The organism is Methanobacterium veterum (assembly GCF_000745485.1).
GTDB lineage: Archaea > Methanobacteriota > Methanobacteria > Methanobacteriales > Methanobacteriaceae > Methanobacterium_D > Methanobacterium_D veterum.
In genome coordinates, this window is record NZ_KN050694.1 from 403,141 (window position 1) to 502,876 (window position 99,736).

Sequence of the window (99,736 nt, forward strand, 5' to 3'; positions counted from 1 at the left end):
AGGCCTTGTTACGAAAATTCCAATTAAAACACCTAAAATTGTAGTGATTGCAAAGTTAGAAAGAAGCCCAATTCCAGTTAAACCTCTTGTTATCCCTACATAAAATAGCGGGATCATTGCAGCAATTAAAGTGGCTGCTGAAGCATATATGATAAAGAAAGCACCTTTAATTTTGAGATTGAGTCCTGTCCTTCTTCTTTTTGAAACTTTACCTCTCTTAAGGACTTCGTCAGTTATAATGATCTGGTCGTCTACTCCCGTACCTATCGCCGCAATAATACCTGCAATAGCCGCCAAATCTAACTCCACACTATGTGATATGGATATCACACCTAAAATGATGATAAGTTCTGCAATACTGGTGAAAACGATAGGCAGTACCAGTATAGGCCTTTTATATCTGACAAATACTATAACAGCAACTACAATTAATGCCAGTACACCTGCCATTAACGCTCCAGTTCTGAACTGATCTCCCAGATCTGCAGATATTCCCTGTATTCCAGCAATATTAACCTGCACAGGTAATGAACCAGACTGTAAAACCGCATGAAGGTTCTTTGCTTCGTTTATTGCAGCATCTTTTGTACTGTTACCGCCTCTTACTACTATATCTGTCGATGGTACACCATTAGCAATATCTTCACCTATTTCTGCAGAAGTAACAAATTGATTATCAAGGTAGAACGATACATTTTCCCCAGCTTTACCCTTTGCTGCCGTTGCGAATTTTTTAGCAGCGTCAAGAGTTACAGTCAAAGGTACTTCCCAATTAGTTCCAGTAATCTGATATGTTTTGACACTGGTTATATCTGAACCGCTATACACTGTTTTATTGTCTATTTTTACTTCAAATTTACCTGGTGTTCCAATAAGCTTTGCAACCTGATCTGGTTGAACACCTGCAATTTCAACGATAACATCCTGATCTCCACTGGCCCTAACTTTAATGTCTGACACTCCAAAAACGTTAAGACGCTTATCCAGAACAGTCGTAACCGTACTCATAGTATTTGTGTCAACAGGATGTTCCAGGTGTATTTGAACTAGAGAACCGCCCTTCAAATCCAGCCCTTGAGGCACTCCATATAATGAAATTGATGCTAGGCTTCCTATTAAAAGAACGAACAGTACAATTACACGGTAATCCTTTAAAAAATCTGTAATATTGCTCATTCATGCACTCCTTAATACTTAATTTTGAGAAGACAATTAATAATTCATTTATTATTGCCAAAAATGAGGTATATTCCTCAATAATTTTGCAAACAGAAAAAAATTACCCATTTAACTGTATATTTCCATGAATTTTCAATTATATCTCCTTTTTATCTTTCCTTGAGTTAGTTTAACACACTAATACTTATGAAAATATTATTTTATATGTTATAAATGTTTCCATTTATTTGACAGGTACTATTTTAAATAGAAGTAATAATAAAGATTTAAAACCAATTCTAAAAATATTTTTAGATATTTTGAAAGTCTTAAAAGCCTTAAATATGTTTTATTTAAATTATAACTTTATTCCATTAAATTAAGTTAAAATAAACTAGTAATTCAATTAAATTCAAAAATAAAAACCCTCAAACACAAAGTGTTTGGGGCACCGAAAATCCCTCAATTTGAGGGATTTTCGAGTGGAAAGAATATTTTACTCTGTTACAACAAATTTTTCTATGAATTTCGCATACACAGGCCTTGTTACAAAAATTCCAATTAAAACACCAAGGATTGTGGTAAATGCAAAACTTGAAAGGAGTCCAATTCCAGTCATACCTCTTGATAACCCTACATAAAGCAGTGGAATCATTGCAGCAATTAAAGTGGCTGCTGAAGCATATATGATGAAGAAAGCACCTTTAATTTTAATATTAAGTCCAGTTCTTCTTCTTTTTGAAACTTTACCCCTTTTAAGGACTTCGTCAGTTATAATGATCTGGTCGTCTACTCCCGTACCTATCGCCGCAATAATACCTGCAATAGCCGCCAAATCTATCTCCCAGTGTATAATTGAAGCAGCACCTAAAATGATGATAAGTTCTGCAATACTGGTGAAGACAATAGGCAGTACCAGTATAGGCCGCTTATACCTTATGAAGATTATAATGGCAACTACAATTAATGCCAGTACACCTGCCATTAAAGCCCCATTTTTAAACTGGTCTCCTAATTCTGCAGATATTCCCTGTATTCCAGCAATACTAACTGATACAGGCAATGAACCAGACTGTAAAACTGCTTGAATACCTTTTGCTTCATTAATTGCAGCATCTCTTGTGTTGTTACTACCAGTTATTTGTACATCTGTTGTTGGTACTCCATTAGCAACGTCTGCGCCTATTTCTGGTGAACTGATTAATTGATTATCAAGGTAGAAATCTACAGGCTGCCCTGCTTTACCCTGTGCTGCTACAGCAAATTTTTTAGCCCCATCTACAGATAAGGTAAAGGGTACTTCCCAGTTGTTTCCTGTAACACTGTACGTTTTGACACTTATTATGTCTGCACCTGTAATTACTGTCTGGTTGTTAATTTTGGCTTCAAATTTACCGGGTGTTCCAATGATCTTTGCAACCTGATCTGGTTGAACACCTGCAATTTCAACGATGACATCCTGATCTCCACTGGCCCTAACTTTAATGTCTGACACTCCAAAAACGTTAAGACGCTTATCCAGAACAGTCGTAACTGTACCCATTGTAGTTGTATCAACAGGTTTTTCAAGGTGTATTTGAACAAGTGAACCACCTTTTAAATCCAGCCCTTCAGATACCCCATATAATGAAATTGATACCAGGCTTCCTATTAAAAGAACGACCAGTATAATTACACGGTAATCCTTTAAAAAGTCAATTACGTCACTCATCTGCGGCCACTCTCCATGTACCATCTAAGGATTCCAAGGTTCATAAGCCATGTTGCTATAACATCAGCAGCAAGTCCTATCATCAAAACCTCTGCAATATTCTGCAGAGTCGCTGCAGATGGTATGAAGAATAAAACTATGACATATAATGCTACCATTGAACCTATAGCTGCTGCAGCCATTGTAAATCCTGTTTTCATAGCATTTATAGCTCTTTCTGTAATTGTTCCTTCCCTACGCTTCAGTACACGTGCGGTAAGCAAAATATCTGTGTCCACACTGTACCCAATAAGCAGGAGTAATGCACCTACCGATGCAAGTGAAAGTGGTATTCCAAACAGGGACATTCCACCAGCTGCTATAATAATATCGGATAGTGCAGCAAGAATAACTGCCATAGAAGGTACAAAATTCCTGAACACTATAAATACAGTTACAGACATGAAAAGAAATGCAAATATGAGCGTGTATATTATCTGCGTTAGAGCTGCTGAGCTAAGTACTGCCCCAACAGACCTATAACTTAATATAGTAGCCGTTCCATTCATAAGATTTGTAAACGTGTTTGCATCTGCTTCTGTTCCAATTGTTACAGTAGCTTGATTGTTGCTAAACGAGTTTACAGTCACATCACTCGTATTCAGTCCATTCTCTATCATGCTTTTCAATTCATCCTGACTTATGGACTTTTGAAGCTGCAAAGTGGTGATAGTACCACCTTTTAAATCTACACTTTCGTTTAAACCATTTGTCGCTAAAATAGCCAATGCAATTATTGTAATGATTATGGGAACTGCTATTAATGGTTTATATGATTCCATCAATGTTTCTATTTTCATTAAACCTCCCCATTATGCTCCATAAATTTTTAAATCCATCTCTTCAACCGTTTTTTTCATTTCATCTTCTATTTCATATGTTTTTTTACCGGCAGTTTTAATTAAGAAGGACGTTATCATTCTTCCGCCTCTAACTTCAATTTTCTCTTTCATCCTCAAAATGGTGTTTCTACCTCCTGACCCTCCAAGAGTAGCAAATAAAATTACGTCTTTACCTTGAAAATCACACTTATCAATAAGGGTAATTATAGCAGGAGCAGGCTTTCCTGCCCATACTGGCGTTCCAATATATACCAGACCATATTCATTTAAATCAACAGTCTGTGGCTTAATATTTGTTTTATTTTCTCTCATAGCATCTACTGATGCATTTATATAATTTAGAGGCCCCGACCTCTTTTTTAAATCTTCAATTTCAACAATATCTGCTGAAATCTCTTTTGCAAGAGTATTAGCAGCCCTTGCTGTCTTTTTAGTTCTGGAATAATATAAAATAATAGTTTTCATTCAGGACACTCTCTTATATCAATATTATTTTACATAGTTAACTTAATATTATTTTCGCATTATTAGTTCACTCAATATTTTTCAACTTAATAAATGCTATTAGTTACATAATTAAATTAATCAACGAGTTGTTACCAATTTGAAGCATAATAATAATCAATCCTGACAATATAATGCTATAATAACTAAAACTTAAGTTATTTAATTTATTATCTTGACTTAAAAAATTTATGGATGTAATCCTGTAACATCCAGTGACTTTTTCTCATCAAATCCAAACATTATATTCATATTTTGAATTGCCTGTCCAGATGCACCTTTAACTAAATTATCAATAGCCGATACTATAATAATCCGCCCATTTGGATCTATCTGGAAACAACCAATATCACAATAATTAGATCCTCTAACTGCACTTAATCTTGGAATCTCATCCATATCAACAATCCTTACAAATGGTTCCGATTCATAAAATGAGTCATAAAGTTCTTTTACATACTCAGATGTTACATCTTCCTTTAAAAATGCATGTGCAGTTGTTAAAATACCCCTTATTACTGGAACAAGGTGTGGTGTAAATGAAACATTAACATCCCCAAATTTAGATACTTCCTGTTGAATTTCAGGCATGTGTCTGTGGGTTGTAACTGCATAAGGAACAATATTATCACTGATATTTGGATAATGAGTGGCTTCTGTAGGTTTAATTCCAGCTCCACTTACCCCCGATTTAGAGTCAAGTATAACTGCATCTATAAGTTTTTCTTTTGCAAGAGGTAGTGATGCTAAAATACCGCCTGTTGGGAAACATCCAGGATTTGCAACAAGTTTGGATTTCTTTATTTCATTCCTGTACACTTCTGGAAGCCCATAAACAGCGTCAAGTGGAGCAGAATGTTCAATACCATACCATTTCTCATAAACAGCTATATCATCAAAACGGTAATCTCCACTTAAATCCACAACTTTAATGCCTCTTTCTATTAACTCTGGAACTATATCCATAGATGCCCCGTGAGGAGTAGCAGTAAAAACAAGATCCGCATCTACTTTTTCTGCAGGGATATCTTTAAATTTAATATTTTCTCCCCTTAAATGAGGATGTACTTTTGATACATTAATTCCTGCATATTGTCTGGATGTTGCAGCAACTACATTTACATTATCATGATATTTTAAAAATCTCAGGAGTTCTCCTCCTGTATATCCACTTGCTCCTATGATGCCTACATCAATCATATTATTTTCACCTAAATGATTTTAGTTTAATGTTTATATTATAAATTACGATTTAAAAAAAACTACTAAATAATTTTGTATTGGGAGTTGAAAGAAATATACTTTCTTGAAAACAGTACAGAACGTTTTGTAAACTGTTAGAAACCAAAGTCTTTGAATCTAAAGTAAGGGTTATCTGGTAAATATCGAAAGAATAATTATAATCGAAGAGCATTGATTTAAAATAATAATTTATATTAAATTTAAAGTAAAATTTAAATATATTAAACATAGTAAAGCTCAAATCTTTATTTATTGAATATTTCTTTAAATTATAAATATTTAAAATAAAAATATTCCTAGCAAAATTTTATATTCTTCACATACTCCTAAATCATTTTTCTTTAAAAAGAAAACTTTTGTATGATTAAACAATTTTTGTACTGTTATATCTATAATATTTATTTTTTTGATCAAAACATGTTAATATTATCTTAACTTTTTCCTAAGTTTTTAAATCTTATTATTTCACTTTCAGTGTATTTTAACTTCCATAGGATTTAAGTACATGTTCATTGTATTTTATGGTTTTTAAAAAAAGCATTTAAATCGCTTTAAATCAAAATTAACTTTTTTAGAACGCTTTGTTTACACTTTTTTTTCGAAAGATTTATATGATACGATACTTAAGTAGTGCCACCCAGAAGAATACATTTTAAGTGTATTCTTATGTTGGGAATCGGAGGCGGTATAATTACTAGTAAGCTGTTATTCGCAGTTATGTTAGTGACAGCTATGTTACTAACTGGTATTGCTGGCGTAAGCGCAGCAAATGTGGGACATACAGAAACTAAACTTAATAATTCCCATATCGTGCCTGAAAAAGTTAATTATGATATAATTAACATAAAAGGTACAACTAAATCGGATATACAACAAAATAAATCCGATAAGACTGTAAAATATATTAAAAAAACAGTCCCAGATAAACAAATTGAAACACCAAATAAGAACACATCAAAGCACAAAGTACACAAGAAACAATTGATACACAGTAAAAACTTAACAAAAACCAGTGATATTATACATCAAAGTACAGCAAACAGTACATCAAAAAAATCAACTAAGACAGCAAATGCATTAAAACAAGATGTTACAGCGAATTCAACCAAAAACACAGAACTCCAGGCTGCAGCAGGAGAAACAAAAAATATCAAAAAGTCTTCAAGTAAAGCCGCAGTAAAATCAGCAGTAACTTCAAAAAATTTCACTGTAAGCCAAATCAACAGTGCATCAGCAAGAGTCAACAAGTACATTGAAAATAAACACAGACTTCCAAAGTATGTAACCATTGGTACCTCTCAAGTTAAAATGCCTGCTTTTTTAAAATTACTCACTGCAGACATAATACAATTAAATAATGGTAAAACCACACCAATAAAACTTAAGAATGTAAAAACTCCATCAAAAACAACAGAAAGCTTTAAAAGCGGAAAAATTAATAAATCTAGCTATTTAGGGCTTGCTAAAAGAGTTGATACATTTATAAATAAAAATGGTGTTGCACCTAAACAAACCACAAGCAATCTTGGTAAAATGAATTATAAGTCATTAATTTACACATTTTCCAAGATACCTGCTTTCTACAAAACACACAAAAGACTACCAGGCCACGTATCAGTGAAAAAGTGGAGTACATCTGGAACTACATCTGGAACTACAGGTGTATCTACAGTGAAAATACCTGCATCTTTGAAAAAATACGTTAAAGCTACTAAAAACTGTCAGGTAAACAATGCAAGAATTAAATCACTGTCAAAACAGATAACCAGAGGAAAAAAGACACAGAAAGCCAAAGCAGTAGCAATATTCAACTGGGTACGAAACAAAATAGGTTACAAATTCTACTACAATACACGAAAAGGAGCAGTAGGTACCTTAAATGCCAGAAGCGGAAATTGTGTAGATACTGCACACCTGTTAATAGCTCTTGAAAGAGCAGCAGGAATTCCAGCTAGATACATCCATGGTAAAGCTAAATTTAGAAGCGGTAAATGGTACGGTCACGTTTGGGCTGGAGTATACGTAAACGGTAAGTGGTACAAAGCAGATGCTACCAGTTCCAGAAATTCATTTGGTGTTATTAAAAACTGGAGTAGAGCAGTAATAAAAGGTAAATATGCGTCGTTACCATTTTAATAGGTAAGTGCATTTACCTTCTCTATTTTTTTTAAATTACTTAAAAATAGGCTTTCAATAATTAATAAAATCTAATTTTATTTTATATATCAAAATAAGTAAATAATGGAACTTACGATTTAATCATAGTCCCAATTCCTTTTTTAGTAAATATTTCAAGCAAGACAGAATGTTTAACTCTGCCGTCAATGATATGGGCAGATGAAACACCGTCTTCAATAGCTTTAATACAGGTCATTGTTTTAGGCAGCATTCCTTCAGTTATGGTTCCATCCTTGATTAACTCTTCAATTTCGTCGATTTTGATTTTTCGAATAAGTGACTCAGGGTCCTTTGGATCTGCAAGTATTCCAGGAACATCTGTCAGTATAATCAACTTTTCTGCATCCATTTCAGAAGCCATATCTCCTGCAACAGTATCTGCATTTAAATTCAAAGTTTCTCCATTATCAGCAACACCAATAGGTGAAATTATTGGGATATAATCATTTTTAGTGAGTACATTTACTATTTCCGGGTTTATAGACTTGATTTCACCTACAAGCCCTAAATCTACCATCTGTTTTTCACCAGTTACACTATTTACTATTTCATGAGGGGCTTTCCTGACAGCTTCTATAAGTTTGCTGTCTTTTCCAGAGATCCCCACTCCATTTCCACCGTGCCAGCCTATTCTTGACACAATTTCAGTGTTTATCTTACCTACAAGGACCATTTTAACTATGTCCATAGTTTCCCTATCGGTTATTCGAAGTCCTTCAATAAATTTTGGCTCTTTTCCAATTTTATCCATAGCCCTTGATATTTCAGGCCCTCCTCCATGCACAACAATTGGATTCATGCCCACATACTTTAAGAGCACTGTATCTCTTGCAGTGGAGTCCATAGCTTTTTCATCCACCATAGCATGTCCGCCATATTTTATAAGAATCTTCTTTTTGTGAAATTTTTTTATGTAAGGCAGTGCCTCTATTAAAATGTTAACGGTTTCCATTTTATCCCAAGTTTCAGTTATGTGATAGTTAAATTTTCTTGAATTCGAATATTTTTAAATCAATTATAGTATAAAATTTAATATTTAATAACTCATTCTACCTTTTAAAATATTTGATAGAAATCAAATTGGTGCAAAATATAATTTGATATATACGGATTATTCTAAATCCATCAAAGAGATAGTCTAATTTAAGTATTGTATGAATTAATTTCATGTAAGCCACATGTCAACTGTAAAGTGTGTTTTTTGCTTCCAAAAAATCTCCGATTTTTCGCAGTGAGCGCAAAATCAGAAGTCTTCAAAATTCATGATTTAAGACCAAACAGAGTTTTTTTAGGTTTGTAACAGCAAAAATCCTTGATTTTTGCATGCTCAAAACTCTTCGAATTTTGAGGATTTTCAAGTGGCTTAAAAAAATATTACATTCATGTACTGTACTCTGAATTAATTTTCACATAGTCACATGATAAATCGCACCCGTATGCGGCTGCAGAATGTTTTCCTAAATTAAGATCAACAATTATTTCAATTTCATCATTCTGCATTATTTTTTCTGCAGTTTTAAGTTCATCTGTTCCGTCAAAAGCTAGAATAGAGCCTTTTTCCACAATTTTGACAGTTTCATTATCTGACTTAAATGTTATATCTACAAGGTTTTCATCCATTTCAGCCCCTGAATAACCTACAGCTGCAACTACTCTGCCCCAGTTGGGGTCAGCTCCGAATAATGCCGTTTTTACAAGTGATGATCCAACGATAGCTTTTGATGCAGATTTTGCATCACCAGAAGATGCAGCGCCATTTACATGAACTTCCATGTATTTAGTTTCCCCTTCGCCGTCCTTTGCCATCATCTTCGCAAGTTCAATACATACATACTCAAGCGCTTCCTGGAAATTTTCGTCCATTTTCCCTGAACTTCCATTTGACATCAGTATAACAGTATCATTGGTACTTTCATCACCGTCTACAACGACCATGTTGAATGATTTATCCACTGCTTTTTTAAGCGCGTCATTTAGTTCTTCAGCTGATGCTTTAACATCAGTGGTAATGAAACATAGCATTGTACCCATATTTGGTGCTATCATCCCAGAACCCTTAGTTATACCCCCAATTTTAACATTACTTCCATCTTTAAGGGTAGTTTGAACAGCAAATTCCTTTGAAAATGTGTCAGTCGTCATTATAGCTTCTGCTGCTGCAAATGAAGCTTCAGGAGAATTTTCAAGGGTATTCAGCGACTCATCTATAAGTGCATTTATAATGTCTAAAGGCAGTTTCCTTCCAATTATGCCTGTGGATGCGGCAGCAACATCATTTAAATCAATATTTAATTTATCTGCAACCCTTTTTGTCATTTCTTTTGCACTCGAAATACCTTCTTCACCTGTGAAACAGTTGGCATTCCCACTGTTTGCAACGATTGCGGATAATTTCCCGTCTTTAAGTACATCTTTCGTAACAATAACTGGTGCTGCCACTACTTTATTTGAGGTAAAAACTGCAGATGCTGTATTTTCTTTACTAACTATTACAGATACTCCATATTTTCCTTTACGAGAACCTGAAGCTAGAACACCATCTACAGCACATATTCCCCCTTTTATTATTTCCATAAAAATTCTCCATTAATATTATTTTAAAATCGTGTCTAATCAAATAAAATTAGAAAATAGTGATTTAATCACTGAAATATTTTTATACTATTGATTATCGCCAGTACCGTCATCATCATTGTCTCCGCCGGTGCCACTGCTACTACCGCCGTTTTCTGTGGTTCCACTGTTTCCACTGTTAGTGCTTCCGCTGTTACTACCCTTGCTACCACTGGTGCTTCCGCTACTACCACTATTATCCTTATAAGTAGATTCTGAATTTTCATCTGTGCTATTTACGCTGGTTTTAGGTTCTGTATTGATGTTAACATTTTTTGTGGATGGGACCTGTATATCCTGATTGGTTGAGACCTGTGTAGTGTTTTGGGTATTGTTTTGATCCAAACCCATTACTATTCCTGCTCCTGATCCAAATCCAAAAGCGATTAATGCTATAATCAGTCCGATAATGGCTTTTGCTTCAGTTTCTGGCTTCATAATACCACTCTAGTTTTCTATTGTAAGTTTTAATTAATAAATATAATGGTTTAACTTAATCTCTGTGTCTAGATCTTTGCTAGATCAAACTATGTTGCAATTGCATATAAAAGAGCGAGGAATATTGACACGATACCAAATTCCCAGTATCCAATGCTCCATCCTATGAATGTAGCTATAAACACGAAGATAAATATTATTACAGCTTTAGATTTCCCATGCATTAAGAAATCCAGGATAGACCTTGAGAATTCTGAAGGAATATAATATGCGTATGTTCCATCTGCAATATCAAAAACCATAACTGGGCTGTTATTCCATATTTTAACTTCATCAGCTATTTGAGCCCTTTCTCCAGATTCCCTTCTGCTTTTTCCTATACCTGCCCTTAGCATTGCTCCATGATTTAAAGCATGCCATGCAGAATCAATACCTGCCTGTAATGCTGCATGCTTTGTTGGGAAATTAGCGACAAAATCATCCCCTCCTTCCCTATATCCTTCAATTTTTCCATTACATTCATTCTCGATGAAATTTTTAATATCTGTCATTATTTCAACGAGTTTGTCACGCCCATTTTCTGATATAAATTTAGTGGAATCTATCATATCAATAAATAGATAATTATCATAAACTGCAGGGGCACCCTTTAATTTTCCAGTTTTACCTGAAAATACAATTGCATATTCTCCCCCTAATTTGGTAAACCCTACTCCTGATGATTCACCAATCTGTTTGTTTAAATTAATAGCCCTTTCAATAGATGCTGCTCCAGTCATACCTGATGCAGCCCTTACGTGAATATCTTTTTCTAAACCGCGGCTTATAATTTCAATTCCTACTCTTATTGCATCATTTTTAGAAAGCATCCTTGCTACAATCTCAGTACTGCTTTCCTCAACAATTGTACCCCTTTCCTTTTCAATGATGTTTACAAATTCCTTAATAATCGGATCTTTTTCAAAGACCTCTACATACAGATACCGATCACTACCCATAATTATATTACTTAAAAGGGCATACTCATCAACTTTATTTTCTGCAGGCTTTAATTCTATGAATTTTCTACCTTCAGGGATGTTTGCTGTACCTATTTCTTTAACAAGGTTATGGAAAATATTTTGAGTTGTAATATGTGCACGATCAAGTTCCAATAGCATCGTTTTAGTGTAATTTATCATCTCTACGTATTCTCTTTCCCTGTCGTTGGTTGGGTAATATTTTGTGCCTATGCTTAAGACCTTGGCCTTTATAAAAAGTCCAAAAAGTCCTCTCATTAGATAATCCATGACCATTTAACTTTTTCCTCCTTATAGAGCGAAATGAGATTTCGTTAGATATTACTACCCTTTACTTTCTCCTTTTTCTAAAACAATTTCAAATTGTCCTGGTTTTTCCATTAACATACTTGGTTTAACGGATACAATAGGAAATTTCCATGTTCCAATCCTTGCAGCCACTGTACTTGCAATATTTCTAGAGTTTTTCTTTACAAATGAGTAATCGTGATCATTAATGGTTATATTTATATTATATTTGGATTCCTCAACTACCTCATCAGAATAAAGAATATTAAGCTCAAAACTACCCGGTTTTGTGAAAAGATCATTTCTTACAGCAACAAGGGGTGCGTGTTCAAGTTTAAGTCTATCTCCAACAGTAACTGCAATATTTCCCGCATATCTAACAGCATCTTTATAGTCCCTTGGGCTTACAAGAACAAAAATAATGAAGTCGCTCGTTGATTCAGCCTCTTCAACCAGGTTCATTACTTTACCAAAGAGAGGAATCTTCTGGAATATATCTTCTATTTTAGAGTCCAGTGCATTTTCCCGCGTTTTAGTTATCCTATCAATTGCTTCTTTTGCAATTGCAATACCACTTATTTTCTTACTTTTTTTAACTTTATACGCATCTAATCCCTTTCTTTCAAATTCGTTAAGGGAATATGTACATATTTTTTGCAGTATATTTTTAACTTTTTTAGGCTTAGAAGATGTTCCAATGGAGATTTCACCATTTTTAATACCATAAGGAATTCTTCTACTAGCAATATCTTTAAATTCGTCGTTATAATCTCTAAACATATCATTTGATAATATTTTTGCATTTTCTTCATATGCAATTTTTAAAATAAAATGATCTGCCGTTGTACCAGATGGGACCTGTTGAACTTTTTCTTCTTCAAGAAGCTTGTTGAATTCTTCCTTGTTGTCTATTTCATGTCTAAGGGGTGCATCCGCTATGGCAAATGGTTCATAACCTAATCCTTTCAACGCTTCAATTGCATTTAATATGTTATTAAGACTTGGCTGTCCGTCTTTTCCTTTTCCAAAGTGAGCTACGTTGGATGCATCAATAATTACTTTCAATCAATCACCTTACATCTATTTTCAAATTTTGCAAGACACTTAGATTTTCCATCTGCCTGATTTAAGACTACTTCAACAGTATCTGGTTTAATATCAATTGTATTAAAAGAACAAACATCTTTTCCTCGAAGTTTAAGCGAAGAAACTGTTCCAGCAGTAACAAATGTTGTATTGCCTACGAACCATACATAAGGCACGTGTTTATGTCCAGATAATACGATATCTGCCTCTCCATCAATTATAGATTTTAAAATATCTCCTGCATCAGTTAATACGTTCCTTTCACGCCCAGTTTTTGGGACGGGGATTATATGGTGGTGAAGAGCTATTATCTTATATAAATTATTTTCTCCAGCGCTTTTAAGTTCTGCTTCCATTGAAGCTTGCTGTGCTCTACCTATTTTCCCATAATCTATATCTGGCTCGCTGCTATCTAATCCTATAGCACTAATTTCAGGAGTTTTAACATTTAAAGTACCACACTGCTTTTTTATAAGTTCCTCAAAACATTCGTTCCCTATATGCCGTGCATCGTGATTTCCAGGAACTACAAGCAGTGGACTTTCAAAAAGTTCCATGAACTCTGCTGCTCTTTCAAATTCTGCATAATAACCATTGTTGGTTATATCTCCAGTTACAATCACTAAATTTGGATTGAGGTCATTAACTTTATTTATGGCCCGGAGTAAAAGCTCCTCTTTGAAATTGATTGCACCGATATGCATATCTGATAGGTGAGCAATAAATGCCATCTAACTTAACCTCATAATTGCTTCTGCAAGATCTCCATCCGTATCTTTCAATGCTTTAATAGCATCTTCTTTACTTGCACCTGTTTGAGCAGATACAAGTTCTACATCCTCTTCAGGAATTTCTAATTCTGCTTCAAATTTTCTCTCTTTAGGTTTACCAGTTATCTGGTATGTTTTCTGCCCCATAAAATCCATTAAATTAACCTTGGGGTTATTAATCACGATTTCTTTATCTTTAAACTTTATTATGACTTCTGTGGCACCTTTAACATCCTTCATGTCCATGCCCATTTGTTTCATAGCTCTTTGCATTTGTTTAAGTTGTTTTGGGTTCATCCCTGCACCCGGTATCATAATTTACCTCCTTTTCTTGTCTTTACAGCTTGACCAGTTTTTAAATCTTTTATTTCATGAGCGTTTAAAATTGACTTACCAAAAGCCAGTAAATCATCATTTTCATTTACAATTAATACTTCTTCATTCGCTCTAATATTTATATCAATGTCTATAACAAATTTAGCAAATATACTTTTTCCTTCCCTTGCAAATGGTTCAGAATCACTGTTTACAACCACTCTACTTTTAGGGTATTCAAGAAACTCATGAAGTCTCTTTGCTCCAAGCATACTTAAAACGAATATCCCATCGCTAGCACGAAGCGTTGCAATCAGATCTTCGCCGTCATAAACATGTCTTATTTTGCCAGTTTTTCTACTTTTAACTATACTTACATCAGTACCAAATAGAGCTTCCCCAGCACCAGTGCTAAATTGATAATCTGCAATATATTTTATTTTTTCTTTATCATCAAATTGCAACCTCAATTCATCAATATTGAAATTTTCAAGTTGAAAATCAAGATCAAACCTTTTGATAAGGCTTTCACTGATTATAACTTCATTGAAATTATTTATATACTCATTTATAATATTTTTAACGAATTTTTTGGAATCTTCATCTAATAAACTTGGAGACTCATTTTGAGCTAAAGGATAAATCTCATCAATTTCAAGGGGAATAACCCCAAAAGGAACATCTACAACAGTAGCCTGTAATGGTTCATCTATATCTAAGTTATTTTCAGTCTTTAAGTTCTTAATCTTGTAGAAATTTCCAAGTCTCTCTAAATCAGGTTCATCCCTGCCAAAATTGGTTAAAATATTCTGAATATTTTTGGAGTATGGTTTCTTAAATGAGGGCAGTAAAAGAACTCTATTTTTTTGAGGGAGCCTTGAAAGGCGGTTCAAGTGCCGGAATATCTCAGGCCTATCCAATGATTCTGGACCGCTGTAGAAAAATGCAGAATTTTTATACTCAGGATCGTACTCTTCCATTAATTCCGTGTAATTTTTAAGGTTTCGCAGCGCATCTAAAAGATAAGGGTGAGCCCTACATCTCTGCTCAACTAATTCAAGTAAACTTCCATCGATAATAGCCTGCCTTATTTTTCTAATTTCTGCAAAACTCACATGAAGGTTATGCTGTGCAATTAGTTTCATCCTCTGTTCTTTTTTCATACTTCTTAAATCATTAGGAGTATATTTAGTGCATACTTCACATGAACACGGCATCTCCGAAAGATCCTGTAATTTATAAGTTCCATTAGGCATCATCAGGCGATCATCCTGGGCATAGAGAATATAAGCAGCTGAATCAAACAAATCACATCCCATAGCAACAGCTAGAGCAAATACCATAGGATGGCCAGCACCCATAAGGTGTCTTGGTCTTGATGGAGGCAAATTAGCTACTGAAGCCATTACAATATCCACAACATCTTTGTATTTATAATTTTCAAGTAAAGGAACTACAGCCCCTATTGGATAGACTTCAAAATCCATCTGGCCAATTGCTTCTGCACACTTTGCCCTTAAATTAGGGAATGTAGAGCCCTGCACTACAGAATTCAGCATTAAATTTTCTCTTGCATCTAACGCTTCTTTTGCCCTTTCAAGAGTTATTTCAAGTTCTTTTTCGGCCCTTTCCCTCTTTACATATGGAGGTGTTGGAATATCAAGAGATGTACCAATATCCGTACCTATTTTCTCTTGAAACTCGATTATTTCCTTATTAGTTACATCAATGTCTCCATACACTGAAAGCTGAAAAGAACCGGAATCTGTAACTATTGGACCATCAAAGTTTATCAAATTGTGTATACCTTCTTCAAGAGCTTTTTTCTTCAATTCTTCATTTTTATAAATTATATAAGAGTTAGTTATGACGATGTCTGCCCCATACTTTTTAACATCGATGGTTTGTTTTCCAGGATGGATTACAGGCATCAAAGCTGGTGTTTTCACATTTCCATGGGGAGTCTTCAGTATACCAATTCTACCCATTGCATCTTTATATTTAATTTCAAAGTTCAATTTTTCACCCATATCATTACATTATTAAATATATCTTTTAAATTGTAAATTTAATTGTTCAATTAAACTATTTATTCAAAGAAGTTCAATTTTCCACATATAATCATTATATTTTTAATTTAGGCTCTGTAAAGATCATCATATAATTGTATAATCATTCTTAAATTTTATGTAGTTATAATAAACATCATACCTGACATCACAATTATCTGATTTTTTTTCAATCTTTTCTACAGAGCCTAAATTACATCTTTTAGACTTAATAAATTAATTTAATTATTTAATGAATTTCATCAAAATTTAATTTATAACAATAGGATTGTTATCTTTTTAAAGTAGAGACTCATTAATCTAATTTTAAGAGAATTTCTATTAACTTTACTTTGATATAATCATAATTATTTTTTATTTTCGAATGATTTCTAATCATTGATTTCAGACATTTATATTAAAAAACACATTCCTTAAACCTGTTTTGATATCATTAATTATCATAAAATTTATATCATATATCCCTTTTAAGTGTTTTTAGAAATTCTCTAAAATCATTTATACTTAATCAAAAAACATCAATAAGACCTTCAAAAATTAATTTAATTTCTATATATTTTACACTTTTTCTTCTATTACCTTTGATAATCTAGTTGACATTTCATTTATCCGACTATATGAATTATCTAATCTTGGAACTCGGCATCCGCAGATACATTGGTCAAATTGAGGGCAAATGATATACTTTGCTTTTTTTGATTTTAAATCAGCAATTCCAAGTGTATTAATATTTCTAAGAAGTCTCCTTTCAAGCCGCGGATCATTTACATCCTTACCCAAATATACAGGGGTTTTCACTGTCGATGCAAATTTTTTTATTCCCCTTACAGACTTCCGTTCATCTTCTCTTTTCTTTCTTATTTCATCACTAGATGCATTTAGTTCCGGATCCCTAAACGGGACCCCTGCATCACTGAGTGCTATCATTCGCTCATCATTATCTGGGAGTGATTTTTCGATTACTTCAGGAACTTTAGATGCCATTGTCCCCCCGCTTTTCCGCCCAAATAATGGGCCTTCACCTACATAAAGCCCTGCATGAACCATTGCAGACCTAACAGGTGATGCAGAGGTATAAGTAAGGATAATACCATCATCTTTAAGTATATTTTTTAAAATAAAGAAAAAATCGAGGGTATATAGTTCAGGGGATTTGAGTGGTGAAAATGGATCCAGAAATACCGCATCATATTTCTTATCAATTCCTTTAATTACATATCTGGCATCACTCAAATATATATTAATATTGATTCTATCTGGTATCTCCTCTTTATTGAATTTAAAACCAATGGTTCCATCATCATATAATTTATTCTCTACTGCGCTCTTTATGATGCTATAAGACTTAATGGGGTCCTCAATAAAAAGAGATGATGCAATAGTCTCTCTTGATATTTCAATCATATCAATTTCAATATCAACATCATCACCTAAAAATTCAATACATGAAGCAGCATTATAACCCAGGCCACTGCATATATCCATTATCTTAACTTCTTTCTTTCCTTCGAGCTTTGCAGGTTTAACAAATTTCTCCATTGATTCTGAAATTGCCCCGTGATGAGTATGCATCGTCTCAGACTTGTCATTTACATTGTTAGATTTTAATGTATAAGATCCATCTGCAGTTTCTATAAAATACTCTTTTAAAAGGCTTTTTGTCTTGTTTCTAGCGCATTTATCCCCTTTCTGTTCTTCTGTGAAGCATTCTCTGATAATTTTTAGAGCATCATCTGTTGCAGTTAATGCTTGATAATCGCTTTTTGTTTTCATGGTAATCCAAATTTCATTTATTAAATAATAGTAAATTAATTTAGAACGTGCAGATTCCGTATAAATGTTTTGTACATTCTATGTTGAATTAATCTAAATTGAATTTGTATAAAAACTTTAATTTATTAAATAAATAATTTATAAAATTTAAACAATACCCCTTTATTCAATCATGAACATTTAAAAATATTTATTATGATATAATATTTATATTTGAAAAATTAAAAATTGAATTTACTATTTTAATTCATTAAATAAAGCTAGATTCACACTAGTAAAAACAGTATATTGGAGGCAAACAAGTGGTAAAAGTTATTGGAATTATAGGTAGCCCACGAAAAAATGGGAACACATCATATCTAGTTGAAAAAGCATTGGAAGCTGCAGAAGAATCAGGAGCTGACATTGAAAGTTTATACTTGGGAAATATGAAAATGGAACCATGTAATGCATGTGATATATGTAAATTAACAGGTGAATGCCCAAAGGATGATGATGTGAATAAAATTCTTTCAAAACTTCAAGAAGCCCACGGGATAATTATTGGAAGCCCAGTTTACTTTGGAAATGTAACTTCACAGCTTAAAATATTGATGGATAGATCAAGACCACTTCGAGCTGATTTTAAACTTAAAGACAAAGTCAGTGGAGCAATAACTGTGGGAGCGTCCAGAAACGGAGGACAGGAAACTACATGTTCGGCCATACATAATTTCCTGCTTATTCAGGACGCCATAATTGTAGGTGATGGTGCACCTCTTGCACACTACGGCGGCGCTGGAGCTGCAGGAGCTGCTGGCGATGCGCAAAATGATGATTATGGTGTAGAAACATCAAAAAATTTAGGGAAAAGAGTAACTGAACTTGCCAAAAAAATTAACAATATTAATTAAATATCAAATAAATTAGTGAACTGTTCAATTTTATTACTATTTTTTTTTAAAAGATGTAAAAATTGTCTAGAAAAAGGAAATATTTCACCTACATTAACCGCTCATTTTATTTATTAGTGCATATAATATTATTTTATCATATATTTATGACCAACAAAACGACCAAATGGCAATATTTTCATTGGAGAAAACTGCAATGACATTGAATGATCTTCAGATAAAAAATTTATCCCCTTCAAATAATAATTTTGAAGATAAGATGGATCAAAATTTAAAAAAATCCAATAATCCCACCAATAATTGGAATATATATGTGGTTATGCCTGCATATAATGAAAGTAAGACTATAAAAAATGTTATAGAAGATCTTAAACAAAGAAATTTAAACATGGTCATTATAGACGATGGATCTCATGATAAAACATATAAAATAGCTGAAAATTCCATTTATGACCATGGGTTCATTTACAGACATGTAATAAATAGAGGATTAGGTGCTGCGCTTGAAACTGGAATAAAAGCAGCTCTGGCAAAGAATGCAGATATAATAGTAACGTTCGATGCAGATGGACAGCACAATCCAGATGATATAATTCCAGTATGCAAACCAATCATGGAAAAGAGAGCAGACGTTGTAATAGGAACAAGAAATTTTAATGAAATGCCTGCTTCTAAAAAATTTGGAAATACAGTTATGAACATAATAACACGTATTTTTTATGGAATTCATGTAAATGACTCTCAATCAGGTTTACGAGCTTTCAACAGAAAAGCTGCTAAAGTTCTAGATATAACCTCAAGAGGTTATGGGGTATCTTCGGAAATAATAGGTGAAATTAAAAAATATGACTTAAAAGTAGAAGAAGTTGAAATCGAAACCATTTATACTGATTACTCCATGTCAAAAGGTACAAATTTAATGGTAGGTCTCAAAATACTTGCTAAATTAATAATAGGCATTCTAAAATAATATTGAAGTTTAAATAATATACAGGCGGTGCACAAATGATATATCAAGATGTAGGAGCACTTATAGGAATAATTGCCATAATTATTGCAATTTTAAGGCTTAAAAATGGTAAAATGTCATTAGGGATGGCTTCCCTCTGGATTTTAATTTGGTTAATTGTTATATGGGTCTCTATATTTCCTAATTCAACAAACATATTTGCTAGTCTGACAGGAATAGGCAGGGGATTAGATTTAGTCCTAATAGTAGCGCTTATTGTGGGTTACTATCTTATTTTTAAGATGTACGGCATGATAGAAAATATGGATAAAGAAATAACGTTACTTGTAAGAGAAATTGCACTCCAAAGAGGCGATTTAAAGGAAAAAATAGATGAGGAATACTCAGCAAATCCAGACTCAACAGACAAAAAGAGTAAAACCAGATCAAAATAAACTCATTTATTTTTAGAAATCTAATTTTTTACAGATTTAATCAACCAGAGAGAACATTATGAAAATAGGATACTTCATCAGCCATTTTCCATACATAAACCGCGTCAACGACGCAACTTATAACAAAGAATATGCTCATGGAGGTACTGAAATCGCTGCTTACCAGTTAGCGCGCAATATAGCAGAAATAGATGATGTCGAGATTTTTACAACATCCATTAATTCTAAAGATTCCCTTGAAACTTCAGAAAATATGTTAATACACAGATACAGTACCTTTTTAAAAATTGCAAGCGCTAATTTGTCATTTAAAATTTTATATAAACCTTTAAGCTGTAAAATAGACATTGCTCATGCCCATTATAACATGCCATATTCTGACTATTCTGCACTTCGATATGCAAAAAAAAATAAAGTACCATTTGTGGTTACATACCACGCCGATGCGCAGGAAAGTGGGGGAAATCCAATCCGCAACTGGGCGCAACTGATCTACAACAGATCTCTCCTTAAAAATGTTTTAAATGGTGCAGATGTAATAATTGCCACATCAAAGTCATATATAGGTGAATCTAAGTTTTTAGGAGATTACAGGGACAAAATTGAAGTAATTCCTAATGGAATAAACCTGGAAGAATTTGATATTAAGCTTGGAAAAGAAGAATGTAGGGATAAGTTAGGCCTGCCACATGATAAAAAGATAATACTGTTTTTTGGAAATATTGTTGCATATAAGGGCCCTCATATTTTATTAAAAGCATTTTCGAGGGTGAAAAGTCATTTTAAAGATGTAAAACTTGTGTTTGCAGGAAGAGGCGAAATGCAGGAAGAACTTACAAAATTAGCTGCTGAATTAGGTATAAAAAATGATATTATGTTTACAGGATACGTGGAGGAAGGGCTGAAACCATTTTATTATAAATGTGCAGACATATTCTGCCTTCCTTCAATCACGATGGCTGAAGCATTTGGAATTGTAAATTTAGAAGCTATGGCTTGTGGTATTCCTGTTATATCCTCTAAACTTGGAGGAATTCCGGATGTTGTTGTTGATAGAGAAACAGGACTTCTTGTTAACCCACAAGATGAAGAATCACTGGCAGAGTCCCTACTGTTTTTACTTGAAAATGAGGATATCGCTAGAAAAATGGGGAATAACGGGAAAAAGAAGGTTGAAGAATATTCCTGGAAAAAGATAGCAGAAAAAACACAAGGGATTTATGAAAGGTTAATTTAAAGAGTTATGCTCTCAGAATTTTAATTCCATCTTTAGTTGCATTTAAAAATGATTTATAACGTCTTAAATTTTTAAAATATATCAAATCAATAGCACTGATAAGCCAGAAGTCAAAAACAAAGAAATATAATAAGAATGATAAAGTTTGCAAGTTGTTACTATACTTTTTAACAAATAAAAACCTATTTTTAGTTTCTAGATAATCAACAAACAAATTTGCGTTTCTATTAGTGGAACCACCTATTTTATGCCACATTTTTGATTTATAAGCATAAACCGATTTCCAACCGTTGATATAACCCCTTATAGCCCAATCATTCTCTTCTCTATAAGAAACGTATTCTTTATCTAATAAGCCTATATCTTTAAGCATTCGTGCCTTTGCAAGTAAACAGCATCCATGGATGTAATCAACCTCTTGATTTGCATCATATTGTCCTTTATCAATTTCTTTGTAACCAATATGGCTTGGTTTGAATTTCCATAAATTCTGTTTTCCTCCAGCGAAATTTATAATATCTTTTCTTCCTTTGTAATCATAATAATAAACTTTTGGCCCTACAAACCCAATTTGAGAGTCATCTTCAGCAACTTTTACTAATTCATCTAAAAAAGAATTATCAACAACAGTATCATTATTTAAAAGCAGAATATAATCTGAATTTAAAATATCTAAAGCATACCTAATTCCAATATTGTTCCCCTCTGTAAATCCATAATTTTTATCATTTTCGATAAGAATCAGTTCCTTGTTCATATAATGTTCATCTTTCAGGGATTCTATTTCATCTTTTAGATATTCTTTAAATTTAATTGGTTTATTTTCGCTATAATCAAAAAAGGGAGAGTTTACTTTTATTTTACCCTTTAAATATCCTTTGATCTTTTCTAAAGATTCATCATTTGATGCATTATCAAGGAGAATGATGTTATAATTGGGATACTTAATTTTGTAAACTGATTCTAAACACTCTAATGTATCTTTCCATCCATTCCAGTTAAGAATGACAATAGAAACGTGAGGATAATTCATAAGATGCCTTCCATTTTAAAATTTCTTTTTAAACTTTGTCCAGTAAAAAATCGATCTTTGAAAAATTTTTTGTATAATTAAAGGATATTCTGAATCCCAGTTTCCCATAGTAGTATAAACTATTTTATAGTTTTTTTTATGTTTATTCAATAATTTTTTTAATATGCCATAATATTCCTTTGAAAAGGATTCTCCTGCAGATTTATGATATATAGGAGCTGGAACTACATAAACATCCAGTCCCTCCTCATTAACGCTTAAACTATAATCTACAGCATATAAATGCCAGCCATTACATACTTTTTCGTCGAATTGAACCATATCAAAAACATTTCTTGGTATTATAAAAAGACATTCATCAAGTGTTTGTACTTTAACAGGTGTGTCGATTTGTATTTTTCCAGAAAACTTTGGAGGTATTCCTTCTTTGATATTACTTATAATTACCTTTTCTTTAGATTTTCCTGCGGCTCCTGCAATGCCTAAATTTGATATAGAATCTAAAATTAGTTCTAAATCATTTAAAAACGTGTTTGAACATAGATCTACATCTTGATGTGTAAAAATTATATATTTACCTTTTGCTTTCTTACCTTCCTGATTAAATGCTTCTGCAGCGGATTTAAACTTTTTTTGAGTGTTATCAATTAATATCAGTTCATAATCAGTAGTTTGATTATTCAGGCTTTTGAGTAAATAATCATTTAAAATTTCTTCATTATTATAAACGCAAACTATTGAAAAAATTATTCCACCTCAAGATTATACAAAATCAATTTAATTGTTTATCTCCTTTTTATGATTTGTTTAAATAAGTACCTATCCATATCATCAATTCCATTAATTAAGTATAATACTGCCAGATATGCTAAAACAGCAAAAGGTGCTAAAATTAACAAATTAATGATCTTGAAATATATAAGGAGTACGCTCATAACCAGAGTACTGGCTGTTACTTTTAATAGTATTTCCATAATTCTATTTTTAGATACCCCAAAACCAAATTTATACCCTATCATAATAACACTGCCAACAAGAATGGCCTCTGTCACTACTGTTGCAATACTGGCCCCCACATAACTAAGTGTTGGAATTAAAATTAAGTTAAGTGCAATGTTTACAACTACACACACTGCCGAAATCTTGGTAACTATTAACTGCCTGTTTGTAGCCTCTAATAACCTAATAAATGCCGCTCCAATGAAAGTAAAAACTGTGGTCCATATAAGTATCTGCAGAGCAATGATTGAGCGTTGATATCCATAACCAAATATCAAAATTATTATATTATCCGCTAAAATGGTGACAGCTGCCCCCATTGGAATTCCAGTTACAACCATTAATTTAAAATACTTTTCAGTGATTAAATTCAATGAATCTCGTGAAGACAGATGAAATTGCGACATTGATGGGAAAAGAGTGGTATTAATCGTAATTGGGACATACAACAAAGCAAGAATCAACCTGTACGCTGCATTATACCAGCCTACTACCTCATTCCCTTGAAACAATGAAAGCATAACCGAGTCTATATACGTATATATCATACCTGAGATTCCTGTTAATCCAAATGGTAATGCTTCTTTTACTGCAGATTTCCAAAAACCCCAGTTAAGTTGCATTTTGTAAGGTGGAAATTTCCAGATATAAACAAGAAAAATATAGAGCAAACTAATTACACTGGATATAAAAAAGATAAAAGCAAACTCTAAAACACTGAATCCATAGTATATTCCAATGAGAACACCAGCAAATAATAATACATTGCTTAATACCTGTCCTATTGATTGATATTCTATTTCTTCATAAGCCTGGAATATGGAATTAAAAATTCCATAAAATGAAGTTAATATGCTGTACAACGCAACAAAGTAAACAACATTTATAACTTCCTGAGGATAACCCATTAAATTTATAACTACTGCCACAAGTCCAAATGTTAAAGCAGCTAAAATTATCTTGATTAATACTACATTGCTGAAGTATTTACCTGTTAATGATTTATCCCGCGCTATTTCTCTAACGGTTAAAGTGTTTAAACCTAAATCTGCCAGTATACTGAATATACCCGTAAATGCAAGTGCAAATGATAAAATTCCAAAACCATCAGCCCCAAGATAACGGGCTATATAGATCATATAAAAAAATGCAAGTATATAACTTATAATTTGAGAAACAAATAAAAATACAGTATTTTTAGCTATTTTACGGGCTTTACTCATATTTAATCTCTCTTCTTAATTTAGTTATAAACTTATAATTAAAATATTAAATTTGATTCTATCGCATATAAATTACTAAACTTTAGTAAAAATCTGTTATTTATGATTTATCTGAGCAATGATATTATTATTTTTAAAACATTATAAAATTATTCAACTCCATTAAAAGTTATATTAGTTAATATCCATTTAAATTCACTTAGTTTTTGTTTCTTTCTCCCAATTAATTCAAATATTCTTAATAAGTTAACTGGATTTATCCCGGCATAATTATAAATAATAATAAAATAATAATATTTAGTAGTTACTTAATAACATTAATGAATTGTAATTGGTGTAAATTATGGATATTGGAATAGTTCACCCGGAATTAATCTATCCCCGCGGTGCAGAAAAACAGGTATGTAAATTAAGCTACTATCTAAATAAAATGGGGCACGATGTTACAATATATACATTTGAGAAGAAAGAAAATTGTGTTTTTAATTCATTACTTGAAAATATAGAAATTATTTCATTAAATGAAAAGTGGATTTCCGGTCCATTATACAGCTATAACCTAGTTAGATGGCACGGCCTAATTAAGAAACTAAGCAAAAAAATTAAAGAACACGATATTTTAAATGCCCATAATCATCCTGCGCAGTGGATATCAAAATATACAGACATACCAACTGTATGGACATGTAATGAGCCTTATCAACATAATATTTCCAGTTATATAAAAAAAATGTATTCTGTTCACAGTTTAATAGACAGGAAATTAACACGGAGCACTAAATTAATATTGTCATTGAGTAACAGAATAAAAGAGCTCATCAAAATGAGATATCCTGATAAAAAAGTGAACATCAGCTACTCTGGTGCGGACCTGGATCATGAAGTTAAACATATAACTAACGACTATTTTGATGCCATATTTGTAGGACCTATACAGCCCCAAAAACGCCCCTTTGATATAATAAAAGCGTTTTCTTTAATCGGTGAAAATATAGAAAATGTAAGGTTACATTTTGTTGGAAATACAACCAGTTTTGTTTCAAAAAAGATGAAAAATGAAATGATAAAATATGCTGCAAAAAATGATATTGAAACTATTTTTTATGGTTCAGTTCCAAATGATAAATTATATGAGCTTTATAATATTGCAGATATATCTTTATTTGTCTGCGAAGCAGAGCCATGGGGCATTTTCCCGCTGGAAACAATACTTGGAGGGATACCAACTATAATATCGGATCAATGTGGAATAAAAGATATTTTACCAGAGGATAATCCTGTTGTAGAAACTGGAAATATCACACAATTAGCTGATAAAATAATGGAAATTAAGGATAACTACCATGAATACAAAAATAGAACAGTTAAAACTTCAAAAATGGTTTCAAAAAAATATTCTTGGGAAGCCTACAGCAGGAGAATGGAAAATATTTTAAAACAATGCAGTTAGTCAAATTTATTTAACAACAGTAAAATATCTTAATAATTTAAATACAATCTCTTTTTAGTTGATTAATAAGCAAAGTAATTCAATACAAATTAGTTAAGCTTCTTATTATATATTTACCCGCCCAGTGGATTTAATATATAAATTAAAGTACAATAACAATATCCAATAATATAGTGAATAAAATGTCAATTTTAATAACGGTAGGAATAGTTGCCAAAAATGAGGAAAAATATATAGGAGAAACCTTAAGAGGCATCATAAACCAGAGTTTTAGAAAATATGATGTATTTTCTAACTCCCAAAAATCGAAGATTTTTGAGGATATAGATACTTCATTAATTGAAATAATTGTTGTAGACGGCAATTCTTCTGACAGAACACGTGAAGTTGCAGAAAATATTTTGAGCACATCAAATGTAAATTATAAAGTTTTAAATGAGAAAGATTTCGGTTTCTACGGCCTGTGTTTTTCAAGAAATCTTGTAATTGATAATTCAAGCGAAACAACCAAATATATTGCTTATACAGATGCAGACTGCATTGTAGATAAAAACTGGCTTAAAATACTGTACCAGCATATCGAGAAAAGTGGAGATGATGTTGCAGGCGCCGGCGGTCCAAGACTAGTAGCCCCAACAAAAGATAAAAAAGAACTGGTAATAAACAATTTTTTAACCTCAAATATCGCATCTGGAGGAAATCCAGCTTTTTCTAAAAGAAATGTTGCATATTTAGACAGTATCCCCAACTACAATTCAATTTACAAAAAAGATATAATATCCAGATTTAGATATGACGACAGTCTAATCATCTCAGACGATAATGAATTGAATTTAAGGCTTAAAAAAGCAGGGTACAATTTTATTTATGCTGGAGATGCTGAAGTCTACCACCGCGAAACAAATTCAATAGTGGAATTTGGTAAAAATATGAGAAATTACGGCATAAATATAACCAATACCATAAAGAAACATAGATTATTTAAAATTAAACCATTTATATCATTAATATTCGTATTATACCTTATTTTTTTAATACCCCTATATTTAACCGCGGGATGGATTATTCTAATTCCATTTATACTCTATTTCTTATTTGCAGTAATGATATTTGCAGAAATTATTTGCAAAACAAAAACCATTTACTCTTTGATAATTTTTGTCTTATTGCCAGTTCAGCATATCTCATATGCATATGGAATGATCTATAATTTCTTATTTGTTAGGCCCGTGCATAGAAACAGTAATTAAGTTTTAAAATATTCATTTAAAACTTATTTATATACTTTTAATTTAGTATAGGCTTCATTATATCCTATGAAGAATAATTTATAATTCATAATTTATCATATGAAAAAATAATGGATTAAATATAAAATATACGTATGATAATATTTCATATCTTTAACTTCAAAGAAAATGAACTTAATAAAATAAAAAATACGCTAATAGAGGGAAACCTATGGAAAGAATTTTTGAAGATGAAAATTTTGATGATGCCTATCAAAAGGTTATCAACTTAACTGGAGGGGTTATATCAATGAGAGAAAAGGAGCGGCTTGCCGAAATATTTGAAATAGAAAATTCATTGATAATTACAGTTGATTTCCTAAAAAGAGAGATATATGCCGAATTTATGGAAGACAATCCCCAGAATTATGCCCTTATTAAAAAACAGTTAGCTGATTCAAAAAGGATAGTAGGGGATTTAAATTTAAAATTTATTGATATTTTTAACTGAAAACGTAATTAGTCCCTACAAACTTATTAATTAAAAAAATCAGTGCCTTAATTGATTAAATAACACTGTTAAATAAAGTTTTTAAATCTAAAACATGTTTAAAAAAACAATTAAAATCTTTATCTTTACAATATTTTTTTGGTTCCATAATTATTTAATCAATGATCACCTAATGACTATACAATAACAAAAATATAATAATATCTCCATACTGATTTTATACCAAGATTAATGCTAAGAACATTGTGAGTAAAATGATATACTTTAGAGGCTGCGTTGCAAGAGAAAAGCTTAATAACATAGCAGATGCCACAGAAAAAATACTAAAACAGGCAGGCATTGATTATAAAATATTAGAAAATGAAACCTGCTGTGGGTCCTTTTTACTTAGAACTGGATTTGCCCAGGATGCAAAAGAAGTAATGAAAAATACATTAAAAGAAATTGGAGAAGAAAAGATAATTACTTCATGTGCTGGCTGTTATAAGACCTTTAAAAAAGATTATAAAGAGATCTTAGGTGTTGAACTGGATGTTATACATACCTCCCAACTTTTTAATGATTTAATTAAAAAAGGAGAAATTGAACCCCTATTTTTAGATAAAACAGTTACATATCATGACCCATGCCATTTAGGCCGGCATCTTGAAGAATATGATGCTCCTCGAGAAATTCTAGATAATATTACCAATCTAGTTGAAATGGATCGAAATAAGGAAAAATCAAGATGCTGCGGTGCAGGTGGAGGGGTTAGGGCTGCATTTCCAGAAATTACTGAAAATATAGCCAAAATGAGGATAAAAGATGCAGAAGATGTTGAAGCTGAAATTCTTGTAACTTCATGCCCTTTTTGTATTTTAAATCTTAAATCTGTATCTAAAGATGATAAAAAGGTGCTTGATTTATCGGAGATAATTATATTCAAATAACTTTCATCATAATTTTAAAACTGGAGTTCTAGAAATGGACGATGCCAAATTAGATGCAATGCGAAGATCATTTAATATAATTGAAACCAGAAAAAAGAAGCTTTTAAAAGATGAAAATGAACGCATAAGTAAGCTTCAAGAAAGAGTAAAAAAAATAAGGGAATACAGTATTGGAAACCTTGAAGAACTCATAGAAACTGCAAAAAATAGATTTTTAGAAAATGGAATGGAAGTTATTTTTGCAGAAAACTCTCAAGTGGCCTTGGATGAAATTTATAAACTAATTAAAGATGAACCCATTATAGCAAAATCTAAATCAAACAACGTAAATGAAATAGGGCTTTCTGCATTTCTAGGGAGCAAAGGAATAGAAATTGTTGAAACTGATCTTGGCGATAGAATAGTTCAAATGGATCCTGAAAGTTACGGCCCTTCTCACCCAATAGGTCCAGCTGCACATTTAGATATGGAAAAAATAGCCCAAATTGCATCAAAAAAATTCGGTGTGGAAGTACAACCTGAACCTAAATCTATTTTAGATATATTTAAGGCAGATATTATAGAAAGGCTTACAAATTGCAATGTGGGTATAACTGGAGCAAACAGTGTAGCTGCAGAAGACGGCGCATTAGTTATGGTCCATAACGAAGGTAATATCAGTTTAGTATCCATGAAAGATACCCATATAGTTGTAGTGGGAATTGATAAACTTGTAAGGACAGTAGAAGATGCAGTAAGTGTTGTAAAACTTGAAACAATATTTGCAACTGGGAAAAAAATCCCCGCATACATGAATGTCATCACATCACCCTCCAAAACAGCAGATATTGAACAGGTACTTTTGAAAGATATGTACGGTGCAAAACGAGTGATAGTGATTCTTCTAGATAACGGAAGGAGTGATGCACTCAAACAAAGTAAAGAATGTTTGTTATGTATTGGGTGCGGTAGTTGTATTGTTTCATGCCCAGTTTATAATGTTACAGGGTCTGATTTTGGGTACAGAGGATATTTAGGTGGCAGAGGAATAGTTTTAAGTAATTTTATAACTGATAATAAAATATGTTTCGATTCAGGACTCTTTAAATGTACATTATGTGGCCTATGTACCCTTGAATGCCCAGTTAACATAAAGACAAATGAAATGATTGAAAAATTAAGGGAAATGTCAGTGCAATCTGGAGTTTGTCCAGATGAGCATCATGGAACTAGTGAGAAGATCAAAAAACAGGGATCACCTTTTTAAATATCAAAAAACACTTATGATATAAAAATTAATTCAATAAGAACTTAAATAGAAATTATATAAAGATATATATAATGTTCTAAAAAGTTATGATAAAATGGACATTTTATGATACTTAACCATAGAAATAATATAAAAAATTGATTTGATTGAAAACGGAGGTATAAAATTTGCTTCTCTTAATAAGCCCAATAAACACCGAAGAAGCACTTGAATCTATTGAAGGCGGTGCAGATATAGTCGATGTCAAAAATCCAAAAGAAGGTTCACTCGGCGCAAATTTTCCATGGGTCATTAAAAGTATAAGGGAAATGACACCCAAAGATACACTTGTAAGCGCTACACTAGGCGATGTTCCATATAAACCAGGTACAGTATCACTTGCAGCCCTCGGTGCTGCAGTTTCTGGAGCAGATTACATCAAAGTAGGATTATATGGTACAAAAAACTACGATGAAGCACTTGAAGTAATGAAAAATGTTGTAAAGACCGTAAGAGATTACAGAGAAGATGCAATAGTAGTTGCATCAGGATATGCAGATGCTCATCGAGTTGGCGCAGTTGATCCTATGGAAATACCAAAGGTAGCCGCAAGTGCAGGTGCAGATATCGCAATGGTAGATACTGCAGTTAAAGACGGGAAAACATTATTTGATTTTATGGATACTGAAAAATTAACTAAATTCAACGATGAAATTCACGATTACGGATTAAAATCAGCCCTTGCAGGCTCAGTAAAAAAAGATCAGCTTTTAACACTGCATCAAACAGGATGCGATGTAGTAGGTATAAGGGGAGCAGCATGCATCGGTGGAGATAGAAATTCAGGTAAGATTCACCGAAGTGCTGTAAGTGAATTGAAGAAGATGATAGAACAGTTTTAGTTAATTAAAAAGCAAATATAAAAAACAAATTGTAGAATTCCTTAAGCAACTTACAATTTGTATTAAACCTTGATCCTATCCAATATTTACAAAACGTATTTTCCTTAAATTGCGTTTTGTTTAAAAATTTTCTAAGCATAACATCAAAACCAAGTTTTGATGATAACTATTTCATTAAAGATTAAATGGAGGTATTTATGTACTCTAAAAAACTAAAAGAAGCTCCAAAAGGGTATACATTTGATGATTTTTTATTAATACCTAATGCTTCTTCAGTAGAACCAAAAGATGTTAAAGTTGAAACACAAATTTCAAGAAATTATCGTATTAATATTCCTATTATAAGTTCTGCAATGGATACAGTTACAGAATCCAAAATGGCAATAACACTTGCCCAGGAAGGCGGACTGGGGATCATACACAGGAATATGACCATAAATGAGCAGGTAACTGAAGTCAAAAAAGTAAAACAATCCAGCGACCTTACTATACGTGATGTAATAACAATAAGTCCGGACGCATCCATAGCGGAAGCAAATGAGATAATGGATATGGAAGAAGTAAGCGGGCTTCCTGTTGTAGAAAATGAGATTGTTGTAGGAATAATAAGTAGGAGAGATATTAAACCTATCATTAACAAGGGTTCTAAAAAGAAAGTTAAGGACATAATGACAGAAGAAGTCCTGACTATCCCGGAATCAACTACTCCTGATGAAGCACTGGATATTGCCTATGAAAACAAAGTCGAAAGGCTACCTGTAGTTCGAAACGGAAAAATAATGGGAATTGTAACTATACGTGATATCTTAGAAAGAAAGAAATTCCCTAATGCATCAAGAGATAAAAAAGGGAAATTTATGGTGGCCGCAGCAACAGGGCCATTTGATTTAGAACGTGCCATGGCTCTTGATGATGCAGGGGCAGACATTATAGCAATAGACGTCTCTCATGCCCATAATTTACATGTTGTAGATTATGTCAAAACAATTAAAGACAACATCGATGCAGATTTACTTGTTGGTAATATTGCAACAGCCGAGGCTGCAGAAGCATTAATAGCAAAAGAGGTCGACGGACTTAAAGTTGGTATTGGACCAGGATCCATATGTACAACAAGAATAGTTGCAGGTGTGGGTGTTCCACAGCTTACAGCAGTGTCAGACGTTGCAGATGTTGCAAAAGAATCTGGAATTCCAGTTATAGCAGATGGAGGTTTAAGATTTTCAGGAGATGTTGCAAAAGCTATAGCTGTAGGTGCTGATGCAGTAATGCTTGGAAGTTTACTTGCAGGAACACACGAAGCTCCTGGCGATGTTGTAATTATGAATGGAAGAAAATTCAAACAGTACAGAGGTATGGGTTCACTTGGAGCAATGACTGGTGGAGCTGGTGCAGGAACAGACCGCTACTTCCAGGAAGTAAAAGGGCCAATGAAACATGCTAAACTTGTCCCAGAAGGAATAGAAGGAGTTGTACCATACAAAGGCCCTGTAAATGAAGTTTTATTCCAGTTAATAGGAGGACTTAAGTCTTCTATGGGTTACTGTGGTGCAGAAGACATTCCAGCAATGAAGGAGAAAGCAAGGTTTGTAAAGATCACAGCAAGCGGTATGACCGAAAGTCATCCCCATGATATTACAATAACCAATGAAAGTCCAAATTATCCCACAACCCGTTTGATGTAAAACATCAAACATACTATTTTTTTCTATTTTTTATCTAATTTTAAATGAGGTTCATTTTATGAAATCCATTATAATTCTGTGTGGCGGTAGAAGCCGTAGAATGGGAAAAGATAAAGGTTCACTTGTTTTAAATGGTAAACCAATGCTCATGCATGTTTTAGATACTATTAAAGGTATTGTTGATGAAATTGTGCTGGTTTTAAGGGATCAGGAACAAATTGATAAATATAAACCTATTTTAAAAGACATAGATATGTCAATTAAGATTGTTACAGACGAAACTAAAGATCAAGGGCCCCTTGTTGGAATTTTAACCGGACTTTCATATATTAATTCAGAATATGGTCAAATTTTACCGTGTGATTCTCCCTTTATTTCTAAACCATTTATTTTAAAGATGTTTGAGATTGCAGAATCTAAAAAATTTGATGCAGTTGTCCCAATATGGGATGATGGACATATTGAGCCACTGCATTCTATTTATAAAAAAGATGCAGTAGACATAGGCAGAAATCTGGTTAAAAAAGAACAATACCACGTAAAGTCACTTATTGATAACTTAAATGTCAAATATGTTGATGTTGAGGAACTTGATGAGAGCACAATGAGTTTCAGGAATTTAAATACTATTAAAGACTTTGAATGCATATGAATTCCCTGACTTCAATTTTCATCAATAACATACTCTTTAACAGGTTTGTACAAATATAATTCTAAATTAATTATAATTTAGTTTTTTGAGTTTTAAGAGCTTTTGAACCAGGTATTTCTTTGATAATTTTTATATTGTTATTATTTATGGCCCCAATACCTTTATAACTGAACCCAATGTTTTTTAATTTCTCAGGGGCAAAAATTCGTCTCCCATCAATTAAAATAGGTATTTTCATCAAATTTTTTGCTCTTTCAAAGTCAATTGATTCAAACTCATCATGACATGTCATGAGTACCATTGCATCTGCATTTTCAAGTGCATTATACAAATCGGTTTCTAGAACACCATATTCTCCAGTGTCTCCAATGTAAGGATCAACAACAACCACATCAGCACCCTTCCACTTCAAATGTTTAATTAAAGTTAGTGCAGGGGATTCTCTTGCATCTCCAACATTTTCCTTATATGAAAAACCTAGAATTACAATTTTAGAATTCTTAACTGACTTTTCATGTTCATTTAATGCATCCTGAATCAAATTTAAGGTATGAACAGGCATATTATCGTTAATTGTCCTTCCAGCAGCTATAACTTTGGAATGATATCCTAATTCCTTTGCCTTTTTAACCAGATAATAAGGATCAACAGGCAAACAATGGCCTCCTACCCCACAACCTGGATAATAAACATTAAAATTCCATTTAGTTTGTGCACCATCAATTACATCCATTATATCAATATTTAAACGTTCAAATATCATTGCAAGTTCATTCATCAAAGCTATATTTAAATCCCTCTGGGTATTTTCAATTACTTTGGCAGCTTCTGCAGTCCTGATGTTCCTTAAAACATTAACTTCTTCTTTTATTATAATCTGGTACAACTCTCTTGTTATTTCAGCCCACTCAGGTGTTATTCCCCCTACTACTCTTGCAACGTTTTCAATACTGTGTTTTTCATCCCCAGGATTATACCTCTCAGGGCAATATGCCAGTCCAAAATCTAATCCTGCTTTTAATCCAGATCTTTCTAAAATAGGCTGTAAGACCTCTTCTGTAACACCAGGATAAACAGTAGATTCTAAAATAACTAGTTTATCAGTACCCAATCCCTTAGCAATTTCTCCTCCAGAAGATATAATTGGAGTGAGATCTGGCTCCTTAAATTCATCCACAGGAGTAGGCACAATAGATATAATTATATCCGATACTTCAGTTGCCCACTTTAAATCAGATGTAGCGCACAATTTCTTATCATTTATAACTTTTGAGAGCTTATGATCAAGCTTAAGTTCCCCAATAGTAGATATGCCCCTATTTATCAGGTTTATTTTTTCCTCATTTCTTGCAACGCCAATTACATCAAATCCTTTTTGTGCAAAGAAAATTGCTGTTGGCAGACCTACATAACCAAGGCCCACTATACAAATTTTTGCACTTCGGGTTTTAATTTTCTCAAACATTTTGTTATACACCTAATTCACCATGCCAAACGAATAATATAAATATATTAAATGATATTAAATAATATCTAAGTAATTACTTAATAACATTATTAAGTAATTACATACTAATATTAATTTGTTGGTATTTATAAATTATCCCTAAACTTTTTAAAAAATATGCGATATTGCCTCTTAAAATCAATTAAATAAAAATTTAAATAAATATCACCTCAGGAGATAGAGAAAATTAAGAATAAACAAGTAGCAGTTACCGGCGGGCTTGGATTTATTGGATCTAATCTAGTTGAAGAATTATATCAAGATAATAAAGTAGTAATTATTGATAATCAGTCAACAGGAAAAATAGAAAACATTAATCATCTTGATCAGTCCAACATTAAAATTAATTTAGGAGATATCAATTCTATCAATCTTAATGAAATTTTTGAGGGTTGTGAATATGTTTTTCATCAAGCAGCTGTTCCAAGTGTACCAAGGAGCATAAATGATCCATTAAATTCTAATAAGGCGAATATTACCGGTACTTTAAAAGTTTTAATTGCTGCTTGTGAGCTTGATATTAAAAAAGTTGTTTTCGCATCTTCATCTTCAGTTTATGGAGATACTCCAGAGTTACCTAAAATTGAAACCATGCAAGTCAGCCCTAAATCACCTTATGCAGTTACTAAAGCTACATGTGAACAATATTGTAATATTTTTAAAGAAATATATGGCCTTCAAACAATCTCTTTAAGGTATTTTAATGTTTTCGGCCCCAGACAGGATCCATATTCACAGTATGCCGCGGTAATTCCCAAATTTATAACTTCCATCCTTAAAGAAGAACATCCAATAGTTTACGGTGATGGGCTGCAAAGCAGAGACTTTACTTTTATTAAAAATATTGTAAATGCCAATATTCTGGCTGCTGAATCTAATAAAACGGGAATTTTCAATATTGCGCGTGGTAAACAAATAAAACTCAATGAACTTATTTTTATGATAAATAAATTAACTGGTAAAAAAATTGACCCAAAATATGTTGATCCACGACCTGGAGACATAAAACATTCACTTGCAGATATATCTAAAGCAAAATCATTTGGATATGAACCTAAAGACAATTTTAAGGATGGATTAGAAAAAACCATCAACTTTTTTAGAAGTAATCATCATTAAATTAGAAAAATTTAAAAATAAGTCATTATTAAGCAGTTAAATTGTAAAAAACGAATTTACAGCCATAATTCATAAAAAAAATATAATTAGGTTAAAATAGATTTTTGGTAAAAAAATGAACGGCACACAGAAATTAGCTAAAAATACTGTAATATTATTTATTTCTCAGTTTATAGGTTATGTTTTAGGATTTTTCTATATAATGTACAGTGCCAGATATTTAGGGGCCGAAAATTTTGGAATATTATCCTCTGCAATTGCACTTACTGGAATATTTGGAGTATTTATGGATTTAGGACTTAGTACATTCACTACACGTGAAGTTTCAAAGGATAAAAAACTAGCAGGCAAATTTTTAGGCAATACTATCTTAATCAGGTCTATTTTATCTTCATTTATTTTTTTAATCATTGTAATATTTGTAAATATATTACCTTATCCCCCCATTGTAAAAAATATAATTTATATAATTGCATTATCCACAGTTTTTGCAGTAGCAGCAGATATCTTTAATTCAATCTTTCAGTCCTACGAAAAAATGGAATTTAGAGCTATTGGTCAAATATTAAACAATTTTTTTCTACTTGCTGGTGCTTTAATCGCTATAACATTTAAATTTGATATAACCGGCTTTGCCATTGTTTATCTTATCGCTAATTTGCTTTTCCTAATCTACTCTGCAGCAGCATGTATAAGAAAATTTATACTGCCCAAAATTGAAATTGACCTTTATTTTTGGAAGTGGGCTTTATTAGAATCTCTGCCAATATCATTTGCCATATTATTTTCTATAATAGTATTTAGAATTGATACTGTTATACTTTCACTTATTAAAGGGAACATGGCAGTCGGTTATTATAACGCTTCATATAAGTTAATTGAAGCACTAATGGTGGTACCAATAGTTTTTTCCACAGCAATATACCCCGTTTTTTCTAAATTACATGTTTATTCCAAGGATTCTTTGAGCTTTTCATACAACAAATCTCTTAAATATCTGATTATATTGGGATTACCAATAGCAGCAGGAAGCGTAGCACTCTCAGATCAAATAATTTTGCTGATTTATGGGGCAGGATTTATACAATCAAGTACTGCTTTAAAAATTCTTATCTGGGCCATACCCATTATTTATTTGACTTACCTATTCAGGATCTTATTGATATCTGTAAATAAACAAAAATTACTGCTTATAATCCTTTCAATATGTATGATTTTCAATATAACAACAAATGTCATATTTATTCCTTATTTCAGTTATTTAGGATCATCCCTTGCCACAGTTTTAACAGAATTTTTATCGCTGGTATTAAGTGTTTATTTTATTTCAAAAAATATCTGTAAAATAGAAGTTAAAACAATTGCAATCAAACCAGTAATTGCAAGCTTCTTTGTTTTTTTAGTGGCAAATTACTTTAAAAATAACCTTTTAATTGCCATATTATTATCTACACTGATTTATTTTGGAATTTTATTTGCTATGAAGACCTTTTCAGAAAGTGATCTGATAATTTTTAAAAGGATATTCAACAGGGAGTAATAGAATGTGTGGAATATGTGGAATATATGGACTAGAAGACTCTAAAATAATTAAAAAAATGTGTAATAGTTTGATTCATAGGGGTCCTGATGATCACGGCTACTTTTTAGATGATAATATCTCATTGGGACATCGTAGACTGAGCATTATCGATCTTGAAACTGGCCACCAACCCATACATAATGAAAACGAAGATATATGGGTGATATTAAATGGAGAAATCTATAATTATCTTGAATTAAAAGAAAACTTAAATTCAAGACATGAATTCTATACAAATTCTGATACTGAACTTCTTGTTCATTTATATGAAGAATACGGGGAAAATTTAGTAAAAAAGATAAATGGAATGTTTGCATTTGCTATCTGGGATAAAAACAACAAAAAATTAGTATTAGCCAGAGATCCAGTGGGGAAAAAGCCGTTATACTATTACAATAATGATGGAAAACTCTTTTTTGCATCTGAAATTAAAGGAATTTTAAACGCAAATATCAAAAAACGAATTAATCAAAGAGCTTTATCCAGTTTTTTATGTTATCAGTACACTGTTGGAACTAATACCCTATTTGAAGGCGTTAAAAAGCTGCCAGCCGGACATATTTTAACTATTAATGATAATGAATTGAAGATCAGGAGATACTGGAATTTTTTTGAAGAAATTAGCTGCGAAGATGAAGCAGAAATAATTCAAAAATTAAGAAATTTACTCCAAAATTCAGCCGAATATAGAGTAATATCCGATGTTCCAGTAGGTGCTTTTTTATCAGGAGGGTTAGATTCAAGTACTACTACCGCGTTAACTCGACCGTTAATTGATTATGATTTCCACACATTTTCAATAGGATTTGAGTCTTTTTCTGAGTTAGAATATGCCAAAATAGTTTCGGACCATTTAGATACCATACATCATGAAATCACCCTCACATCTGAAATGGTGGAAAAGAATATTGATAAAATTACATGGTACAATGATGAACCGCTTGGTGATGCTGCGATTATAAATAATTATTTTTTAGCATCTCTAGCTAAAGATTACGTCAAAGTAATTATTGCTGGAGAGGCAGGAGACGAACTATTTGCAGGATATCCAAATTACAGGACCAATCTTAAACTGCATTCCTTATTAAATAATCCCCTTGTACAAAAACTAGCAGTTACCCTCATTAATAATCTCCCTGATAAAGGAAACATTTACAGAAGCCCTATTGAAAAATATTTAACAAATATTGCCTTAAATTTTGCAAAATGGCCATTAGAAGGCTCGCATATGCATACTACCAGAGTTATGACTAATGAAGAGCTTAACTGGCTAACAAATTTAAAAGCAAAAAATATTGAAAATCAAGCATTTATACCATGCAATGTGAAAAATCCGCTAAATAAAATGCTTGCTGTAGATTGTAAGAACTTATTGCCAGAAAAATTTTTGATGAAAGCAGATAAAGCTACAATGGCAAATTCACTTGAAGAAAGGTTACCTCTTATGGATAAAAACATATTTCAGTATGCTTTTTCAATACCTCCCAACCTAAAGTTACAAAATGGAAATGAAAAGTATATCCTTAAACAGGCAGTCAAGGACTTATTGCCATCCATAATTATTAAAAGAAAAAAACAAGGTTTTGGAACACCATTAAAGAACTGGATAATGGAAGATAAACTAAAAGATAAAATTTTAGGGACATTCTATGAAAATAAGCTTGTAAACAATCTTTTTAAAAAAGAAAAAATCGAAAAAATTGCTAAAAATCTGAAAAATGGCAACACTTATCGTATAGGAATTATATGGAGCATATTTACTTTGGGATTGTGGTATGATGTGTACTTTGAAGAAAAATTGGGATAAAAAAGATACATTAGATTTCTGGGAAAAGAATGAAGCTGATTATGCAGGCGATATATCTGCCCCAGAAATATTAAAAATGTCAAAAAGATATATTGGAAATAAAGTCCTAGATATAGGAGCTGGTTCAGGCGCTCTAATTAATCTAATTCCTAACTCCATAGGTTTAGATATTGCACCTAAACAGCCAGACATAATAAAAGGGGATATTACAAATATACCATTTGAAGATCAATCGTTTGACACTATTTTTGCCACAGAAATTCTAGAACATCTTGATAACAACACGTTAAACAAAGGCATAACCGAAATTAATAGAATTCTAAAGAAAGGAGGACATTTAATCGTAACAGTCCCCTACAATGAAAATTTAAGCCAGAATACAGTTTCATGTCCTGATTGTGGGACTAAATTTCATAGATGGGGACACCTTCAAATTTTTGATGAAAATAATATTACACAACTGCTAAAAGATGATTTTAAAGTAATCAAGATTAAAAAACTGCCCATAGGTTTTAATGCTAATTATAAGGTTTTAAAACATTTTAGATGGATAATTGAGAGATTTGGTTTCCTGAAGGATCAGAATTTATTTCTGGTGGCAAAAAAATGAAAATTGCCATTTTAGTTTCCGGATTTCCGCCAGATCGAGTAGGGGGAATGGAAATTGCAACTTACAACATTGCAAAACATCTGGCCAATAACGGGCATTCCATTCATATTATAACTTCTTCTTACAGTAATTCTTCAGATGAAAATGAATTCGTAGTTCATCCTGTAAACATGATAGGAACTAAAATTATTGGACCTTTTTTTGACCAGAGAAAAATTTTACCAGTTGTTAAAAAGATAGATCCCGAGATAATACACGCTCAGGGAATCTCAACAAGTGGAATATCTGCTTTTACTGCATATCTTATAAAAAAATCACTTAAAATACCTTATGTGGTATATGGTCGCGGCAGTGATATATACCCATTTAAAGCCGAAAAAATTCTAGTTAAAGCTATTCTCAACAATGCAGATTCAGTAATAGCATTGACAGAGCATATGAAAAAAGAAATACAAAAAATCAGTAACAAAGAAGTTTTAGTAATCCCAAATGGTATCGACATGAATCAGTTTAACGATTCAACCCTAAAATATACGGAATTGTTAAAAGAAAAAACAATAATATTTATAGGAAATCTGAGGCCTGAGAAAGGGTTAAGTTATTTAATAGAAGCTATGATGCACATAACTAAAAAAGACATGAATACTCAGCTGTTAATTGTCGGTGAAGGTCCTCAAAGGGAAAATTTAGAAAAATTAGTAAATAAATTAAATATAAATAATAGGGTTACATTTTCAGGAAAGGTAACTACAGACAAAGTTCCTGTTTACCTCAAAAATTCAGATATATTTGTTCTTCCCAGTTTACAGGAAGGCTTTCCTAACGTTTTACTGGAAGCAATGGCTTCAGGGCTGCCAGTCGTTGCAACGGAAGTATGTGGAATAAACGAAATAATTGAAGATGGTAAAAATGGATTTCTTGTAAAGCCCCAAAGTTCTAAAGAGATTGCAGAAAAAACATTGTTGCTTTTAAACGACCATAATCTAAGAAAATGGATTTCTAAACAAAACATAAAAAAAGCATCTAAATACAGCTGGCAAAGGACGGTCAAAATGTTAGAAAATGCATATACTAATGCTTAATGGATTTTTAAAAATTTTATAGCTTGATTAAATCCATTCACCATCTTTTCATAGGTAAATTCTTTTTCTACTTTCACTCTGGAACTTTTACCCATCTTTTCCATTAAATGATCATCAGATAACAATTTTAACATAGACCTATATAATGCGTTTTCATCTTTTTCAGGTATAACATAACCATTTACATCATTTTCAATCATTTCAAAGGCACAGCCAACAGCATCTGTGGATATTACCGGTGTCTTAAATGTCATCGCTTCATTTACAACCAGTGCCCATGCTTCTGCAAAACCACGGTCTATTACAGACGGCATTACAAAAAGGTCAGCCAGTAAGTAATATGGACCTAAATCTTCATTTTTAACAAAGCCCAAAAAGTAAGTGTCATTATCTACGTTTAAGTTTCTGCATAAATTAATAAGTTTACCTTCGTATTCTCCTTTTCCTATAATCAACAAGCTAACATTATCAACTTTAGATTTAAGTTTAGCAAATGCTTTTATCAAATAATGAATACCTTTTAATTTTCTTAACTGTCCCACATAAAGAATTATTTTTTGATTTTGCCACCTATATCTTAATTTTTCCATTTTTAAGTTATCTGATGCTTTTATAGTTAAATTAGTGGCATTTGGAAGGATAAATACTTTTTGGGGCGGGGCTCCTAATGAAATCATGTGTTCCCCATGTCTTTTGCCAGGTACCATTAATACATCACAATTATGTATTATATAGTTTAAAAATGGCGAAACCATTTTTCTTAAGGGATGCATGGGCCATCCCCACTCTTCACTCCAAAATATAGTTTTTTTACCCTTTAACTTCCCAATAAAGAAACATAGAAAATTTATAACTAACGCTGAAGGAGGTATATAATCTATACTACCTACAACAATATCAAAATCATTAGTTAACAATATAAAGAGTAATCTTAAAGCATTTTCCATAGGAAATCGATTATCCAAGATTTTATAGTCTGAATTTTTCAATTCCCTGATTTCAGGTATAGCCATTCCTCTTCTCTTGAAAGACCTTTGGAACTGCGTAAAAATAAATTTAATATCATATCTTTCACTTAATTCTTTAAAAAATGGCATTCTATATGGCATAGCAGTGTTATGGACAAAAATAATCTTCATTTTATTCTCCCCTGTGATAATAAATATCCGAGAAGCCATTATCATAAATTTTTTCTGAGTTTTTAAATAAGTAGCCATATATGCCTAAATTTCCCTGCTCTAATTTATTGAAGGACCTGTAATATATTTCATTTTTTTCAGTATTATAATTCCATAAATAGACATAATATTCCTGATTCGGGATTAATGAAGCATTTATAGAATCAAAAGTAAAACTAAAATAGTGAACATTATATAAATATCCCCAACTGAGTCTCTTTGTCCCAAAATAATCTGAATAAATCTTATAAGGTGCATAAATTGAAGTGTTAGTTGAATATACTTCACTGCGTTCTTTATTTTCATTAAATAACCATCTTGCAGAACTTACTTCAGAATCATGGATATAAAACTCATTATATCTATCCCCATTATTGTTTAAATCTACAGATGTATGAATTCCAAGTAGTTGATCCGTTACAAATGTAACATTGAATAACTGCAGTAGCAATAATGGTAAAATTAAATAAGAAACATGTTTTAACTTAATTTTTTTGGCAGTAGCTATCAATCCAATAACCAGAAAAGGCGCTATAATAACTGTAACCTGCAAAAATAGTCTGGCATTACCATATTTAGAATTTATATATGGTAGCACTGCAAAAGATACTATTAAAGCTATACATACAATTCCTAAAATAGTAAATTCACTGTCTAATTTTTTTCTACACTTAAAAAAAGAATAAATGGCACCTAATGCAATGAAAATAAATGTTAAATCGTAGGTGTATATCCTTATCATTTCCGCTATGTTTGATATGCCCTGTCCCATAGTAATAAGTACAGACTGATCTCTAGCTTCGATATCAAAGAAATTAATTAAGTTCTTAAAAGTGTCATTGATAACCACAATCGTGCTGTTAAAACTGGCATTTAATTGGCTGTACCAGAAGAATATGAAAACAAACATTAAAATAATTAAAGTTAAGCTCAAATTTGTTTTTATATCCCTAAATAATCCAAATTTAACATAATTAAATAAAAAAAGTATTGAAAATAAAATTAAAAATATATAAGCTGATGTATAATGAGAAACTACAACTCCAAACATCAACAATATAAAAATGATCTTCCCATTGTTTCTATTAACTAATTCTTTTTCTAAAAATATCATTAATGCTAAAGAAAACAAAACCATTGCAATGATCTGCCTCATCATACTCTGGCTTTCGTCAATAAAGGGCAGCTGAAAAACAAAATATAAAGCTGCAAAAAACGCATATTGATTGTTTAAATACTTTTTTGAAATAGAAAATACTGCAAGGGGAGTTATAGAAAACAGCAAAGGATAAACAAGTTTGAAGATATAAGGGCTGTTAATGTTCAATAATACGCCATAGATAGTTGGTAAAAGAGAGGAACTTAAACAAGCTGTAAGAACCGACCTATAGTTTGCAATATTCCAGGATAAGTTTTTTAAAACCATTTGAAAAGCAAAATATTCACTGTAAACATCCCTTCCCAGTATATAATTAGAAGTTAAGCTATGGACAAACAGTAGAGAAATACTAATCATTAAAAGAGCTATAGGATAAGTATTTCCAGATATATTATTTTTTAAATATGCTAAAATCATGATATAAGCTGCAATAAGAAATATTAAAAATAACAGCAGTAAATTGCTTCCAAAATGGCCCATAACATAAGTCCCCAGCACGGCTAAAAAAGGGAAGATCAATGGAAGAAGTACAGTAAATTTGTAGCTGTTGTTAAAATTTAGTTCTAAATTAACGGCAAATGATTCTTTATTTATTTTATAACCTGCAATTAACATTATTAACACAATAATTGATAATGAGAGTGTTAAATGTATAGTCGATAAAGGTTTTTGGATACCTACAGCTAAATAAGCCATATTTATAAGGACACCCGCAAAAATTAAAAAGCAAATGCTCAATCCAACTGATAACAAAAATTTCTTTAAAAAATTTAAGTTATTGACTTGAAGAATATACAGTATTGATAGACCTGGAATTATAGAAAAGCATAAAAATGCGAGTATTTGCCTTAATATTGTTATATCTATACTTGAGTAAAGAAAAAATTTATCAGAAAAGATGAGGATATTTGTTAATATTACAACTGATATTAAATAATAAAACCATCTATTTGGTGGTATTTTTAACATTTTAACCCTCCAAAGCCAGTTTAAACCTTTCTAAAGCTGTCTTAAAACTGTATTTATCTTCAATTAATTTTCTTGAATTTAGCACTATTTTATTTATATCCTGAAAATTTAGTGCTCTAATAATATTTTTTTCAATACAGTCTGGGGAATTGTCTTGCATAATAAATCCCGTCTTTTCATCAGTTACAACATCTAAAACTCCCCCAACAGGAGTTATAATAACAGGAGTGCCGCAGGCCATAGCTTCAAGCATTATATTTGGCAGTCCCTCTATATACGACGGGATAACTAATAATTTAAGTTCATTTAAATATTCAGGTAAATCTTCATGGGATATCCATCCACTAAATTTCACTTTATCCAGATTATTATCAGCAACAAAATTAACTACTTCACTTTTAAGCGGACCATCCCCACCTATAAAGAAATTCAAGTCTTTATAATCATCAGAAATGTACTTCACTGCCTTCAAAAAATTAATTATTCCTTTTTCACTGCTTAAACGGCCTATATAACCAATCAGATCATTACGTTGATCATATTTTTTTTGAATTCTAAAACGCGCCGTATCAACAAAAATAGGGTTATTTAATATAATTTTATCTGTTTTAATATCTAAATGCAAATTTTCTGCTATTTTAGGAGAATTTAACACTATTTTATCTGATAAATAGAAATTCATTCCTTCAAATAATTTATAGAATATATAAAAAAGATTTCCCAATACTTTGGAATTTTTTCCATGAGCATTTTTAACGCCAGCAGGAGCAGAGGTTTGCGGTAAAAAAATTATTTCTTTTTTAAGTAATTTAGACATAAACGCGGATAAAATTGGTTCCCCTGCCAGAAATATAACTAAATCATATTCATTTCTATCTTTTAGAAGCATTATAACAGTTTTTATTTCGGCCAGAATGTGCTGTATTAAAAAATTAAATACGTTTTTTCCTGGTTTAAAACAACCACAATATCTTATTTCAACATTTTTATCACATTTTGGGCAGTAAACACTTCCTAAAATTACATATAATCTGTTAAAGATAGAAGAAAATATACAGATATACTTATCCATAACTATATAATAATTAGGATACCTTGAAAGAAAGGGATAAGTGATTAAAAATACATGTAGTTTATTTTCCATTTATCCACCACTCATCTCAGGTTATTCCACAGAGTATTGATAAAACTCCAAATTTAATAGCTTTAGAATGTATAATTCCTGGTTTTAATCTTTCATGAATATTTATCCATTCAGAATCTGCCCTTTTGTATTCCTTTGGAGGTTTAAGGACAAACTGCATTATTTGAGAATATAATTCAATTCTAGGAACCAACGTTAGGATATACGCATTACTAACTCTAAATAACTCCCTCAAAACAGGTTCAGGGTCTTCAAAATGTTCCAAAAGCCCATCTGAATAAACCAGATCAAAATAATTATCTTCAAATGATAGGCCTTCCAAGATATCTGCCTTACATGTTTTTACTCCTTTTTTTCCAGTGATTTCAAGAGCTTCATCACTTAGATCAATTCCAATAACATCATATCCTTCATTTGTCCAAAATGAAGCTAATTTACCAGTTCCACATCCCGCATCCAGTATTTTAGCATCTTTAGGTATATCTAAAGAGCGGAAGTATCTTTTAAGGTTTATATATGTGGGTGTATACTCAGTTAATTTTAGAAAAGACCTTTTTTTACTCCAGTAGTTACTCCATACCTGATTTTGATTTTTCATCTTTATTTTCCCCCATATTTATATATTCAAGGAATATCTTAGCCGATTTGACCATAGTTTTTAACTCATGGAATCCATTTTTCCTTAAAATAGTTCTTAAAGCGGTAGGTATATAAAAAAAGCTTAAATAATACTCTTTGAGAGCTTTATTCACATAAAATTCGATATCTTCTTTAGTAAATTCAGGATATGATATGATACATTTTTGAAATCCATTTTCATCAATTGAATCGTTTAAATCATCTATAAGGCAGTATTGATTGTCTAAAACCCAATCATAAAATTCAGTTCCGGGTATGGGGGTGGCCACTGCAAACTGTACCATGTTTGGCTGCATTTTCTTTACAAAATTTATAGTTTTTTCTGCTGTCTCCTTAGTTTCTCCAGGTAAGCCAAAAATAAAGTCTGCAAGTACAAGAAGCCCTGCCTTTCTAGCAGATCTCATAAAAATTAGAGATTCTTCTGTATTTATTCCTTTCTTTATATTTTTCAATATCCTGTTATCTCCGGACTCAAAACCGACATCTAAAAGTCTGCAACCTGAATTTTTCATCATTTTCATTGTTTTATAGTCAAGATTTACCCGGGAATTACATGACCATGTAATGTCAAGTCCTCGATTTTTCATCTCCTGGCAAAATTCATAAATCCTACTTTTTTTAATAGTAAATGTATCATCTTCAATAAAAACTTCCCTTACATCTGGTAATTCCTTAATTATAAATTCAAATTCATCAACTATATTTTCTACACTTCTAACCCTATAATCTCTACCCATTAATGTTTTTGGCCATGAGCAAAACGTGCATTGATTAGGACAACCTCTACCTGTGAAAATTTGAACCATAGGATACAGGGTATGGGTTAAGAAATAGTCCTTGATACCTGTATGATCTTTGTAAACCTTAGAAACAAAAGGGAGCTTATCAAGTTCTTCAGAAGTTATAAAAGGTCTAATGGGTGTGTTAATTATATTACCTTCATTATTGTAGGCAATTCCCTTAACTTCCCCTAGATTATTACCATTTTCAATACAATCAACTATATTCCTCAGTGTAAAATCATATTCAAACTTAGCTACTATATCTATCCCTTTTTTTAGAATTTCATCTGGAAACTGGGAAGCTGGAGGTCCAACCAGTATAGTTTTTGAACCTGTTAGTTCTTTCAATTCATTTGCAACTGATATATCATTTCTTAAACTGGCAAAATTTGAATCAATAACTATTATTTCTGGTTTAAATCTTTTAATATCCTTCAAAACCGCATTGTAATTCCAGTCTTGAGCAGGGGCATCCACTAATCTAACATTATGATTCTCTTTTTCCAGCAAACCAGCAGCATAAGCTAACCATATAGGATACCAGTAAGTTCCCCCTCTTGTTACACCTCCTTGCCATCGTGTGCATCTAAAAAACTTTTTTATTTCTTGACCGTTTAATGAAAAAGGCGGGTTTAACAAATAGATATTCATTTAATCACTCCCTGGTTGAAGCAGCTTTTTCCCAAAATACGCTGTATCTCCCCTTAATGAAATCTTTCCATGCCAAAAGCAGTAAAAATTCGTTTAAAATAACGTAATGAATAATATGGAAAATTTTTTTAATTTTAAACTTAGAAATTGAGTCGTTTTGGATTATTTTGGATTTTAAATTCATTAAAAGGATAAATAAGAATATAAACAAAGATAAAGTTACTAAAAGATGTGTTATGATCACCTCAAGCATGCCCAATACAGATATAATAGCATAACATGCTAAAATTAAAATAAATATAAAAGGAGACATTACTGCTAATGTTTTATGTGATGGAAAAGTTAGAAGGGTGTATATATCCCGCGGTAAGAAAAAATAGCTGTGATATTTAAATATATTTTGTATAGTACCGATACTTGTCCTTTTTCTCTGTTTAATTTGATCTGATAAGTTTGTCGCTGACGGCTCATATACTACTGCTTCAGGTTCATATTCTATTTTGTAACCTTTTTTTCGAATGGCAATGCACATGTCTAAATCTTCCGAAAGGGCCTGAGTATCTGCATTTACTATATTTTTACGCCATGCATTTATTTCCCCATGGAATAAACATGCGGAATCTATTTTTGATTCACCAAGCCGCATAATAATTTCTAAATCCCAATAAAATGATTCAGACTGTGTTATTGAATTTTTCAAATTGTTAGTTATACAGTACATCCCCCCAACTGCTCCAATTTTAGGATTTTTAAAATGAGGGACTATCTCTTTGAGTACATTTTTATTAAAAATTGAATTTGCATCTGTTACAAGGATTATATTTCCCTTTGAATGTCTTTTACCATAATTTATGGCTGATGCTTTTCCTTTTCTTTCTTTCTCGATTAACAGTTTTAATTCAGGCCTTCCTGCATTTTCTTTTATTTTTCTTCTCACTATATCTTTAGTATGGTCATTAGAACCTGAATCCACCACAATAATCTCATAATTATCATCCATATAGTTTAAACGGTTCAAATTTTTGATTCTCTCACCAATTACATTTTCTTCATTGTAGGTTGGAACTATAATTGATACAAATGGATGGTAAGAGTAATCTTTAGCTTTAGGGTTATTTCTACGTGCAATTATGGCCATTAATGTAGGGTATCCAACAAACTGCCATATAATTAAAAATGATAAAAAGTATAAAATTAAGACTAATATAAGCACAATATCACCAAATAAGCCGTTTTATATCGCATATAACTATTTGATCTACTAATACTCATTTTAAACACCTAATAAATTCAAAATATACAATATATGGTATATAAATTCTCTAAATCACCATTTACTCCTATTTTTAGTATAAATTAGTACTCAAAATGATATTTTAGAAATTTATAGGAATAATTGTCTTTAAACCCCTTTGAATTACATTTAGATCCCTTTAATGTTTCCACTAGATACTCCTGCCAATTTAAGAAAATTTGGTAAGTTAAGTAAGTACATTATTACTTACTATCACATTTCATATAAATTTTACTGAAAATAATACACTTAGTTAAAAAATAAGACTTTTTTACAAACCTAAAGATTTAATAGGAAATAATAATAAAATAATATAGTAAAGTATGAAATTACACACTAACGTAAAATTCATACAAACTGAAATGTGTTATTCAGATTAATAGTTTAGTCAAAAAAATGAGTAGATATTATGGCAAAAATAACAGCAATATTACCGGCCTATAATGAAGAATTATGCATAAGCAGTGTAATTCTCTGTTCCAAAAAATATGTGGATAAAGTAATTGTTGTTGACGACGGCAGTACCGACAATACTGCAAAAATCGCTAAACTTGCAGGAGCTCAAGTAATAAGCCATTTTTCTAATAAAGGGAAAGGTGCAGCATTAAAAACTGGTTTTGAAGCAGCCAAAGAATCAGAAATCATAGTAACTTTAGATTCTGATGGACAGCACAACCCCAAAGAAATACCAAAATTAATAACCCCAATTATAAACGGGGAAGCAGACATAGTAAACGGCAGCAGATATATCAATGGGAATAAAAAAGATACTCCTTCTTACAGACGAATAGGCCAGTCAATACTTGATAAAATTACTAATTTAGGTAGCGGGCTTAATAGTACTGACAGCCAAAGCGGTTTTAGAGCCTTTGCAAGATATACCATACCTGCTTTCAGGTTCAGCTGCACAGATTTTGGTATAGAAAGTGAAATGTTAACAGATGCCTCGAATGTTGGTCTGAGGGTTAAAGAAGTCGAAATAGGAGTTAGATATGATACTGATAGTTCTACAAAAAATCCTATAAACCATGGAGTAGGTGTTTTAATCAAAGTTATAAATGATTTACAGTTTCAAAGGCCGCTGTTTTACTTTGCACTACCCGGTACCATAGTTACTTTAGCAGGCATAATTTTATGTCTCATGTTTTTTGGTAATTACATGTCATCCAATATTGCAGGCAACATAACACCTTCCGCATCTTATGGTTTAGCCCCCACAATCCTTGCAATAATGATGACACTAATCGGCGGATTTTTAGTATTAACCGGTATTCTCTTAGATTCAATGGGAAAAATGATAGATCGAATTATAATCAGTTCTCAAAATGGAGCTAGTATTTCTAAATCTGCAGAAGGTATAGATTTTAATAAACTTAAGAAGACCAATATAAAAAGTAAATAAGATTAAATTTGTTATAAAAACAGATATTGTTTAAAAATATTTCTATTAATTTTATTAAATCAAATAATCACTAAATACATTTATTTAATTTATTAATTCATTTTTACAGCTTTGTAGAAAATTAAAAACCTAATAATTATTAATTTATGTCGTTATGTGGTATTAGTACAAATTTAGTACAAAATTTAGTTAATAGTAATTTTAAATTCTCTAAACCATAATAAATCGTCCAAAAATCACTGTAAAATACTGCCTTGTTAGTAAGTAAACACTAAAGTATATAAAGTTATAATAATAAATAGTATTACTGTAATAACGGAGGTGTTATATGATATCGACCGTAACAGCCACAACAACAGCAGTAGCTATGACGCAAGTAATGACCTATAGCATAATAGCAGTAATTGCACTCATAGCATTTCTAGCCTTTAAAGAGATCTTAAACACTGAATCACGCAAAAATAAGCGGGTAAAATCCTTTGTAGAAGGAAGTAATGTCGCAATTGTTCCATTGTTGATGGTATTTGTATCCCTTGTAGCCTCTAAAGTGGTGGCAGTAATTTAGGAGGTATTTTGTATGGAAAAAAGAACAGGACTAACCATTATGATAATGGTTGTAGTAGTAATGGGAGGAATTGTATACGCAAATACCCCTCAAACCCAACAGAATACCGCCATACCTACTGAAGCCACAAGCGTTGCATTTGAAAACCATGGAAACTCCTGGAAACATGTTGTCGCAGCCTTTGATATAACTGATGTAGATGGATCAGTTAAAAAAATCTATGCAGACTTATGGGTTAAGCCACAGGGAACTGCAACTGTTGATTTAAGCAGTCTTGCAGGTTTAAACAATCAATCACTCCCAGCTGGGACTAATGTGCAGTTGAAAACATACACTGTTCCTAATGTACCTACAGCACAGGTTCCTCAAGGTGTTACAGACAACAAAGTAACCGCAACTGCAGATCCATCACAGGGGGGCAAATATTTAGCAGCACTTACACCAAGTACCAGTGCCGCCGATCCAGTTGTTGTTACACCAAGAAACACAGTAGTAGTTAACGACACATCATTTAGTATCAATACTGGTGGAGGGGTCTCATTAGGTGGAACAGCAGCAGTGCCACTCTGTGCAAATGCTGGAGGAGCAAGTGCCCAAGCACCGACAAACGGCACAGCTGTCGCAAGCACGCCAGGAGTAACTGCCCAAGCACCGTTAACAGGACCCGTAGTAGCAAGTACACCTAGATTACGTATAGTACTGCCACTTTAAGCAAATAAACAGAATTAGCAGCGTCGATGGATGGAAAAACATACAGAAATGTCAAAATACATAAAAAGATATTTTTTACCAAACTTCAATTTGAGTACCAAAAAAGTTTTGTAGCCCCAAATACAGCTTTTGGGGCATTTTTTATTTGATAACAAAATTAACTAAACTTATAAACTGTGATACCATGACCAGAAACTCATACCTGTTTATTGCAGCTTTTATATCTGGATTTTTACTTTTAGGGATTGCAAGCAGTGCCCTTGAGAGTTTGTTATTTGATCAAATACCCTACAATTACACATCTTACCTTTCAATCCCGCCTAATCATTCCAATGAAGCTCCTATTGGAGGTTATTATAAAATATATGGGAAAGGGCGCGATTTTAATTTCCGTATAGTACTTCCAGGAGCTGAAGATCATGAAAGTCCCCTTGATTATACCTCAGATGGACTTAACGGTACAGGAAAGATAAATAACATTGATATAACATATGGTACCATTATATCGCTTTTATCAGGTAATTTTAAAAATGCTCTTTTTAACACCAGAGTTGACGGTAACTTTACCATGACATGTGCTGCCTGGACGGGTTACGGTAATTTCACAAACAACGGCAAGGATTTTCTTGGAAACTTTAAAATAAACGGCCCAATTTCAAACTGGGAAGGAAAATTTAATCTCATCCCTAAAAATAACCAGATAGCATTAAAAACAGATTACATATGGTATCCTAACGGCAGTAAGGCTCCAAATAACATTAAAGAAGTTAAAAAAACATATTATATGTAAAATAGAACACATTCACCTATTTTTAATTTTATAGAACTGAATTTATATACGGCATTAAAATTGGAAATATAAAAGGCATTACCAAAAATAAAAAGGTGTTAGAAATTCCGTGGGAAAATGTAATCCCAAATAAGCTTCCTGTTTTCTGGAATGTGTAACCATAGAATAAAGCTACACTGAACACAAATATAAGATCCAAAGTTGAATTCCATCCTATGTGAAGGGCAGTAAAGAGTATTGAAACATACAGCAATCCCCATATATTTCCAAGTATTTTTTCTGCATTTTTTTGAAGTATCCCCCTAAACAGCAGTTCTTCTGCAAACCCAGTAGACACTATAAGGATCATACTTGCAAATAAAACTGTTTCTAAATTAAGTGAAGAAATCAACGGCTGAGGTTTCAGTATCAAATACTCAATAAACCCCAAAACAACTCCACTTAACGCAATGGCCAATTGAACAGGAATATTACCTAAAACTAGCCCTACATTTTTTCGGGTGAGCTTTTGGGACCTCATAAGTACAAATGATGCAGCAAACAATGGAATTGCTATAACAGGGAACCAGTAAAGTTCACTCACCTGCATAAGAGGTATAGTAAGTCCTATTATTCTAATCATTGGTAAAATCATCATAGAACGGAGAAGATACGAAAATTTAGTGGAATGAGTAACAGAAGAATTAATTAAAAGAGCAGAAAGAATAATAGTATGCATTATAAGACCATATTCCACACTGTAATGGGCAGTTACGATTTCTGCAGCAATTATGGCCATTAAATATATAGTAAGTATCAATACTTCTTTTTTGAACCATTTAAACTTTATTTGTTTATCTTCAAGGTCAGTTATTATCTTTCTAACGCGAATTTCCCTTTCTTGACTTTCAATATCTGACATTTTCAGCTCTTTTAAAAAGGATTCCTCTTTTATACCATAATGAGTTATCTCTGTTTTAAGTGCTGTTTTGGATCCTTTTTTGTCCATTGATTCACCATTATAATGTTAGTACTTACATCATATTTGTGATTAATGAATATATAAAATTTTCCAGTAGAAAATGAGTTAATAAAAAAGAAGTTCTTTATTGCTCAATTTTTAAATAAAAAGACACGTATAAAACATCAAATAATAATGCATACTGTAAATTCACATTATTAAATAAATTTCAGAAGAAACATTCGCTATATAGACCTATGATATAAAATTAAGTAATACACACTACCTTTTAAAATGATATCAAATGAGTAAACTATACCCTTAGAAAACATTTTTTTATAAAATATTCACTTTCTTCTTCATTTATCCCTACTTTTTTAATAAACGCTTTATATCATCAAAATGTATTGTATTTTATGTTTTCAATTTTTAAAAATTTTTCTTGGGTAAGTAAACCTTCACGTATCCTTTTGAGTAAATATCAATAAAGCTTTTTCCTGCAATTTGTATATTAATCCATATGCCATGATACATTTATGGCTTTAATTTTCCAGGTTCTTACAATATATTCAATTCCATGAAATGATTAAAAATAATGATATTAAATTAAATGCAATAATTTTTTAATACATCTTTAATCTGTTTTTTATTCAATTTTAATGCATTATTAGAATTATAATGGATTTCAGGCTTTTTGAGGACTCTTTCAGAATTTAAAATATATAAATCTCCATTATCCATAACATAATCAAGTTCATCTTCATTCATTAATTCTTCAAACAGTTTTTCTCCCAGGCGTTTTCCTATAATTTCTATTTTAATTTCTTCAGGTTTGTAACCATATATCGGACTTAATTCATCTATCATAGCTTTGGCAAGGTCAATAATGTTAACTGCCGGCATTTTAAGGATAAATATTTCGTTACCTTCAGCAATTACTCCTGCTTTAATAATTAACCCTACAGCTTGAGGTATTCCCATTACAAAACGGGTCATTTCATAATCAGTGATAGTTACAGGGCCTCCATTTTTTATTTGATTTTTAAAAATTGGCACAACAGAACCCCTTGAATCAAGAACATTTCCAAACCTTACACACGAAAATACAGTTTTTTTATCGCCTTTATAATAATTTGCAGAAATCGTAAGCCGTTCTGCTAAAAGTTTTGTTGCACCCATAACATTAACCGGATTAACTGTTTTATCTGTGCTAATAACTATTGCTTTACCAACGTTTTGGTCTAAAGCTGCATCTAATACATTTTGAGTACCTATAACATTTGTTTTAACAGCATCAAATGGGTTATACTCACATAAAGGAACATGTTTTAATGCAGCAGCATGGAATATTATATCAACCCCCTCAAAAGCTCGCATTAACCTTTCTTTATCCCGTATATCCCCAATTAATGTTCTGATTTTGTCTGAATTTAACTCCTGTTCCAATTCAAATAAGCCTGTTTCATTATTATCTAAAACACGGATAGCTTTAGGATCAAGTTCTAGAAGATTTCTGACAATTTCACTACCAATAGAACCCGCGCCACCAGTTACAAGAATCGTTTTACCACTATAAAAATTAAAGAATGATTCTTCTATCATTATTAGCTCCCTTTTTAGTGTGTATCTAATATTATTGTATTATATTATATATAAAAGTTATTATTATTGAAAACTGAATTATTTAGAATGAATAATACTAAATTTGATAATATAAAAATAAAATAAAGTATTAGATAAAAAAATAAATAATTAATAAACATTTTAAAAATGTAAAACTAAATTTAAAAAATATATTTATTATAATACGGATATTATTTACTTATTTTAATAAATAAAGATATATATAAACTTTTATAATTAAAATATATAACTATACTTAGTTATTTTTTTATTTGTGTTTCTAAATTCATTATTTTTTTTTAATAATGAATTTTAATACTCCATTTATCATAATTAGTTTTATAACTTACTAATTTTGGAATACATAACATTTATCCAGATAACTAACCAATTGCAGGTATAATCAAATTAATGAGTGTGAATCATCCTTCTGATTCTTTAACCTAAAAAACGAACTACATCACATAATTTGAAATATTAGCTATTCAGTGCTTACAATGATTTTATCAATATGTTTGCTGTTTTAGCGTGGTTAATAGTCCATGCTATCAAAGGTTTGCCACATAGTTCACATATGTTTTTCCTGGAATTCTCTTAATACTGCTCTTAGCTGAAATAATTGCTAAGATATTCATATTATACGTACTTGTTATTTGTGATGTTAATAACTTACTAATCTAATTAAATCAGCAAATATTAATACATTAATATATATAATTAGTATGTAAATAATTTTTTAGTGATTGTATGAATAAATCTAAATATTACGCTCAAATAGACTTTTTGAAAGCTTTAGCAATAATATCAGTTATTATTCTTCATACAATACCATCCAATACAGTAACAAATCCAATATCTGTATTTAGTATTTACCAAGCAGTCCCTATTTTTCTTGTTTTAATGGGTACCAATACATTAATGTCTTTTAAAAGACACAACTATCAAGTTTTAATTAATATATATCCTCCATACTTAAAAAATAGGTTTGAAAGGGTAGCATGTCCATTAATCATATTGGGGATATTATCCCTAGTTTTAGGGATTTTAAGTAACAAAATAATATACCTAGGCATATTAACATTCACAGGCTATCTACCTGTATCAGGCCCAGGTAATTATTTCGTATCCATATTAATCCAATTTGTTTTAATATTTCCAATTTTATACAAGTTGTACAACTATAATTCTAAATACTTATTAATAATAAGCTTTATTCTCACTTTTGCCTTTGAGGTATTGGCAAATCAAATTTTAATTGATAATTCATATTTATATAAAGCGTGTATCTTTAGATATCTATTTTTAATTACATTAGGAATGTGGTTAGTAGATAATTTTGAACCAGCTGATCTCAAATTATTTATCATGAAAAGAACCGTTTTAACCGGGTTAATTGCAAGTATCGCATATATGGTGGGAGTTTCAGCCTTATCATGGAGTTTCCCATATTTTCCAAGTTCATGGCAGCCACAAACAGTATTTTCCTTTTTTTATCCACTTATTCTTTGTGTCATTGGAATTAAATATTTACCTTCAACTTCAAAGGGACATATCATGAATATCCTTAGTTTAATAGGTAAAGCATCATACCATATTTTTTTGATACAAATAGTATTCTTTGGAGCAGGATTGTCTTTAACTGTGGTTTTAAGTAATTACAGTTTATATAATGATACATTTTATTATGGAGTATTTGCACTGATAGGAAATATAACAATTGTTCTAATTATAGGATTATTATTTTTCTTTATAGAATCCAAAATAGAAGCGTTTATTTTTTCTTTAATTAAACAAGTGAAATCATTTAAAAAACTGTTAAATTATAAATTAAAAGTTAAATGATACATCCAAATGAATATAAACTTTTGTACAATAAATAGTTAATTAGATTACACTATCCTAAATGAAATTATTGCCCATTTTATCTAAATCATTCTACTCAAGAATATGAATCCAAATTAATGCAATTGCAGGCCAGTAAAGTTACTTGCAGCACTTGGATTACCCTAACCACGGTTAAATATTTTGCATCAACAAAAAAGAAAAAAACCAAAAATCTTTACACTATTACTTTAATAACTATCTTAAGTATAATTATATCATGTATTGTTCCTATTTTCAGATATTGCAGACACATTATTCAATTGAATATTAATTACAATGATATTATCATTAATAGCAATTACAAGATATTTTAGTTCAATTAATTCAATTTTTTTAGAACATATCAAAAAAATAAGGATATATTCTTAACTAATCTTATATTCATACTAAAAAAGACAAAAACTTATTGATCAAATATGGATAATTGTCATAATAATAAATTAATTTTGAATTTTTTTTCTTGTTAAACAATTTGGAACTATAGCTGCAACCATTACAATATTAATAAATTACAGTTTCACATTTACAGTTTGGGATTAATTCTAAAAATCTATGTTATTTGAATTTTGATTTATCATTAAAATCATCTTTGTCCAGCACAATGTCAATTTCAATAGTTATAATAAATCCAGTAGAATTTTAAGCAGGATTATGATGATTTAATAAGTTAATTATTTATTCAGGAATATTATTACTTCTAGAAATATAACTAAGAAAAAATTCAATTTTTTAAATAGTTAATGATAAATCATAGTTAATTCCCTTTTAATATCTGTTTTAATTCTCCCATATTAGTGGTAAATTTAATAAAACTGCTTGTTACTTTTTTAAATTCATCCATTTGGGATTTTAATATACCACTATCAGAATACTCCAATGACAAATCAGCGACACTTACCACGTCCATATCATAAAACAGTTTAGCATTTATCAAAGCTGTGCTTATAAATCCAATCACATAAACCGGATCAATATTAATGAATAAATCTTCTACAGGAAAATCGTTATCTAACTGTTTAACATCGTAATCTTTCAATACATCATCATATTTACCAATTGTTTCCCTTGGATGTGCTTTTAATAGAACATAGTACCCTTCTTGATTCAAAATTTTAATCAATGATTTCATCAATTCAATTTCATTTTGTATAGACATTTGAAAGTGCTCTGAAAAAGTTCCTGTCAACAAAACTACTGAATTTTTATGAGTTAATTCAAAATTCTTTTTTCTAAATTCGAATATCTTTTTATAAGAATTTATCAATTCAGTATTAATCTCATAATCTTTCTCTTGATTAAAAATAAATCTTTTTTCAAGGGGCATATTTCGTATAATAAGTTTTATAAAACTTCTTCTTATTATAATAGATACAACCCTATTTATTTGGACTTTTCTAACTGTTTCATTTAATGATCCCCTTTTTAAAGAAGCTTCAAAAAGTTTTTGTGGTACATAAGTCCCAAATCCTTCATCTATGAGGATTAATTTAATATAATATGTTGTATACAGGTCTTTCATAAAAACCATTTTAATAAGATCTGTTGAAGGACTAAAAGGACTAATTAAACATATTATTCTCTTATTATTGTTTTTAAAATTTATTTTTTTAAATAAAATTTTTAAAAAACCAATTTTTGAATAAATTCCTGATTCACGATCATGTAAACTTAAAAAAATAAATTTAACATTTGCAAACCCTTCGCAAACAAAGTCTTTCTCCCCAATAACAAAACCACTAACCTCATGTTCAAGAATAAAAATTAACCCATTTGGCTTTATACCGTTATTACGCTTCACAATATCGTAAATAACTGTATCAACGCCAACTGCATGCCAATGTGAAATAGCTGTAGCTACAAAATCAATTTTTTCATTCTTTAAGATATTATATATTTCTTCCAGACTGTACATGTGTAATATTTATAAATTTAATAGTATTAATATCTATTATTTTCTAAGAGTTTTTAGTTTGCAGTATTTTTTAGAACTTTCAAAATAAACAATTGTAATGATAGTGAATAGAATTTAAAGGCATTTATTTCATCTTTAACTCTATTAAGATTATTAATAATACTATTAAAATATAAAAAAAATTATTAATGATTCTTTAACTAATTCTACAGTTCATATTTTAAATAAAAACATTGATCAGTGCATTTTCTTAAAATAAAAATTTAATTTATTTTATAAATAAAAAATTAGATATATTATATTATAATAAAGTATTAACAATAAAAAAAATAAAGGTGACAATATAATGTTAGATAATAAAACTCTAAATATTACAATAATTATTCTCAACTGGAATGGTTGGAAAGATACTGTAGAATGTCTAGAGTCTCTTTACCAGATAGATTATCCCCATTATAATGTGATTATTGTAGATAATAATTCTTCCAATGATTCCATTAAACAAATTAAAGAATATTGTGAAGGAAAATCAAAATTAAAATCTGATTTTTTTGAATATAATCCCACTAATAAACCTCTACATATATTGGAAATTACTAAAACAAAATCAGAAACTGTAAAAATCATAGATGAATTTTCTAATTTACCTTCAAATAGGAAACTCATCCTAATAAAAAATGATAAAAATTATGGTTTTGCAGAAGGAAACAATATTGGGATAAAATACGCACTTGATAACTTGAACCAAAGATACATCCTCCTTTTAAATAATGATACTGTCGTTGATCAATATTTTTTAAATGAACTGATAAAAGCAGGAGATTCCTGTGATAACATAGGTATTCTAGGTCCAACAGTATACTGCTATAACGATAAAACTAAAATACAATCTGCAGGTGTTAAATTATATCCCAAATTAGGTTATCAAAAATTCTTAGGATTAAATGAAATAGATAATGGACAATTTAAAGAAATAACCTCAGTGGATTATGTACAGGGATGTGCATTACTTGCAAAATGTGAAATATTCAATGAAATTGGACTTTTAGATACAGATTACTTTTTATATTGGGAAGAAACTGACTGGTGTTTTAGAGCAAAGAATGCAGGTTACCATGTAGTCCATGTTCCAAATGCAAAAATCTGGCATAAAGGTTCAGCTTCAAGTACAAATAATGACATAATTTATTATGGCACGCGTAATATGTTCTGGTTTATGAAAAAAAATGCTAGAAAAACTCATTATATTATATTTCTAGTTCAGTTCTTCTCTTTAAGACTCTGGCTTCAAATAGGAATGTACTTAATATATTATAAAACAGGCCTAAAAGGCATATATTCATTTTTTAATGGAATAATGAACGGTTTGGATACTTAGTAAAGATTCAAATGTTAATTAAACAATAGATCGCAATTTACATCGTGATAAAGTTTCATTTTTGTATTCCCTTATTTAGTTAATATAAACTCAAAATTCCTTGAAAATTTATGATTCTGCTATTTAAATCAATTTTTATGAAACTATTCAATCAAACTATGCAACTTAATAACATTCCATTAATAAAATATTTGCGAACCTCCATTATCATAAATCTTGTTCCTATTATTAAATAATCCATTTGAAGACTCATAATAAAAGGTAAAAGGAGGTTTTGAAAAAAGCATTTCCTTTTCTTTTATATTCTTAGTCCCTAAAAATAGATAAGATTCTTTGGGTATAGAGTTAAAATCAGAAGGTATTGCTTGGACTTTAATACCTTCTGAAGTTAGTAATAAATTTCTATAACCATCAGCATAATAATAAGTTTCTCTATACATTTTAGTCCCATTTTTAGATGGAATATCAGAATATAACTTTATTTCTTGAAATTGGGAAAGCCAGTTTGCACCTGAGACTTCCATTTCATTAAACAATGGAAAATCATAATTTGGATTCAAACCTGGAGATGGAGCATCATAACTTGTGACTTCATAAATAATCTTAGAATTAAACAGGAAAAAAACTATAAGAAAAATTGAAAAGATTTTTAAGGCAGTATCCCTGTTTTTAAGTCTGAATAACTTTTTTAATAATAAAGTCCCTCCAATTACACAAAATGGTGCTAAAAATATTAGAGTAATATGATACAACCTTGAGGTATTTATAGTGCTTGCAAAGTTAGGAACAATCATACCTGCTACAGCAACTAAAAAAGCTGCAGAAGCAATGGACAGATACGTGCTGTTAAATTTATATTCTTTAAATTTTAAAAATATACCAATTAAACCCGCAAAAACACAAAATTGAGATATAATATCTAAATACTTTTCAATATTTTGAAGTACAGTTTGGTTACGAGTAATGAGATATATGCTCTGGGTAGAAGATGTGGATAAAAATTCGTCTCTTAAATTAGTAATAATATGATCAGAAATAGATACAAATGTGTTAAAATTAATGCTACTGGAAATATAAATATACCAAACAACTGCCATGCCTATAAAAAGTAGTAAATAATTAAAATTTAATCTATAATTCAAAGTACCTGAAAAGTCCATTATTTTTAAATTTTGAACAAATGGAAACGAACTTTTATTCAATACATACTTTAAATATTTAATTCCTTTAAAAATTAATAACGCCAGTAAAAATATAAAAATAACAATATAAGATGTGGCATAGTGTGACACCACAACTGAGAAACTGAATAACACGAATAAAATAGTCATTTTATACTTAATTTTCTCTTCTAACATTAAAATTAAAATTAAAATTAAAAAAAGTTCCGCTATTTGCTGCCTTGGAAGTTGAAACATTTCAATGAAAAAAACGTAAAATGACATGAAAAAGAAACTGGATAAAAATCCTATTTTTTTGCTTGTTAATTTCTTCGCTATTTCATAAATCCCAACCGGAGTCAACGAAAATATTAAGGGAAAAATTATTTTATATACCCACACTAAATTGAGACCAACTACCTTTGTAAAAAATGAAGGCAAAAGTGTGGTGCTTAACATTGCATTACAAGTCATAGGAGCATTATAATCCCAGAATGATTGCGTAATTACCAGATTAGCTAATTTATATTCACCCATTATATCCCATCCCCAAATATAATTGGATATAAGTGAATTATGATATAGTAAAGATAGGGAAATCATGAAAATTATAAGTGGATAAAATTTAGGGGAAATTTTATCAAAAACAACTGCTAAAACCAGCACTGGAATCAGTAAAATATAAATTTCTATCAAATAATTTAAAGAGAAGTGATTTATACAGTATGTACCAATTATAACTAAAGGAAGCAATAAAATTGAAAGATAGAGAAATGGAGATTTTATATAATGTATTTCTATAAAAGAAGGGTTAGAATAATTTTTATCATTGATATAAGCTAATATTGATAGTGAAATTTGTAAAATTAATAAAGTTAGTATCATATTTGTAGGTGTTAATGGATCTGTAAAAAATTTAAGCAATATAACATTAAGAAGAAAGCCTATTACCATAACTAATGACAAACTTGAACCCATTGTAAATAATAAAGTTTTTAAACTCCCTAATTTATGCAATCCAAGTGTTCGTAAAAACAATATGCCTGGAACAAAAATAATGCTGATTAATGCTGTTATTTCTTTTATTATAGGAATATTTATTCCTAATTGGTTAAGTAGAAAAAATCCTAAAAATAAAACCTGTAATATTAAAATTGTTGAAAAAAATGTCTTTATATCCCAATCGTTCATTTCTAAAGGGTTTAACAACTTCATGTCAACACCCTGAATCAACAGTTAAAATACTTTCGTACATTTTTACAGTAGAGTCTATACATTTATCCCACGTAAAATATTTGGCTCTTTTAATTCCTTTTTTAGTTATATTGTCCCTAACTTTTTTATTCTCCAAAAGGTAAATTAATTCATCCAAAATGTATTTGGGTTCTTTTTTAAGTAAAGTAACAGCACCTTCATCAACAAGTTCAGGTAGAGATGATTTATTTAAAACTGCTGTTAAAGTTCCACAAGACATAGATTCCAAAGGAGGGAATCCAAAACCTTCATATTCAGATAAAAAAATAAATAAGTCCAATGCATTGTAAAGCAAACACAGTTCTTTATCAGATATATAACCTGTTTTAATTACAATTTTCTCTAAATCAAATTTTTGAATCATTTCGTCAACGAACTTATTGCTTTTTCCGATTAATATCAATTTAAGATTTTTATAATGCTTTGATAACATTTTGGTTACTTTTAAAACAATGTGTATATTATCTATTTTACGCTCAGAATTTATGGTTCCTATCAACAAATCATTATCAAAATTGATATATTTACATTTGAAATTTGAAATTTCAGAATAATCCAATTTATGAAAATTGTTGAAGTCTATTCCATGATTAATTACAAATAATTTAGATTCCGGAACATCAAAATATTTAAGTAAATCTTTTTTTGTATTTTCTGAAGGTACTGCAATTCCATCTACATTTTTTAATATTAACGGAAAAATCTTTTCATATCTGATTTTCGAAAATAACCTGACATTTAATGGATTTACATAATTACAACAATATTTGTATAAATAGACGCCTACATCGTGAACATTAATTATTTTTTTAGTATTAGACCTATTTCTAAATGGATAATTTACAAAAGGTCCAAAACTGTAAGTATCATGAATTAATTCCAGTTTAGATTCATTAATTGTTTTGGGTAATTGAAAAAAATTTCTAAATGAAATTCCAAAATAAGAATCGCCAAAATACACTGGTATTTTTTTTGGTGAAATATTATGATCATTAGTAGCCATATCTATCAATTCGTTTTCAAATCTCTTTGAAGAGTAATATACCACAATATCATCTATACCCCTTTTTGACAATCCTTCAATTAATTTTAATGAATATCTTTTAATACCCATACCGCTAACTGCAGTGTCTGGAATAATTCCTATTTCCATATTAGATTCCTCTTTAAATTCAACTTTGTAATATTTACAATGAAAATATAATTTATTCACTACTCAATTTTTCAAAAATCAAGCAATAATTAGGTTTATTAAAATTAAAAAGTCCCGTTTCTTTAAAATTCATTAACGGAAATGTTTCATTCATTAATTTAACAATCTCTGCTTGACTGATAAGTGATACGTTTTTATCTCCAGATAAATATCTATCAGACATATATGAAAGAAAAGACTTAAAATAACCTGGTTCAATGTCCTTAATTAATATTCTAGTGTTTTTAGATGTAATGCTGGGTAAACTATTAAAAAATATTCTTCTTTCTGAAGGAGGAATATGATGAATTACATCGCTAATTAATATTACATCGATATTCTTTCTATCAGTCCTAGATCCATAATCTAATATACTTGTATTAGGTAAAATTGTTATTTTTTGTCTGAATTCCTGCTCAATGAAGTTTCCTATAGATGGAGCAATATCTATCATTGTTACATCGATATCATGATATCTGTTGAATAAATGATTTATAAAATCTCCATCACCTCCACCTATATCCAGCAGATGATCTTTAGGCGATAGTTGAGGGATACAGTTTACTAATAAACTTAAATCTACAAAAAATCTTCTATATGTCCTGCCAATTAACCTAAAATTTTTTGGACCTAATATTCTTCTAGTAAATGTTCCAATTGACATTTTTTAGCCCCCTACATTTTATATTTTTTTTATTTAAGAAATCTTCTGATTCATATTAAGCTATAAACTAATTTAGTATCTATATAAAATTTATAAGCCTTAATTTTTAATATCAGCTGAAAATCTAAATGATATAACCTTTAATATGATGATATAATTTATATAATAAATCATATTGCCTACCTTTTTTACATACATATCCATCAGTGTATAATTTAACTGCTCAATAGGAACTTGCCAGTCCAAAGATTGAATTAATTCTTTCCGGTTACATTTTACTTTATCAATATCGCGCCCTAAACCTTCTTTCATAGCCTTAAATTTATATTCAATTCCAGTAAAACCTTTTAAAAACGCGTAACACGTAGTAAAAACTTCAGTGGTTATTAATGATGGCAAAAACATCAAATAATCTTTCCAGGTTAAATATTTTCTTAAAATAATGTACCTGCCCTTTTCAAGATGATATATCTTTTCTGCAGGAACCATTAATTTATAATCATGATAAATAATCGCAGATGGTAAATATAATATTTTTAAACCTCTCGATCTTATATTCCACGAAAGTTCAGCGTCTTCCATGTATAAAAAGAATGATTCATCAAACCCACCTATTTCCATATAGAGTTCCCTTTTAATCGCGAAACAGACCCCAGATAATCCTGCAATATACTTTGGCTTGTCAAATGCAGTTTTATCTTCTCCCAAACCAAGTGTAAATGTCAACCCTGTAAAATGTTCAATATTTCCACAAGTATTAATCTTTGATCCATCATAAAGCAGCGTTTTTGGGACAGTTATTATCTCCCTTTGACCTTCCAAAGGTTTAATAAGTTCTTCAATAGAAGTTTTTTCAACTTTCACATCTGGATTTAAAATTACAACATATTTTCGTTTACTGTATTTAATTCCAGTGTTTACCCCATTTCCATAGCCTTTATTTTCATTTTTTATCAATTTAACAGATGGAAATTTTTCAATGATTTTTACAGTGCTGTCACTGGAACCATTATCAACCACAATAATTTCAAGACCTTTATTAATCATTAGTGATTCTAAACACTCCCTTATAAAATTTTCGTGATTATATGTCACTATAATAATACTTGTATGGCTTAATTTTGATTCCATTGTTTCCCCTAAGGTTACAAATCATTTAAATAGGTTTAAAGGATTTAATTTATATTTATTATCAATAAATACGACAAATAACCTTTTAATATTGTAAATTTCATTATTTTACGTATTATTTCTAAAATTAACATTTTTAATCTAGAAATGAACTTATTAAGGTTCTCTTTTCAAATTTAAAGTCTAAAATACATTATTAAATTTGAACAGTCCATTTTATTGATAGTACTATATTTGATAAAAGTAATATATAATACTAACTACTTTAATAGTATTAAAAATAGTAATAAGTTAATCTAAGTATCAAGTCATAAAAATAGATGAATATACTACAATAAGATATCCAATTAAGGAAAACTCAAAAAAAATACTTATTAAAGAAGTGTTAAGATCCATAGGAACAAATTTAGTAAACAGATTAAAAAATAGAAAGTGTAAAATTACTGTAATTAAATTAGTAGACAAAAATGAATGATTGTGAAGAAATAAATATCAAAAATATACAAGCTAAATAATCTCAGAAATAAATAAGTGGGCATGTTAATAATTCAATACAGAATATATCCCCCAAAAGGATAGTTTAATATAAATAAAGACCATTTATTTGTCTTTAGTTAGGTATTGTTCCCCATAATTAAGAATATAATTTTTTTCAACCAGTAGAACTGCCATAAAGACTATATTTTAAAGATACTCTTTTTTACAAAACATAAACATTTAATAATATATTAGTAATAAATATATAAATTAAAGTATGAAATTAACAATATAGACATACTAAAAACAACTTGCATAGGATCATTTACCCTAATAAAAATAATTAAAAAGCGAGTAGATAATATGGTAAAATTAACAGCAGTAATGCCTGCTTATAATGAAGAATTATGTATAAGCGGCATAATTCTCGGTTCTAAAAAATATGTAGATGAAGTAATTGTTGTTGATGACGGCAGTACAGATAATACTGTAGAAATTGCTGAACTTGCAGGAGCAAGAGTAATACGTCATTACTCCAATAAAGGAAAAGGTGCAGCACTTAAAACTGGCTTTAAAGCAGCTAAAGGATCAGAAATTATAGTAGCTTTAGATTCTGACGGCCAGCATAATCCTGAAGAAATACCAAAACTAATAACCCCCATCCTAACTGGGGAAGCCGATATTGTAAACGGCAGCAGATATATCAACGGAAATAAAAAAGATACTCCATCTTACAGGCGCATCGGCCAAGCAGTGCTGGATAAAGCTACCAATTTAGGAAGCGGACTTGATATCACTGACAGCCAAAGTGGTTTTAGAGCTTTTGCAGGATACACAATACCTGTATTCCAATTTAGCTGTAAAGACTTCAGTATTGAAAGTGAAATGTTAACAGATGCAGCAAATGCAGGGATGCGAATTAAAGAAGTTGAAATAGGGGTTAGATACGACGTTGATGGATCCACTAAAAATCCAGTAAGCCATGGAGTAGGAGTTTTAATTCGAATTATACATAATTTTCAGTTTCAAAGACCATTATTTTACTTTGCATTACCTGGAATTGTAATTACTTTAATTGGTATAGTTTTAGGCTTGATGTTCTTTGGAGATTATCTTGCAAAGTCATCCAACAGCATTGCAAGCAGTATCGCACCCTCAGCAGCTTATAGTTTAGCCCCTACAATACTGGCCATAATGATGACTTTAACGGGAGGATTTTTAGCTTTAACCGGTATAATACTAGATTCCATGACCAAATTGATAAATAAAGTTATGAATTCCCAAAATGGAATCATTATTTCCAAATCTACAGAATCTGTTGAATTTAATAAAATTAAAGATATGAATTTAAAGGGCAAATAACTAATTGGTTTTAGATATTATAAAGAATCATCCATATTAAATTTAAAAAATAAAAAGTTAATTATAATTAGTTATATTTTAGAATATCTTTAATTTTAAATTAAAATTATAATCTTAGTTAATTTACTTTTTCTTTAAAATGAGCGAAATTTTTATTGTTTTATCGTTATAAATCACAGTAATATACTTTGAGTAAAGTTAGTAGATATTATTAATATCAATTTTTCATAAAAATTAGTTAATAGAATTTTTAAACTCTTTAGTATATATTGAATTCTTCTGAAATTATAAACAAGTATTGTGATAGTACTAATTTAATACTAAAATTTATATGCATGTAATACTAAATATTATGATTGTAAGAATAGAGGTGTTATATGATATCGACCGTAACCGCCACTATGACCACAGTAACTATGACTCAAGTTATGGATTACAGTATGATAGCAGCAATTGCATTGATCACATTTCTAGCAATTAAAGAAATCTTAAGTTCTGAAACAAATAAAAACGAACGAATGAAATCATTTGTTAATGGATCTAATGTAGCAATAGGGCCACTTCTCTGTGTATTTGTAGCTATTGTGACTTATAAAATTGTAACGGTCCTTTAGGTGATAAAATGAATCAAAAAAAATTAATAATAGTTATTGCACTTGTAGCTGTCATAGTTTTAGGTGCTTTAGCAGCGACGACTATTATGAAACCTCAAGGACAACAAGTTACAGCTGCAGGAGATAGTGCTACCAAATTAGCATTTTACAACAATGGAACCACATGGTTACATTTAGATGTTGTTATGGAAAATGTAACCTTAAAAAATGGAACTGTACAAAACTTCTACGCACAAATATTCCTAAAACCACATAATGGAACCGCAATAATTGATCTAAGTAACCTTGCAGGTTATGGTGATAAAAAATTACCTGCAGGAACAAAGATAACAATTTTAGCTTCTAAAGGACTTTTCATGCCGGCTAATTCGCCAGCAGTGGGAAGTACAGCTAACTTGAATCTGAGCATGCAGGGATGGTCAAATACAAGAGAACCCAGTGCAGATGATGCACTTTACAATATATTTTACCCTCACTTAAACATATCACAACTCCCCACAATTTCAGGGGCCCCAATAACCAATGATACTGTTATCCTAAAAACAAAAGATAATGAAGTCCAATTTACACCAGAGATAACTAATAAACAAGACCCACTCTTTGAACATGAAACATTAAGCGTTGACAAGAACGGAAAAGTTACAATAACTATAGTACAAAAACCAACACTACAGATACCAACATCAAACGTTTATCAAAACGGTGCTAACTCAAATGGTAAAATTACAGTTACAAAAAATGGTAAAACATATATAATTATCATAATACCAGTACCCCCATTATGCAGTATAATGGCCCATGAATAACTTGTGTTAAAAGCAGTGAAAAACATAAACCTCTTTTATTTTTTATTCAATCATAAAAAAACTGTGATTAAAATGACTCCCAAGAAAATGTTTTTAATAATATTAATTCTTATTTTTGGATTTTTAGCTTATGGAATTGGAAGCGGGACTTTTGAAGAAATGGCATTCAACAGCATACCCTATAACTATACTTCCCATGTTTGGATACCTCCAAATCAGCAAAATGGAAGCTCTTTTGGCGGATCTTATACAATATATGGACAAGGAAAAAATTTTAATTTCAATATAGTACTTCCTGGCGTTGAAAATACAGAAAGTCCGCTTGACTATACAAAAAACGGTCTTAATGGTACAGGACAATTAAATGACTTACATATAACTTATAATACAATAACTAGTCTTTTATCCGGTAATTTAAAAGAAGCCATGTTTAATACAAAATTTAGTGGAATATTCAACATGGCATGTGCTGCATGGACTGGCTACGGTAACTTCACAAATAACGGCCAAAATTTCCTTGGAAACTTCAAAATAGATGGAATCAAGACAGATTGGGAAGGAACATTTAATGTAAAAGAAGATAATAACAGGATAAAATTTCAAATGAATTACGTATATTATCCAAATAAAGACCGTCAAAACGCCAAAAACATTCAAGAAATTATCTATATGTAATTATGACTGTAAATCCCAGACTAAAAACATGATAATGCATATTTAAAAAAAGAAATTGAGAGAAATTAAACCAATTTAATTTCTCCATATCTGGCTTCACTTCTTTTTACAGCTTTTCAGCCTTGTAAAGCTTTATTTATACTATTTTTCCTCAGCTTCCACTAATTCAGACCCTAAGCCTGAATCAGACTTCACGTCAACTACCTGCATCTTATGCACATAATTGGCTCCACGAAGCCCGGATAATACCGCCCCTATAGCACAGAATGCTGCGCCTATATAAAATGACATTCTAAGAGCGGGCATAAATGCCTCTGCAAGTGTTTGCGGGAACCAGGTAGTGCCTGTAAGTATTGTCAAAGTTCCTTGAGGTATGGAAGACACAAACTGAGTTGGCAATGCGCTGAGTATTGTGCTTACAGGGTTAAAGCCCAGGAATGCTGAAAACAGAGCACCTGTTGGTGGAATGCTGCTTAAAACTGGAGCTAGCTGTACCGCACCAATACTTGCCAGTGAAGAGGTCATAGCACCAGGGAACTTCTGAGTGATTCCCACAATAACTATGGTGAAGAACATAGCCATACTTGCAGTAAATGCTGTCATTATAACCGTTGTTATCATACCAGAGGCAACTCCCCTGTCCTTTGGTGATACAGAATTCATTATGGATGCAGTGTTTGGTGAACTGAACATTCCCTGTCCTATACCCATCATGAATATTGCTGCGCCAAATTCAAGGTAACTGAAGTCGTATGGAAGTGCTGCAAGTACCAAAAATGCAGCTGCTGAAATAACCATCCCCAGAGTTGCAATCCACCTTGGGCCGTATTTATCTGAGAGCATTCCTGAAATAGGTCCCATTACTACAACTCCCAAAGTAAGAGGCAGCATGTATACCCCTGCCCAAAATGGAGTTGATTCATAGCTGTAGCCGTGAAGAGGCAGCCAGATACCCTGTAAAAGGATAATGAGCATGAACATCATTCCACCCCTGCCCATAGCATTCAGGAAACCAGCTATATTAGCATAGCTGAACATCTTTATTTTGAAGAGGTCCATTCTAAACATTGGGTTTTCAGCACGGTTTTCAATGAATGGGAACACCGCAAGCAGTGCAAATCCTATAATCATTGATGCAATTACCCATGGATTATGCCAGCCCATAGCGTCATTGCCATAAGGCATTAAACCGTAGGTTATTCCAAGTAATATGCTTGTTATTGAGGCAACAAAGACAATATTGCCTATAATATCAATTTTTGTATTTGGATCCCTGTAGGATATCTCTTTAAGTTTAAGGAACGACCAGATGGTACCCAATAATCCAAATGGCACGCTGACCAGGAAAACAAATCTCCAGTCATAGATTGCAAGGATACCTCCAAGCAGCAGCCCAATAAACTGTCCTGACATGAATGCGACCATATTGATACCCAATGCTTTACCTCTCTCGCTGACAGGGAAAGCATCAGTTAGTAGCGCTGAACCATTTGCCATTAAAAATGCAGCACCTATTGCCTGGATAATCCTGAATGCAATAATCTCTATAGCACCAATGTCACCGGTTCCCGGAGTTAAATAGAGAAGGATAGAACCCACTGTAAATATTAAAAATCCAATCTTAAACAGCTTTACCCTACCATAAATATCCGACAAACGCCCGAAACCAAGCATTAATGTTGCTGTTACAAGACCGTATCCCATAAGTATCCACAAGAGATACTGGAATGAATTGAGCGGGTCAATATGAATACCATTGAAAATGGCAGGTAGTGAAATTAGAGTTATACTTCCGTTAATTGAGCTCATTAATCCTGACATTATAACGTTGATCATTACAACCCATTTATAATCGAGCCCACGTTTTTTTCCTATACTTTTGCCTGAAACTGTACTATTCAACTGATCACCTGTTAATTAAATGAAATAGCATTCTCTCTAGAGCTAATACTTATTTAAAATACGTTTGAGATGCTGTATTACGTATAATTAAGTTTAATACGTTTTATTTAAATGTTGATTTATTATTAAAATAGAATTTTAAAGTTATAACCTATTCATCCTTTTTATCATCTATATCTCCATAATCTTTATTTTCAACTATTTGAAGGGCAATATCTTTCATTATATCTGCTTTTGCAAGCAGATCTTCTGCTTTCATAATTAAGATTCCTTTGCCTTCAAGTCCACGCACAACTAGAGTATCTCCGCTTTGTATATCGAATAAATCCCTGATATCTTTGGGAATAACGATTTGTCCCCGTTCACCTACTTTAGCTGTGCTGAGAACACATTTTCTGTTACTTTTATGATTCATTTTTAACCACTTGAACAATTCATGTAAATCATATTTATCGTACTTATCACATTTATGCGATAAATTATATTTAAATGTATTGAAGTGAAGATTATATAGATCAATCTAGGTACTCCAAATAAAAATATACATGTTTAATTGAACTTATAAAGCAAATATGATCATCATATATTAAAAAAGACCGTTTAAAATGATATTTTATTTAAACAGCTCAGTTTTACCTATTAAAAATGGTTTTTAATAGCATTTATTTAAAAATGACAGTATGTCCCCTTCAATTATTATCCAGATCCCTATAAATCCTTAAAATAAAATTTTATAGTCATATCTAAAAACAGAACCGATAAAGGACCACAATACTTAGATAACAATTAAAGCTCTGTTTAAAAGATTGGTTTTATTGATATATAAATCTATCGGCTGTCCGATACTTGTAAAGTTTAAATTAGTAATATGAAAAATTACTCTATGAATTTAAGTTTATCTTACTTTATTGTTTTTGAGTAATATTTATCGAAATTTTATTAAACTAATTAACAAACTAAGTAATAAATACTGAAAATCAGCTAACTGATTTAATGGAATTAAACGCATACTTATCCAATTTCTTAATCTTTCTTGCAGGTATTCCCGCATATAAACAATTTGCATCGCAATCTTTATTAACTAATGATCCTGCAGCAATAATACATCCATTACCTATTGTAACTCCAGGTAATATTGTAGTTCTGGCTCCGATCCAACAATTATCCCCTACATTTATAGGCATTCCTGTTGCTTCTTTAAACTTTCCGTTATTATCCAAATTATGTGTAGATGTACAAAACATAACTTCCATTGCTATTAAACAGCTATTACCAATTATAATTGGAAAAAATGCATCAAAAAAACAATTATAATTAACAAATGTTTCATAACCTATTGATACTTTAGAACTTCCCATAAATACTCCTGGAGATATGCCCTTAGTATTTATCTCCATACCCCATAAATTGTAAATAAACGTTCTAATAAAGCAGGGTGTTAATTTAGAAGAAGCGATGAGATTAATAATTAAATCCCTAGTTATAACTGAAAATTGATCTTTAATTAAATTAAAACGTCTGATATAATATTTCATATTTATTAATATTAAATTATTATTATTTAATTTTTGTTCTTTTTGGAGATTAAATCGTAATTGGAAACATAAAAATGAAATTTAACGTGTTAAATAATAAATAAGATATTTATTAAACATATAAAAACAAATTAAATTCATTAAATGTTTAAATAATCATATTATTAATAAAAGCGCCATAATATTTAATAAAAAAACCCTAAATTTAAGATATTTAGTATAAATTCATCACATTTAAATTTAAAGATATCTTGAAAAGTTAAACCGTTAAATCAAATTTTTCTATTATCCATCTAGAAGTAAGTATTTTATAGTTTACAAACCAAATATAATACTGACTCAAAAAATGAGGCCGATAAAATGCATGATAGAAGATATAGAAAAAGGACTATTTTAGATAGGAAAGGTTTAATTGAAAGAATGCTTGAAGACACATCCCGAACAATCGACAGTATGAAGCAGGACCTTGAAAGGTCAGTTGTTGATTACACATTCGTCCCCGGGAAGGATATAATCGAAACTGACGAAAGTGTAATTGTACATGTGGACCTGCCGGGCATCAATAAAGAAGATATCGAATTAAACCTGACTGAAACAAAATTAAAAGTTAAAGCAGACTTCAATATTGAACTTGAAGTGGAACATGGAAATTATATAACACTCCATGATAGAAAATCAGGTGTCATGAGGAGAACTGTAAGGTTCCCTAAAAAGGTGATACCTAATGAAGCAGAAGCTACTTTTGAACACGGTGTTTTAACTGTCGAAGCTCCAAAATTAGAGAGAGAAGAAAGTTTCAGCGTGAAAATTAAATAACAAAAGAATTTTATTTAATTTTACTATTTTTTATTTTCATTTCAAGAACAAATCAATATACTATTCAACACATACTATTTCTTAATTAACTATCCCAAACTTAATCATTATTTCATATTAATTCATATTACACGATTAATTCCTAAAAATATACATAAATGACCCATCCAGTGTATATGTAGTCCTCTATTTATGGCAATTTTTCAATAGATCTAATTTGGATATTTAGTTTTGAAAAGGGGATATTTATTTCGTTATATTGAAGTATAGCGAACTTGTAAAATCTACAGATTTTACACGTCAAAAATCATAGATTTTTGACAGTAAGTGAAAATTGTAAATTTTCAATGCATCAAAAATATTAAATTTTTGATAGCTTACAAAAACCTTGTTTTTGTGTCATCAAAAATAGTAAATTTTTGATAGTTTGTAAACCTATAGATCTTGAAACCGTGAAAAAATGAAAAATTTTGAAAGCCACCAAATGCATAAAGAACTTTTTTTGAAGTAACTATTCGCCAAAATAATTTTTATACACATCTGTTAAAACAGTAATACCTATTAAACATGAAAATTAATTAGTAGTTATGGATCTTAAACGAATCACAGCAGGATCAGTATTAATGCTAATTTTATTGAGTTTATGCATTTATTACCATGACTATCATGAATTTAACTCAAAATACCCATCTACAGCTGCTATTGAATCATATTATCCTGAAGGGTCTCAAGTATTCATTGATGGGACTGTAGTTAAGCCAAACAGCAACGGTTTTTACCTTCGCGACGGTAATAACATGGACATAGTATACAATGTGATTTCGAGCGAACATGTCCAGCCTGATGACACCGTGCAGCTTCTTGGAATTCTAGGGCCAAATTATACTATTAAAAGTACCAAAATATACGTGGAAACAAAAGGAGGCTATGAATTTATAATATTCAGGTCTGCCCTTGCTATAATTGTCTTTATTTTCATATTTTTCTGGTACTGGAAGTTTAACTTTAAAACATTTGAACTTATTCGGAGGCGCTAAATGCCTGACTGGATAACACATTTACTGGCTGCATGGATGCTGTGCACAATCCTGAGCTTTAAGTACAAGCAGATTAATCCAGCTTATACTGTTGTGTGCATGGTAGGGGCTCTGATTCCAGATACGTTTAAGATAGTGATACCCCTTGGGCTTATGGGCATAAAAGCCGAGAACTTTTTAATGCCCATGCACCTTCCGGTAGGCTCGTTAATCATTGCTTCCATATTCACACTCTTTTTTAAGGATAACAAAAAATTAGTCCTGTCGCTTTTAGTACTCGGAGTTGCAACTCATTACGCGCTTGATCTGCTCTTAACTAATTTAAGTGGTGGTATGGCACTGTTGTTCCCATTTTCATGGGCTTCATGGACTCTTAATGTTATACCCGATGATGACTGGCATATCACGCTGCTTGCAGTGGGGCTTGCCGTGGTTGTTTATTTTGTTTCGGTTTGGTTTAAAAACAGGAAAAGTAATTTAGAATAATTCTGTTAAAAAATTTAAATCATGGCAAAATAATTAGTAATATTATTTAACGCGAGAATATGTTTCTATTTAATATTATTAGGCTATTAATTATGCAATCCATGTAAACAGTGAAAATTTGTTTAATATAATAATGACAATATTTATATAAACGTGAAAATAAGATAAGTATTGAGACTTATGTTTAAACGAGGAATGGATAGTAAGGGGCAGTTATCAGTAGAATATCTATTACTGCTGGTCGTAATTTTTGTTGTTTTTGGGGCTATGATTACCTATTTGATTGGACCATCTATAGATTCGGCTAATGATATTTCTGATGTGTCTGCCACCAGTAATACTATAAATAGCATTGCAAATGCAGTAAATCTTGTTTATGCTAATGGGCCTGGTTCAAAAAGGACAGTTAATGTTTATTTTCCCCAAAACATGTCTCTTAAAAGATCAGGATATGATATTAATGCAACTATCACTTTATCTAATGGTACTACTATAATTAAAACTGCTAAAACAGATTATCCCATGCCAGGTTACAATGCAGTTATTCCAAAAGGATGGCATACTGTAACAGTTGTTTGGAATAATGGAGAAAATTTCATTAGACCTTTAGTAGTTCTGTAAATAAATTATTATCTACAAAATCTTTAATTTTCAAATTGTGTGATAAAATGAGCAATAATACAATTTATCAAGTTGTTAAAGATAATTTATGTACAGGATGTGGAACTTGCATATCATTATGCCCCGTTGAAGCCATTGTACTTACAAAGGAACCCCATAAAGGAATTTATATTCCCAAAATAAATGAAAAAAAATGTAATAATTGTTCTATATGTTTTAGAATATGTCCAGGTCATGAGGTTAACTTTAAAGAACTTAATTTAAAAATATTTGGTAAAAAATCAGAAAATAGTCTTATTGGGAATTATATTGAATGTTACGCAGGACATACAACAAATTATGAATTAGGATACGATTGCGCATCAGGAGGCCTTATAACACAAATTTTAATTTTTGCTTTAGAAAATGAAATAATAAATGGAGCTTTAATTACCAAAATGAATGAAGATAATCCTCTTGAACCGGAATGTTTTATTGCCCGAACAAAAGAAGAAATAATAAAAGGTTCTAAATCAAAATATTGTCCAGTTCCGGCAAATATTGCTTTAAAAGAGATTCTAAAATCAGATGAAGAAGAAAAATTTGCAGTTGTTGGTTTACCTTGCCATATACATGGAGTTAGAAAGGCAGAATTAATTTATAAAAAATTAGAAAAAAAGATTATAATACACCTAGGAATTTGGTGTAGTGTAACCTGTAACTTTTTGGGAACAGAATTTATTTTAAAAAAATATGGAATTCATAAAGAAGAAGTAGTTCAGCTTAGTTATAGAGGAAAAGGATGGCCTGGAGGCATGTCCCTAAAACTTAAAAATGGAAAAGAAATATTCATATCTCAAGAAGAATATTGGAATGATGACTTTTCATCTTTTATATCATCTCGATGTAAAGTTTGCTGTGATGCTAGTGCTGAATTAGCTGATATTTCTTTTGGAGATTATAGAGGTAAAAAAGTCATACTAGATAATAATATTGGAAAATCTGGAATTATTGTTAGAAATGACATTGGAAAAGATATTTTAAATAAAATGCAGTTAGCTAATGAACTAACAATATTCAAAACAGATTGTAAAGATATTTCACACCTTCAATATTATTTTTATTTTAAAAAAAGTATAAGAGCGTGTTTCCTAATATTTACAGTGCTTAATAAAAGAATACCGGATTATAATTATGATTTTACCAAACCCAAGCTAACAGATTATATATTCCAAGTTTCATTATATTTACGTGCGTTAATGGCATCTAAAAGTTATTTATGGAAATTATTGATAATATACAATAAATCATATAACTTTATATTAGATACTGTTATTAACTACAAGAATAAATCTAATTCATAAATATTCTTTAGCCAACAAAACATTCCTTTTACTCTCATTTTGCATTATCTTTATATTTTTTTTAATTTTTTTATCAAGATTATTTCTTTCGCTAGAAAGTTCATTAACCTTAAATTTAAGTTCTTCTAAATTTAACGTTTCAATTTTAAGTACATACTTATCCAACTCTATTAATTTCATAATACCAAATGCTTTATGTCCATCGTATTCAATTGCAATTGTTGGTACATTCATAGAAAGAGAAAGTATACACGAATGGAAACGTGTACCTATTAAAAAAGCCATATTTCCATACATCCCTTTCAATTCTTCAGGAGTATAATCCTCTGTAAGCACTTTTACCCTATCTTTATTTTTGATCCTTTTAAATATTTTTTTAGACACAATTCTGTCATCTTTTACTATAGGTACAATTACTTGTGGGAAAAAAACAACATTTGCATCAAATTTTTCTATGATATAGTCCGAAATTTTAGATAATACATTTACATAATTTTCATTTAGTTCTTTTTTTCTAGCTATATCTTTTTCGCTCGGAAAATTCCAGGGAATAGCTGTAATGCCAACCCATATTTTATTTTCAGGTAAATTGGTATCTTTTTTTAGTATAGATTTTGCATCTTCATTTGATATTGAGGGTAATATAAATGCAGCGTCTGCTGTTAAATATACTGGAGAAGATATCCTCATATTTTCTAAAAGTTTTTTTGAAGTTTCTTCACGAGTTGTAATTAAGTTAACTCGGTTTAATATCCATTTTATAAATATTAATCCATATTTATGATTAAATGGTCCAATAGATTGTGCATATAACATTATTGGTTTATTAAGCATTATTCCAAAGAACATTTCATAAAGAATTTCAATGGGTAAATGTACCGTATGGATTATATTTTGTCCTCCACAGAGTATTATATAATCCGCTTCTTTATATTCATTCACTATATCTTTATTATTTAAAAGAAGAAATTTAGCATCTATGTGTAAATACTTGTAAATTATAAGCCACAATGTGTTTAAAATTATCAAAGATGAGAGAGATAAAAATGCCAATAATATTCTAAATAATTTAACTTTAATGGAACTAATTTTTAATAAAAATAAATGATACTCAAAAAAGATACCTGGAAGTACTTCAACATCATATTTACTATATTGAACTTTGTCTATTTCATCCATTAAAAAACTTGATGCAACTATCACAAATTCCGGATTATGAAATTCATTCATTAAAGCATTTATCATAGAAATCAACATTGCTGACTGCCCTTTATCTAGCCAAGGCCCTATAGCAGGTATTAAAATTTTATCACTTTTTTTATTTTTCATTTATTCACCATTTATTTCTGTTACTATAATTGTTTTTAATTCTTCTTTTGAAAATATTCTTAAATAAAATAACGAAATTATGTATGCTATAATTGATCCTAAAAGAGCAATAAAAATGTTTAATGAATTTAATAGATAAATTAATATTAACATTGCAATTCCCGACAACAATATCCTAAATATAATTAACAATGGAACTTTATGAAGATATTTGCTTATATAACGGAAACAAATACTGAAAAAAATAAATTCAGTTAATACATTAACTACAGAAGATCCTAAATAACCATAAAAAGGTATCAAAATTAAATTAAATAATATGTTAAGAATCAAACATATTAAAATAATTTTAAATAGTAGATTTTGTTTATTTATTGAAATAAGTAAAGTTCTGAATAAATAAGTAGCAAAAATAAAAGGAACCGTCCATATTAATATTTGTAAAGATAATATAGATTGCTTAAAGTCTAATCCATAAATCAATAATATTATGTTATTAGCATAAAAAGTAGCTATAATTGCAATAGGTATAGCTATAATCAATAAATATTTAAAAGTTTTCTCATAAGAAGTTTTGAGCGATTCTTGTGATTCAATATGTAATTTAGAGAATAAAGGAAGCACAGTAGTTGTAAAAATCATAGGAATAAATATTAATGCAGCTAATAAATTATAAGAAGCAGTGTAAATACCTACTGAAACTTCTCCTTGCAATAAGGACAATATGATTACATCAACTCTGAAATAAACCGTTGCAAATATTAAAGATAATGAAAAAGGTATAGCTGCCCTAATAGTGGGTTTCCAGAATTTTTTATTGATTTTATTTATTCCAACATCTAAATATATTTTGCTCATAATTATATTCAAAAATAGAATTATTAAACTAGACAATAAATAAATTAATGCAATTATTGTAACATTAAATTTTAGATTAATTGCTATCAAAATTCCTATAAATATCAAAACAACATTTAAAGTTTGCCCAAAAGCTTGATATTCCATTTTTTCATGTGATTGGAAAATTGAAGAGTATGTGGACATTATAGCAGATACTATTGATGATAATGTAATCAAATAAACAACTAACTTTGTCTGATAAGAATAGTCCATGAGATTTAAACTAATAATTGCAATAATAAAGGTTAAAACTGCTAATACAAATCTTATACACAATATATTAGACAGATATTCAGTTGCTAATGATTTATTTCTAGATACTTCTCTAGTCATTAACCCACTAAATCCCAAATCAGTAATTATTCCAAAAATACCTCCAAGAGCAATAGCTAATGAAAGAATTCCAAATCCACCTACACCTAAATATCTAGCTAATAATAGAGTATATAAAAAAGACAATATATTAATTATAACATTAGAAACAAATAAAGAGCTAAAATTCTTGAAAATATTATTAATTGCCATTTAAATTCCTACTTTAAAATATATTTACATACTCTAAGATTATTTTATCAAAATCATGTTCATCTTCAATATATCTTCTTCCGTTTGTACCCATTTCAATTCTTAAAGTATCACTATTTAATAAAACTTCTAAATCTTCTTTTAGTCGTGTTAAATCTTTTGAATGAAATCCCATTTTATATTTAGTAATTATTCTATCGGGATTAGCATTAAGGCTCACTACAGGCATATAATTCATCCATGCTTGAATAAACGAATTTGGGAAACCTTCAAACATTGAAGTATTTACTAAGATTGTTGCATTATTAAAGTAATGATCTATTTCATCAAAAGGGACAACACCCAAAAATTCAAAATTATCTAATTTTTTAGAATCTTCTTTTAATTTATTATAAAAAATAATATTATCTTGATGACCACCTATCATCTGAAATTTAACTTTAGGCATCATTTTAGCCAGTTCAATGAACAACTCAGGTTGTTTAACTTCAGTAATTGAACCTACCCATAAAATGACCTGATTTTTAGATTTATTTTCCAAAGTATTATTTTTAATTTTTATATGATTTTTAATTATTATCCCTTTTTTTTTATAATTTTTTAAGAGTTCTTTATACTGATATCCATTTTGTAAAATAATAATATCTGCTAATTTTATATCTAGCCAGTTTCCAATAGATTTAAAACTTAACTTTGATTTCTCAAATTCAGCAATTTTTTTATTAATTATGTTCCTATTAACTAAAGCATCAGAACCTATTCGATAAATACTTTTTTTCTTCATTAAATATGAAAATAAGGATATAATTCCTAAAGAATCTCCATAATGGAAATAAATATCGGAATCAGATTTCTTCAATGCTTTCCAAATACATTTCATTTTCGAGAATATATTAATTTGTGAGTTAGGTTTATACGTCTTTATTATCCTTATTTGACCTACAAACTCTTCTTTAGGTCCTTCTTCATAAAAAGTAATGAAAGTAATTTTATGCCCGTGATTAAGTAATTCTTTTGCCAAAGTAAATTGGTCAACATCAGGCCCTATTATATTTTTTGATGCTTTCCCCTTTAGGAGTGAATAAGCTGTTGGAGCTAAAAAGCAGATTTTTTTCTTGTTTAACATTGGATTACCCTTATTATTTATATAAATCAACGATTTATTCTAAAATATTAGAACCATCATCATAAATTTTATTTTTTTCTTTAACTATGGGCATTAACGAATTTATGCTGATATATCCTTCAGTAGTAGCACCTTCAATATCTTGTGGAACATTTAGCTCCCCATTGATATTAGTAGGTCTTAAGTATATATATGAACCATTCTTTATATCCTGAAAGGTATTTGTTATCAAATTATATCTCAAACTTCGTGAATTAATACCAGTTAATCCACCTAAAAGTGCAAATCCATTAGAGTCAGAATAAACATAACTATCATTTCTATATTTACTCAACCATCCTGCACTTGTAACTTCTATTTCATTGAACACAGGTGGATCATTCACACTTGTAAAGGCCATTGTTGGTTTATAAGGTTCTTTAAACACTTCCTGAATAATTCCAGTATTAAAAAGTAAGAATACTATAAAAAATATTGAAATAATATTAAATTTTCCACGAATACTCCATTTTTTATTGAAAATAATTAATTTAGGGAAATATTCTAAAATTAATAGAAACCCAATAACCATAAAAGGTGATAAAACTATAAGAGTAATCTGAAATATTCTTACAGTATCCAACTGATTAGAAAAATTAGGTACTATTATTGATATTATACAAATTATCAAATTAGCTATAGCAAAAAGAATAAAATTCTTTTGCACTTTTAGTCTTTTAACTGTTTCACCAAATTTTAATATGTAACCCATAATACCAATTACTATTAAAAATTGTGTAATAATATATAGATATTTTGTTATAGTATTTAAAGGAGTATTTTTAGTCACAATTATACCTAAACCTTGAGTAGAACTTGGATCTAAAAAGTCCGCTATGAATGATTGACCTATATTATCAAAAATTTTTACAATTGAAATAAAGACTGAAGAATTGGCAGTATATAGATACCATGCCAATACACAAGTTAAAAACAAAATCAAAATATTAAACGTAATATTATCATTATTACTCTGTTTTCGGTATTTATTTATCAAATACTGTAGAAAGTAAACTCCAATAAATATAGCTAGAAAAATGTATGCTAAACCATAATGTGAAACTGTCAAAGAAAAAATAAACAGCACTAATAATACGCTTTTACTTTTTTTATCTATTTTTGTATCTAATAATAATAAGATAATTGCAACGAGAAAAATTTCACCTATTATCTCCCTCATTAACTGGAGCATGTTATAAAAGAAACTATAAGATGTTACAAAATAAATGCATGAAAAAAATGCAATTTTGCTATTGATTTCCCTTTTAAATAGTTTAAATAATCCAAGAGGAACCAAAGAAAAGAATAATGGATAAATTACTTTAAATATCCATACTAAATTTATACCGCAAACATGATAAAAATATGATGGCAATGTAGTAATACTTAAGATTGTAGTTCCCGCACTAAAAAAGGTCCAGTTAGAAGGAAATAATGTTGATTCCCATCTGAAATTATTAATTATAGAAGTAGCTACAAAATATTCTCTTTGAATATCATAACCTGCAATATAATTAGAAACTAATGAGTTCTGAAATAACAAAGAAATAGAAATTATGAAAATTGTTAAAGGGTATAAATTCTTCCCTATTTTATTAAATCCAACAAGAAGGATAATTATAGCTATATATATTATTAGAACCATAGTTCCAATGTTATTATTGTAATAATTTATCAAATATGATCCAAATATGCTTAAAAAGAGAGGCAATATCAAAAATAGCTGTTTTAAAGATATTTTAATATCTATTTGATTAGGCTTAGAATAATCATTGCCAATAAAGTAACTTAATACTAGCAAGGAGATTGTAAATAAATTCATAGACAGTAATAATGGTAACAATGAAAGTGGTTTTTCAATGCCCAAAGGAGGAAATATAATACTAATAATTAGACCCGTAAACATTAACGCAGTGAGACTTAATCCAACAGTATATAAAATTGTTTCTATATTACTAAGGTTATGTAATTTAAGAACTCTAAGAACTAGTATTCCCGGTACAAAAACAAGATAAATAAGCCCAATAATTTCTCTTATAAATGGAATATTAATTCCTATAAACTCTAAGCCTAATGAACCCCATAAACTTAGGTGTATAAGCAATATAAACCTAAAAAATTTTTTAAATTCACAGTTATTCAATTTAATATAATTTTCTGTAAGCATGTTGTTACCAATATTATATTTTTTTCATTTTATTCAGTGCTTCTTTAACTGTATTTTCAATCGCACCATAACTATATTTATTTAGTACGGTTTCCCGGCCATTATGAGCTATTTTATGGGCTTCATCTGAATTTAAAATTATCCATTCTATCTTTTTTTCTAGTGATTTAACATCACCGGGCGTAACAAGAAAGCCATCATTTCCATCATCAATTGTATCAATAATACCTCCAACTGCAGAACAGACTGTAGGCAATTCCATAGATAAATATTCAACAACTTTTATAGGATTAGCCACTCTGTTTATTTTACAATCAATTTTTGAACAACAAAGAATGTCAAAAGCAGATAGATATTTTGGGACTTCTTCATATGGCTTTGAAGGAATTAAAATAATTTTATCATTTAATTTCATAGTCTTTACTAACTTCTCAATATCATTATCTCCTGAAAAATATATTTTTCCCATAATGGCTAATTTAAGTGAAGGATATTTCTCACTTAACTTTTTAAATGCCTCAAGAAGAATAGGTATTCCTTCATAATAAGCAAAAGAACCAGTATATCCAATTACTATGTCATTTTTTCTTATATGGAGTTCCTTTCTTTTTTTGTCTCGAGATATTTTATCCATTTTAAAAGAATTTGTATTTATACCATTAGGAATATAGGATACATTCTTACATTTATATTCATATTTAGCAAAATCATGGAGATAGTAACTAATTGCAAAAATCATACTGGCACTTCTTGCAGAATATTTTCTTATAAAATCCGGTATTATTTTAAAAAAGTTAGTATCAATAAAATCCAAAATAACGGGCTTATTCCTAATTTTACCAGTTATAATTGCAGGTATATAACTTATTTCAGTTATAAAATCTGAGAAAATAAAATCCGAATTCTTAGATTCCTTGAAAGCATAATAAAAGACAGGAAAAATAGCTAACGCTTTTAAATATTTTGGTAAATTTTTAGGTAAATGAACAACAGTTGTTTTAAATGATTCATCTTTTTTATGTTCAATATAAAATTTATCAGAAAAAAAAGAAAATGAAATTAAATTTATTTCAATACCAATATTTTCAAATATAGACATCATGTTCTTAAAACGTGCCCCTCCAGCTATTCCAGTTCCATCAGACAGTAACTGACCAATACAAACCATTTTTAATTTATCTGCTTTGTTCTTCATTTTAAATCTCCGTTTTAACCATTACAAATTCACATTGATCTCCTCTTTTAATCAAATTCAATACCAAAGTAAGAGGTAAAAAAAATAAATTTAAAAGAGGATTTTGAACTAAACTTCTATTACATCTTTTTTTTCTTTTATCTTCAAGGAAATATATAATAGAACTGATAAATTGAAAAGAAGGAGTTGAATTATATCTAATTTTAATTATATCAAAACCATATTTTTCAGAATATTTTTTTAAAACACTTGTAGAGAATAAAAATAAATGCCTTGGCGAATCTAATTGTGCCCAATACTTCCCAAATATTTTAAATGCTAAAGAATCGCTTATAGGCGTAGCTATAACAAGAAAACCATTAGGTTTTAAAATACGGTGCAATTCTTTCATTATTTCAGAAGGATTATCAACATGTTCTAATACATGATTTAATGTTATCAAATCAAAAAAATTATCGTTATACTTCGCTTCTAATAATGTGCCTGTAGTTATGTCTAAATTATATTGTTCAGATAGTTCTCTATCTATTTTTCCAGGTTCAACACCATAAGCATTCATTCCTAAATATTTCATTACCAATGGAAAATAGCCTATACCACAACCAACATCTAAAAAATTTCCATTCTCAACAAGACTTATAGTTCTAAACATAGGACTAAATGGAACTAATAACAAATTTATTAAGCGAAAAAATATTGATTGATCTGATCTAACATTACAGTATTGATATAACATTTCAATTAGAGTAAAAACTTTCCTAAAATGTTTAATTTTTCCTTCATCAAATACAGAATAATTATCAGGATAATGATTAGTTAAAATATTAAAAGATGGTTGGGGATATACAAAAATTAAACCACATTCTTTACATTTAAGTAAATTAAATGAACCTTCCATTTCAGGGAACATCCTATCCTCATTTGAGAAAAGAAATTCAACCTCTTTCGATTGACATAAATCACAATATGGAAATTTGCTATTCATTATATATCACTCTATTATATTTATACCAAAAATTTTCAAAAAATAGAAATTAAATTCTATACAAAGATATTATAACTGTTTACTAATTTTGATTTAATAATATCAACTAACTTTCAAATCACTGCAACTTATTTAGAATTTTATATTTAAAATAATCTTCAACAAAATTCTTTTTATATTTTTAATTATGTCATTTCTAAGTGATTTAAACCCTTAAACAGTTAATATTTTTATTAGAACTCATTTGCTTTAATTTTACATATTTGGGCTCTTTAGAATCGAATTCTGCACTTCTTTCGATATTATCCCAGTTATTTACAAACCATTCATAAGTCTTTTTTAGCCCATCATTAAATGACATTCTAGGTTTATAGTCAAGTAACTTTTCGGCTTTCTCAATTGATGAGAGCAATTTCGTTTTTGCATCCCAATTTCTACGTGGAGCATATCTGATACCTTTTTCATTGCCAGTAAGTTCATTTACAGTATTCGCCATGTCTATAACCCTATGATCCTTAGCTGATCCAAGATTTATGGCCTCACCAATTGCTTCTTCTTTTATACCCATTGCAAGCAAACCAGCAACTATATCCTCAACATAAGTCCAGTCCCTTGTTTCACTTCCATCTCCAGTAATTGGAAGTGCATTTCCAGTCATAGACCAGTAGAAGAAATTAGGAATTACATTCCTGTATTTTCCAGGTACTTCACCAGGGCCAAAAACATTGAAAAAACGAGCATTAACAACAGGAACATCATATAAATTATGGAAATAATTAGTGTAAAGTTCACCAAGTAATTTAGTAACCTGATAAGGAGTATGGAGACTTATTGAAATATCATGCTCTTCAAAAGGCATTTTAGAGTCCAGACCATAAACACCACATCCAGAAGAAGAATACACGAACCTTTTAACTCCAATAAGTTGAGCATACTGTAACACTTTTAAAATTCCGATTCCATTTACCATTAAATCCTTCTCAGGATTATCCACAGAATTCTGGTTGGCAAAATGGGCAGCTAAATGGAATACATAGCCTGGTTTTTCCTTAAAGACCCGTTTTAATGCATTATCATCCAGAATATCCCCTTTTATAAATTGAATATTATCATTTTGTGGAATATTCCATTCATATGCAGATGATAAATTGTCCAATATTATTACTTTTTCTGCACCTAACTCTGCAATTTTACGGGAAAGATTACTACCAACGCAACCCGCGCCGCCTGTAATTAATACTGTTTCCCCTTCATATTCATTTAATACGTTCATTTTAGTCACCTTCATGCCTTCCATATTCATTAGTTATTCTACAAACGAAATATAACTAAAATCGCTATCGGCGTGGAAATTAATATTTAATTATAAAAGTAAACTGATATAAATCTTTTCATTAAGATATTACTTATAAATCGTATTATTATTAATAATAATATTAATTATGATTAAATGAACACAAAATAAATATTATTCATATAATATTCAATAATTTAATTAAAAAATATTGTTATTACACCAAATAGTACTTGTAATAACTAAATAAATAAAAAAGAAATATTATTTAACTAGTATTTAATAATTTAGCATATTCAAAACATTCAGAGGGTTATTAATGGAAACTCAAAAAATATTAGTAACAGGTGGAGCCGGATTTATAGGCACAAACTTAGTAAATGAATTAAAAAATAGAGGACATGAAGTAACAGCACTTGATTTACTTCACAATGATAGAAATGACTACATAAGAGCTGATGTTAAAAACTACAGGCAGCTTGAAAGAGTTTTTGAAAACAATAAATTTGATTATGTTTATCATCTAGCCGCTGAATATGGTCGTTGGAACGGTGAGGGCTATTATGAAAACCTTTGGGAGACTAATGTAATTGGAACCAAACACATGATACGGTTACAAGAAGAATTAGGTTTTAGGATGATTTTCTTCTCATCAGCCGAAGTCTACGGTGATTATAATGGAATCATGAGTGAAGATGTAATGGAAAACAACCCCATAAAAGACACGTACCAGATGAATGACTATGCAATAACAAAATGGGCTGGAGAATTAATGTGCATGAACTCTGCCACCATGTTTGATACAGAAACCGTCAGGGTGAGGCCTGTAAATTGTTACGGACCACACGAACAAGTACACCCATACAAAGGATTTATCCCCTTATTCATATACCATGCCCTATTTAATAAGCCATATACTGTTTATAAAGGTCATAAAAGAATAATTGATTATGTTGAAGATACTGCAAGAACATTTGCAAACATTGTGGATAATTTCAAATCTGGAGAAGCCTACAACGTAGGAAGCAAACAGGAATGGGAACACGACATCAAAGAATACTCAGACATGGTCTTGAATGCAGTCGGACGCGACGACTCCATAGTAACCTACAAAGAAGCAGAAAACTTCACCACAAAAGTAAAAACCATTGACTTCACAAAAGCAATAAAAGACTTGAAACACAACCCGCAAATTCCACCAGAAGAAGGAATCAAAAAAACTGTAGAATGGATAAAATGGTATTATAGAATAGAATAAAATTTTTTGATTTTATTAATGTGTATTACATTAAATTATAATTTTTATTATTTTAAAACTTATTAAAGTACTTTATTAATCTTAATTATAGAATAAACTTTTTTACTCCATTAAACTCCCTACTTTTAAACTTAAAATTAAATAATTATAAAATTAAAAAAAACCTTCTAGAATCTCCGGCTTTCATCGCATATTTCACAGTTAACCTATTATATTCAAATTGTTATTTAATTAACTTTATTTATTAGCCAAAAAATTCATTAATGGCATTATCATTTAGAATTTTTAGATAATATCATTTCACTATTAACTTCATTTCCAGTAGTAACAGATGTTATCAAAGCATTGTATTGATCAACAATTTTATCCCAAGAATAAACTTTTTTCACCCGATCAAATACTCCTTCCCTACATTCTAAATTATTAAATTCCTGTGATTCTACTAAATCAAAAGAAGCCTTTAATTCATTAGAATTATTGAAATACACTGAATATTTATCACAAACTTCACGGTTAAACACATTATCGTGTGCAATAATCAGGTTCTTTGAAACCATGGCTTCTAAAAGAGAGGGATTTGTACCTCCAACTGAATGTCCATGGATATAAGCACTGCAGTTTTGTCTAAGCATGTTTAATAACTCCATGTCATAAATACCACCAGTGAAAATGATTTTCTTATCTTCAGGAGCACTATTTAAAATTTCATTAATTTCATGTTCATATCGGAGATCTGCAAAATTACCAACTACAATAAGTGGTTTTTCTGTTTTACTCTTAAGATAACCTTCTACAATAATATCAATGTTATTTTCAGGTTCTAATCTTGCTACAACCAGGTAATAACTTGGATTAATCTTAACCCCTTTAAGACAATCTGAAAGTTTTTCTGAGTCCCATTTTACATTTTGGATTTCTGAGGCCCCATAAGAAATATAAATAGAGTTAGTATTGTATCTATTATCTAAATATTTTTTAATTTCTTTAGAATCAGCTATTAACTCATCTGCCCAGAAAACTGCGATTTTTTCACTTAATTTAAGTAAAAATTTTACTAATGAATTAAATTTATTTCTCCTCCATTCTATACCATCCGGATTTACCCATAAACTTTTTCCAAATAATTTAGGTATAAAAAAGAAGATTGCAGCACTGTACCCAAGCATATACACATAATCTGCATTTTTACTTGCCCATAATAAAGAATATCCATCATATAAAAATTCATAGATTATCCTAAATAAATTAATTTTTGGTGGTTTTATTGGGAAATAAAAAAGATGTACTCCGTTATATTCAGAATTTTTTGGGTCTGGAGCATATTCACAGCTTACATAAACATTATTACCTTTTTTTACTAGTTCAGTACTTATTATCTCAGCAAATTTTTCAAATCCTCCATAACGATTTGGTATTCCCCTGCTACCAATTATTGCTATTGAAGGTTTTTCTGTGTCATTCATTGTTTCATCTTTCAATAATTTTAGATTTATCTCTTAAAATTGGTTTATACTATCTAAATTTTATATTTCCAATATTGAAAGCTATTTAACGTGCTAATAATTAGATATAACTAAATTATTGGTAAACTTTATGTATTAATACAATAATACCTAATTAATATGATTTTCATGAATAATACTTAATTATAAACTGTAAATAGTTTTATTTAAAGATTTGTATTACAAAAAAAATAATAAATATTCTTTTTTTATTACAATAAATAAAATAAGTATGTCTACTTTATATTTATCAATGAAAAACACATATTTCTTAAGAATTTTAAAAATACATCTGTTAATAACCCCATAATTATCTTAAAAATAGGTAATATTTAAAGAGGGCCTTTACCATACCTTTTTAACAACAAAATAGGGCGAATTAAGTAGTATAACGGAAATAAAAATTTAGGTAAAAACATATCTTTAAAATCAGCATATGACGGGCTTGTTAAGCTTTTAATACAATCATTTACTGCATACAATACATTTTCTCTTTTCCTTAAATCAAAAAGTGATTTTTCAAAGATATTTACTGATTTTTGATTGAAGATCCTTCCTTCAATTTGAAATGAAAGTTTCTTTGCTTTTGAATCAGAAACAATATGATATGAAATTTCTTCACTAATGTTTAGCCCCAATATATTCCTTACTAAAATAAGATTTATGAATAAAATCCGTTTAATGCCCAATTTATCAGCTTTTTCTATAACCTGTGGCCAGTTTATATCACTAGTTTGAATTAACTCTGAAATATCACAAATCCAAGATAAATAATCCCAATGATGTTTAGCATTATGTAAACACAATATTAAAAGCAAATTCTCTGGAGAAAAGCTTAAAATATTTTGATTGTTCATATTTATTTCTACCAGTTCCTTTGGATCATATAATAAATTTTGACTGTTTTTAATTGAAATATGAGGCCCCTGGCTATTCCAATGGAATTCTATAAGAATTCCATTATTACTAACAAATAAACACTCACGTTGAGTTTTTATATATGTTAAATCATCTAAATTTTTAGCGCCAAATAATAATTTGTATCCATTAGAAGTAAGCAATTTTATGATATTTTGAATATCAGATTTATCTATAAATAGATCAATATCATTAAACTGCCGTAACCCAATATTTCCATAAGCCATTGAAGCCAAAACAGGCCCCTTATACGGAATCGCAGTTATGCCCTCAGACTCCAGTAGATCAAGAACCTTAATCAGTTCTCCAGTCATCATCAAATTTTTACAGACATTAACATTAAAATAATCCTTAAGCTCACCTAAAATATCTTCAGGAACCAGTTCGGGGCATATCAAATTAAGGTTATGATATAAAAGCGGCAGTAACCTGTGTCTCGATGCCAAGTCTAACAAATAATCCCAATCCAACTTTTTTTGAATTAAAAACAAAACTTTATCCCTAATTTCAGGATTCACATCTGTTCTAGCGCAGCAGAGAAGAAGTTCATCTTCAGGGCGCAGCTTTATAGTTTCATATTTATGAGTTGCATTAAATATTGACATTTTTGTGACCTGCGTAACATTTCGACAGTAATCTATTTATCAAACTATCTTATATTAATTTATAAATCCAACACACGTTTTAGTATTACTAAAGACTTAAGGAATAGTAAAATGGCTAAAAAATTAAATTTCAATAAAAAAATTTTGATACCGATTATATTCGTTGCCGCTTTAATGCTGGCTGCAACTGGGGCAGTATTTTTAGCAGGTATGTCTGGATTTGCAATCAATACCACATCCAACAGCACGTGGGGAGAAAAACAAATTTCAGTAGATGCAATAAATGTTTTAAACAACAGCACAATGGACACCTACGAGTACAATGGCACTAACTATTCATATCTGGATGGTTATGTGCAGAATAACAATGAATACGACGCTTTTAATGTTGTAATGAACGCAACTGCATATGATGAATCAGGTAATGTATTTGCCAGTAACAGCACTGTTCATATAAAATATAAAAATATTCCCGCAGGTGGAGAATCCTATTTTTATGTTATCTATCCTGATCCAGACAAGAAAATTACGCGAATTGAAGTAAACGTTGTTGATGCTAAAGCAGAACTTTAAATATTCCATTTAAATTTTATTTTTAATATTTATTATATAAAAATAAATCAAGACTGCAATTCATACAATGATTTAAAATATCCTTTTTCTTTTCCTAAAAGACTATCCCATGTTCCAAATTCAATAAGATTCCCACTTTCTATTAAATATATACTATCTGCACTGCGAATCGTAGACAAACGGTGTGCTATAACCAGTATAGTTATATTTCCATGGAGTTTTTCTATTGAACCCATTATCTTTTTCTCATTTTTAGAGTCTAAATTGCTTGTTGCCTCATCAAGTATCAAAAGGGAAGGTTCGCGCAGTAATGCTCTTGCTAAAGCTAAGCGCTGCCTTTCACCCCCAGATAATAAAACACCTCTATCTCCAATTAAAGTATCCAATCCTCCAGGGAGTTTTAAAACAAATTCATCTGCCGAAGCCAGCTTTAAAGCTGTTATAATCTCTTCTTCAGCTGCATTCTGTTTTGCAAGTAGTAAATTGTTACGTACAGTATCATTGAAAAGGAAAGTATCCTGCGCAACATACCCTATCTGACTTCGCCACGCCGAAAGGTTATCTTCAGATAAAACCTTGTTATCAATAAGTATATGTCCATTTACAGGATTTATAAGCCCCATAACCATGTCTGCAATTGTACTTTTGCCTGCACCGGATAACCCAACAACAGCAGAGGTTTGGCCTGCTTTAATGGTTAAATTCAAATTTTTAAGACTGAAAGATTCATCTGAACTATCATATGAAAATGAAACGTTTTCAAATTTAATTTCATCTTCTAATTTCACTTTACCTGTTTTCAATTTCGGTTCTGAAGCTTTTTCACATTCTTTCTCCAGATCCATAATTGTCACAAAGGCAGGTATCATGTTTATAAAATATTGATAACTCCTCTGAATAATTGAAAATCGAGGGATCATGCGGACAAAAAGGAAAAGAAGAATTAAAAGCTCTGATATAGAGAGATTCATAAAGCTTATCAAAATAAACACGATGATGCTTAAAATAATTACAGACCCCACATCAAATAAGAACCTAACATCAGCATAACTGTTAACTGCGTCGATATATTTACCTGCCACGCGGTCTGCCACATTCCCAAATGTTTCTATGTTCTTTTCTTCCATATTGAAGCTTTTAATGGTTTTCATCCCATCTAAATGTTGAATAGTGGATGAATACATGTTTTTGGAAGTATCAGACAAAGCTTCACCACTTCGCTGTGCAGAACTGGTCCTCCTTTTAAGTAAAAGTAAAAGGATGATACCCACTAAAAAAATCAGTCCTGTTATTAACCCAGATAATTCCAGCGCAAATATAAGATAAACTGCTAAAACAAAAATACTTGCAATTAAAGAAAGAAATTGATTGGTTCCAACTCCGATTCTTTCGATTTCATAAGTTAAAGCATGCGCAAAATCAGATGATCTCTTCTGTGTGAAAAAAAGCCAGTTAGAACCTGTAACTGAATTAAATAAACGTTTTCGTAGATATGCTGCAAATTCATACTGGATCTCAGAGCTTTTGAGTGTCTGTACTTTATAGAAAAGTGCATTCAAGCTGATTATAATTACATATATTACCAGCACAATTCCCAATGTAGGTTTTATCCCAATATAACTAAAAAATAGAGATACATAACCTGCTATTTGGCCCAGTGCACCTTGTTGAACGTCTAAACCCACTAACTGAAGTAAGGGTACAAGTAAAAGAAGTCCAATACCCTCTGTTAAACTGACAATAACCATCAACACCAGCACAAATACAGATTTTTCAGGCATTAACCTGGTTAAATCAGTGATGTATTTCCAGATATAATTATTTGCCCCTAATTTTTTTCGAGCCATAAGATCAACGAGAAACATTATTGATATATGTACAATTGTTGTCCTATATAATTAGTTTTCACAGTCAATTTGATTTAACTGTGAATAATTTCACAGATCATCAAGTTTAATATTTCAAAGTAAAACTAGCTTTGAGAAATCATCGATAATATTCCTCTAATTTCATCCAGTTATTTTATTAAACATCAACATTCAAATGAGTAAATTTTTAAATTTATAGGTTTTCAAAAACCAAAGATTTTTGATACCTGAACATCTATGTTCAAGGGTTTTCTACAGAGCTGTAAAATTAAAATTATCTTAATTCATTGTATCTTCTTCTACAATTTTTACAAGCTTATGAAGTTTGTCTAAAGAATTACCAATATTTAAACGTTTCACAGGTACATTTTTTACAATAGTTGCATATTCAGCCAGGTTTGCAGACTGTTCAGCGCTTTGAAAAATATTAGCACAGTAAGAATTCCTGATTAGTTCTATTAATGATTCTTGAGAACTTAAATCAGCTACTCCTATTTTATCATCTTTTTCAATTATATAAATCCGTTTTAGGGGCAGATTATCCTCTGAAAATTCATGAGTAAAACAGGACCTCTTTTCTGATTCTGAATGGATCCTTGGAAAAGCTTCTAAATCATCATTAAACATTTCAATAGTCTCCGGCCATAATTTGATCCTTGGAAAACCCGAGAATACCACAGGGTTTCCATTTTTATCGAATTCAACACTTGAAATATCATCACAAACTAGAGGATATCCTTTATTAATTAGTGCTGCTGTTGTAGTGGATTTTCCGCCGCCGTTAAATCCCATAAATGCAACTGCACCTCCATTTATATTAACTGTACTGGCATGGAGTACCAAACGGCCGCGTTGGTGAAGCAGTATTCCAAATGCAGGACCTAAAATCAATGCCCTTAAAAAATTTTCTTCAATTCCAGTGAAGGGGTTTACTGTTATTTCTTTCCCTTGAGTAATTTCACAGATCTCTATATCATTCCATATTAAAAAAACAGAATTTTCAGTCATTTTGAACCTGCTGGCAACTCTGAAAATACCTTCAGATAATATGTTTTTTGATGATGAATCAATCTTTCCATGTCTTATTTTAACATCAGTTCCATGATTATCTTTATTAAGCTCTGGAAAATTAATTGTAGATTGAATTGATAGCCCGTGGGCTTTATAGAAAAACATTTTGAATCACCAGTAGTTTTTTATAACTATCCACTTTTGTTATATACTTTTTCAGCCAGTGTGATATTTTTCACACATCGCTGAATTTTCAACTATTTTTCCCACATATTTTCACATTCCATTTTAAAAAAATAAGCAGTATTATTTAATAAATATTTGTTAATAGTACAAATTTTTGCCTATCTAACTTATTTTGTATAAATACCACTTTAATGCCCGCATTAGAATATATTAAACTAGTATAATAAGATGTATGGCATTAAACTAAATAATTTTTAATTTCACCAGATTAAATGTAATGAAATAGTATTAATAATTGTGTAGATGCTTAACACTATAAAAAAACATTTATAAGATGTTTTCACATTATTTAACTATATAGTATATATAATCGTGAAAAAACTCACAGAAAACACATGATTTTTTAGCAATTTTCACTAATTTTCACAGAATTACGATCACAATCACTTATGGGAAGAATTTCATGATTAATTTTCACATTAAAAAATAATTCTTATAAAAGCAAGGAGAGGTAAAATGATTAAAAATACAAAAGGGGGTGGAAAGGTTAGAAAATATGCAGTACTAACAATATTTACATTTATTTTTGTTTTACTTGCATGTAATGCAGCTGCAGCAGCAGATACATCGAGCAACAACTCATCTACACTGCAAACACATGAACAGCTCCAAAATAACTCTCAATTAACAAATAATCAATCATATACAACTTCTAATTCACAAAAAACATCTAAAAACACGACTCAACTGAAAAATATCACAATTACCTGGAAAGTCGAAAGATGTAATTCAGGAGGGCCATTCTCCGGAGTTACGATAACAGTTAAAAATAATGGAACCACACTGGCAAGTACAACTACAAAAAAAGATGGGACTTATACTGTAAATTTCCAGAGCATATATACCTTATTCCAGGTAACTGCAAGTAGTACTGGACATAACCCTTCCACTAAAAATATAACTGTAAGCAGCAACGGCAGTTATTATAGAACTGCTAATTTTAAACTTGGAGCCGACAATATTTATATTGATGATAACTGGGCGAATTACCGCAACGGTAGATCAGTACAATTTTATGATGGAACAACCCATACAATCGGCTCAGATGCATTTGACACAATAAGTGAAGCTGTTTCTAATGTAAATGCAGGCGGAACCATCTACATTGCAAATGGGACATATACTGTTCAAGGAGTATCCATTAATAAAAACCTAAACATTATCGGTCAAAGCAGAGATGGTGTTATCCTAACTGGAGGAAATAGTAACAGAATATTCGCTATCTCCAGCGGTAGAACTGTTACAATTTCAAATATAACCTTTACAAATGGACTTGCAAGTAATAGTAACGGTGGTGCAATCCAAAATAATGGGGGCACTTTAACCTTAAATAATTGTGCTTTCACAAGTAACAAGGCTACTAGAACTGGTTATTGGGATAATAATGACGTTTATGGTGGTGCTATCTATAGTACAGGTACCTTAACAATAAGAAACAGTAATTTTACAAGCAACACTGTAACATCAGGTTCAAATAATTATGCTTACGGTGGAGCTATTTACAATAGCGGTACTTTAACTATAACTGGCAGCAATTTCACAAGCAACACAGCAACCACATATGGTGGAGCTATTATCAATTATGGTACTTTAACCATAACTGGCAGCAATTTCACAAGCAACACAGCTTACGACGGTGGTGCCATTTCTAATGGTGATACAGGTACATCCCCTACAGGTTCTCTGACTATAACTGGCAGCAATTTCACAAGCAACACTGCAACTTCAGCAGGCGGAGCTATATGGACACACGGTACATGTAATGTGACTGGCAGCAATTTCACAAGCAACACTGCAAATGATTCCGGAGGAGATACAGCAAAAGGTAGTGGTGGAGCTATTCGTAACTGGGGTACCTTAACTGTGACCGGAAGTAATTTTACATGGAACTCTGCCACCACAAATGGTGGTGCCATTTCCAATTACCAGGGTACAGCCAATATCAACTTTAATAGAATTATTGGAAACGGTGCTAATGATATTAATGCTGAATACAACGGCGGCACTTCTACTGTAAATGCTGAAAACAACTGGTGGGGTTCAAACACAGGAGCAAGTGCAGGAAGAGTTACAGCTGCAAATAGCGCTTCAGTAGATGCTAATCCCTGGATTATTTTAAAAATAAATGCTTCACCTACCTCAATTCTTGTTGGAGGTACCTCAGCCGTTACAGCAGATTTGACCTGGAATTCTAATAATATACAGCCTACTGGAGGTCGTGTTCCAGATGGAACTGTTAATTTCTCAGGTACTTTAGGATCTGTAAATCCTACTAGTGGAGTCATGGTTAATGGATTAACAACAACAACCTTTACTGCAGGTAATACATCAGGCACTGCAACAGTAAGTGCAACCTTAGATGGAGTTACTGTAAGCACACCAATTACCCTAAGGCCAGTTGCTAATTTAGAAATTACCCAGACAGTAAATTCCCCTGTAAATGTGGGCAGCACAGTGACCTACACTGTAACTGTTAAAAATAACGGGCCAAATACAGCCAATAATATTAGAATACAGGATTTAATTCCAGCAGGATTTACTGTTGACACACATGGAGTAGGAAGTTACAGCAGTGGAATATGGACAATACCAAGCCTTGCAAACGGTGAAAGTGTAATATTAACTATAACTGGAACAGCCACAGCTTCCATGGCAGGATTAACAACCAGCAATACTGCAACAGAACTTGACCAGACAGAAGAACATACATCCCCATTACCTACAAGCACTGCCGGAGTCTACACTAAAAAAGCGGACGTTAAACTGACTCAAACTACAAGCAGTACTCCAGTAAATGTAGGTGATACTGTAACATACACAGTTACAGCCACTAACCGCGGGCCAGATACAGCCACCAACATTAATATTAGAGATATTATACCTTCTGGATTAACTGATTATGTAATAACCCCTTCTGCAGGAACAACTTACAGCAACGGAATATGGACAATACCAAACCTCATAAACGGAGGAATAGCTACTTTAACTATAGCTGGTAAAGCTGGGGCTGACATGGCAGGACTTACAACAACAAACACAGCTACCCGAATCAGCCAGACTGAATATAACAGCGAATCAGCCACAAGCACCAGCAGTGGAATTTATGTTAAAAAGGCAAATGTTGTAATTACAAACACTGCAAATTCAAGTAAGTTGAATGTAGGCCAAACTGGGACATTTACAGTTACAGTAACTAACAACGGGCCAGATACCGCCACAAATATTGTTATAAACGACCCATTGCCAAATGGGTTTAGCGCAAGCGTGACTGGCGGAACTTACAGTAATGGGGTATGGACAATTAACAGTCTAGCAAGCCAACAGTCAGTAACTTTAACATTCACAGGATTAATAACCTCTGCAATGGCAGGGACAAACATAGTAAACCATGCTACAGAAACACAAACTGAATATCCTCCTGCGGTGATTTCAGATGCTACAATACACGTGAACAAAGCAAATGTGGTTGTCACCATCACCCCTAGCAATAACCGCCCGAATGTAGGTCAAAGTTATACTTACACTGTAACTGTAAAAAATAACGGTGACGACGATGCCACAGACGTAACCGTATCAGGCGCTGTACCTGATGGTTTAACATTAAACAACTACCATATCAGCATGGGGTCATTTACCAGTAATGGATGGTACATAGGAACACTCGCAAGTGGAAACACTGCCATTTTAACAGTTACTGTAACACCACAAAGCAGTGCTGCAGGTCAAGATATAACAGCTGCAGTAACTGAAACACAAAATGAATACCCACAAACCAACAGTGCGACATCCACTGTGCACGTGCCAAAGGCAAATGTAGCTATAAGTAAAACAGTGAATGATGTCAGTAAAGCCATTGTAAACGTAGGTAACACCATAACTTATCTTATAACTGTTACCAACAACGGGCCAGATTCAGCTACAGGATTACAAATAACTGACCTGGTACCCTCAGGTTTATCTAATCTGGTTTATAGTGCCAGCACAGGCACATACAGTTTAGCTACAGGACTATGGAATATAGGCACTTTACTAAACGGTGAAACTGCAACACTGAGCATCACTGGAAAAATCACATCAGCCATGGCAGGACTAACCATTACTAACTACGCCACCATTACAGCAGAAAATGAATACAGCAGTTTACCAGTAGTATCAGCAGCAGATGTTTACACTAAACTTGCAGAAGTTCAACTCAGCCAGACTGCCACTCCAAAGGCAAATGTTGGAAATACCGTAACTTACAAAGTATATGTTACAAATAATGGGCCAGATACAGCCACAAATATAATCCTCAGTGATATTCCTCCATCACAGCTGAGCAACTTACATGTTACACCATCAATCGGAACTTATAGTGATGGCGTATGGACCATACCCAGTCTCGCTAATGGGGAAACCGCAATATTAACCATAACTGGAACAGCTACATCATCAATGGCAGGTAAAAGTACAAGCAACACTGCTACTTTAACCGCACAAACAGAATACGACCCAAGTACAATAGGCGATTCAACAACTGCCAGTGTTTACACTAAGGAAGCTGATGTTGCTTTAAGCCAAACTGGAAGTTATTATGGAAATAAAGTAACTTTCATAGTCAAAGCTACAAATAACGGGCCAGATTCAGCTACAAATATAAATATAAAAGACTTGATTCCTACAGGGCTAACTGGAGCAAGTGTAAAAGTAAGTGTTGGAACTTATGACTCAACAACAGGAATATGGACCATACCAAGCTTAGCTAACGGAGAAGTTGCAATTTTGAATATAACTGGAAATGCGACACCTCAAACAACTATAGGTAATATTGCTACTAGAACAGCACAGGATGAATATAATAGCGAAAATAACACAAGCAAAATTAGTATTTATGTACCTAATGTGAATTTGTATATGTATAATTATGCTTGGTATAGTGGTGTTTATACGTATAATTATAAACAACAGATAGTAATGCTGGCACAAGTAAATA

Annotated in this window: 81 protein-coding genes (1 of these 81 cut by a window edge); 36 read left to right on the top strand and 45 right to left on the bottom strand. The window is 30.8% G+C overall.

Features of this window, described 5'->3' with window-relative positions:
• From EJ01_RS15800 to argC, 5 genes are all read right to left on the bottom strand, one after another.
• Positions 1 to 1,176: the 5' portion of a SecDF P1 head subdomain-containing protein gene (locus EJ01_RS15800; RefSeq protein WP_048082670.1), read on the bottom strand. 45 nt of this gene lie to the left of the window's left edge; only the first 1,176 of its 1,221 coding nucleotides appear in the window; the start codon lies at positions 1,174 to 1,176; its stop codon lies beyond the left edge, outside the window.
• Between the two features lie 478 nt (positions 1,177 to 1,654).
• Positions 1,655 to 2,869: a preprotein translocase subunit SecD gene (locus tag EJ01_RS15805; protein WP_048192902.1), complete on the bottom strand. Its 1,215-nt coding sequence runs from the start codon at positions 2,867 to 2,869 to the stop codon at positions 1,655 to 1,657.
• Positions 2,866 to 3,708: a protein translocase subunit SecF gene (locus tag EJ01_RS15810; RefSeq protein ID WP_048082672.1), complete on the bottom strand. Its 843-nt coding sequence runs from the start codon at positions 3,706 to 3,708 to the stop codon at positions 2,866 to 2,868. The genes EJ01_RS15805 and EJ01_RS15810 overlap by 4 nt, the downstream gene beginning before the upstream one ends.
• 12 nt (positions 3,709 to 3,720) lie before the next feature.
• A complete protein-coding gene (locus tag EJ01_RS15815) occupies positions 3,721 to 4,215 on the bottom strand; it encodes a flavodoxin family protein (RefSeq protein WP_048082673.1) in 495 nt (164 codons plus the stop codon).
• 228 nt (positions 4,216 to 4,443) lie between these two features.
• Positions 4,444 to 5,454, bottom strand: a complete 1,011-nt coding sequence (argC, locus tag EJ01_RS15820; protein ID WP_048082674.1) for an N-acetyl-gamma-glutamyl-phosphate reductase — start codon at positions 5,452 to 5,454, stop codon at positions 4,444 to 4,446.
• Positions 5,455 to 6,162: 708 nt separating this feature from the next.
• Here argC and EJ01_RS17910 point away from each other — a divergent pair.
• Positions 6,163 to 7,632, top strand: a complete 1,470-nt coding sequence (locus tag EJ01_RS17910; protein WP_052376286.1) for a transglutaminase domain-containing protein — start codon at positions 6,163 to 6,165, stop codon at positions 7,630 to 7,632.
• Between the two features lie 112 nt (positions 7,633 to 7,744).
• On the opposite strand, the gene argB is transcribed toward EJ01_RS17910, so the two are convergent.
• The 9 genes from argB to EJ01_RS15870 form a co-directional block, all read right to left on the bottom strand.
• On the bottom strand, positions 7,745 to 8,626 hold the full coding sequence (gene argB / locus EJ01_RS15830) for an acetylglutamate kinase (RefSeq protein ID WP_048082675.1): 882 nt from the start codon (positions 8,624 to 8,626) through the stop codon (positions 7,745 to 7,747).
• A 428-nt stretch (positions 8,627 to 9,054) separates the two neighbouring features.
• Positions 9,055 to 10,248 (bottom strand): bifunctional ornithine acetyltransferase/N-acetylglutamate synthase, encoded by a 1,194-nt coding sequence (gene argJ / locus EJ01_RS15835; RefSeq protein WP_048082676.1) that lies wholly within the window; start codon positions 10,246 to 10,248, stop codon positions 9,055 to 9,057.
• Positions 10,249 to 10,335: 87 nt separating this feature from the next.
• Positions 10,336 to 10,725 carry a hypothetical protein gene (locus tag EJ01_RS15840; RefSeq protein WP_048082677.1) on the bottom strand — a complete coding sequence of 130 codons (390 nt, stop codon included), beginning with the start codon at positions 10,723 to 10,725 and terminating at the stop codon, positions 10,336 to 10,338.
• A gap of 89 nt (positions 10,726 to 10,814) precedes the next feature.
• Entirely contained in the window at positions 10,815 to 12,020 is a 1,206-nt protein-coding gene (locus tag EJ01_RS15845; RefSeq protein WP_048082678.1) for a hypothetical protein, read from the bottom strand.
• A 48-nt stretch (positions 12,021 to 12,068) separates the two neighbouring features.
• Complete coding sequence (locus EJ01_RS15850) at positions 12,069 to 13,097, bottom strand: NYN domain-containing protein (protein ID WP_048082679.1); 1,029 nt, start codon at positions 13,095 to 13,097, stop codon at positions 12,069 to 12,071.
• The gene (locus tag EJ01_RS15855; RefSeq protein WP_048082680.1) at positions 13,094 to 13,849 is read right to left on the bottom strand and encodes a metallophosphoesterase family protein; all 756 of its coding nucleotides are present in this window, start codon (positions 13,847 to 13,849) and stop codon (positions 13,094 to 13,096) included. Before EJ01_RS15855 ends, EJ01_RS15850 begins: the two co-directional genes overlap by 4 nt.
• Positions 13,850 to 14,203: a nascent polypeptide-associated complex protein gene (locus tag EJ01_RS15860; RefSeq protein ID WP_048082681.1), complete on the bottom strand. Its 354-nt coding sequence runs from the start codon at positions 14,201 to 14,203 to the stop codon at positions 13,850 to 13,852. It lies immediately after the preceding gene.
• Positions 14,200 to 16,191: a tRNA guanosine(15) transglycosylase TgtA gene (gene tgtA / locus EJ01_RS15865; RefSeq protein ID WP_245611246.1), complete on the bottom strand. Its 1,992-nt coding sequence runs from the start codon at positions 16,189 to 16,191 to the stop codon at positions 14,200 to 14,202. Before tgtA ends, EJ01_RS15860 begins: the two co-directional genes overlap by 4 nt.
• Before the next feature lie 639 nt (positions 16,192 to 16,830).
• Positions 16,831 to 18,045, bottom strand: a complete 1,215-nt coding sequence (locus EJ01_RS15870; RefSeq protein ID WP_048082683.1) for an MnmC family methyltransferase — start codon at positions 18,043 to 18,045, stop codon at positions 16,831 to 16,833.
• A gap of 302 nt (positions 18,046 to 18,347) precedes the next feature.
• Between EJ01_RS15870 and EJ01_RS15875 the strand changes: the two genes are divergently transcribed.
• The 4 genes from EJ01_RS15875 to EJ01_RS15890 all read left to right on the top strand — a co-directional run bounded on the left by EJ01_RS15875 (position 18,348) and on the right by EJ01_RS15890 (position 21,579).
• Entirely contained in the window at positions 18,348 to 18,938 is a 591-nt protein-coding gene (locus EJ01_RS15875; RefSeq protein WP_048082684.1) for a flavodoxin family protein, read from the top strand.
• 196 nt (positions 18,939 to 19,134) lie between these two features.
• Positions 19,135 to 19,908, top strand: coding sequence for a glycosyltransferase family 2 protein (locus EJ01_RS15880; protein ID WP_331275705.1), 774 nt, complete (start codon positions 19,135 to 19,137; stop codon positions 19,906 to 19,908).
• A gap of 35 nt (positions 19,909 to 19,943) precedes the next feature.
• A complete protein-coding gene (locus EJ01_RS15885; protein WP_048082685.1) occupies positions 19,944 to 20,342 on the top strand; it encodes a DUF2304 domain-containing protein in 399 nt (132 codons plus the stop codon).
• Positions 20,343 to 20,400: 58 nt separating this feature from the next.
• Complete coding sequence (locus EJ01_RS15890) at positions 20,401 to 21,579, top strand: glycosyltransferase family 4 protein (protein WP_048082686.1); 1,179 nt, start codon at positions 20,401 to 20,403, stop codon at positions 21,577 to 21,579.
• Between the two features lie 4 nt (positions 21,580 to 21,583).
• Here EJ01_RS15890 and EJ01_RS15895 read toward each other — a convergent pair whose 3' ends face one another.
• Genes EJ01_RS15895 through EJ01_RS15905 form a run of 3 tightly spaced genes read right to left on the bottom strand, consistent with a single transcriptional unit; the run spans position 21,584 to position 24,834 of the window.
• Entirely contained in the window at positions 21,584 to 22,612 is a 1,029-nt protein-coding gene (locus EJ01_RS15895; RefSeq protein ID WP_048082687.1) for a glycosyltransferase family 2 protein, read from the bottom strand.
• Between the two features lie 15 nt (positions 22,613 to 22,627).
• Positions 22,628 to 23,362, bottom strand: coding sequence for a glycosyltransferase (locus EJ01_RS15900; RefSeq protein WP_331275711.1), 735 nt, complete (start codon positions 23,360 to 23,362; stop codon positions 22,628 to 22,630).
• A gap of 35 nt (positions 23,363 to 23,397) precedes the next feature.
• Positions 23,398 to 24,834 (bottom strand): flippase, encoded by a 1,437-nt coding sequence (locus EJ01_RS15905; protein ID WP_048082689.1) that lies wholly within the window; start codon positions 24,832 to 24,834, stop codon positions 23,398 to 23,400.
• 343 nt (positions 24,835 to 25,177) lie between these two features.
• Here EJ01_RS15905 and EJ01_RS15910 point away from each other — a divergent pair, with 343 nt between their 5' ends.
• The 8 genes from EJ01_RS15910 (at position 25,178) to EJ01_RS15945 (ending at position 33,420) form a co-directional block, all read left to right on the top strand.
• Positions 25,178 to 26,284, top strand: coding sequence for a glycosyltransferase family 4 protein (locus tag EJ01_RS15910; protein ID WP_048082690.1), 1,107 nt, complete (start codon positions 25,178 to 25,180; stop codon positions 26,282 to 26,284).
• A 182-nt stretch (positions 26,285 to 26,466) separates the two neighbouring features.
• Positions 26,467 to 27,534 (top strand): glycosyltransferase, encoded by a 1,068-nt coding sequence (locus EJ01_RS15915; RefSeq protein WP_048082691.1) that lies wholly within the window; start codon positions 26,467 to 26,469, stop codon positions 27,532 to 27,534.
• A gap of 211 nt (positions 27,535 to 27,745) precedes the next feature.
• The gene (locus tag EJ01_RS15920) at positions 27,746 to 28,024 is read left to right on the top strand and encodes a hypothetical protein (RefSeq protein WP_048082692.1); all 279 of its coding nucleotides are present in this window, start codon (positions 27,746 to 27,748) and stop codon (positions 28,022 to 28,024) included.
• Between the two features lie 254 nt (positions 28,025 to 28,278).
• On the top strand, positions 28,279 to 28,953 hold the full coding sequence (locus EJ01_RS15925) for a (Fe-S)-binding protein (RefSeq protein ID WP_048082693.1): 675 nt from the start codon (positions 28,279 to 28,281) through the stop codon (positions 28,951 to 28,953).
• Positions 28,954 to 28,987: 34 nt separating this feature from the next.
• Positions 28,988 to 30,199, top strand: coding sequence for an LUD domain-containing protein (locus EJ01_RS15930; protein WP_048082694.1), 1,212 nt, complete (start codon positions 28,988 to 28,990; stop codon positions 30,197 to 30,199).
• A 170-nt stretch (positions 30,200 to 30,369) separates the two neighbouring features.
• Complete coding sequence (locus EJ01_RS15935; protein ID WP_048082695.1) at positions 30,370 to 31,083, top strand: (5-formylfuran-3-yl)methyl phosphate synthase; 714 nt, start codon at positions 30,370 to 30,372, stop codon at positions 31,081 to 31,083.
• Positions 31,084 to 31,280: 197 nt separating this feature from the next.
• On the top strand, positions 31,281 to 32,768 hold the full coding sequence (guaB, locus tag EJ01_RS15940; RefSeq protein WP_048082696.1) for an IMP dehydrogenase: 1,488 nt from the start codon (positions 31,281 to 31,283) through the stop codon (positions 32,766 to 32,768).
• A gap of 58 nt (positions 32,769 to 32,826) precedes the next feature.
• Positions 32,827 to 33,420 (top strand): molybdenum cofactor guanylyltransferase, encoded by a 594-nt coding sequence (locus EJ01_RS15945; RefSeq protein WP_048082697.1) that lies wholly within the window; start codon positions 32,827 to 32,829, stop codon positions 33,418 to 33,420.
• Positions 33,421 to 33,490: 70 nt separating this feature from the next.
• On the opposite strand, the gene EJ01_RS15950 is transcribed toward EJ01_RS15945, so the two are convergent.
• Complete coding sequence (locus tag EJ01_RS15950; RefSeq protein ID WP_084689254.1) at positions 33,491 to 34,885, bottom strand: nucleotide sugar dehydrogenase; 1,395 nt, start codon at positions 34,883 to 34,885, stop codon at positions 33,491 to 33,493.
• 228 nt (positions 34,886 to 35,113) lie between these two features.
• Here EJ01_RS15950 and EJ01_RS15955 point away from each other — a divergent pair, with 228 nt between their 5' ends.
• The 5 genes from EJ01_RS15955 to EJ01_RS15975 all read left to right on the top strand — a co-directional run bounded on the left by EJ01_RS15955 (position 35,114) and on the right by EJ01_RS15975 (position 41,127).
• Positions 35,114 to 36,046: an SDR family oxidoreductase gene (locus EJ01_RS15955; RefSeq protein ID WP_048082698.1), complete on the top strand. Its 933-nt coding sequence runs from the start codon at positions 35,114 to 35,116 to the stop codon at positions 36,044 to 36,046.
• 115 nt (positions 36,047 to 36,161) lie between these two features.
• The gene (locus tag EJ01_RS15960; RefSeq protein ID WP_048082699.1) at positions 36,162 to 37,586 is read left to right on the top strand and encodes a flippase; all 1,425 of its coding nucleotides are present in this window, start codon (positions 36,162 to 36,164) and stop codon (positions 37,584 to 37,586) included.
• 4 nt (positions 37,587 to 37,590) lie between these two features.
• Entirely contained in the window at positions 37,591 to 39,435 is a 1,845-nt protein-coding gene (gene asnB / locus EJ01_RS15965) for an asparagine synthase (glutamine-hydrolyzing) (protein ID WP_048082700.1), read from the top strand.
• The gene (locus EJ01_RS15970) at positions 39,416 to 40,045 is read left to right on the top strand and encodes a class I SAM-dependent methyltransferase (protein WP_169740475.1); all 630 of its coding nucleotides are present in this window, start codon (positions 39,416 to 39,418) and stop codon (positions 40,043 to 40,045) included. The genes asnB and EJ01_RS15970 overlap by 20 nt, the downstream gene beginning before the upstream one ends.
• Positions 40,042 to 41,127 carry a glycosyltransferase family 4 protein gene (locus EJ01_RS15975; protein WP_048082702.1) on the top strand — a complete coding sequence of 362 codons (1,086 nt, stop codon included), beginning with the start codon at positions 40,042 to 40,044 and terminating at the stop codon, positions 41,125 to 41,127. The genes EJ01_RS15970 and EJ01_RS15975 overlap by 4 nt, the downstream gene beginning before the upstream one ends.
• Here the strand turns inward: EJ01_RS15975 and EJ01_RS15980 are convergent.
• The 6 genes from EJ01_RS15980 to EJ01_RS16005 all read right to left on the bottom strand — a co-directional run bounded on the left by EJ01_RS15980 (position 41,124) and on the right by EJ01_RS16005 (position 48,862).
• Positions 41,124 to 42,266, bottom strand: coding sequence for a glycosyltransferase family 4 protein (locus EJ01_RS15980; RefSeq protein ID WP_052376287.1), 1,143 nt, complete (start codon positions 42,264 to 42,266; stop codon positions 41,124 to 41,126). The genes EJ01_RS15975 and EJ01_RS15980 overlap by 4 nt on opposite strands.
• A 1-nt stretch (position 42,267) precedes the next feature.
• Complete coding sequence (locus EJ01_RS15985; RefSeq protein WP_169740476.1) at positions 42,268 to 44,160, bottom strand: DUF2206 domain-containing protein; 1,893 nt, start codon at positions 44,158 to 44,160, stop codon at positions 42,268 to 42,270.
• Between the two features lie 274 nt (positions 44,161 to 44,434).
• Positions 44,435 to 45,577, bottom strand: coding sequence for a glycosyltransferase family 4 protein (locus tag EJ01_RS15990; RefSeq protein ID WP_048082704.1), 1,143 nt, complete (start codon positions 45,575 to 45,577; stop codon positions 44,435 to 44,437).
• Between the two features lie 16 nt (positions 45,578 to 45,593).
• Positions 45,594 to 46,175 carry a class I SAM-dependent methyltransferase gene (locus tag EJ01_RS16840; RefSeq protein ID WP_052376288.1) on the bottom strand — a complete coding sequence of 194 codons (582 nt, stop codon included), beginning with the start codon at positions 46,173 to 46,175 and terminating at the stop codon, positions 45,594 to 45,596.
• Entirely contained in the window at positions 46,147 to 47,649 is a 1,503-nt protein-coding gene (locus EJ01_RS16000) for a B12-binding domain-containing radical SAM protein (RefSeq protein WP_048082705.1), read from the bottom strand. The genes EJ01_RS16840 and EJ01_RS16000 overlap by 29 nt, the downstream gene beginning before the upstream one ends.
• A 4-nt stretch (positions 47,650 to 47,653) precedes the next feature.
• On the bottom strand, positions 47,654 to 48,862 hold the full coding sequence (locus EJ01_RS16005; RefSeq protein WP_048082706.1) for a glycosyltransferase: 1,209 nt from the start codon (positions 48,860 to 48,862) through the stop codon (positions 47,654 to 47,656).
• Positions 48,863 to 49,352: 490 nt separating this feature from the next.
• Between EJ01_RS16005 and EJ01_RS16010 the strand changes: the two genes are divergently transcribed.
• From EJ01_RS16010 to EJ01_RS16025, 4 genes are all read left to right on the top strand, one after another.
• Positions 49,353 to 50,345, top strand: a complete 993-nt coding sequence (locus tag EJ01_RS16010) for a glycosyltransferase family 2 protein (protein ID WP_084689257.1) — start codon at positions 49,353 to 49,355, stop codon at positions 50,343 to 50,345.
• 328 nt (positions 50,346 to 50,673) lie between these two features.
• Positions 50,674 to 50,910: a hypothetical protein gene (locus EJ01_RS16015; protein ID WP_048082707.1), complete on the top strand. Its 237-nt coding sequence runs from the start codon at positions 50,674 to 50,676 to the stop codon at positions 50,908 to 50,910.
• A gap of 12 nt (positions 50,911 to 50,922) precedes the next feature.
• A complete protein-coding gene (locus tag EJ01_RS16020) occupies positions 50,923 to 51,621 on the top strand; it encodes a hypothetical protein (RefSeq protein ID WP_048192903.1) in 699 nt (232 codons plus the stop codon).
• Between the two features lie 184 nt (positions 51,622 to 51,805).
• Entirely contained in the window at positions 51,806 to 52,411 is a 606-nt protein-coding gene (locus EJ01_RS16025; RefSeq protein WP_157197658.1) for a hypothetical protein, read from the top strand.
• A 28-nt stretch (positions 52,412 to 52,439) separates the two neighbouring features.
• Here the strand turns inward: EJ01_RS16025 and EJ01_RS16030 are convergent, their stop codons facing one another.
• Both EJ01_RS16030 and EJ01_RS16035 read right to left on the bottom strand, forming a co-directional pair.
• Positions 52,440 to 53,399, bottom strand: a complete 960-nt coding sequence (locus tag EJ01_RS16030) for a CPBP family intramembrane glutamic endopeptidase (RefSeq protein ID WP_245611240.1) — start codon at positions 53,397 to 53,399, stop codon at positions 52,440 to 52,442.
• A 558-nt stretch (positions 53,400 to 53,957) separates the two neighbouring features.
• Positions 53,958 to 54,953: a UDP-N-acetylglucosamine 4,6-dehydratase family protein gene (locus EJ01_RS16035; RefSeq protein ID WP_048082709.1), complete on the bottom strand. Its 996-nt coding sequence runs from the start codon at positions 54,951 to 54,953 to the stop codon at positions 53,958 to 53,960.
• 768 nt (positions 54,954 to 55,721) lie between these two features.
• Here EJ01_RS16035 and EJ01_RS16040 point away from each other — a divergent pair.
• On the top strand, positions 55,722 to 56,816 hold the full coding sequence (locus EJ01_RS16040; protein WP_048082710.1) for an acyltransferase family protein: 1,095 nt from the start codon (positions 55,722 to 55,724) through the stop codon (positions 56,814 to 56,816).
• A 796-nt stretch (positions 56,817 to 57,612) separates the two neighbouring features.
• On the opposite strand, the gene EJ01_RS16045 is transcribed toward EJ01_RS16040, so the two are convergent.
• Positions 57,613 to 58,770: a polysialyltransferase family glycosyltransferase gene (locus EJ01_RS16045; protein ID WP_048082711.1), complete on the bottom strand. Its 1,158-nt coding sequence runs from the start codon at positions 58,768 to 58,770 to the stop codon at positions 57,613 to 57,615.
• Positions 58,771 to 59,116: 346 nt separating this feature from the next.
• Here EJ01_RS16045 and EJ01_RS16050 point away from each other — a divergent pair, with 346 nt between their 5' ends.
• Positions 59,117 to 60,148: a glycosyltransferase family 2 protein gene (locus EJ01_RS16050; RefSeq protein WP_048082712.1), complete on the top strand. Its 1,032-nt coding sequence runs from the start codon at positions 59,117 to 59,119 to the stop codon at positions 60,146 to 60,148.
• A gap of 179 nt (positions 60,149 to 60,327) precedes the next feature.
• Here the strand turns inward: EJ01_RS16050 and EJ01_RS16055 are convergent, their stop codons facing one another.
• The 4 genes from EJ01_RS16055 to EJ01_RS16070 all read right to left on the bottom strand — a co-directional run bounded on the left by EJ01_RS16055 (position 60,328) and on the right by EJ01_RS16070 (position 65,549).
• Positions 60,328 to 62,523 carry a DUF2206 domain-containing protein gene (locus tag EJ01_RS16055; protein ID WP_048082713.1) on the bottom strand — a complete coding sequence of 732 codons (2,196 nt, stop codon included), beginning with the start codon at positions 62,521 to 62,523 and terminating at the stop codon, positions 60,328 to 60,330.
• A 1-nt stretch (position 62,524) separates the two neighbouring features.
• Complete coding sequence (locus tag EJ01_RS16060) at positions 62,525 to 63,715, bottom strand: glycosyltransferase family 4 protein (protein ID WP_048082714.1); 1,191 nt, start codon at positions 63,713 to 63,715, stop codon at positions 62,525 to 62,527.
• 52 nt (positions 63,716 to 63,767) lie between these two features.
• On the bottom strand, positions 63,768 to 64,418 hold the full coding sequence (locus EJ01_RS16065; protein ID WP_048082715.1) for a class I SAM-dependent methyltransferase: 651 nt from the start codon (positions 64,416 to 64,418) through the stop codon (positions 63,768 to 63,770).
• Positions 64,419 to 64,517: 99 nt separating this feature from the next.
• Positions 64,518 to 65,549 carry a glycosyltransferase family 2 protein gene (locus tag EJ01_RS16070; RefSeq protein ID WP_048082716.1) on the bottom strand — a complete coding sequence of 344 codons (1,032 nt, stop codon included), beginning with the start codon at positions 65,547 to 65,549 and terminating at the stop codon, positions 64,518 to 64,520.
• Positions 65,550 to 66,389: 840 nt separating this feature from the next.
• Between EJ01_RS16070 and EJ01_RS16075 the strand changes: the two genes are divergently transcribed.
• The 4 genes from EJ01_RS16075 to EJ01_RS16090 all read left to right on the top strand — a co-directional run bounded on the left by EJ01_RS16075 (position 66,390) and on the right by EJ01_RS16090 (position 69,483).
• Positions 66,390 to 67,388, top strand: a complete 999-nt coding sequence (locus EJ01_RS16075) for a glycosyltransferase family 2 protein (protein WP_048082717.1) — start codon at positions 66,390 to 66,392, stop codon at positions 67,386 to 67,388.
• 377 nt (positions 67,389 to 67,765) lie between these two features.
• On the top strand, positions 67,766 to 68,002 hold the full coding sequence (locus tag EJ01_RS16080; RefSeq protein ID WP_048082718.1) for a hypothetical protein: 237 nt from the start codon (positions 67,766 to 67,768) through the stop codon (positions 68,000 to 68,002).
• Positions 68,003 to 68,010: 8 nt separating this feature from the next.
• Positions 68,011 to 68,808 (top strand): hypothetical protein, encoded by a 798-nt coding sequence (locus tag EJ01_RS16085; protein WP_052376290.1) that lies wholly within the window; start codon positions 68,011 to 68,013, stop codon positions 68,806 to 68,808.
• Between the two features lie 72 nt (positions 68,809 to 68,880).
• Positions 68,881 to 69,483: a hypothetical protein gene (locus EJ01_RS16090; RefSeq protein WP_048082719.1), complete on the top strand. Its 603-nt coding sequence runs from the start codon at positions 68,881 to 68,883 to the stop codon at positions 69,481 to 69,483.
• 141 nt (positions 69,484 to 69,624) lie between these two features.
• Here EJ01_RS16090 and EJ01_RS16095 read toward each other — a convergent pair whose 3' ends face one another.
• The 3 genes from EJ01_RS16095 to EJ01_RS16105 form a co-directional block, all read right to left on the bottom strand.
• A complete protein-coding gene (locus EJ01_RS16095; RefSeq protein WP_048192904.1) occupies positions 69,625 to 71,385 on the bottom strand; it encodes an MFS transporter in 1,761 nt (586 codons plus the stop codon).
• Between the two features lie 151 nt (positions 71,386 to 71,536).
• Positions 71,537 to 71,800, bottom strand: coding sequence for an AbrB/MazE/SpoVT family DNA-binding domain-containing protein (locus EJ01_RS16100; RefSeq protein ID WP_048082721.1), 264 nt, complete (start codon positions 71,798 to 71,800; stop codon positions 71,537 to 71,539).
• 562 nt (positions 71,801 to 72,362) lie between these two features.
• Entirely contained in the window at positions 72,363 to 72,782 is a 420-nt protein-coding gene (locus tag EJ01_RS16105) for an acyltransferase (protein WP_048192905.1), read from the bottom strand.
• Between the two features lie 498 nt (positions 72,783 to 73,280).
• On the opposite strand from EJ01_RS16105, the gene EJ01_RS16110 reads away from it, so the two are divergent.
• The 5 genes from EJ01_RS16110 (at position 73,281) to EJ01_RS16130 (ending at position 77,223) form a co-directional block, all read left to right on the top strand.
• Positions 73,281 to 73,736: an Hsp20/alpha crystallin family protein gene (locus EJ01_RS16110; RefSeq protein WP_048082723.1), complete on the top strand. Its 456-nt coding sequence runs from the start codon at positions 73,281 to 73,283 to the stop codon at positions 73,734 to 73,736.
• Between the two features lie 587 nt (positions 73,737 to 74,323).
• Entirely contained in the window at positions 74,324 to 74,773 is a 450-nt protein-coding gene (locus tag EJ01_RS16115; protein WP_157197659.1) for a hypothetical protein, read from the top strand.
• The gene (locus EJ01_RS16120) at positions 74,774 to 75,259 is read left to right on the top strand and encodes a metal-dependent hydrolase (protein ID WP_048082725.1); all 486 of its coding nucleotides are present in this window, start codon (positions 74,774 to 74,776) and stop codon (positions 75,257 to 75,259) included.
• A 195-nt stretch (positions 75,260 to 75,454) separates the two neighbouring features.
• Positions 75,455 to 75,880, top strand: coding sequence for a hypothetical protein (locus EJ01_RS16125; protein WP_048082795.1), 426 nt, complete (start codon positions 75,455 to 75,457; stop codon positions 75,878 to 75,880).
• A 47-nt stretch (positions 75,881 to 75,927) separates the two neighbouring features.
• On the top strand, positions 75,928 to 77,223 hold the full coding sequence (locus EJ01_RS16130) for a Coenzyme F420 hydrogenase/dehydrogenase, beta subunit C-terminal domain (protein ID WP_052376292.1): 1,296 nt from the start codon (positions 75,928 to 75,930) through the stop codon (positions 77,221 to 77,223).
• On the opposite strand, the gene EJ01_RS16135 is transcribed toward EJ01_RS16130, so the two are convergent.
• The 7 genes from EJ01_RS16135 to EJ01_RS16165 form a co-directional block, all read right to left on the bottom strand.
• On the bottom strand, positions 77,218 to 78,552 hold the full coding sequence (locus tag EJ01_RS16135; RefSeq protein ID WP_048082726.1) for a polysaccharide pyruvyl transferase family protein: 1,335 nt from the start codon (positions 78,550 to 78,552) through the stop codon (positions 77,218 to 77,220). The genes EJ01_RS16130 and EJ01_RS16135 overlap by 6 nt on opposite strands.
• Positions 78,553 to 79,977, bottom strand: a complete 1,425-nt coding sequence (locus tag EJ01_RS16140; RefSeq protein WP_048082727.1) for a flippase — start codon at positions 79,975 to 79,977, stop codon at positions 78,553 to 78,555. It abuts the gene before it with no gap.
• A gap of 13 nt (positions 79,978 to 79,990) precedes the next feature.
• Positions 79,991 to 81,103, bottom strand: a complete 1,113-nt coding sequence (locus tag EJ01_RS16145) for a glycosyltransferase family 4 protein (protein WP_048192906.1) — start codon at positions 81,101 to 81,103, stop codon at positions 79,991 to 79,993.
• A 34-nt stretch (positions 81,104 to 81,137) separates the two neighbouring features.
• Positions 81,138 to 83,309: a DUF2206 domain-containing protein gene (locus EJ01_RS16150; RefSeq protein WP_048082730.1), complete on the bottom strand. Its 2,172-nt coding sequence runs from the start codon at positions 83,307 to 83,309 to the stop codon at positions 81,138 to 81,140.
• Between the two features lie 13 nt (positions 83,310 to 83,322).
• Positions 83,323 to 84,504, bottom strand: a complete 1,182-nt coding sequence (locus tag EJ01_RS16155) for a glycosyltransferase family 4 protein (protein ID WP_048082731.1) — start codon at positions 84,502 to 84,504, stop codon at positions 83,323 to 83,325.
• A 1-nt stretch (position 84,505) separates the two neighbouring features.
• Positions 84,506 to 85,489, bottom strand: a complete 984-nt coding sequence (locus EJ01_RS16160) for a class I SAM-dependent methyltransferase (protein ID WP_048082732.1) — start codon at positions 85,487 to 85,489, stop codon at positions 84,506 to 84,508.
• Positions 85,490 to 85,694: 205 nt separating this feature from the next.
• The gene (locus tag EJ01_RS16165) at positions 85,695 to 86,762 is read right to left on the bottom strand and encodes an NAD-dependent epimerase/dehydratase family protein (RefSeq protein ID WP_084689258.1); all 1,068 of its coding nucleotides are present in this window, start codon (positions 86,760 to 86,762) and stop codon (positions 85,695 to 85,697) included.
• A gap of 340 nt (positions 86,763 to 87,102) precedes the next feature.
• Between EJ01_RS16165 and EJ01_RS16170 the strand changes: the two genes are divergently transcribed.
• Positions 87,103 to 88,041 carry an NAD-dependent epimerase/dehydratase family protein gene (locus tag EJ01_RS16170; protein ID WP_048082733.1) on the top strand — a complete coding sequence of 313 codons (939 nt, stop codon included), beginning with the start codon at positions 87,103 to 87,105 and terminating at the stop codon, positions 88,039 to 88,041.
• Positions 88,042 to 88,313: 272 nt separating this feature from the next.
• Here EJ01_RS16170 and EJ01_RS16175 read toward each other — a convergent pair whose 3' ends face one another.
• Positions 88,314 to 89,504: a DUF1972 domain-containing protein gene (locus tag EJ01_RS16175; protein WP_052379780.1), complete on the bottom strand. Its 1,191-nt coding sequence runs from the start codon at positions 89,502 to 89,504 to the stop codon at positions 88,314 to 88,316.
• A 371-nt stretch (positions 89,505 to 89,875) separates the two neighbouring features.
• Complete coding sequence (locus EJ01_RS16180) at positions 89,876 to 91,066, bottom strand: nucleotidyltransferase domain-containing protein (protein WP_048082734.1); 1,191 nt, start codon at positions 91,064 to 91,066, stop codon at positions 89,876 to 89,878.
• Positions 91,067 to 91,177: 111 nt separating this feature from the next.
• Here EJ01_RS16180 and EJ01_RS16185 point away from each other — a divergent pair, with 111 nt between their 5' ends.
• Complete coding sequence (locus EJ01_RS16185) at positions 91,178 to 91,639, top strand: FxLYD domain-containing protein (RefSeq protein WP_157197660.1); 462 nt, start codon at positions 91,178 to 91,180, stop codon at positions 91,637 to 91,639.
• A gap of 47 nt (positions 91,640 to 91,686) precedes the next feature.
• Here the strand turns inward: EJ01_RS16185 and EJ01_RS16190 are convergent, their stop codons facing one another.
• Together EJ01_RS16190 and EJ01_RS16195 are read right to left on the bottom strand one after the other, a co-directional pair.
• Positions 91,687 to 93,486, bottom strand: coding sequence for an ABC transporter ATP-binding protein (locus EJ01_RS16190; protein WP_048082735.1), 1,800 nt, complete (start codon positions 93,484 to 93,486; stop codon positions 91,687 to 91,689).
• A gap of 300 nt (positions 93,487 to 93,786) precedes the next feature.
• Positions 93,787 to 94,683, bottom strand: a complete 897-nt coding sequence (locus tag EJ01_RS16195; RefSeq protein WP_052376294.1) for a phosphoenolpyruvate carboxykinase (ATP) — start codon at positions 94,681 to 94,683, stop codon at positions 93,787 to 93,789.
• Positions 94,684 to 95,220: 537 nt separating this feature from the next.
• On the opposite strand from EJ01_RS16195, the gene EJ01_RS16200 reads away from it, so the two are divergent.
• Positions 95,221 to 99,736 (top strand): beta strand repeat-containing protein (locus EJ01_RS16200; RefSeq protein ID WP_048192907.1); only part of this gene is annotated, 4,516 nt, incomplete at its 3' end.

Excerpts from the sequence above, each read along its gene's own strand:
- EJ01_RS15805 (WP_048192902.1), bottom strand. The coding sequence starts at position 2,869 with ATGAGTGACGTAATTGACTTTTTAAAGGATTACCGTGTAATTATACTG.
- EJ01_RS15810 (WP_048082672.1), bottom strand. The coding sequence starts at position 3,708 with ATGAAAATAGAAACATTGATGGAATCATATAAACCATTAATAGCAGTT.
- EJ01_RS15815 (WP_048082673.1), bottom strand. The coding sequence starts at position 4,215 with ATGAAAACTATTATTTTATATTATTCCAGAACTAAAAAGACAGCAAGG.
- argC (WP_048082674.1), bottom strand. The coding sequence starts at position 5,454 with ATGATTGATGTAGGCATCATAGGAGCAAGTGGATATACAGGAGGAGAA.
- EJ01_RS17910 (WP_052376286.1), top strand. The coding sequence starts at position 6,163 with ATGTTGGGAATCGGAGGCGGTATAATTACTAGTAAGCTGTTATTCGCA.
- argB (WP_048082675.1), bottom strand. The coding sequence starts at position 8,626 with ATGGAAACCGTTAACATTTTAATAGAGGCACTGCCTTACATAAAAAAA.
- argJ (WP_048082676.1), bottom strand. The coding sequence starts at position 10,248 with ATGGAAATAATAAAAGGGGGAATATGTGCTGTAGATGGTGTTCTAGCT.
- EJ01_RS15840 (WP_048082677.1), bottom strand. The coding sequence starts at position 10,725 with ATGAAGCCAGAAACTGAAGCAAAAGCCATTATCGGACTGATTATAGCA.
- EJ01_RS15845 (WP_048082678.1), bottom strand. The coding sequence starts at position 12,020 with ATGGTCATGGATTATCTAATGAGAGGACTTTTTGGACTTTTTATAAAG.
- EJ01_RS15855 (WP_048082680.1), bottom strand. The coding sequence starts at position 13,849 with ATGGCATTTATTGCTCACCTATCAGATATGCATATCGGTGCAATCAAT.
- EJ01_RS15860 (WP_048082681.1), bottom strand. The coding sequence starts at position 14,203 with ATGATACCGGGTGCAGGGATGAACCCAAAACAACTTAAACAAATGCAA.
- tgtA (WP_245611246.1), bottom strand. The coding sequence starts at position 16,191 with ATGGGTAGAATTGGTATACTGAAGACTCCCCATGGAAATGTGAAAACA.
- EJ01_RS15870 (WP_048082683.1), bottom strand. The coding sequence starts at position 18,045 with ATGAAAACAAAAAGCGATTATCAAGCATTAACTGCAACAGATGATGCT.
- EJ01_RS15880 (WP_331275705.1), top strand. The coding sequence starts at position 19,135 with ATGACATTGAATGATCTTCAGATAAAAAATTTATCCCCTTCAAATAAT.
- EJ01_RS15885 (WP_048082685.1), top strand. The coding sequence starts at position 19,944 with ATGATATATCAAGATGTAGGAGCACTTATAGGAATAATTGCCATAATT.
- EJ01_RS15890 (WP_048082686.1), top strand. The coding sequence starts at position 20,401 with ATGAAAATAGGATACTTCATCAGCCATTTTCCATACATAAACCGCGTC.
- EJ01_RS15895 (WP_048082687.1), bottom strand. The coding sequence starts at position 22,612 with ATGAATTATCCTCACGTTTCTATTGTCATTCTTAACTGGAATGGATGG.
- EJ01_RS15905 (WP_048082689.1), bottom strand. The coding sequence starts at position 24,834 with ATGAGTAAAGCCCGTAAAATAGCTAAAAATACTGTATTTTTATTTGTT.
- EJ01_RS15910 (WP_048082690.1), top strand. The coding sequence starts at position 25,178 with ATGGATATTGGAATAGTTCACCCGGAATTAATCTATCCCCGCGGTGCA.
- EJ01_RS15915 (WP_048082691.1), top strand. The coding sequence starts at position 26,467 with ATGTCAATTTTAATAACGGTAGGAATAGTTGCCAAAAATGAGGAAAAA.
- EJ01_RS15920 (WP_048082692.1), top strand. The coding sequence starts at position 27,746 with ATGGAAAGAATTTTTGAAGATGAAAATTTTGATGATGCCTATCAAAAG.
- EJ01_RS15925 (WP_048082693.1), top strand. The coding sequence starts at position 28,279 with ATGATATACTTTAGAGGCTGCGTTGCAAGAGAAAAGCTTAATAACATA.
- EJ01_RS15930 (WP_048082694.1), top strand. The coding sequence starts at position 28,988 with ATGGACGATGCCAAATTAGATGCAATGCGAAGATCATTTAATATAATT.
- guaB (WP_048082696.1), top strand. The coding sequence starts at position 31,281 with ATGTACTCTAAAAAACTAAAAGAAGCTCCAAAAGGGTATACATTTGAT.
- EJ01_RS15945 (WP_048082697.1), top strand. The coding sequence starts at position 32,827 with ATGAAATCCATTATAATTCTGTGTGGCGGTAGAAGCCGTAGAATGGGA.
- EJ01_RS15950 (WP_084689254.1), bottom strand. The coding sequence starts at position 34,885 with ATGTTTGAGAAAATTAAAACCCGAAGTGCAAAAATTTGTATAGTGGGC.
- EJ01_RS15960 (WP_048082699.1), top strand. The coding sequence starts at position 36,162 with ATGAACGGCACACAGAAATTAGCTAAAAATACTGTAATATTATTTATT.
- asnB (WP_048082700.1), top strand. The coding sequence starts at position 37,591 with ATGTGTGGAATATGTGGAATATATGGACTAGAAGACTCTAAAATAATT.
- EJ01_RS15975 (WP_048082702.1), top strand. The coding sequence starts at position 40,042 with ATGAAAATTGCCATTTTAGTTTCCGGATTTCCGCCAGATCGAGTAGGG.
- EJ01_RS15980 (WP_052376287.1), bottom strand. The coding sequence starts at position 42,266 with ATGAAGATTATTTTTGTCCATAACACTGCTATGCCATATAGAATGCCA.
- EJ01_RS15985 (WP_169740476.1), bottom strand. The coding sequence starts at position 44,160 with ATGGCTTATTTAGCTGTAGGTATCCAAAAACCTTTATCGACTATACAT.
- EJ01_RS15990 (WP_048082704.1), bottom strand. The coding sequence starts at position 45,577 with ATGGAAAATAAACTACATGTATTTTTAATCACTTATCCCTTTCTTTCA.
- EJ01_RS16840 (WP_052376288.1), bottom strand. The coding sequence starts at position 46,175 with ATGAAAAATCAAAATCAGGTATGGAGTAACTACTGGAGTAAAAAAAGG.
- EJ01_RS16000 (WP_048082705.1), bottom strand. The coding sequence starts at position 47,649 with ATGAATATCTATTTGTTAAACCCGCCTTTTTCATTAAACGGTCAAGAA.
- EJ01_RS16010 (WP_084689257.1), top strand. The coding sequence starts at position 49,353 with ATGGCAAAAATAACAGCAATATTACCGGCCTATAATGAAGAATTATGC.
- EJ01_RS16015 (WP_048082707.1), top strand. The coding sequence starts at position 50,674 with ATGATATCGACCGTAACAGCCACAACAACAGCAGTAGCTATGACGCAA.
- EJ01_RS16020 (WP_048192903.1), top strand. The coding sequence starts at position 50,923 with ATGGAAAAAAGAACAGGACTAACCATTATGATAATGGTTGTAGTAGTA.
- EJ01_RS16025 (WP_157197658.1), top strand. The coding sequence starts at position 51,806 with ATGACCAGAAACTCATACCTGTTTATTGCAGCTTTTATATCTGGATTT.
- EJ01_RS16030 (WP_245611240.1), bottom strand. The coding sequence starts at position 53,399 with ATGGACAAAAAAGGATCCAAAACAGCACTTAAAACAGAGATAACTCAT.
- EJ01_RS16035 (WP_048082709.1), bottom strand. The coding sequence starts at position 54,953 with ATGATAGAAGAATCATTCTTTAATTTTTATAGTGGTAAAACGATTCTT.
- EJ01_RS16040 (WP_048082710.1), top strand. The coding sequence starts at position 55,722 with ATGAATAAATCTAAATATTACGCTCAAATAGACTTTTTGAAAGCTTTA.
- EJ01_RS16045 (WP_048082711.1), bottom strand. The coding sequence starts at position 58,770 with ATGTACAGTCTGGAAGAAATATATAATATCTTAAAGAATGAAAAAATT.
- EJ01_RS16050 (WP_048082712.1), top strand. The coding sequence starts at position 59,117 with ATGTTAGATAATAAAACTCTAAATATTACAATAATTATTCTCAACTGG.
- EJ01_RS16055 (WP_048082713.1), bottom strand. The coding sequence starts at position 62,523 with ATGAAGTTGTTAAACCCTTTAGAAATGAACGATTGGGATATAAAGACA.
- EJ01_RS16060 (WP_048082714.1), bottom strand. The coding sequence starts at position 63,715 with ATGGAAATAGGAATTATTCCAGACACTGCAGTTAGCGGTATGGGTATT.
- EJ01_RS16065 (WP_048082715.1), bottom strand. The coding sequence starts at position 64,418 with ATGTCAATTGGAACATTTACTAGAAGAATATTAGGTCCAAAAAATTTT.
- EJ01_RS16070 (WP_048082716.1), bottom strand. The coding sequence starts at position 65,549 with ATGGAATCAAAATTAAGCCATACAAGTATTATTATAGTGACATATAAT.
- EJ01_RS16075 (WP_048082717.1), top strand. The coding sequence starts at position 66,390 with ATGGTAAAATTAACAGCAGTAATGCCTGCTTATAATGAAGAATTATGT.
- EJ01_RS16080 (WP_048082718.1), top strand. The coding sequence starts at position 67,766 with ATGATATCGACCGTAACCGCCACTATGACCACAGTAACTATGACTCAA.
- EJ01_RS16085 (WP_052376290.1), top strand. The coding sequence starts at position 68,011 with ATGAATCAAAAAAAATTAATAATAGTTATTGCACTTGTAGCTGTCATA.
- EJ01_RS16090 (WP_048082719.1), top strand. The coding sequence starts at position 68,881 with ATGACTCCCAAGAAAATGTTTTTAATAATATTAATTCTTATTTTTGGA.
- EJ01_RS16100 (WP_048082721.1), bottom strand. The coding sequence starts at position 71,800 with ATGAATCATAAAAGTAACAGAAAATGTGTTCTCAGCACAGCTAAAGTA.
- EJ01_RS16105 (WP_048192905.1), bottom strand. The coding sequence starts at position 72,782 with ATGGAGATAAATACTAAGGGCATATCTCCAGGAGTATTTATGGGAAGT.
- EJ01_RS16110 (WP_048082723.1), top strand. The coding sequence starts at position 73,281 with ATGCATGATAGAAGATATAGAAAAAGGACTATTTTAGATAGGAAAGGT.
- EJ01_RS16115 (WP_157197659.1), top strand. The coding sequence starts at position 74,324 with ATGGATCTTAAACGAATCACAGCAGGATCAGTATTAATGCTAATTTTA.
- EJ01_RS16120 (WP_048082725.1), top strand. The coding sequence starts at position 74,774 with ATGCCTGACTGGATAACACATTTACTGGCTGCATGGATGCTGTGCACA.
- EJ01_RS16125 (WP_048082795.1), top strand. The coding sequence starts at position 75,455 with ATGGATAGTAAGGGGCAGTTATCAGTAGAATATCTATTACTGCTGGTC.
- EJ01_RS16130 (WP_052376292.1), top strand. The coding sequence starts at position 75,928 with ATGAGCAATAATACAATTTATCAAGTTGTTAAAGATAATTTATGTACA.
- EJ01_RS16135 (WP_048082726.1), bottom strand. The coding sequence starts at position 78,552 with ATGAAAAATAAAAAAAGTGATAAAATTTTAATACCTGCTATAGGGCCT.
- EJ01_RS16140 (WP_048082727.1), bottom strand. The coding sequence starts at position 79,977 with ATGGCAATTAATAATATTTTCAAGAATTTTAGCTCTTTATTTGTTTCT.
- EJ01_RS16145 (WP_048192906.1), bottom strand. The coding sequence starts at position 81,103 with ATGTTAAACAAGAAAAAAATCTGCTTTTTAGCTCCAACAGCTTATTCA.
- EJ01_RS16150 (WP_048082730.1), bottom strand. The coding sequence starts at position 83,309 with ATGCTTACAGAAAATTATATTAAATTGAATAACTGTGAATTTAAAAAA.
- EJ01_RS16155 (WP_048082731.1), bottom strand. The coding sequence starts at position 84,504 with ATGAAGAACAAAGCAGATAAATTAAAAATGGTTTGTATTGGTCAGTTA.
- EJ01_RS16160 (WP_048082732.1), bottom strand. The coding sequence starts at position 85,489 with ATGAATAGCAAATTTCCATATTGTGATTTATGTCAATCGAAAGAGGTT.
- EJ01_RS16165 (WP_084689258.1), bottom strand. The coding sequence starts at position 86,762 with ATGAACGTATTAAATGAATATGAAGGGGAAACAGTATTAATTACAGGC.
- EJ01_RS16170 (WP_048082733.1), top strand. The coding sequence starts at position 87,103 with ATGGAAACTCAAAAAATATTAGTAACAGGTGGAGCCGGATTTATAGGC.
- EJ01_RS16175 (WP_052379780.1), bottom strand. The coding sequence starts at position 89,504 with ATGAATGACACAGAAAAACCTTCAATAGCAATAATTGGTAGCAGGGGA.
- EJ01_RS16180 (WP_048082734.1), bottom strand. The coding sequence starts at position 91,066 with ATGTCAATATTTAATGCAACTCATAAATATGAAACTATAAAGCTGCGC.
- EJ01_RS16185 (WP_157197660.1), top strand. The coding sequence starts at position 91,178 with ATGGCTAAAAAATTAAATTTCAATAAAAAAATTTTGATACCGATTATA.
- EJ01_RS16190 (WP_048082735.1), bottom strand. The coding sequence starts at position 93,486 with ATGGCTCGAAAAAAATTAGGGGCAAATAATTATATCTGGAAATACATC.
- EJ01_RS16195 (WP_052376294.1), bottom strand. The coding sequence starts at position 94,683 with ATGTTTTTCTATAAAGCCCACGGGCTATCAATTCAATCTACAATTAAT.